Source organism: Sphaerotilus uruguayifluvii, from assembly GCF_013294065.1.
Lineage (GTDB): Bacteria > Pseudomonadota > Gammaproteobacteria > Burkholderiales > Burkholderiaceae_C > Sphaerotilus > Sphaerotilus uruguayifluvii.
In genome coordinates, this window is the sequence record NZ_JABSNM010000005.1 from 57672 (window position 1) to 167426 (window position 109755).

At 72.3% G+C, this 109755-nt stretch carries 105 protein-coding genes, 1 tRNA gene and 1 other RNA gene (2 of these 107 running past the window's edge); 65 read left to right on the top strand and 42 right to left on the bottom strand.

Annotation, left to right across the window (positions count from 1 at the left end; genetic code table 11):
* The 6 genes from htpG to HNQ01_RS07155 form a co-directional block, all read left to right on the top strand.
* Nucleotides 1-166, top strand: the 3' end of a protein-coding gene (gene htpG, locus HNQ01_RS07130) for a molecular chaperone HtpG (RefSeq protein WP_173804671.1). It extends 1727 nt beyond the left edge of the window; only the last 166 of its 1893 coding nucleotides appear in the window; the start codon falls outside the window, past its left edge; its stop codon occupies nt 164-166.
* 129 nt (nt 167-295) lie between these two features.
* Nucleotides 296-724: a DUF2946 family protein gene (locus tag HNQ01_RS07135; protein ID WP_173804672.1), complete on the top strand. Its 429-nt coding sequence runs from the start codon at nt 296-298 to the stop codon at nt 722-724.
* Between the two features lie 88 nt (nt 725-812).
* Nucleotides 813-3149 (top strand): TonB-dependent receptor, encoded by a 2337-nt coding sequence (locus HNQ01_RS07140; protein WP_173804673.1) that lies wholly within the window; start codon nt 813-815, stop codon nt 3147-3149.
* Between the two features lie 23 nt (nt 3150-3172).
* Nucleotides 3173-3718 (top strand): YcnI family copper-binding membrane protein, encoded by a 546-nt coding sequence (locus HNQ01_RS07145; protein ID WP_173804674.1) that lies wholly within the window; start codon nt 3173-3175, stop codon nt 3716-3718.
* An 85-nt stretch (nt 3719-3803) separates the two neighbouring features.
* The gene (locus HNQ01_RS07150) at nt 3804-4244 is read left to right on the top strand and encodes a MerR family transcriptional regulator (protein WP_149502536.1); all 441 of its coding nucleotides are present in this window, start codon (nt 3804-3806) and stop codon (nt 4242-4244) included.
* A 21-nt stretch (nt 4245-4265) separates the two neighbouring features.
* Complete coding sequence (locus HNQ01_RS07155; protein ID WP_173804675.1) at nt 4266-6569, top strand: VIT and vWA domain-containing protein; 2304 nt, start codon at nt 4266-4268, stop codon at nt 6567-6569.
* A gap of 15 nt (nt 6570-6584) precedes the next feature.
* On the opposite strand, the gene HNQ01_RS07160 is transcribed toward HNQ01_RS07155, so the two are convergent.
* The 3 genes from HNQ01_RS07160 to HNQ01_RS07170 all read right to left on the bottom strand — a co-directional run bounded on the left by HNQ01_RS07160 (nt 6585) and on the right by HNQ01_RS07170 (nt 9446).
* Nucleotides 6585-7646, bottom strand: coding sequence for a serine/threonine protein kinase (locus tag HNQ01_RS07160; protein ID WP_173804676.1), 1062 nt, complete (start codon nt 7644-7646; stop codon nt 6585-6587).
* A gap of 45 nt (nt 7647-7691) precedes the next feature.
* Complete coding sequence (locus HNQ01_RS07165) at nt 7692-8489, bottom strand: DUF2726 domain-containing protein (RefSeq protein ID WP_173804677.1); 798 nt, start codon at nt 8487-8489, stop codon at nt 7692-7694.
* A 270-nt stretch (nt 8490-8759) separates the two neighbouring features.
* Nucleotides 8760-9446, bottom strand: coding sequence for a GNAT family N-acetyltransferase (locus HNQ01_RS07170; protein WP_173804678.1), 687 nt, complete (start codon nt 9444-9446; stop codon nt 8760-8762).
* 81 nt (nt 9447-9527) lie between these two features.
* Between HNQ01_RS07170 and HNQ01_RS07175 the strand changes: the two genes are divergently transcribed.
* Nucleotides 9528-11024 carry a DUF1800 domain-containing protein gene (locus tag HNQ01_RS07175; RefSeq protein ID WP_173804679.1) on the top strand — a complete coding sequence of 499 codons (1497 nt, stop codon included), beginning with the start codon at nt 9528-9530 and terminating at the stop codon, nt 11022-11024.
* 51 nt (nt 11025-11075) lie between these two features.
* A complete protein-coding gene (locus HNQ01_RS07180) occupies nt 11076-12314 on the top strand; it encodes a DUF1501 domain-containing protein (RefSeq protein WP_286180560.1) in 1239 nt (412 codons plus the stop codon).
* 168 nt (nt 12315-12482) lie between these two features.
* Here the strand turns inward: HNQ01_RS07180 and HNQ01_RS07185 are convergent, their stop codons facing one another.
* The 3 genes from HNQ01_RS07185 to ssb are packed head-to-tail and all read right to left on the bottom strand — an operon-like array spanning nt 12483 to nt 15562.
* The gene (locus tag HNQ01_RS07185; RefSeq protein WP_173804680.1) at nt 12483-13562 is read right to left on the bottom strand and encodes an IS5 family transposase; all 1080 of its coding nucleotides are present in this window, start codon (nt 13560-13562) and stop codon (nt 12483-12485) included.
* A gap of 28 nt (nt 13563-13590) precedes the next feature.
* Nucleotides 13591-15024, bottom strand: a complete 1434-nt coding sequence (locus tag HNQ01_RS07190) for a hypothetical protein (protein ID WP_286180561.1) — start codon at nt 15022-15024, stop codon at nt 13591-13593.
* Complete coding sequence (gene ssb, locus HNQ01_RS07195; RefSeq protein WP_173804681.1) at nt 15005-15562, bottom strand: single-stranded DNA-binding protein; 558 nt, start codon at nt 15560-15562, stop codon at nt 15005-15007. Before ssb ends, HNQ01_RS07190 begins: the two co-directional genes overlap by 20 nt.
* Nucleotides 15563-15718: 156 nt before the next feature.
* Here ssb and HNQ01_RS07200 point away from each other — a divergent pair, with 156 nt between their 5' ends.
* Together HNQ01_RS07200 and recQ are read left to right on the top strand one after the other, a co-directional pair.
* Nucleotides 15719-17098, top strand: a complete 1380-nt coding sequence (locus HNQ01_RS07200; RefSeq protein WP_173804682.1) for a chloride channel protein — start codon at nt 15719-15721, stop codon at nt 17096-17098.
* A gap of 40 nt (nt 17099-17138) precedes the next feature.
* Nucleotides 17139-19049 (top strand): DNA helicase RecQ, encoded by a 1911-nt coding sequence (recQ, locus tag HNQ01_RS07205; protein WP_173804683.1) that lies wholly within the window; start codon nt 17139-17141, stop codon nt 19047-19049.
* Nucleotides 19050-19052: 3 nt separating this feature from the next.
* Here the strand turns inward: recQ and HNQ01_RS07210 are convergent, their stop codons facing one another.
* Complete coding sequence (locus tag HNQ01_RS07210; RefSeq protein WP_173804684.1) at nt 19053-20390, bottom strand: carboxylate--amine ligase; 1338 nt, start codon at nt 20388-20390, stop codon at nt 19053-19055.
* A gap of 135 nt (nt 20391-20525) precedes the next feature.
* Entirely contained in the window at nt 20526-21092 is a 567-nt protein-coding gene (locus HNQ01_RS07215) for a hypothetical protein (RefSeq protein ID WP_173804685.1), read from the bottom strand.
* A gap of 126 nt (nt 21093-21218) precedes the next feature.
* Here HNQ01_RS07215 and HNQ01_RS07220 point away from each other — a divergent pair, with 126 nt between their 5' ends.
* Together HNQ01_RS07220 and HNQ01_RS07225 are read left to right on the top strand one after the other, a co-directional pair.
* Entirely contained in the window at nt 21219-23447 is a 2229-nt protein-coding gene (locus tag HNQ01_RS07220; protein WP_173804686.1) for a hypothetical protein, read from the top strand.
* Entirely contained in the window at nt 23444-25162 is a 1719-nt protein-coding gene (locus tag HNQ01_RS07225; protein WP_173804687.1) for a substrate-binding domain-containing protein, read from the top strand. Before HNQ01_RS07220 ends, HNQ01_RS07225 begins: the two co-directional genes overlap by 4 nt.
* Here the strand turns inward: HNQ01_RS07225 and HNQ01_RS07230 are convergent.
* From HNQ01_RS07230 to HNQ01_RS07265, 8 genes are all read right to left on the bottom strand, one after another.
* The gene (locus HNQ01_RS07230; protein WP_173804688.1) at nt 25149-25598 is read right to left on the bottom strand and encodes a hypothetical protein; all 450 of its coding nucleotides are present in this window, start codon (nt 25596-25598) and stop codon (nt 25149-25151) included. The genes HNQ01_RS07225 and HNQ01_RS07230 overlap by 14 nt on opposite strands.
* A gap of 90 nt (nt 25599-25688) precedes the next feature.
* The gene (locus HNQ01_RS07235; protein WP_353621656.1) at nt 25689-27461 is read right to left on the bottom strand and encodes a PHA/PHB synthase family protein; all 1773 of its coding nucleotides are present in this window, start codon (nt 27459-27461) and stop codon (nt 25689-25691) included.
* A 112-nt stretch (nt 27462-27573) separates the two neighbouring features.
* The gene (locus tag HNQ01_RS07240) at nt 27574-32649 is read right to left on the bottom strand and encodes a PAS domain S-box protein (RefSeq protein ID WP_217427438.1); all 5076 of its coding nucleotides are present in this window, start codon (nt 32647-32649) and stop codon (nt 27574-27576) included.
* 57 nt (nt 32650-32706) lie between these two features.
* Nucleotides 32707-33831 carry an HD-GYP domain-containing protein gene (locus tag HNQ01_RS07245; protein ID WP_173804691.1) on the bottom strand — a complete coding sequence of 375 codons (1125 nt, stop codon included), beginning with the start codon at nt 33829-33831 and terminating at the stop codon, nt 32707-32709.
* A gap of 121 nt (nt 33832-33952) precedes the next feature.
* The gene (locus tag HNQ01_RS07250; RefSeq protein ID WP_173804692.1) at nt 33953-35233 is read right to left on the bottom strand and encodes an acetate/propionate family kinase; all 1281 of its coding nucleotides are present in this window, start codon (nt 35231-35233) and stop codon (nt 33953-33955) included.
* Nucleotides 35230-36651 (bottom strand): bifunctional enoyl-CoA hydratase/phosphate acetyltransferase, encoded by a 1422-nt coding sequence (locus tag HNQ01_RS07255; protein ID WP_173804693.1) that lies wholly within the window; start codon nt 36649-36651, stop codon nt 35230-35232. The genes HNQ01_RS07250 and HNQ01_RS07255 overlap by 4 nt, the downstream gene beginning before the upstream one ends.
* A 74-nt stretch (nt 36652-36725) precedes the next feature.
* Nucleotides 36726-37499: an enoyl-ACP reductase FabI gene (gene fabI / locus HNQ01_RS07260; protein ID WP_173804694.1), complete on the bottom strand. Its 774-nt coding sequence runs from the start codon at nt 37497-37499 to the stop codon at nt 36726-36728.
* A 164-nt stretch (nt 37500-37663) separates the two neighbouring features.
* Nucleotides 37664-38851 carry a glycosyltransferase family 2 protein gene (locus HNQ01_RS07265; RefSeq protein WP_173804695.1) on the bottom strand — a complete coding sequence of 396 codons (1188 nt, stop codon included), beginning with the start codon at nt 38849-38851 and terminating at the stop codon, nt 37664-37666.
* A 146-nt stretch (nt 38852-38997) separates the two neighbouring features.
* Here HNQ01_RS07265 and HNQ01_RS07270 point away from each other — a divergent pair, with 146 nt between their 5' ends.
* From HNQ01_RS07270 to HNQ01_RS07305, 8 genes are all read left to right on the top strand, one after another.
* On the top strand, nt 38998-40020 hold the full coding sequence (locus HNQ01_RS07270; RefSeq protein WP_173804696.1) for a BMP family lipoprotein: 1023 nt from the start codon (nt 38998-39000) through the stop codon (nt 40018-40020).
* Nucleotides 40021-40039: 19 nt separating this feature from the next.
* Nucleotides 40040-41572: an ABC transporter ATP-binding protein gene (locus HNQ01_RS07275; RefSeq protein WP_353621657.1), complete on the top strand. Its 1533-nt coding sequence runs from the start codon at nt 40040-40042 to the stop codon at nt 41570-41572.
* Nucleotides 41569-42702, top strand: coding sequence for an ABC transporter permease (locus tag HNQ01_RS07280; protein ID WP_173804697.1), 1134 nt, complete (start codon nt 41569-41571; stop codon nt 42700-42702). Before HNQ01_RS07275 ends, HNQ01_RS07280 begins: the two co-directional genes overlap by 4 nt.
* The gene (locus HNQ01_RS07285; RefSeq protein WP_173804698.1) at nt 42699-43682 is read left to right on the top strand and encodes an ABC transporter permease; all 984 of its coding nucleotides are present in this window, start codon (nt 42699-42701) and stop codon (nt 43680-43682) included. Before HNQ01_RS07280 ends, HNQ01_RS07285 begins: the two co-directional genes overlap by 4 nt.
* A 182-nt stretch (nt 43683-43864) precedes the next feature.
* Nucleotides 43865-44401, top strand: coding sequence for a hypothetical protein (locus HNQ01_RS07290; RefSeq protein WP_173804699.1), 537 nt, complete (start codon nt 43865-43867; stop codon nt 44399-44401).
* A gap of 21 nt (nt 44402-44422) precedes the next feature.
* On the top strand, nt 44423-44725 hold the full coding sequence (gene lysC, locus HNQ01_RS07295) for an Rz1-like lysis system protein LysC (protein ID WP_173804700.1): 303 nt from the start codon (nt 44423-44425) through the stop codon (nt 44723-44725).
* 29 nt (nt 44726-44754) lie between these two features.
* An RNA gene (rnpB, locus tag HNQ01_RS07300) (RNase P RNA component class A) lies at nt 44755-45073 on the top strand.
* Nucleotides 45074-45140: 67 nt separating this feature from the next.
* Entirely contained in the window at nt 45141-46046 is a 906-nt protein-coding gene (locus tag HNQ01_RS07305; protein ID WP_173804701.1) for a DMT family transporter, read from the top strand.
* 2 nt (nt 46047-46048) lie between these two features.
* Here HNQ01_RS07305 and HNQ01_RS07310 read toward each other — a convergent pair whose 3' ends face one another.
* Nucleotides 46049-46663 (bottom strand): RNA pyrophosphohydrolase, encoded by a 615-nt coding sequence (locus HNQ01_RS07310; protein WP_173804702.1) that lies wholly within the window; start codon nt 46661-46663, stop codon nt 46049-46051.
* A gap of 143 nt (nt 46664-46806) precedes the next feature.
* Here HNQ01_RS07310 and HNQ01_RS07315 point away from each other — a divergent pair, with 143 nt between their 5' ends.
* The 12 genes from HNQ01_RS07315 to HNQ01_RS07370 all read left to right on the top strand — a co-directional run bounded on the left by HNQ01_RS07315 (nt 46807) and on the right by HNQ01_RS07370 (nt 58478).
* Complete coding sequence (locus HNQ01_RS07315; protein ID WP_173804703.1) at nt 46807-48552, top strand: proline--tRNA ligase; 1746 nt, start codon at nt 46807-46809, stop codon at nt 48550-48552.
* Nucleotides 48549-49223, top strand: a complete 675-nt coding sequence (locus HNQ01_RS07320) for a lytic transglycosylase domain-containing protein (protein WP_173804704.1) — start codon at nt 48549-48551, stop codon at nt 49221-49223. The genes HNQ01_RS07315 and HNQ01_RS07320 overlap by 4 nt, the downstream gene beginning before the upstream one ends.
* A gap of 25 nt (nt 49224-49248) precedes the next feature.
* Nucleotides 49249-49650 (top strand): hypothetical protein, encoded by a 402-nt coding sequence (locus HNQ01_RS07325; protein WP_173804705.1) that lies wholly within the window; start codon nt 49249-49251, stop codon nt 49648-49650.
* A gap of 120 nt (nt 49651-49770) precedes the next feature.
* Nucleotides 49771-50466 (top strand): Bax inhibitor-1/YccA family protein, encoded by a 696-nt coding sequence (locus HNQ01_RS07330; protein WP_173804706.1) that lies wholly within the window; start codon nt 49771-49773, stop codon nt 50464-50466.
* A 262-nt stretch (nt 50467-50728) separates the two neighbouring features.
* A complete protein-coding gene (locus HNQ01_RS22365) occupies nt 50729-51763 on the top strand; it encodes a glycosyltransferase family 2 protein (RefSeq protein WP_173804707.1) in 1035 nt (344 codons plus the stop codon).
* A gap of 82 nt (nt 51764-51845) precedes the next feature.
* The gene (locus tag HNQ01_RS07340; protein WP_173804708.1) at nt 51846-53141 is read left to right on the top strand and encodes a class I SAM-dependent methyltransferase; all 1296 of its coding nucleotides are present in this window, start codon (nt 51846-51848) and stop codon (nt 53139-53141) included.
* Between the two features lie 5 nt (nt 53142-53146).
* Entirely contained in the window at nt 53147-54265 is a 1119-nt protein-coding gene (gene rfbG, locus HNQ01_RS07345; protein ID WP_286180588.1) for a CDP-glucose 4,6-dehydratase, read from the top strand.
* Nucleotides 54262-54852: a dTDP-4-dehydrorhamnose 3,5-epimerase family protein gene (locus tag HNQ01_RS07350; RefSeq protein ID WP_173804709.1), complete on the top strand. Its 591-nt coding sequence runs from the start codon at nt 54262-54264 to the stop codon at nt 54850-54852. The genes rfbG and HNQ01_RS07350 overlap by 4 nt, the downstream gene beginning before the upstream one ends.
* The gene (locus HNQ01_RS07355; protein ID WP_173804710.1) at nt 54852-56234 is read left to right on the top strand and encodes a DUF4910 domain-containing protein; all 1383 of its coding nucleotides are present in this window, start codon (nt 54852-54854) and stop codon (nt 56232-56234) included. Before HNQ01_RS07350 ends, HNQ01_RS07355 begins: the two co-directional genes overlap by 1 nt.
* Nucleotides 56231-57082 carry a sugar phosphate nucleotidyltransferase gene (locus HNQ01_RS07360; protein ID WP_173804711.1) on the top strand — a complete coding sequence of 284 codons (852 nt, stop codon included), beginning with the start codon at nt 56231-56233 and terminating at the stop codon, nt 57080-57082. Before HNQ01_RS07355 ends, HNQ01_RS07360 begins: the two co-directional genes overlap by 4 nt.
* Nucleotides 57082-57732: a PIG-L deacetylase family protein gene (locus tag HNQ01_RS07365; protein WP_173804712.1), complete on the top strand. Its 651-nt coding sequence runs from the start codon at nt 57082-57084 to the stop codon at nt 57730-57732. The genes HNQ01_RS07360 and HNQ01_RS07365 overlap by 1 nt, the downstream gene beginning before the upstream one ends.
* On the top strand, nt 57729-58478 hold the full coding sequence (locus tag HNQ01_RS07370; protein ID WP_173804713.1) for an SDR family NAD(P)-dependent oxidoreductase: 750 nt from the start codon (nt 57729-57731) through the stop codon (nt 58476-58478). Before HNQ01_RS07365 ends, HNQ01_RS07370 begins: the two co-directional genes overlap by 4 nt.
* On the opposite strand, the gene HNQ01_RS07375 is transcribed toward HNQ01_RS07370, so the two are convergent.
* From HNQ01_RS07375 to hemA, 5 genes are all read right to left on the bottom strand, one after another.
* Entirely contained in the window at nt 58445-59068 is a 624-nt protein-coding gene (locus tag HNQ01_RS07375; protein ID WP_286180564.1) for a UbiX family flavin prenyltransferase, read from the bottom strand. The two genes, HNQ01_RS07370 and HNQ01_RS07375, sit on opposite strands and share 34 nt — an antisense overlap.
* On the bottom strand, nt 59068-59382 hold the full coding sequence (grxD, locus tag HNQ01_RS07380; RefSeq protein ID WP_173804714.1) for a Grx4 family monothiol glutaredoxin: 315 nt from the start codon (nt 59380-59382) through the stop codon (nt 59068-59070). The genes HNQ01_RS07375 and grxD overlap by 1 nt, the downstream gene beginning before the upstream one ends.
* Before the next feature lie 106 nt (nt 59383-59488).
* Complete coding sequence (gene prmC, locus HNQ01_RS07385) at nt 59489-60310, bottom strand: peptide chain release factor N(5)-glutamine methyltransferase (protein ID WP_173804715.1); 822 nt, start codon at nt 60308-60310, stop codon at nt 59489-59491.
* The gene (prfA, locus tag HNQ01_RS07390) at nt 60307-61389 is read right to left on the bottom strand and encodes a peptide chain release factor 1 (RefSeq protein WP_173804716.1); all 1083 of its coding nucleotides are present in this window, start codon (nt 61387-61389) and stop codon (nt 60307-60309) included. The genes prmC and prfA overlap by 4 nt, the downstream gene beginning before the upstream one ends.
* Nucleotides 61386-62669, bottom strand: coding sequence for a glutamyl-tRNA reductase (gene hemA, locus HNQ01_RS07395; RefSeq protein WP_173804717.1), 1284 nt, complete (start codon nt 62667-62669; stop codon nt 61386-61388). Before hemA ends, prfA begins: the two co-directional genes overlap by 4 nt.
* Nucleotides 62670-62746: 77 nt before the next feature.
* Between hemA and HNQ01_RS07400 the strand changes: the two genes are divergently transcribed.
* On the top strand, nt 62747-63034 hold the full coding sequence (locus tag HNQ01_RS07400) for a hypothetical protein (protein ID WP_173804719.1): 288 nt from the start codon (nt 62747-62749) through the stop codon (nt 63032-63034).
* A 33-nt stretch (nt 63035-63067) separates the two neighbouring features.
* Here HNQ01_RS07400 and HNQ01_RS07405 read toward each other — a convergent pair whose 3' ends face one another.
* On the bottom strand, nt 63068-64039 hold the full coding sequence (locus HNQ01_RS07405) for a LysR family transcriptional regulator (protein ID WP_173804721.1): 972 nt from the start codon (nt 64037-64039) through the stop codon (nt 63068-63070).
* 9 nt (nt 64040-64048) lie between these two features.
* Nucleotides 64049-64966, bottom strand: a complete 918-nt coding sequence (locus HNQ01_RS07410) for an MBL fold metallo-hydrolase (RefSeq protein WP_173804722.1) — start codon at nt 64964-64966, stop codon at nt 64049-64051.
* Nucleotides 64967-65058: 92 nt separating this feature from the next.
* Here HNQ01_RS07410 and HNQ01_RS07415 point away from each other — a divergent pair, with 92 nt between their 5' ends.
* Nucleotides 65059-65670, top strand: a complete 612-nt coding sequence (locus HNQ01_RS07415; protein WP_286180566.1) for a response regulator transcription factor — start codon at nt 65059-65061, stop codon at nt 65668-65670.
* A 35-nt stretch (nt 65671-65705) separates the two neighbouring features.
* Here the strand turns inward: HNQ01_RS07415 and HNQ01_RS07420 are convergent, their stop codons facing one another.
* Complete coding sequence (locus HNQ01_RS07420; protein WP_173804723.1) at nt 65706-68093, bottom strand: ATP-binding response regulator; 2388 nt, start codon at nt 68091-68093, stop codon at nt 65706-65708.
* A 262-nt stretch (nt 68094-68355) separates the two neighbouring features.
* On the opposite strand from HNQ01_RS07420, the gene HNQ01_RS07425 reads away from it, so the two are divergent.
* Together HNQ01_RS07425 and HNQ01_RS07430 are read left to right on the top strand one after the other, a co-directional pair.
* Nucleotides 68356-68973, top strand: a complete 618-nt coding sequence (locus tag HNQ01_RS07425) for a response regulator transcription factor (protein ID WP_173804724.1) — start codon at nt 68356-68358, stop codon at nt 68971-68973.
* Nucleotides 68974-69139: 166 nt separating this feature from the next.
* Nucleotides 69140-69529, top strand: a complete 390-nt coding sequence (locus tag HNQ01_RS07430) for a DUF2628 domain-containing protein (RefSeq protein ID WP_173804726.1) — start codon at nt 69140-69142, stop codon at nt 69527-69529.
* On the opposite strand, the gene miaB is transcribed toward HNQ01_RS07430, so the two are convergent.
* Together miaB and HNQ01_RS07440 are read right to left on the bottom strand one after the other, a co-directional pair.
* Nucleotides 69530-70900, bottom strand: a complete 1371-nt coding sequence (gene miaB, locus HNQ01_RS07435) for a tRNA (N6-isopentenyl adenosine(37)-C2)-methylthiotransferase MiaB (RefSeq protein ID WP_173804727.1) — start codon at nt 70898-70900, stop codon at nt 69530-69532.
* A gap of 99 nt (nt 70901-70999) precedes the next feature.
* Nucleotides 71000-71455, bottom strand: a complete 456-nt coding sequence (locus tag HNQ01_RS07440; RefSeq protein ID WP_286180567.1) for a hypothetical protein — start codon at nt 71453-71455, stop codon at nt 71000-71002.
* Nucleotides 71456-71876: 421 nt separating this feature from the next.
* Here HNQ01_RS07440 and HNQ01_RS07445 point away from each other — a divergent pair, with 421 nt between their 5' ends.
* The 9 genes from HNQ01_RS07445 to HNQ01_RS07485 all read left to right on the top strand — a co-directional run bounded on the left by HNQ01_RS07445 (nt 71877) and on the right by HNQ01_RS07485 (nt 78995).
* Nucleotides 71877-72350 (top strand): bactofilin family protein, encoded by a 474-nt coding sequence (locus tag HNQ01_RS07445; protein ID WP_286180568.1) that lies wholly within the window; start codon nt 71877-71879, stop codon nt 72348-72350.
* Nucleotides 72347-73009, top strand: a complete 663-nt coding sequence (locus HNQ01_RS07450; RefSeq protein WP_173804729.1) for a tetratricopeptide repeat protein — start codon at nt 72347-72349, stop codon at nt 73007-73009. The genes HNQ01_RS07445 and HNQ01_RS07450 overlap by 4 nt, the downstream gene beginning before the upstream one ends.
* 92 nt (nt 73010-73101) lie before the next feature.
* Entirely contained in the window at nt 73102-74787 is a 1686-nt protein-coding gene (locus HNQ01_RS07455; RefSeq protein WP_173804730.1) for a hypothetical protein, read from the top strand.
* Nucleotides 74788-74834: 47 nt separating this feature from the next.
* Entirely contained in the window at nt 74835-75371 is a 537-nt protein-coding gene (locus HNQ01_RS07460) for a GTP-binding protein (protein WP_173804731.1), read from the top strand.
* A 49-nt stretch (nt 75372-75420) separates the two neighbouring features.
* Nucleotides 75421-76062: a hypothetical protein gene (locus HNQ01_RS07465; RefSeq protein ID WP_173804733.1), complete on the top strand. Its 642-nt coding sequence runs from the start codon at nt 75421-75423 to the stop codon at nt 76060-76062.
* A 117-nt stretch (nt 76063-76179) separates the two neighbouring features.
* Entirely contained in the window at nt 76180-76542 is a 363-nt protein-coding gene (locus HNQ01_RS07470) for a roadblock/LC7 domain-containing protein (protein ID WP_037479351.1), read from the top strand.
* Nucleotides 76543-76574: 32 nt separating this feature from the next.
* Nucleotides 76575-77066: a PAS domain-containing protein gene (locus HNQ01_RS07475; protein ID WP_217427440.1), complete on the top strand. Its 492-nt coding sequence runs from the start codon at nt 76575-76577 to the stop codon at nt 77064-77066.
* The gene (locus HNQ01_RS07480; RefSeq protein WP_353621658.1) at nt 77063-77833 is read left to right on the top strand and encodes a phosphate/phosphite/phosphonate ABC transporter substrate-binding protein; all 771 of its coding nucleotides are present in this window, start codon (nt 77063-77065) and stop codon (nt 77831-77833) included. Before HNQ01_RS07475 ends, HNQ01_RS07480 begins: the two co-directional genes overlap by 4 nt.
* A 7-nt stretch (nt 77834-77840) precedes the next feature.
* Nucleotides 77841-78995 (top strand): FimV/HubP family polar landmark protein, encoded by a 1155-nt coding sequence (locus HNQ01_RS07485; protein WP_173804736.1) that lies wholly within the window; start codon nt 77841-77843, stop codon nt 78993-78995.
* Nucleotides 78996-79010: 15 nt separating this feature from the next.
* Here the strand turns inward: HNQ01_RS07485 and HNQ01_RS07490 are convergent, their stop codons facing one another.
* From HNQ01_RS07490 to cysM, 3 genes are all read right to left on the bottom strand, one after another.
* Nucleotides 79011-79832, bottom strand: a complete 822-nt coding sequence (locus HNQ01_RS07490; protein WP_173804738.1) for a hypothetical protein — start codon at nt 79830-79832, stop codon at nt 79011-79013.
* A gap of 25 nt (nt 79833-79857) precedes the next feature.
* On the bottom strand, nt 79858-81072 hold the full coding sequence (locus HNQ01_RS07495) for an ammonium transporter (protein WP_173804739.1): 1215 nt from the start codon (nt 81070-81072) through the stop codon (nt 79858-79860).
* Between the two features lie 339 nt (nt 81073-81411).
* Nucleotides 81412-82317: a cysteine synthase CysM gene (cysM, locus tag HNQ01_RS07500; protein ID WP_173804741.1), complete on the bottom strand. Its 906-nt coding sequence runs from the start codon at nt 82315-82317 to the stop codon at nt 81412-81414.
* A 108-nt stretch (nt 82318-82425) separates the two neighbouring features.
* On the opposite strand from cysM, the gene HNQ01_RS07505 reads away from it, so the two are divergent.
* Both HNQ01_RS07505 and HNQ01_RS07510 read left to right on the top strand, forming a co-directional pair.
* Nucleotides 82426-82512, top strand: a tRNA-Leu gene (locus HNQ01_RS07505).
* A 32-nt stretch (nt 82513-82544) separates the two neighbouring features.
* Entirely contained in the window at nt 82545-83147 is a 603-nt protein-coding gene (locus tag HNQ01_RS07510) for a rhomboid family intramembrane serine protease (RefSeq protein ID WP_173804743.1), read from the top strand.
* A gap of 18 nt (nt 83148-83165) precedes the next feature.
* Here HNQ01_RS07510 and HNQ01_RS22370 read toward each other — a convergent pair whose 3' ends face one another.
* The gene (locus tag HNQ01_RS22370) at nt 83166-84101 is read right to left on the bottom strand and encodes an NAD-dependent epimerase/dehydratase family protein (protein WP_353621660.1); all 936 of its coding nucleotides are present in this window, start codon (nt 84099-84101) and stop codon (nt 83166-83168) included.
* A 45-nt stretch (nt 84102-84146) separates the two neighbouring features.
* On the opposite strand from HNQ01_RS22370, the gene HNQ01_RS22375 reads away from it, so the two are divergent.
* Entirely contained in the window at nt 84147-85175 is a 1029-nt protein-coding gene (locus tag HNQ01_RS22375) for a CDP-6-deoxy-delta-3,4-glucoseen reductase (protein WP_286180571.1), read from the top strand.
* 111 nt (nt 85176-85286) lie between these two features.
* On the opposite strand, the gene rpsT is transcribed toward HNQ01_RS22375, so the two are convergent.
* Entirely contained in the window at nt 85287-85592 is a 306-nt protein-coding gene (rpsT, locus tag HNQ01_RS07525) for a 30S ribosomal protein S20 (protein ID WP_173804748.1), read from the bottom strand.
* A gap of 83 nt (nt 85593-85675) precedes the next feature.
* Between rpsT and murJ the strand changes: the two genes are divergently transcribed.
* The 9 genes from murJ (at nt 85676) to HNQ01_RS07570 (ending at nt 94733) form a co-directional block, all read left to right on the top strand.
* Entirely contained in the window at nt 85676-87238 is a 1563-nt protein-coding gene (gene murJ, locus HNQ01_RS07530; protein ID WP_173804750.1) for a murein biosynthesis integral membrane protein MurJ, read from the top strand.
* Between the two features lie 61 nt (nt 87239-87299).
* Nucleotides 87300-88178, top strand: a complete 879-nt coding sequence (locus HNQ01_RS07535) for a SirB1 family protein (RefSeq protein WP_173804751.1) — start codon at nt 87300-87302, stop codon at nt 88176-88178.
* A 14-nt stretch (nt 88179-88192) separates the two neighbouring features.
* Nucleotides 88193-89263, top strand: a complete 1071-nt coding sequence (locus HNQ01_RS07540; RefSeq protein ID WP_173804752.1) for an AI-2E family transporter — start codon at nt 88193-88195, stop codon at nt 89261-89263.
* A 40-nt stretch (nt 89264-89303) separates the two neighbouring features.
* Complete coding sequence (locus tag HNQ01_RS07545) at nt 89304-90005, top strand: HdaA/DnaA family protein (protein ID WP_286180572.1); 702 nt, start codon at nt 89304-89306, stop codon at nt 90003-90005.
* 16 nt (nt 90006-90021) lie between these two features.
* Nucleotides 90022-90705, top strand: coding sequence for a histidinol-phosphatase (locus HNQ01_RS07550; RefSeq protein ID WP_173804753.1), 684 nt, complete (start codon nt 90022-90024; stop codon nt 90703-90705).
* Entirely contained in the window at nt 90702-92387 is a 1686-nt protein-coding gene (pcnB, locus tag HNQ01_RS07555) for a polynucleotide adenylyltransferase PcnB (protein WP_286180573.1), read from the top strand. Before HNQ01_RS07550 ends, pcnB begins: the two co-directional genes overlap by 4 nt.
* Nucleotides 92371-92913, top strand: a complete 543-nt coding sequence (folK, locus tag HNQ01_RS07560) for a 2-amino-4-hydroxy-6-hydroxymethyldihydropteridine diphosphokinase (RefSeq protein ID WP_173804754.1) — start codon at nt 92371-92373, stop codon at nt 92911-92913. Before pcnB ends, folK begins: the two co-directional genes overlap by 17 nt.
* A gap of 154 nt (nt 92914-93067) precedes the next feature.
* The gene (locus tag HNQ01_RS07565; RefSeq protein ID WP_173804755.1) at nt 93068-93715 is read left to right on the top strand and encodes a DUF47 domain-containing protein; all 648 of its coding nucleotides are present in this window, start codon (nt 93068-93070) and stop codon (nt 93713-93715) included.
* Between the two features lie 7 nt (nt 93716-93722).
* A complete protein-coding gene (locus tag HNQ01_RS07570; protein ID WP_173804756.1) occupies nt 93723-94733 on the top strand; it encodes an inorganic phosphate transporter in 1011 nt (336 codons plus the stop codon).
* On the opposite strand, the gene HNQ01_RS07575 is transcribed toward HNQ01_RS07570, so the two are convergent.
* Together HNQ01_RS07575 and HNQ01_RS07580 are read right to left on the bottom strand one after the other, a co-directional pair.
* Nucleotides 94709-95176 carry a hypothetical protein gene (locus HNQ01_RS07575; protein WP_353621662.1) on the bottom strand — a complete coding sequence of 156 codons (468 nt, stop codon included), beginning with the start codon at nt 95174-95176 and terminating at the stop codon, nt 94709-94711. The genes HNQ01_RS07570 and HNQ01_RS07575 overlap by 25 nt on opposite strands.
* An 8-nt stretch (nt 95177-95184) precedes the next feature.
* The gene (locus tag HNQ01_RS07580; protein ID WP_173804757.1) at nt 95185-95736 is read right to left on the bottom strand and encodes a GNAT family N-acetyltransferase; all 552 of its coding nucleotides are present in this window, start codon (nt 95734-95736) and stop codon (nt 95185-95187) included.
* Between the two features lie 216 nt (nt 95737-95952).
* On the opposite strand from HNQ01_RS07580, the gene rpsP reads away from it, so the two are divergent.
* The 6 genes from rpsP to HNQ01_RS07610 all read left to right on the top strand — a co-directional run bounded on the left by rpsP (nt 95953) and on the right by HNQ01_RS07610 (nt 99902).
* Nucleotides 95953-96222: a 30S ribosomal protein S16 gene (gene rpsP / locus HNQ01_RS07585; protein WP_217427441.1), complete on the top strand. Its 270-nt coding sequence runs from the start codon at nt 95953-95955 to the stop codon at nt 96220-96222.
* 54 nt (nt 96223-96276) lie between these two features.
* Complete coding sequence (rimM, locus tag HNQ01_RS07590; protein ID WP_173804758.1) at nt 96277-96870, top strand: ribosome maturation factor RimM; 594 nt, start codon at nt 96277-96279, stop codon at nt 96868-96870.
* A gap of 46 nt (nt 96871-96916) precedes the next feature.
* Nucleotides 96917-97669, top strand: coding sequence for a tRNA (guanosine(37)-N1)-methyltransferase TrmD (gene trmD / locus HNQ01_RS07595; RefSeq protein ID WP_173804759.1), 753 nt, complete (start codon nt 96917-96919; stop codon nt 97667-97669).
* Nucleotides 97670-97755: 86 nt separating this feature from the next.
* Nucleotides 97756-98109 carry a 50S ribosomal protein L19 gene (gene rplS / locus HNQ01_RS07600; RefSeq protein ID WP_037479324.1) on the top strand — a complete coding sequence of 118 codons (354 nt, stop codon included), beginning with the start codon at nt 97756-97758 and terminating at the stop codon, nt 98107-98109.
* A 72-nt stretch (nt 98110-98181) separates the two neighbouring features.
* On the top strand, nt 98182-98910 hold the full coding sequence (locus HNQ01_RS07605) for a CoA pyrophosphatase (protein WP_173804760.1): 729 nt from the start codon (nt 98182-98184) through the stop codon (nt 98908-98910).
* A complete protein-coding gene (locus HNQ01_RS07610; protein WP_173804761.1) occupies nt 98907-99902 on the top strand; it encodes a CobD/CbiB family protein in 996 nt (331 codons plus the stop codon). The genes HNQ01_RS07605 and HNQ01_RS07610 overlap by 4 nt, the downstream gene beginning before the upstream one ends.
* Nucleotides 99903-99954: 52 nt before the next feature.
* Here HNQ01_RS07610 and HNQ01_RS07615 read toward each other — a convergent pair whose 3' ends face one another.
* Nucleotides 99955-100593: a LysE/ArgO family amino acid transporter gene (locus HNQ01_RS07615; protein ID WP_173804762.1), complete on the bottom strand. Its 639-nt coding sequence runs from the start codon at nt 100591-100593 to the stop codon at nt 99955-99957.
* A gap of 75 nt (nt 100594-100668) precedes the next feature.
* Between HNQ01_RS07615 and HNQ01_RS07620 the strand changes: the two genes are divergently transcribed.
* On the top strand, nt 100669-101571 hold the full coding sequence (locus HNQ01_RS07620) for a LysR family transcriptional regulator ArgP (protein ID WP_173804763.1): 903 nt from the start codon (nt 100669-100671) through the stop codon (nt 101569-101571).
* Nucleotides 101572-101605: 34 nt separating this feature from the next.
* Here the strand turns inward: HNQ01_RS07620 and rsgA are convergent, their stop codons facing one another.
* Complete coding sequence (gene rsgA, locus HNQ01_RS07625; protein ID WP_173804764.1) at nt 101606-102520, bottom strand: ribosome small subunit-dependent GTPase A; 915 nt, start codon at nt 102518-102520, stop codon at nt 101606-101608.
* A gap of 10 nt (nt 102521-102530) precedes the next feature.
* Nucleotides 102531-103796 carry a M48 family metallopeptidase gene (locus HNQ01_RS07630; protein WP_173804765.1) on the bottom strand — a complete coding sequence of 422 codons (1266 nt, stop codon included), beginning with the start codon at nt 103794-103796 and terminating at the stop codon, nt 102531-102533.
* Nucleotides 103797-103854: 58 nt separating this feature from the next.
* Between HNQ01_RS07630 and orn the strand changes: the two genes are divergently transcribed.
* On the top strand, nt 103855-104424 hold the full coding sequence (orn, locus tag HNQ01_RS07635; protein ID WP_173804766.1) for an oligoribonuclease: 570 nt from the start codon (nt 103855-103857) through the stop codon (nt 104422-104424).
* 19 nt (nt 104425-104443) lie between these two features.
* On the opposite strand, the gene HNQ01_RS07640 is transcribed toward orn, so the two are convergent.
* The 5 genes in view from HNQ01_RS07640 to HNQ01_RS07660 are tightly spaced (at most 47 nt apart) and all read right to left on the bottom strand, a layout consistent with a single transcriptional unit that may run on beyond the window.
* Nucleotides 104444-104917 carry a MarR family winged helix-turn-helix transcriptional regulator gene (locus tag HNQ01_RS07640; protein ID WP_173804767.1) on the bottom strand — a complete coding sequence of 158 codons (474 nt, stop codon included), beginning with the start codon at nt 104915-104917 and terminating at the stop codon, nt 104444-104446.
* A 47-nt stretch (nt 104918-104964) separates the two neighbouring features.
* The gene (locus tag HNQ01_RS07645) at nt 104965-106776 is read right to left on the bottom strand and encodes an acyl-CoA dehydrogenase (RefSeq protein ID WP_173804768.1); all 1812 of its coding nucleotides are present in this window, start codon (nt 106774-106776) and stop codon (nt 104965-104967) included.
* 19 nt (nt 106777-106795) lie between these two features.
* Complete coding sequence (locus tag HNQ01_RS07650; RefSeq protein ID WP_173804769.1) at nt 106796-107515, bottom strand: ABC transporter ATP-binding protein; 720 nt, start codon at nt 107513-107515, stop codon at nt 106796-106798.
* A gap of 28 nt (nt 107516-107543) precedes the next feature.
* On the bottom strand, nt 107544-109340 hold the full coding sequence (locus tag HNQ01_RS07655; RefSeq protein WP_173804770.1) for a branched-chain amino acid ABC transporter ATP-binding protein/permease: 1797 nt from the start codon (nt 109338-109340) through the stop codon (nt 107544-107546).
* Nucleotides 109327-109755, bottom strand: partial view of a branched-chain amino acid ABC transporter permease gene (locus HNQ01_RS07660; RefSeq protein ID WP_173804771.1) — the final stretch only. It continues 609 nt past the right edge of the window; 429 of the gene's 1038 nt are visible here — the last part of the coding sequence; the start codon falls outside the window, past its right edge; it ends in the stop codon at nt 109327-109329. Before HNQ01_RS07660 ends, HNQ01_RS07655 begins: the two co-directional genes overlap by 14 nt.

Consider the following 109755-nt stretch of genomic DNA (forward strand, 5'->3'; position numbering starts at 1 on the left):
CGCCGAGCACGCGCTGGTGAAGAAGCTCGCCGCGCTGCCGGAAGGCGCGGCGCAGTTCGACGACCTCGCACAGGTGCTGTTCGACAACGCGCTGCTCGCCGAGGGCGGCCAGCTGGAAGACCCGGCGGCGCACGTCAAGCGCATCCAGGCGCTGATCCTGGGCTGAGGCTCGGCTCGCGTCCTGCCGGCCTGCACTGCAGGGTGTCGGCCTGACGCGACAGTGCGATTACACGGCCGGGTATGCCCGGCCGTTTTCCTTGGCGCGTCCCGCGCGGCGTGCGCCGAGAATTCACGGATGTTCACATCGTCCGTGCGTCGTCGCCTGATCCTGGCCAGCGTCCTGCTGGTCCTGGCCGGGCTGCTGCTGCCGGCGATGTCGGCGGTGCTGCGGCTGCGCACCGGGACGGTCGGTGCGTCCGTCGGCCTGACTGGCGCACCGACCGGGCTGGAGGATGTCTGCGTCGCTGCCGGCCCGGGCGTCTCGCACCCGGAGGCCGAGGCCTCCGTCTCCGCTCAGGGCCTGGTCCGGCTGCTGCATCTGCTGCAGGCCTGCGAGCACTGCGCGCAGGCACCGCTGGCCAGCGCGCTGCCGCTGCCCGATGCGCCCGACCTGCCGGACCCCGCGCCGCAGGTCCGTGCCCTCCGCTTCGCCGCCTTCGAGGCCGGCACGCTGCGCCGCCCGGCCTTCCTGCGCCCGGCCGGCCGCGCCCCGCCCCGGGGCTGATCTCCCGCCCCCCCGCACCCGTCGGACCGGATCGAGCAGGGCTCGAGGCCGTCCGGCGGCCCGAGATCCGTTCCTGCTTCCGTTTCCCATGCAACAGCTTCCCCTGGTCCGGGCCCTGAGCCTGGCGTTTCCGCTCGCCTGCGCGCTCCCCGTCTCCGCGCAGGCCGACGAGGGCGACAGCCCCCCCGTCAAGTCGCTTGGCCTGATCGTCGTCACCGGCACGCAGCCGACCTCGCTGCCGACGCAGATCTCGACGACGATCGAAGGCATCAAGGGCGCCGAGATCGCCGAGAAGATCAACGCCACCGACGCCGAAGACGCGCTGCGCTACTTCCCGAGCCTGCTGGTGCGCAAGCGCTACATCGGCGACTACAACCACGCGGTGCTGTCCAGCCGCGCCTCGGGCACCGGCAACAGCGCGCGCTCGATGGTCTATGCCGACGGCATCCTGCTGTCGAACTACCTCGGCAACGGCGCGACCTTCACGCCGCGCTGGGGCCTGGTGACGCCCGAGGAGATCGAGCGGGTCGACGTGCTCTACGGCCCGTTCTCGGCCGCCTATCCCGGCAACTCCGCCGGCGCCGTGGTCGACTACGTGACCCGCATGCCCCGGCAGTTCGAGGCCCACGCCCAGGTCGGCTACTTCACGCAGCCGTTCTCGCTCTACGGCACCGAGGCGACCGCCTCCGGCCAGCAGGCCAGCGCCTCGCTCGGCAGCCGGGACGGCGCGTTCTCGTGGTGGTTCAACCTCAACCGCACCGACAGCACGGGCCAGCCGCTGACCTTCCCGACCAGGCTGGTCAGCAGCGGCACCACGCCGACCGCCGCAGCGCCCGGCACGGCGGTGACCGGCGCGGTGCTCGACCAGGACAAGAGCGGCAACCCCTGGTACCTGCTCGGCACCGCGACCCGCTACCACACGATCCAGGACCACGCCAAGCTGAAGCTCGCCTACGACTTCGACCCGACCGTGCGCGCCGCCTACACGCTGGGCGTGTGGAACAACCAGGCCACCAGCCAGTCCGAGAGCTTCCTGCGCGACGCCAGCGGCCAGCCCTTCTACGCCGGCACCGCCAACATCGGCGGCAGGAACTACACGATCGCCGCCACCGATTTCGGCCAGTCGCGCGAGCAGCTCGAACACGTCATGCACGGCCTGTCGGTCAAGAGCCGCACCCGCGGGGTCTTCGACTGGGAGGTGGCGGTGTCGCTGTATGACTACCGCAAGGACTTGCAGCGCACCCCGACGGTGGCCAGGCCCGCCGCGGACCTCGGCGGCGCCGGGCGGCTCACCGACCTGGGCGGCACCGGCTGGGACACGCTGACGCTGAAGGGCGTCTGGCGCCCCGAGGGCGTGGACGGCGAGCACATCGTCGACTTCGGCGTGCAGCAGGACCGCTACCGCTGGCGCCAGCTCGTCAGCAACACGGGCGACTGGATCGGCGGCGATGCCACCAGCCCCTTCACCGACTTCGGCGGCCGCACGCAGCTGCGCAGCGCCTACGCGCAGGACGCCTGGACGCTCTCGTCGCAGTGGAAGACCGTGCTGGGCCTGCGCGCCGAGCAGTGGCGCGCGTTCGAGGGCTACAAGGTCGCCTCGGGCGGGCAGCGCGTCGTCTATGCGGATCGCCGGGAGACCTGGCTGTCGCCCAAGGCCGCCGTGGGCTACCAGGCGGCCGCGGACTGGACGCTCAAGCTCGCCAGCGGCCGGGCGGTGCGCATGCCGACGGTGGGCGAGCTGTTCCAGGGCGGCCTGAGCAGCAGCGGCACCTATGTCGCGTCCGACCCGGTCACCAACCCGGACCTGCGGCCGGAGAAGTCGTGGACCACCGAACTCAGCTCCGAATGGGACCACGGCACGCACCAGTGGCGCACGACGCTGTTCCACGAGCTGACGAAGGACGCGCTGTATTCGCAGAGCGCCGTCGTCGACGGCAAGACCGTCACCAGCACCCAGAACATCGACCGCATGCGTACCGTCGGCCTGGAGCTGGCCTGCCGCGGTCAGGACGTGGGCTGGCGCGGCATCGACCTGAACGCCAGCGCCACCTGGACGCGCTCGCGCATCCTCGACAACGCCGGCTACGTGAGCACGCCGGGCGACACGATCGGCAAGCAGCAGCCGCGCGTGCCGATGTGGCGCGGCAGCCTGCTGGTCACCTGGCGCGCCACGCCGCAGCTCAGCGTGAGCTACGGCGCCCGCGCCGCCAGCAACCAGTACGGCACGCTCAACAACAGCGATCCGAACGGCTTCACCTACCAGGGCTTCTCGAAGTTCTTCACCACCGACCTGCGCCTGCGCTACCGCTTCGACCGGCAGTGGTCGGCGGCCTTCGGCATCGACAACCTGAACAACTATCAATACTGGAACTTCCACCCGTACCCGCAGCGCACCTACAGCGCCGATCTGAAGTTCGACCTGTGACCCTTTTCCCTCGGAGTCTTTCCATGTCCAAGATCCTGTCCCGCGCGCTGCTGTCGTCGGCGCTGTTCCTGTGTGCCGGCGCGCACGCCCATGTCACGCTGGTCACGCCGTCGGCGGTGGCCGGCAGCTATCACAAGGCCGTGCTGACGATCGGCCACGGCTGCGACGGCCAGCCCACGCACACCGTGACCGTGCGCATTCCCGCCGGCTTCCAGGGCGCCAAGCCCGCGCCCAAGCCCGGCTGGACGGTGACGATCCGCCGCGAGCCGCTGGCCCGGCCCTATGTCAGCCACGGCAGGACCGTCACCGAGGACGTGACCGAGATCGTCTGGAGCGCGCGCAGCGACGAGGCCCGCCTGCCGGACGACCAGTTCGACGAGTTCGCGGTGCGCGGCCAGATCGCCGTGGCGCCGGGGCCGATGTGGTTCAAGGTGCGTCAGGACTGCCCGGCCGGCCAGCTCGACTGGAGCGAGGTCCCGGCCGACGGCGGCACGTCGACCCGCGGCCTGAAGGCGCCGGCCGCGCTGCTGCGGGTCGAGCCGGCCGAGGGCGAGCACGCCCATCACTGAGCCTGACCGGGCCTGCCCCGACGTCGCGGCGCGCTGTTTCAATTGCGACACTTGATATTGCCACTTGAAGTGTTCTAATTGCGCCATGACGACGACCCCCGACGCCGCCGGCCACACGCTGGCGGAACTGTGCGCGCTGGTCGATCTGCCGGCCCGGACGGTGCGCTACTACGTGCAGCTCGGGCTGGTGGACCGTCCGGTCGGCGAGACGCGGGCGGCGCGCTACGGCGCACGGCATCTGGAGCAGCTGCTGCAGATCCGGCGCTGGAGCGCAGCCGGCCTGTCCCTGGAGCGCATCCGGGAGCTGCTGCATGGCGAGACGCCGGAGCTTCCCGCCCGCGCGCCTTCGCCCGGCACGGTGACGGTGTGCAGCCATCTGACGGTGGCCGACGGGGTCGCGCTCGTCATCGACCCCGGCCGGGCCGGCGTGTCGTCCGAACAGCTGCGCGTCTTCGTGCGTGCGGTCATGGCGGCCTGGGACGAGGCGCTGGGACCGATCGGAGCGGGAGCGCAGCCGCCCCCCTGACCGTCGACGAAGGAGCAGCGCTTGACCCAGCCCACCGCATCGAACCCGTTCCAGAATTCCCCTGGCTTGCCGGCCGAGCGTCACCGGCGATCGCCGTCCCTGCCCCTGCTGCGCGGGGCGCGGGTGAGCGGCAAGCTGCGCGGCCTGCTGTTCGAGTCGACGCTGGAGCTGGTCTTCCGCAACGACACCGACGAGAGCCTGGAGGTGATCCACACCTTCGCGCTGCCGGCCGGCGCGGTGCTGCTCGACATCGAGGTGCAGCTCGACGGGCAGCGGCTCACCGGCCGCATCGTGCCCGCGGCGCAGGCCGACATCGGCTACGAGCAGGCGCTGTGCGAGGGGCGCAGCGCGGTGATGCTCGAGTCCAACCGCAACGGCTCCTTCTCGCTCAACCTCGGCCATCTGCGCCCCGGCGCCGAGTGCGTGCTGCGGCTGGGCCAGGCCTGCGAGCTGCAGCCCCAGGCCGGGCACCTGCGCCTGATCGTGCCGACGGTGATCGCGCCGCGCTACGGCAACCCCCAGCAGCAGGCCGGGCTGCAGCCCCACCAGGTCGCGCCGGTCTCGCCGACGGTCGAATATCCCTTCGAGCTGGACCTGCGCCTGCACGGGCCGCTGGCCCGGGCGCGGCTGTCCTCGCCGAGTCATGCGCTGGCGGTCGAGCCCTCCGGCGACGGCCGGAGCGTCGCGGTCACGCTGGCGCAGCCGGGCTGGCTGGACCGCGATCTGGTGCTGGTGCTGGAGCGGCTGCCGGGGCTGTCGCTGGGGCTGCGCGCCGCGCCGGATGCGGCGCTGAGGGCGGGCCGCATTCCGGTGCTGCTGGCGATGCCGGTGGTTCCGCCCGAGACGCTGGCGCCGGTCAGCCGGCCGATGCGCCTGAAGATGCTGATCGACTGCTCCGGCTCGATGAGCGGCGCCAGCCTGCAGTCCGCGCAGCAGGCGCTGCGCCATGGCATCGCGTCGCTGCGCAGCGGCGACCAGTTCTCGCTGTCGCGCTTCGGCACCGAGGTGCAGCACCGCAGCCGCGCGCTGTGGACCACCACGCCGGCGAGCCTGCAGGCGGCGCAGGAGTGGGTCGACCATCTGGCGGCCGATCTGGGCGGCACCGAGATGAGCCGGGCGCTGGCCTCGGTGCTGGCGCTGCCGGCCGACGGTCCCTGCGACGTGCTGCTGGTCACCGACGGCCAGATCCACGGCGTCACCGAGCTGATCGAGACCGCGCGGGCGGGCCGGCAGCGCATCTTCGTCGTGGGCATCGGCCCGGCGGTGCCGGAGGCGATGCTGCGCGAGCTGGCGCTGCAGACCGGCGGCGCCAGCGAGTTCGTCACCCACGGCGAGGCGGTCGGGGGCGCGATGCAGCGGCTTTTCGCGCGGCTGCGCGAGCCGGGCTGCACCGGGCTGAGGCTGCGGCTGCCTCCGGACGCGGGCGAGCCGATCTGGGCCTCGGCGCCGCCGGACATCGGTTTTCCCGGCGAGACGCTGGTGCTGCGCCTCTGGCTGGAGCGGCTGCCGGCCGAGGGCGACTTCGTGCTCGAGGGCCTGCCGAGCGATGGCCTCGGTCAGGCGGACGAGCCGGTCGAGCTGGCGCGGCTGCCGGTGAGCGCGCTCGACGAGGCGGGGGAGAGGCTACCGCGCATGCTGGTCGCGGCCGAGCTGGCGCAGGTGGTGCACGCCCAGGCGCCGGGCAGCGCGCTGCCGCCGGCGCTGCTCGAGCGGGTGCTGGCCGCGCGGCTGATGTCTTCGGGCACGCGCTTCCTGATGGTCGACGAGCGGCAGGACGTGCCGCCGGTGCTGACGATGCCGCGCCAGCAGGTGGTGCCGCAGATGGCGACTCCCGATCGGGCCCGCTTCAGTCCGGGTCAAAGGGTGATGCGGCGCGCCAGCGTGAGCACGAACATGCCGCGTGCGCCCATGACGGAGGCGGACCGCGAGGCCCAGGCGGCCCGTCAAGCCGCCGCCGAACGTGAGGGCGATGCGATCCGCGACATGATGATCCGCAAAAGATTCCGCCGGGCCGAGGTGTCGCGCCGCGCCGGTTCGCCGGAGGACTTCCTGCAGACGGTGCTGATCGCGCGGGCCTGGCAGACCCCGCTGGACTGGACGGATCTGCAGCGGATGGGCTTGTCCGCCACCGTGGTGCAGGCGCTGAAGGCCTGTGGCCAGCCGGAGGGATCGGCCGAGCTGCTTGCCGCGCTGATCGAGCTGCTGTGCGACTGGGATGTCGATCAGCAGGCGCCGGGCCGTCCAGGCAGCGGCGGCATCTGGCACGAGGCTCTGGTGGCGGTGCTGCGCGAGGCGCTGCGTCCCGAGCGCTGGGATGCGGCCTGAGCGCCGCTGCCCGGCTCAGGCCACCAGCGGCTCGTCCTCCATCGCCGCGATCTGCTCGCGCAGCAGCGTCGTCTGCTGCGACCAGTAGGACGGGCTCTCGAAGCTCGGGAAGGCGACCGGGAAGGCCGGATCGTCCCAGCGCCGCGCGATCCAGGCGCTGTGCTGGACGATGCGCAGCGTGCGCAGCGGCTCGATCAGCGCGAGCTCGCGGCGGTCGAACTCGCGGATCGTCTCGTAGCCGTCGAGCAGCGCGCCGAGCTGGGCCTGCATCTCGTGGCGGTCGCCGCCCAGCAGCATCCACAGGTCCTGCACCGCGGGGCCGTTGACCGCATCGTCCAGATCGACGAAGTGCGGGCCGGCCGAAGTCCACAGCAGGTTGCCGACATGGCAGTCGCCGTGCAGGCGCAGCAGCTCGAGCGCACCGTGGCGCCGCAGCCGGGTGTCGACCGCGTCGAGCGCGCGCAGGCAGGTGTCCTGCCAGCCGTGCAGCGCGTCCGGCGGCAGCCGGTCGCCGTCGATCAGCCACTGCACCGAGGTGCGCGCCGCGGCGCTGCCGTCGAGCGTCAGGCGCTGCGCGAAGGGCCGGCGCGCGCCGACCGTGTGCAGTCGGCCCAGGAAGCGGCCGATCCATTCGAGCACCGACGCATCCTCCAGCTCGGGCGAACGCCCGCCGCAGCGCGGCGACACCGCGAAGCGCCAGGGTCCGAGCGTGGCCAGCGTCGGCGGCTCGCCCTGCAGCGTCAGGGCGGCGGGGGCCTCGGGAGGCGCCTGCAGCACCAGCGGCGCGACGGCCGGCACTTCGGCCTCGGCCAGCTCGCGCGCGAAGGCGTGTTCCTCCAGGATCTGCGCGTCGCTCCAGCGCCCCGCGCGGTAGAACTTCGCCACGACCACCGCCGGCTGCTGCGCCTGCGGATCGAGGCTTTCCTCCAGATGGACCTGGAAGACGCGGTTCTCGTAGGAGTTGAGCTGCAGGATGCGGCCGTCGCCGCGCAGGCCGGCGGCGTCGAGCGCGTCGAGCACCGCGTGCGGGGTCAGGCCGGCATAGGGCAGGTCAGGGGAGGGCAGGGATGCGGTCATCGGCGCATCCTAGCGAACCCGGCTCGGCCCCGGGTCTGCGGTGCTTCAGCGCTTGCCGACGATGTTGCCGGCGGCGTCGCCCGGCGCGCCGAAGTCGCCCGGGGTGAACTTGCTGGTGGCCGGACCCGCCCAGCTGCGGCCGCCCGGTGCGCCCGGGGCGCCGGCGGGGCTGTCGTCGAAGGGGTCGCGCTGGGTTTCCGGCGCGAAGAAGGAGTCGTGCGAGAAGCCCGACTCGTACCACTGGCTGCTTGCGCCGTTGGCCGGCGCGCCGTGGCGCACCGCGTTGGCCAGCGTCGAGCGGCGCGGCGTGCCGTCGCCGGGCGCGCCCGGCACGACCGGGCGCTGGCTGTCGCCGCTGGCCGGCACCAGCAGCTGCAGCTCGGCGGCGGTCGGCAGCTGGTCGGAGCGGCAGCGCACGTAGCGCACGCGGCAGGCGTCGAGCACCGCCAGCTTGATTGCCGCGGTGCGCTTGGACGGCGGCCGGTTCGGGCGCTCGATGTCGACCGCCGCCAGCACCCGGCCGTTGTCCGCGCAGACCACGAAGCTCACATGGATCGGGCCGAGCAGGTTGAACCAGTAGCGCAGCTCCTCGCGGTCCTCGGGCTGGCAGAAGCGCACCAGCGGCAGCTTCGCCAGGATCATGTGGTGCGGCAGCGCGGTGCGCAGCTGGCGGTAGAGCGCGCGCTCCTCGGGAGAGAAGATCGGCCGCTGCGTCAGCGGCCATTCGCTGGGCAGCTCGGCGGACGCGGCATCGGTCGATCCGGAGCGCCGGAGGACCAGCACCGCCAGGCCGATGATGCCCGCGATCGCGGCGAGGGCGAGGATCCAGACTTGCGTGGGCATGGGACGTTCCGAGAGGTTGCAGAAATGAAAGGCAGTGGATGCCCTGACCGCTCTATCGGCCGTCCGGATCGGCAATTGGCACCCGTCAGGCGCAATTATGTAACGTCGTGTGAATACTTTTTCCTGATGAAACTGCAAGGGCCCTCGGCGTACCCTTGGCGCGACTGTCGCGGCGTGGTCCGGACGCGAAGCGCCGCCGGACCGGGAGCGGTCGCGGCGGCGCGTGGGTGTGTGCGTGTGCGGGGGAGGGGGCGGCGCGGTCGGCCGGGGTCAGCGGCCTGCGGTGCCCAGCGCGGTGCGCATCAGGCGCTGCTGCAGATGGCGGCCGATCGCGAGCAGGTGGCGCCACTGGCGCTGGCCGACCCGGGACTGGTAGTCGATCTCGGCGGCCTGGCTCGAGAAGAGCTCCTCGAGCTGGCTCATCAGCGTGTCGGGCGGCAGGTGCAGCCAGGCCTCGGTCTCGCCGCCTTCGCTGCGCAGCTCGGCGCCGGCGCGGCGGGCGATGCGCAGCATCGCGGTGTTCTCGCTGAGCGCGTGGATGAACAGCCGGTCGATGCCGTGGTTGCGGGCGTGGCGCACCGCATGGTCGAACAGCCGCGCGCCGTAGCCGCGGCCGCGTGCGCGCTCGTCGACCGAGACGGCGAACTCCGCCATCCGGCGCACGCCATGCTGGCTGCCGGCCACGTCGCAGCAGGCCAGGTGCGAGACGGCCAGCAGCTGCAGGCGCCGGTCGAAGATGCCGAACACCTCGTCCTGCTGGAAGTCGATCGAGGCGACGTAGTGCCGGATGCGCTCGTCGCTGGCCGGATAGCCGAAGCGCAGGTAGCGGTCGCGCTCGCCCAGGGCCAGCAGATGATGTTCGATCCGTGCACGATGCGCGCTGTCGAGCCGGCGGATCGGCACCCAGCGCCATCCTGCGCGAGCGGGATGGGGCGTCGGGGTGGAGGCGGTGTTCATGGCTTCAATATACGGGTAAACCCTTGATGCGCTGAAAGAGCGATGACCATAGACCCTCATGCTGATGCTGCATTGCAGCAAATGTTGCCGGATCCGGCACGTCGCCGCGCTCTGGCGCGCAGCCTGGCGGCGCTGGCCGGCGCGGGCGCGCTGATGCTCGGCGGCTGCGGCACGCGGCCGGCGGGACGCTCGCCGCTGCGGGTGCCGGCCGCGGCCGATCTGGCGCGGGCGACGCGGCTGGGCTGGGGCATCGAGGCGGCCCTGGCGACGCGCTGGAGCGAGCGCGGCCGCGCTCGCATGCTCGAGACGCTGCTGCATCCGCCGACCGACGAGGCCCTGCCGGCGCGGGTGCAGGCGCGCCTGGACGCGATGTCCATCGTCACGCTGTCGCCGCTGGAGCGGCTGCAGCAGATCGAGCAGCTGCGCCGCGGCGAGGACCGGCAGGCCGCCTCCCGCCGGCTCGACGAGCTGCACCGCGAGGCGGTCGACCGCACGCTGCTGCTGGCGCTGCACTCGCCGCACGGGGTGCGCGAGCGCATGACCTGGTTCTGGAGCAACCATTTCAGCGTCGCCGCGGCCAAGTCCAACCTGCGGGCGCTGGTCGGCGACCATGAGCAGGCGCTGCGCGAGCGCGCGCTCGGCCGCTTCGAGGATCTGCTGCAGGCTGCCACCTTCCAGCCGGCGATGCTGCGCTATCTCGACAACGAGTCCAGCGCCGCCGGGCGCCTGAACGAGAACCACGCGCGCGAGCTGCTGGAGCTGCACACGCTGGGCGTGGACGGCGGCTACACCCAGCGCGACGTGCAGGAGCTGGCCCGGGTGCTGAGCGGCCTGGGTCTGAGCCTGGCCGAGCCGGGCCAGCTGCCGAAGATGAGGCCGGCGCAGCAGGTGCTGTACTGGCGCGACGGCCCGGCCGAGTTCAACCCGGCGCGCCATGACGACGGCGACAAGACGCTGCTGGGCCGGCGCATTGCCGGCGGGCGCGGCCGCGAGGAGATCGTCGAGGCGCTGCGGCTGCTGGCGCGTCATCCGGCCACCGCCCGCCATCTCTGCACGAAGCTGGCGCTGTTCTGGCTCGGCGTGCCGGGCTCGGAGGGGTTGATCGAACGCCTGGGCCGGCGCTTTCTCGACGAGGACGGCGCGATCGCGCCGGTGCTGGCGCTGCTGTTCGCCGATCCGGAGTTCGAGGCCTCGCTGGGGAGGCGCTTCAAGGAGCCGCTGCTCTATGTGGTGTCGGCCGCACGGCTGGCGGGCGACAGCGTGCCGGTGCTCGACACCGCGCCGCTGTGGAGCGCGCTGGGCCGGCTCGGCCAGCGTCCCTTCGGCCGGCAGACGCCCGACGGCTATCCGCTCGACGAGGCGTCCTGGGCCGGTGCCGGCCAGATGGTGGCGCGCTTCGAGGTGGCGCGTGCGCTGGCGCGGGCCTTTGCGGCGCCGCCGCGGCCGGTCGCGCTGCTCGACGAGACCGGCCAGCTGGTGCCGCTGGGCGAGCGCAGCCGCGGCGTGCTCGATCAGGTCCGCACCCCGCAGGAGCGCAACGTGCTGCTGCTGTCCTCGCCGGAGTTCATGCGCGGCTGAAGCGCGCGGGCGGGCCGGCCGATGTCTTCGCCCATCCGAAGGAGATCCATGATGCGTTCCGACCCGCGCCCGATGTCGTCGACCCGCCGCCGGCTGCTGGGCGCCGCCGCGCTGGTCGGGCTGGCCACGCCCTGGCGGCTGAGGGCCGCGCCGGCGGACCGGCCCCGGCTGCTGGTGGTCTTCCTGCGCGGCGCCTGCGACATGGCCAGCCTGCTGGTGCCGGCCGCCAGCGACGACTACCTGACGGCGCGCCCGCGCATCGCCATCGCCCGGCCGGGCGGCGGTGCCGAGGCTGCGCTGGCCCTGCCCGGCGAGGTCGACTGGGCGCTGGCCCCGGCGCTGGGCGACAGCCTGCTGCCGCTCTACGCCCGCGGCGAGCTGGCCTTCCTGCCCTTCACCGGCATCCATGACCTCTCGCGCAGCCATTTCGAGACGCAGGACCGGCTGGAGATGGGCGCGGCCGACGGCTCGCCCGCCGAGGTGCGCCGCAGCGGATGGATGAACCGCCTGGCCGCCGAGATCGGCGCCGGTCGCGGCGAGGTGATCGCGCTGACGCGCGAGCTGCCGCTGATCCTGCGCGGCGACATCGCGGTGCCCAGCCAGGCGCTCGACGGCGCCAGCCTGGCCGGCGTCGATGCGCGTCAGGCGGCGCGGCTGCGCCAGATGTACGCCGGCACCGCGCTGGCCAGCGCGGTTGACGACGGGCTGGAGGTGCGCCGCATGGCGCAGCAGGACCTGGCGCCGGGCATGGAGCCGGCCGGCCGCGGCGCCATCTCCGCACGCGGCTTCGAGGGCGAGGCCCGCCGCATCGCCCGGCTGATGCGCGAGCGCTGGCGCCTGGGCTTCGTCGACATCGGCGGCTGGGACACGCATGTCGGCCAGGGCGGCGCCACCGGTGCGCTGGCCACCCGGGCCGGCGAGCTCGGCCGCGGTCTGGCCGGCTTCGCCGCCGAGCTGGGCGAGGCCGCCTGGCGCGACACCGTGGTCGTGGTGATGAGCGAGTTCGGCCGCACCTTCCGCGAGAACGGCAGCCGAGGCACCGACCACGGCCACGGCACCACCTGGATGGTGCTGGGCGGCGCCGTGCGCGGCGGCCGCATCGCCGGCGAGCAGGTGCCGGTCGGCTTCGCCACGCTGCACCAGGGCCGCGACTGGCCGGTGCTCAACGACTACCGCGTGCTGCTCGCCGGCCTGCTCGGCCGCATGTACGGGCTGGACGCGGCGCGGCTGGCGCGGGTGTTCGATGCGCGGGTGGCGGGGGCGTCAGGGCCGGGGGGCGGGCTGGTGTGAGGGAGAAATCAGCCACTGGTTGCAGGGACTGGAGGGCACTTCTCGAAACTTACCCTGCAGCCCTGAACCCGGCCTACGCCTGCACAAATCCAGCGCGGGCGAGCAGTTGATGCCGGCAGCGCGCCGCTGTCCCCACCGTCGCGGTACCCCGCGACGGGTTTTTTCCCCTCACGCGGGCTGTGCAGACGCACCTGCGCTCTTGACCAGCCACACCAGCCGGCGCGCGTTGTAGGCCACGCACTGCAGCGTGATGGCCAGCGCATTGCGTGCCAGTGTCATCGCCCGCACGCGCTTGCCGCCCTGCTGGCTCAGTGCCGCAAAGACGTGCTCGACCCGCGCCCGCGTGCGGTTGATCGTCTTGTTGCGCTGCTTGAGCCGAACCTTGGCCGTCTGCCCGGGCTTGGCGCGACGCGCAATGCCGTCAGCCAGTCCGTGCTGCTGCAGCGTCTGGCGGTTGGCAGCGCTGTCGTAGCCCCGGTCAGCCAGCAGTCGATTGCGCGTGTTCGCCCCCTGCAGCACGTCGGGCAGTTGCTGCCCGTCGTCCGCATTGGCTGCCGTGATCTTCATCTGGCGGATCAGCTTGTAGCGCGCATCCACGTTGCCGTGCAGCTTGTAGCCGTAGTACGACTTGCCGTGCTTGATCGTCCAGCGCGCGTCCCGGTCGGTGTGCGCCAGACGCTTCTTGCTCCAGCCTTCGGGCGCTTCCCCCTTGTTCAGCGCCTCGCGCTCCCGGGCGTTGGCCTGCGTGATCGGCGCCTGCACGATGCTGGCGTCCACGATCTGCCCGCCCCTCGGGATGAAGCCGTGCTGCTGCAGCTGCTGGCTCAAGCTCTCGAAGATCGCCCGGCCACCCAGCCCGCCTGTGGCCAGTCGCTGCCGGAAGCTCCACAGCGTGCGTGCGTCCGGAATGTTCAGCGCGCCGTCCAGCCGGCAAAACCGCTGGAAGCTCAGCCGGTCGAGCACCTGGTGCTCGCACTGCTCGTCCGACAGGTTGTACAGCCCTTGCAGGAACACCATGCGCACCAGCGCCTCGGTCGGGTACGGCGGGCGTCCGCCCTTGCTGCGGTCAGCGCGAGGGCAGGCCTTGTCCACCGCCGCAGCCATCCCCGCGAAGTCGATCAGTTCGTCCATCGCCGCCAGCGTCTGCACGTAGCCCTCCAGCTTGGCCTTGCGCTGCTGCGCCACGAACAGGTCGTCCGCGGCCTCTTCAGGGAAGAAGCTCGATGGCTTGATGCGGGGCGTGATCATGGGGCGCCATCTTGCCGCAGTCCTCGGTTCAGGTGGCGGTCAGGGCAGGTTTCGAGAAGTGCCCTGGAGTGCTGGTCTGCGTACTTGTATTGCTCACGCTGGCAGTACCGTTATTTCGTCTCAAATCAGAAATCACATCGAATAATCTGCGGATCGGTTCGGCTAGCCGCTTCGGCAATACGCGATGCTGGGTATGAATTTTCTGGTCGTCATTCCAGTGATGAGCAATCCAAATATCTTCTTCGGGATAGTTGTTGTCGACACCATTGCAATACTTGTAGCCAACAAGCGCATCGGTGCGCGACAGCAGAATTCGTGTCATCGTCATGTGGAATAGATGCGCTTGGAGATCTGCTGGGCCACGAGGGCGCGGTATGGTCAGTCGTAGACACCGCTGAGGATTAATATCACTCCAGTCGGGACCAACGACCTGTCCTGCTCGTTCTAGCATCGTGCGCGATTGCTTGCTCTTGCCGTTGACCATGGCAATAGCAACGGTATTTTTCGGGTAATTCAGTTTTGTGGCGAGCTGGTTCATCCAGTTCACAAATTTGTTCAGATCATCATTATTCGCAAAAATTAGAAACTGATGCCGCTGTTCGGGGTCAAGAATTTTTGGCAGTTGTGCATAGAGAGGGTACAGCAGGTCGTGAATATAAATATAAGTTGGTCTGCGCCCTTGCTCGTGGCTCCGTGTGGTCAAACTCAATACCTGCTGTGCCCACTCAGGTGTGATTTCATCCAGTGTCATCTCGGTGATGTCAATGGAGATGAGTGGGAATCCGATCGACTTTCCGATCAGAGCCTTGCGTCCGTCAAAGGCATGTCCGAGTTCTATTTCAATGCCGCCAAGCACCATTGGTTCAGTCTTGATGGGGGGGCCGAGCACGGCAACGTCGAGCCGGAAATTGCTGCCGAATGGCGTCTTCAGGTGGTGCTCGGTTGCCACTTGGTCTGCACCAAGCAAAAAATTTCCTTCTAGTGGGTAGTCTGATGCCCCCGTGTCCTTGAATGCCCATGGCATTGCAAGTCCGGCCTTCAGGCGGCGTGAGAGTTCAGCCGCGATAAGTTCTTTCGCGCGTCGATGCTCAGCGCTTTCCTGTGCGATGTTCCACCGGCGGGTCTCTTCATCGTCGAAATGTGCCTTAAGGTCGAAGCCGTGTTGGGCAGGAAGTACCCGGAAATGAGAACGTCGACGTAATTTGCTATTTTCAAATGAAGGACTTACCCAAGTTACCATCTGCCGCGATTTGTCGGAAGAAACCAGAGGCCATAGTTTGCGCGCATGTTCCCGACTGCGAATATTGCACGCTGCGATCGTGGCCTGAAAAATTCCTTTTCGAGAGAAGACAACGATTGCTTCGTTCATAAGAAAACAAGAAAAAAGCCCCAAGCGACAGGCGCTTGAGGCTTCTGAGTGACTAGGCAATAAGACGCAGGCTTCAGAACGGAATGTCGTCATCCATGTCGTCGAAGCCGGTCGACGACTTCGGCGCGGGGGCCGGGGCGGGGCGGGGGGCCGGACGCGGGGCCGGGGCGGCCTGGCGCATCGGGGCGCGCGGGGCCGGTGCCGGGGTGTAGCCGGATTCGGCGTCGTCGCCGAAGTCGCCACCGGCGCTGCGGCTGCCGCCACGGCTGCCGCCGCCCGAGCCGCCTGCAGCGCCGTCCTCGCGGCCGCCCAGCAGCTGCATCTGGTCGGCGATGATCTCGGTGGTGTACTGGTCGACGCCGTCCTTCTGCCACTTGCGGGTCTTCAGGCGGCCCTCGACGTAGACCGGACGGCCCTTGCGCAGGTATTCGCCGGCGATCTCGGCCAGGCGGTCATAGAAGACGACGCGGTGCCATTCGGTCTCTTCCTGGCGCTCGCCGGAGGCCTTGTCCTTCCAGTTGCGCGAGGTGGCGATGGTGACGTTGCAGATCGCCGAGCCGCTGGGCGCGTAGCGCACTTCCGGGTCGCGGCCGAGGTTGCCGATGAGGATGACTTTGTTGACGGAGGCCATGGGCGCTCGCTCCTGGGACGGGTGGGGCCGCGCGAGGGCATCGGGCGGATGCGCCGGGCGGCCGTGATGTGTGACGACTTGGGGGACAATTGTGCCGCACCGCCCATGCCCCGCGCTGTCGGGCGTGTGCCCCTCCCTGGTGATGCCCCGCTCCTGATGTCCCAGCCTCCCGACCGTTCCGTGCGTGCGCTGATCGAGCCGCTGCTGCGCGAGATGCGCCTGGGCCGGCAGTGGGTCGACCGCACCGTGGTGCTGGTGTTCGCGCTGCTGACCGGGCTGGTGGTGACCGCCTTCACCGCGCTGGCCGAGCTGGCCACCGGCACCTGGGTGGCGCTGCAGGGATCGGGCTGGACCGGCGCGCTGCTGGCGCTGCTGTGGTCGCCGGTGCTGACGGTCGCGGTGCTGATGTGGACCCGCCGCTTCGCCCGCGAGGCCGGCGGCTCGGGCATCCCGCAGGTGCTCGCCGCGCTGCATGACGACACGCTGCCCGAGCGTGTCTCGGCGCTGGTCTCGCCCCGGCTGGCGCTGCAGAAGCTGCTGCTGACCTGCGCCGGGCTGCTCGGCGGCCTGTCGATCGGCCGCGAGGGGCCGACGGTGCAGGTCGGCGCCGGCGTGATGCTGGGCGCGCGGCGCTGGCTGTCGCCGGGCAGCGGCATCGACGCGCACGACCTGATGGTGGCCGGCGCCGCCGCCGGGGTGGCCGCGGCCTTCAACACGCCGCTGGGCGGCATCGTCTTCGCCATCGAGCAGCTCACCCGCCGCCGCGACCTGCGCCACAGCAACCTGACGATCGCCGCGATCGTGCTGGCCGGCCTGGTGTCGATCTCGGTCTTCGGCAACAAGAGCTATTTCGGCGCGCTCGAGGTGCCGCGGCTGGACTGGACGCTGCTGGCGCCGGGCGTCGCGGTGGCGCTGGCGGCCGGGCTCTCGGGCGGGCTGTTCGCGCGGCTGCTGGTGCTGTGCGCGCAGGGTGGCGGCGACCGCGTCAGCCGCTGGCGCGCCGCGCATCCGCTGCACTTCGCCGCCGCCTGCGGGCTGGCGGTCGGCCTGATCGGCCTGGTGACGTCGGGCGCGACCGCCGGCGCCGGCTACCACCCGACGCGCGCGCTGCTCGAGCAGGGCGAGGACGGCCTGCCGCCGCTCTACACGCTGCTGAAGTTCGTCGCCACCTGGCTGTCGGCCTGGAGCGGCGTGCCGGCGGGTACCTTCGCGCCCTCGCTGGCGATCGGCGCCGGCCTGGGCCACGACATCGCGCGGCTGGCGGGCCTGGCCGGGCGGCCGGAATCGGTCGCGCTGGTGGCGCTGGGCATGGTCGGCTTCCTGTCGGCCACCACCCAGGGGCCGATCACCGCCTTCATCATCGTCATGGAGATGGTCTCCGGCCAGGCGATGGTGCTGAGCCTGATGGCCTGCGCGCTGCTGTCGGGCGCGGTGGCGCGGCTGGTGAGTCCGTCGATGTACACCGAGATGGCGGTGCTGTGGGGCATGCCGCGGCCGGCGGCGGGCCTGGCGGGCGCCTCTCCCCATTCGGGGTGATCCGGCGCGCCGGTCGGCCTCGCGTACCATCGGCCCGATCATGAACGCGCCCGACCCGACCCCGCCGTCCCCCACCGTCGCCGCCGCGCGGCGCGTGCTTGCCGAGGTGTTCGGCTATCCCGCCTTCCGCGGCCAGCAGCAGGACATCGTCGAGCAGGTGATCGACGGCGGCGACGCGCTGGTGCTGATGCCCACTGGCGGGGGAAAAAGCCTGTGCTACCAGATCCCGGCGATCGTGCGCCATGGCGCCGGCCAGGGTGTCACGGTGGTGGTCAGCCCGCTGATCGCGCTGATGCAGGACCAGGTCGGCGCGCTCGACGAGGTCGGCGTGCCGGCGGCCTTCCTGAACTCCTCGCTGGGCGCGCAGGAGGCCTCGGCGGTCGAGCGCGACCTGCTGGCCGGGCGGCTGACGCTGCTCTACGTCGCGCCGGAGCGGCTGCTGACGCCGCGCTTCCTGGCGATGATGGAGTCGCTGCACGAGCGCGGCCTGCTCGGCCTGTTCGCGATCGACGAGGCGCACTGCGTCAGCCAGTGGGGCCACGACTTCCGCGAGGAATACCTGGGCCTGAGCGCGCTGCACGAGCGCTTTCCCGCGGTGCCGCGCATCGCGCTGACCGCCACCGCCGACGACCACACCCGCGCCGACATCGTCGAGCGGCTGCAGCTGCAGGATGCGCGCCTGTTCGTCAGCAGCTTCGACCGGCCCAACATCCGCTACACCATCGTCGAGCGCGACAACGCGCGCACCCAGCTGCTGCGCTTCATCCGCGACGAGCACGAGGGCGACGCCGGGGTCATCTACTGCGGCAGCCGCAAGAAGGTCGAGGAGACGGCCGCCTGGCTGCAGGACGAGGGCGTGCCGGCGCTGCCTTATCACGCCGGGCTGGACGCCGGCACCCGAAAGCACCACCAGGACCGCTTCCTGCGCGAAGAAGGGCTGGTGATGGTGGCCACCATCGCCTTCGGCATGGGCATCGACAAGCCGGATGTGCGCTTCGTCGCCCACCTCGACCTGCCCAAGAACATCGAGGGCTACTACCAGGAGACCGGCCGCGCCGGCCGCGACGGTCAGCCCGCCGATGCCTGGATGACCTACGGCCTGGCCGACGTGGTGCACCAGCGCCGCATGATCGACGACAGCCCGGCCGCCGACGAGTTCAAGCGCGTGCAGCGCGGCAAGCTCGACGCGCTGCTGGCGCTGGCCGAGGCGCATGACTGCCGCCGCGTGCGCCTGCTGGCCTACTTCGGCGAGGCCAGCGGACCCTGCGGCAACTGCGACAACTGCCTGCATCCGCCCTCGACCTGGGACAGCACCGACGCCGCGCGCAAGGCGCTGAGCTGCATCTACCGCTTCGCCCAGCACGGCCGCGAGACCCAGGGGCCGCGCAGCTTCGGCGCGGTGCACCTGATCGACGTGCTGCGCGGCAGGCCGACCGACAAGGTGGCGCAGTACGGCCACGCGGGCCTGAGCACCTTCGGCATCGGCGCGGACCTGTCCGAGGCGCAGTGGCGCGCGGTGCTGCGCCAGCTCGTCGCGCTGGGCCATGTGGTGGCCGAGGGCGAGTACGGCACGCTGGCGCTGACCGACTCGGCGCGCGCGGTGCTGCGCGGCGAGGTGCGACTGCAGATGCGGGTGCCGGCCGCGCCGGTGCGCGGGCGCTCGAAGCGCGGCCGCGCGGGTGCCGACGCCGCGGGCAAGGGCGCGCGCTCCGCGCCGGCCGACCTGAGCGGGCGCCAGCTCGATCGCTTCGAGGCGCTGCGCACCTGGCGCTCCGGCGTCGCGCGCGAGCACAACATTCCCGCCTACCTGGTCTTCAACGACGCCACGCTGGTCGAGATGGCCCGCAGCCAGCCGGCCACGCTCGACGAGCTCGGCGAGGTCAGCGGCGTGGGCGCGCGCAAGCTCGCCGCCTACGGCGAGGCGCTGCTCGAGGTGCTCGGCGCCCCTTGAACCTCAGCGTCCCTTGAACAGCGGATCCTCCGCTTCCTCGAAGATCGCCGACACCGGCGGCAGCGTCGGCGCCGGACGGCCGCGACGCGTGCCGCCGAGGCGCATCAGGCGGCCGAGCTTGGTCGCGAACCAGGCGCCGGTCAGCCGCAGCGCCGGGCCCAGGTCGTCGACCGGGGCCAGCTGGCGCACCGTGCCGGGCCGCAGCAGCGAGCCCAGGTAGCGCGCCCAGCTCAGCTCGCCCTCGCGCACATACTGGCGCGAGGCGCGGAAGTCGTTCTTCTCGTTGATGTAGCGCAGGCCGGTGCGCCGCGGCGGCAGCCCGGCCGCCGGCAGGCCGCAGGCATCGCGCCAGGCCATCGCGGGCAGGTTCAGTCCGCAGCGCGTCGTCAGGATGTGCCACTGGCTCAGCCGCGGATTGATCTCCAGCAGCTTGTACTCCCCGGTGAGCTCGTGGCGCTTGAAGTCGAGGTTGGCCACGCCACGGTAGCCGATGCGGGTCAGCACCTCGGCGGCGAGCGTCTCCAGCTCCGGCAGGCGCAGGTTCTCGCAGTAGGAGCCGCTGCCGACATGCGGCGGATCGTGGCGCAGCTTGCGCCCGCAGCTGCTGGCGCGCACCGCGCCGTCCGGGCCGATGTAGACATCGACGGTGAAGTGCTCGGCGTCGCCGCCGGGCACGTACTCCTGCGCGATGATGTGGAAGCCGTGCGGCGCCAGCATGCGCGCGATCTCGCGCAGCCGCTGGGGCGTCTCGACGACGATCGCCTTGGCGCGCGCCACCGCCGGCTCGACGTCCGGATGCTGCCAGGCCACCGGCTGCGCCGGCTTGACGATCAGCGGGAAGTCGATCGCGCCGGCGACGATGTCCTCGATCTGCGCCATGCGCTCGATCAGCAGCGTGCGCGGCACCGGCAGCGCGTGCTCCAGCGCGAGCCGGTCGAAGCGGGCCTTGTCGACCAGCCGCGCGACCAGCGCCGCATCGGCCAGCGCCGGGCGGATGCGCTCGCCCAGCTGCGGCATCACCTCCAGCAGCGCCTGCAGGTCCGGGTCGGCGGTCGGGAAGACCACCGGGGCGGTGCCGCACTCGCTGGCGATTCCGAGCAGCGCCTTCGCCAGCCGCTGCGGATGGCGGCTGAAGTCGGGCACATGCAGGAACTGCGCGCAGTGGCGCGAATGGCGCGACGGGGGCTGCTCGTACTCGGCCACGACGATGACCCGGATGCCCTGCGCGCCCAGCGAGCGCACCGCGTTCAGATCCCCTTCGGGGGCACCGAGGCAGGCCAGCACGACGGCCGGGGCGTCGGCTCCGGGCGGAAAGGGGCGGTGAGTGGCATCAGGGAACATGGTGGTGGCGCGCCCGGTACGGCGGGCGTCTGTTGTCAGTGTGTGAGCGTGGCTTCCTGCTGCAAAAAATAGTCGAAGAACGAAATGGTTCTGCGCGGATTGCGTAATCTTTCGAAGAGAAATGATTGCAGCTTGTTATTTTTGCGTTTCGGTTGTTTTCTCTGGCGGTCGATGCGACACCGGTTCGGGGGATGGTCGAGGGCGGCTGGCTGTGCTTTCGGTGTCGGCGGTCGATGACGCGGCCGCGCCGATCCCGAAGGCGCGGCCGATCTCGCGTCCACCCTCGCGCACGCCCTGCCAGACCGTCTCGCCGGTCTGGCGCGCCGCGCTGCCGACCGCGCGCGCGGTGCGCGCGACGCCCGAGGCGGCTTCGCGGCTGTCCTGCGCCACCGTGCGGCCGACCTGGGCCGCACCCTGACCGACACGCCGGCCGGCCTCGCCGATCTCGCGGCCGGCCTCGACCGTGTCGCGGCGGATCTGCTCGCCCAGGCCGGCTGACGCCGGTGTAGCCGGTGCCGAGGCGGCGGCCTCGGGCCCCGCTGCCGTGGCCGCCGCCGGCGCGAGCAGCAGCCCGGTCAGCAGCGCGCCCGCAACCCGGCCTGCGTAAAGACTGGCGGTGAAAAAACGTGAAATATCTGACATAACGACATCTTCGATGGTGCCGCCGGTCCGGTCAAATACCCCTTTGGTACCGAATGTCACCCTTGGTCATGGGGGAGGGATCGCGGGCCCGGACCTGGAACCGGCGCGTGTCATGACCTTGACACACTGTGACACGAGAGTCGCGGATCACGCCCGCTCCCGGGCGCCGTTCCCGACGCTCAGCCCATGCGACATGCCCTTCTCGGTGCCGGCGACGCGGCCGTGCCCATCCTGCAGGCCCTGGTTCGCCGCCATCAGGTCGCCCCCGCGCCGGTTCCCGGACTGCCGGTGACCGAGCCGGCGCCGGCACCGCTGCCGCCCCTGGGCCCGGCCGGGCCGGACGGCGAGCTGCCGCCGGCGCTCGAGGGCTTCGGCGCGGACGGTGCGGACGGCGCGGCGCCGCAGGTGCTGCATCTGGTCTTCTCTCCGGACGAGCTGGCGGGCGAGCGGCTGGCCGCGTGGATCGCGCGCCTGCGCGCCGGCCGGCCGGGGCTGCGCATCGAGCTGCATGCGGATCGCTGGCCGGCCTCGCCGCAGGCGGTGCGGGTTGCGGGCGCGGCCTGCTGCTGGATGCCGGCCGCCGGCCCGGCGGGGCCGCAGGCGATGGCGGCCTGGCTGCTGCAGCGCCTGGCCGGCGACTCCCCGGCCGAGGCGCCGGCCACGGCGGCCGACGGGCGCCTGCTGGCCTGGTCGCTGACCGAGTGCCGTGCCGATCTGCAGGCGGTGCGCCAGCATCTGGCGGAGGTGCTGCTGGGCCAGCTGCTCGGCGCGCTGCGTCAGGGGCAGGGGCCGACCCGCCCGCCGTCCGGGGCCGGCGAGGCCGCCGGCCTGCCGGCACCGCCCGCGGGCGACGATCTCTCGCCCGGCGCGGCGCAGGCCGGCGCGATGTGGCAGCGCCTGTCGCTCCACTATCAGACGCTGGCGGCGCAGTGCGAGCCCGCGCGCCAGGCGGCCGAGCTGCGCCGGCTGTTCGCGCTGGGCGTGCACGAGGGCTTCGACGGCCGAGGCGTCGAGGCGGCGATGCATGCCGACGACGCCCGCCTGCAGACACGCGCCCGGGACTGGGCCGCCGAGGTCGAGACCCGGCTGTGGCAGGACTGGCGCGCCGGCCGGCTGGCGCTCGACGCGGTGGCGCAGGCGGCGCGCGAGCTGGCCGCGCTGCTGCAGCGCCAGCGCGAGGAGGTGCGCCAGCGCGGCCAGCAGGACGAGGCGCTGGCCGCGGAGCTGCAGGCGGCGCTGGACCGGCCGGTGCCGGCGCGGGGGCTCGGACGCTGGTTCGGCGGCGCGGCCCGGCCCGATCTGGCCGCGGCGGCGCATGCGCTGCAGGCCTGGGCGCAGGCCCGCACCACCGCCGCCCGCACCCGGCGCGACGAGCGCCAGATCGAGGCGGCGCAGGCCGCGCTGAGGCGCCGGATCGAGGCGATCGAGGCGGCGGACCTGGCGCTGGGCAGCCTGGCGGCCGAGGCCGGCCTGCTGGCCGGCGAGATGCTGGCCGACGAGCAGGACGGGCCGCAGCGGCTGGACCGTCCGGCGCAGGTGCGTGCGCTGGCGCGCACCTGGGTCGGCGGCGAGGGCGTCGAGGCGCGCCAGCGCCTGATGCGGCTGCGGGCCGACCTGTTCCTGCGCCAGGGCGAGGCGGCGCGCTTCGAGACGCTGGCGCATCAGATCGGCGAGGGCCCGGGCTGCGAGGCGCTGCGCCGGGCCTGCGAGCAGGCGATCGCCGCGCCGGTGACCGCCTCGGTGGCGCAGTCGGGCGTGCAGTGGCTGCTGCGGCGCTGGGAGGACGAGGCGCTGCGCGCGCGCGAGCTGGCGGCGCTGCAGCCGCGCCTGGCTGGCGAGCCGGCGGTGCAGCGCCTGATGCTGGCGGCCGCGCTGCGCGAGCGGGTCGATCCCGGGGCGGCGGTGCTGCCGACGCTCGGGCCGCGGGCGGCGGCTCTGGCCTGGCTGGCGCTGTCGCCGCCGCTGGAGGCGCTGCCGCCGTTGCCGGTGATGGCGCCCGAACCCGAGCCTGTTCCCGTTCCCGAGCCGGCGCCGCCCGAGGCCGCGGCGCTGCCCGACTGGGCGCCGCAGCTGCTGCTGGCCGAGGCGCTGGACCTGCTGCGCGAGACGCCGCAGGGCTGGCTGCGCGCCGAGCTCGATGAGGCCGGGCTGGAGCTGGCGCTGCATCCGCTGGGCGCCGACTGGGCGCAGATGCTGGCGCGGCTGCAGGCCGATGCCGGCGAGCGCCGGTCGCTGCTCGAGGCGCTGGCGCCGCTGCGTGCGGCGGTGCCGATGTCGGCCCGGCTGCGCGAGGTGATCGCCCGCCGGGTCGCTCGGCTCGATCCGGCCTGGGCAGCGGCGGCGGCGCGTGCGCTGGCCGGTTCCACCGAGACGACCTTTTCCGATTCCACCCACCGACAGGACCCGAGACGATGAATCCCACCCACGGTGTCTGCACCAACCTTCCCGAGGCCTGCGGGCTGGCGGCAAGTCGCCAGCCGCAGCCGATGGCCGATGGCCAGGGCCGCTGCAGCGGCTGCGGCGCCGCGCTGATGGTGCCGGCCGCGGTGCCGGCGGCGGCTGCGCCGTCGCCGCTGCGCTGGCTGGTGCCGCTGCTGGCGCTGCTGCTGGCGGGCGCGGCGCTGGCCTGGTGGCTGACGCAGCGCGCGCCGCGGGCGACGCCGGCCGAGCCGGCCGCCGCTGCCGCGACCGGCGCCCTGGCGACCGCAGCCTCGGCGGCGCTGGCCGCCGGGTCGGCGCCGCCGCCGCTGCCGGCCGGCGCCGCGGTGCCGACGATCCGCCTGCAGGGCTCGAACACCGTCGGCGCCGCGCTGGCGCCGGCGCTGGTGCGCGCCTTCCTGGCCCGCGAGGGCTACACCGAGATCGGCGCCGTGCCGACCGGGCCGGAGGAGCAGCGCCTGGACGCGCGCCGCCCTGGCGACGGCGCGCGGCTGCGCGTCGAGCTGGCCGCGCATGGCACCGCGACCGGCTTCGCGGCGCTGGCGGGCGGCCAGGCCGACATCGGCATGGCCTCGCGCGCGGTCCAGCCCAAGGAGCTGGACGCGACGAAGGCGCTGGGCGATCTCTCCGCCGAGGGCAGCGAATACATCATCGCGCTCGACGGCGTGGCGGTGATCGTGCATCCGAGCAATCCGCTCAAGCAGCTGACGCTGGCTCAGCTGCGCGAGCTGTTCGCCGGTCGCGTCACCGACTGGTCGGCGCTGGGCGCGCCGGCCGGCGCGGTGCATCTGCATGCGCGCGACGAGAAGTCCGGCACCTGGGACACCTTCCGTGCGCTGGTGCTGGACAAGCAGCCGCTGGCCGCCGGTGCGGTCCGCCACGAGGACAGCCGCGAGCTGGCCGCGGCGGTGGCCGCCGATCCGCTGGCGATCGGCTTCGTCGGCCTGCCGTATGCCGATGCGGCCAAGACGCTGGCGCTGGCCGACGGCCAGGGCGCGGCGCTGCGGCCGAGCCGCTTCACCGTCGCGACCGAGGACTATGCGCTGGCGCGCCGGCTGTACTTCTACGTCGCGCGCGACGCGCAGCCGCTGGCGCGCCGCCTAGCCGACTTCGCAGTGTCCGAGGAGGGCCAGCGTGTCGTGACCCCGACCGGCTTCGTCGGCCAGACGCCGGAGGCCGACCCGGGCGCGGCGGCGGCCGCCGCCGACGTGCCGGCGGAATACCGGCGCCTGAGCGCGGGCGCGCAGCGCCTGGCGGTCAACCTGCGCTTCCGCCCCGGCGCCGACCGGCTCGACAACAAGGCGCTGCGCGACGTCGGCCGCATCACCCGGCTGCTCGAGCGCGGCGGCGCCTCGTCGCGCCAGCTGATGCTGCTGGGCTTCTCGGACGACCGCGGCGATCGCTGCACCAATGTCGCGCTGTCGCTGCAGCGTGCCCGCGCGGTGGCGGCGGAGCTGTCGACCTACGGCGTGCGGCCGGCGGTGGTGCAGGGCTACGGGCCGGCCGCGGCGGTGGCGTCGAACGACACCGAGGCCGGCCGCGAGCGCAACCGCCGCGTCGAGGTCTGGGTGCTCGAGCGGGGGGCGGCGGTGCCGGCGGTGACGCCGCCGGCCGGCTGCGGCCGGTCGCGCGCGGCAGCGCCGGGCGCCTCGGCGGCCGCCGCGGCCTCGGCCGCGGTCAGTACACGGTGACGCCGGCCCAGCCGCTGGTGCCCGACTGCCCGGCGTCGTCCCAGGCGCGGGCGCGCAGGCGCAGCATGCTGCCGCCGGTGCCGTAGGGCAGCACCACGTCGAGCATCCACGGCGCGCTGCGCACGCCGCCGAGCGAGACGATGCGCCCGTCCGGATAGGCCAGCTCGAAGTCGACCTGCGTGATCGCGTAGTCGTCGCGCGGATAGGCGGTCAGGCGCACCGTCGTGCCGGCGCCGGCCTGGCTGGCGCTCAGGCCGAGCGAGACGGTCGGCGGCGCGTCGTAGCTGCTGCCGTAGCCGCCCTCGACGCCCACCCCGACCGACACGCCGCCCCCGCAGCCCGACAGGCCGAGCGTGCCGGCCGAGAGCGCGCCGGCCAGCAGCACGAGACGCGCGGCGCGCAGGAGGGACGGACGGGCGAGGCGGGCGGTGTTCATGGCGCGCACAACGGCATGAAGACCTGCGGCGTTGACCGCCGGCGGCCGGCCCTTCACCCGGCCTTCATCTGCGCTTCATCTTCAGGATGCTCAGTCCGGGTAACGCACCATCACATGCGCGCCCGGCGCGGGCATCAGCGCCGCCTCGGGCGCGATCTCGCGCGCCGGCACCTGGCGGGCGCTGCCGTGCGCCAGCAGCCAGTCGTGCCAGGCGGTCCACCACGAACCTTCATGGCGCGGCGCGGCGCGCTGCCAGTCGTCCGGGCTCATCCACGGATCCTCGGCGCCGCAGGCCAGCAGCGCGTAGTGGCGTCCGGCATGGCCGGGCTCGCTGACGATGCCGGCGTTGTGGCCGCCGCTGGTCAGCACGAAGGTGAGCTCGGTCTCGGTCAGGCGCAGCACCTTGTAGACCGAGCGCCACGGCGAGACGTGGTCCTTCTCGGTGCCGACGACGAACATCGGCTGGCGGATGTCCGACAGCGACACCGGCCGCTCCTCGACCGGATAGCGGGCCTCGGCCAGGTCGTTGTGCAGGTAGCAGCGCCTGAGGTACTCGCCGTGCATGCGCGCGGGCATGCGGGTGACGTCGGCGTTCCAGGCCATCAGGTCGCTGGGCTGGCTGCGCTCGCTGAGCAGGTATTCCTGCATCCGCGTCGACCAGACCAGGTCGCGCGAATGCAGGAACTGGAAGGAGCCGGCCATCTGCCGCCCGCTCAGGAAGCCGCGCTCGGCCATCATCGCCTCGAGCAGCTGCACCTGCGCCTCGTCGATCAGCACGCCCAGCTCGCCGGGCTCGCTGAAGTCGGTCTCGGCCGCCAGCAGCGACACCGAGGCCAGCGGCGCCATGCGTCCGGCGCCTTCGACCTGACCCGGGCGCGCCAGCGCGGCCGCGGCGATCGACAGCAGCGTGCCGCCCAGGCAGTAGCCGCAGGTGTGCACCGATTCGCCCGGGACGAGCTCGGCGATGCGCGCCAGGCTGTCGAGCACGCCCAGGCGCAGGTAGTCGTCCATGCCGAGATCGGCGTCGCCCGCGTCGGGGTTCTTCCAGCTCAGGATGAAGACGGTGTGGCCCTGGTCGGTCAGCCATCGCACCATCGAGTTGTGCGGGCTGAGGTCGAGGATGTAGTACTTCATGATCCACGACGGCACGATCAGCACCGGCTCGGCCTGCACGGTGGCGGTCGTGGGCGCGTACTGGATCAGCTCGACCAGGCGGTTGCGCATCACCACCGAGCCGGGCGTGGTCGCCACCTCGATGCCGGGGCGGAACTCGCGCTCGGGCGGCTGCAGCGGCTCCAGGCCGTGGTCGCGGCGCCAGTCGTCGAGCGCGTGCTGCGCGCCCTGGACGAGGTTGGCGCCGGCGGTCTCGCGGGTGCGTCGCAGCACCTCGGGGTTGAAGGGCAGGTTGCTCGGGCTGAGCAGGTCCAGCCACTGGTGCGCGAAGGTGCGCACCACCTCGGCGTGGTGGCGGGTGAGGCCGTCCAGGCGCATCGCCTCGTCCCACCAGCGCTCGCTGCGCTTGTAGGCATGGGCCAGGCCGCTCCAGGGCCAGGCGCGCCAGTCCTCGCTGGCGAAGCGCGGGTCGCGCCGCACCGTCTCGTCGTCGCTGCACAGGCCGCTGGCGCAGTGGCCGGCCCATTCCACCGCGCCGGCCTGGGCCAGCGCGGCCAGCCGCAGCGCCTGGCCGGGCTGGCTGGCCAGATGCTGGGCCCAGTCCTGCCAGGCCAGCGACAGCGAGATCGGCGACAGGCCGGAGGTCAGCGGCGCCGAGCGTGCCTGCACGATGCGGTCGAAGGCCGCCGCGGCCTGCTGGGACTGCCGCTCTGCGGACAGGTCGGACGGAAGGGTCGGGGTCGATTGCACGGAGTCTCCACCGGGGCTGGCCAGGAACCGATCCATTGGAGCGCAAGGGCGGCGTCGTCGTCATGACAGAGCGCATGGCCCGTGGCCGCACAGCGCCGGAGCTTGATCTCCGTCAGGTCGGCGCGGCCTCGCGGGCGTGCTGCAGCGCCTCGCTCCAGGTCTGCTGCGCGGCCTCGAAGCTGAACGAGCCGATCTGTTCGGCGAGCTGCCGTGCCAGCTCGCCCAGCGCCGGCTCGAGCACCGGCAGCGCCTGCTCGACCAGATCGGCCAGCGCGGTGTCGTGCTCGATCAGCAGCGGTCCCATCGCCTCGAGCCGCAGCCGCACGTCGGCCCAGTCGACCGGTGCGGCGGCGCGCGGCGGCTCCGGCGCGTGTGCGGGCTGGCCGGGCGCCGTCGGCTGCGCGGCCGGGGCCAGCGCCTCGTGCAGCTGCGTGCACAGACGCTCGGTCGCGTCGGCCAGCGCGAGCACGGCCGCCGTCGCCGCGTCGGTCGCCTGCGTGCCGGTGGCCAGCCGCGTGCCGGCGTCCAGCTCGAGCTCGCGGGCCAGATGCTGCAGCGCCGGCGCGCCGATCGTGCCGGCGGCGCCGGCCAGCGAATGCGCGAGCCGGCGCAGTTCGGCCAGCGGGATGCCCGGGCGGCGCATCGTCGCGCCGTCCTGGCCGTGGTGATCGGCGAACAGCCGCAGCGAGCGCCGGTACAGCGGCAGCTGCCCGCCCATGCGGGCCAGCGCGCCGTCGACGTCCAGCCCGGCCGCCTCGAGCCGCTCGCGCAGTCCGGCCTCGCCGGGTGCCACCGGGCGTGCCGGCGGCGGCGGCGAGGCGTCCGGCCCGAGCCAGGTCATCAGGCAGCGGCGCAGCTGCTCCGGCTCGACCGGCTTGCCGAGAAAGTCGTCCATGCCGGCCTCCAGGCACTGCATGCGGTCGTCCTGGAAGGCGCTGGCGGTCAGCGCGATGATCGGCACCCGCGCGCCGCCGGGCAGGCGACGGATCGCGGCGGTGGCGCGCAGGCCGTCCATCACCGGCATCTGCACGTCCATCAGGATCAGCGCATGCCGGCCGGGCACGAAGCGCTCGAGCGCCTGCGCGCCGTTGTCGGCCAGATCGACCGTCAGGCCGAGCGTGCGCAGCAGCTCGGCGGCGACCTCCTGGTTGATCGGATGGTCCTCGACCAGCAGCACCCGGGCCGGGCGCAGCGCGACCGTGGCCGGCACGGGGGGCGCGGCCGGCGCCGGCGCGATCCGGCGCTGCGGTGCCGGGGCATCGGCGCCTGCCGGCACGGCGCCGTCCAGCGGCAGGTCGAACCAGAAGGTGCTGCCCGCGCCGGGCTCGCTGCGCAGGTCGATGCGGCCGTGCATCAGCTCGATCAGCCGCTTGCTGATCGCCAGGCCCAGGCCGGTGCCGCCGAAGCGGCGCGTGGTCGAGACGTCGGCCTGCTCGAAGGCGGCGAACAGGTGCGCACGCTGCGCCGGCGCGATGCCGACGCCGGTGTCCTCGACCTCGATGCGCAGCCAGCCCGGGCCGGCCTCGCCGGGGTCCGGCCCGACCGGCTGCGCCCGCACCTCGACCCGGCCCTGCGTGGTGAACTTGATCGCGTTGCCGAGCAGGTTCAGCAGCACCTGCTCGAGCCGCAGCCGGTCGGCGACCAGCCGCGGCGGACAGCGCTCGAGCCGCACCTGCAGCGTCAGCCGCTTGGCGCGCGCGCGGTCGCGCAGCATGCCCGCCACCCGGCCGATGCTCTCGCGCGGATCGAAGACGCTGGTGTCGAGGTGGATCTTGTGCGCATCGATCTTCGAGAAGTCGAGGATGTCGTTGATGACCTGCAGCAGGTGCTGGCTGGCATCGGTCAGGCGGCCGAGGTGCTCGTGCTGGCGCGGCGTCAGCGGATCGCGTCCGAGCAGGTGGGCGAAGCCGATGATCGCGTTCATCGGCGTGCGGATCTCGTGGCTCATGTTGGCCAGGAAGGCGCTCTTGGCCTGGCTGGCGGCGTCGGCGGCGGCCTTGGCCTGCTCCAGCGCCAGCTCGGTGCGGCGCCGGCGGATGATGCGCCACAGGTCGGAGCCGACCAGCTCGAGCTCGCGCCGGTCGCTGTCGTCGTAGGGGCCGTCCCTGCCGGTGGCGCACAGCACGAAGCGCAGCGTCTCGTCCTCGACGATCGGCACCGCGATGCCGGCGCGCGACGCCAGCAGCTCCTCCCGGAGCCCGGGGCTGCAGCCGCTGCAGGCCAGCAGCGCCGGCGTCGCGCCTCCGGCGCCGCCGTCATGCAGGCAGCCGGCGCGGCTGCCGCTCAGGCGCAGCGCCTCGTCGAGCCCGAAGCGCAGCAGGTCGGACTCGCCCAGCGTGCTGGCCTTCTGGCTCAGCGAGAGCATCGCGCGCAGGCGCCTGTCCTCGCGGTTGAGGCGGGCGTTGACCTGCTCGAGCTCGGCGGTGCGGGTGGCGACCAGCTCCTCCAGGTGCTGGCGGTAGCCGGCGAGCTCGCGCTCGGTGCGCACCCGCTCGGAGATGTCGATGCCGGTGCCGACGATCAGCGGCTCGTCGAGGTCGACGCGGCGCGACACGAACAGGTAGGGCGTGCGCCGGCCGTCGCGGCTGACCAGCGAGGCCTCGGCCTGTGCCTCGCCCCGCTCGAGCACGTCCTGCACCCGCGCGGCGATCAGCGCCCGCTCTCCGGGATCGAAGTAGTCGACCGCGACGCGGTCGCGGAGCTCGTCGCCCGAGTAGCCGGTGACCTCCTCGAGGCGGCGGTTCCACATCATCACCCGGCCGCGGCGGTCGAGCACGAAGAACAGCCCGGCGACCGATTCCATCATCTGCTCGCGCAGGCGCTGCTCCTGGCGGGTCGCCGCCTCGGCGCCGCGCAGCTCCAGCGCGAAGCCGACGTCCTGCGCCAGCCGGGTGTACAGCGCGATCTGCTCGGTGTCGAAATGCCCGGCGCTCCCCGCGTAGACCGACAGCACGCAGCGCGCGCGCTCCCCGACCACGACCGGGAAGGCGGCCGAGGCGCGGTAGCCGTGGCGCAGCGCGGCCTCGCGCCAGGGCTTCATGCGCAGGTCCGCCGCGATGTCGTTGATGATCGCCGGCGCGCCCGAGAGCAGCGCCTGCGCCGTCGGACCCGGGCGCTCGTCGTGCAGCGGCAGGCGCAGCCGGTCGAGGTAGCCGTCGGCGTGTCCGGCGTGCACCAGCGGCACGATCGCGTCGTCCTCGACCTGGCCGATCCAGGCCATGCGGAAGCCGCCGATCTCGACGACGATGCGGCAGACCTCGGCATGCAGCCGGTCCGGGTCGCGCAGCCGCACGATCGCCTCGTTGACGCCGCTGAGCACCGCATAGGCCTGGTTGAGCCGGTGGATGCGTGCCTCGTGCCGCCGGCTCTCGGTGATGTCGCGCCAGACGGCCGACACCAGCGGCCGGCCGGAGTAGCTCAGCATGCGCAGCGTCAGCGCGGCGTGCTGCACGCCGCCGTCGGCGCGGCGGTGGCGCGTCTCCAGGCTCAGCGAGGCGCCGGCGCACACCTGCTGCACCGCCTCGCGCACCTCGGTCTCGTCGAGGTCGAGCTGCAGGTCGGTCGGCCGCAGCGTGGCGAAGGCCTCCTTCGTGTAGCCCAGGCCGCGCCAGGCCGCCTCGTTGAAGGTGACGAAGTCCAGCGTGTCCGGCTCGAGCAGCACGATCGAGTCGGTCGTCTGGCTGAACATCGAGTCGATCAGCCGCTCCTGCTCGGCCATCGCGCGCGCGCCCTGGCGCAGCAGCGTGATGTCGCGCGCGACGCCGAGCACGCCCACGCGCGCGCCGCGATCGTCGTGCAGCGGCGCGCGGATGGTCTCGAACAGGCCGCGGCGGCCGTCGGCGCCGCCCAGCCAGAGCTCGCTGCCGTGCAGCGGCGCGCCGTCGAACACCGCCTCGTCGCCCTGGTCGAGCGCGCAGGCGGTGTCCGGATCGAGCAGATCGGCCGGGCGCCGGCCGAGAATGTCGCCGGCCGGCCGGCCCACCAGCTGCGCGAAGGCGGTGTTGCAGCTGCGGATCACGCCGTCGCGGTCCTTCAGCCAGACCAGGTCCGGGATCGCATGCAGGATGTCGCGCAGCTGCCGCTCGCTGCGGTGCAGGCGCTGGGTGGTCGTCCACTGGGTGATCGCGGTGGCGGCGAGCTGCGCCGAGAACGACAGGTGCTCGAACTCCTCCTCGTCGGGGCCCGCGTCGCCGGGCTCGACGGTGATGTGCCCGAGCAGGCGGCCCTGCGCGCCGGTGATCGGCACGGCGCAGCGGCGCGGCGGGCCGGCCTCGGTCCAGGGCGCGTCGGCGCCCGTGCGGGGCGTGTCCTCGTCGAGCAGCTCGACGCGGCAGCGGCTGCGCGGGAACAGCGCCTCGTGGTCGCGCGCGAGCTGGTCGAGCAGCGGGGTCAGCGCTTCGCCGCGGGCGAGGTTCTCGAGCAGGCGCAGCCGGCTGCGGTCGCGCCGCGCGGCGCGGTGCAGCCGGGTCACGTCGGTCATCACCGCGACCCGGCAGGCGCGGCCCTCGTGCACGATGTCGTGCGAGCGCGAGACGACGACGACGGGGCTGCCGTCCTTGCGCTGCTGATGCCATTCGCCGGTGTTGACCAGGCCGCTGATCGTGCGCGTCAGCGCGACCAGGCGCTCGCGCTCCCAGGGCGCGTACAGGTCGGGCAGCCGCAGCGCGGCGATGTCGCCGGCCTGGTGGCCGTAGAGCTGCAGGAAGGCCTCGTTGACCTCGACCAGCGCCAGCGTGTCGCGCTCGTAGACCAGCATCGGCGCCGGGTTGTGCGCGAAGAGCGCGCGGTATTCCTGCTCGACGCGGCGCAGCGCGGTGATGTCGCGCCCGATCCCCAGCACGCCCAGCACCGAGCCGTCCGGCCGGCGCAGCGCGGTCTTGATCGTCTGCAGCAGCTCCTGGTGGCCGTCGCTGGCGAAGGTGACGACCTCCTCGTTGATGCGCGGGCCGTCGCCCTGCATCGCCGCCAGGTCATGCTGGCGGAAGAAGTCGGCCAGCTCGGGCGAGACGAAGTCGCGGTCGCTGCGCCCGAGAATGCCCGACTCGGGCTGGCCGTAGAACTGCTCGAAGCGGCGGTTGCAGGCCAGGTAGAGGCCGTCCGGGTCCTTCAGCCAGACCAGGTCGGGAATCGCCTTGAGCACCGCGCGCTGCAGCGCCAGCCGGTCGGGGGAGAGGTCCTCGCTGTCCATCATGGCAGGGGTCGGTCAGGGTGACGATGACGGGGACGGTGGCGGACCGGGCGGGGCTCACGCGTCGGCGAGCCGCGCCGCGATCGCGGCGAACTCGTGGCGCACCTGCGCGAACGCGGCGATGAGGTCGGGGTCGAAATGCCGGCCGGCCTCGGCCAGCAGGTGCTCGGCCGCCTCGTCGGTGCTCCAGGCGCGCTTGTAGACGCGGCGCATCGTCAGCGCGTCGTAGACGTCGGCCACCGCCATCAGCCGCGCCGGCAGCGGGATCGCCGTGCCGGCCAGGCCGTCCGGGTAGCCCTGGCCGTCCCAGCGCTCGTGGTGGTGGGTGGCGATGAGCCGGCCGGTCTCGAGGAAGCGCAGCACCTCCGGCGTGTCGGTCGCGTCGCCGCTGGCCTCGCGGTACTGCGGCAGCACCTCGCGGATCGCGTGCTCGATCGCCTGGCCGCCCAGCCGCGCATGGGTCTTCATCACCTCGAACTCCTGCGGCGTCAGCCGGCCGGGCTTGAGCAGGATCTGGTCGGCGATGCCGATCTTGCCGATGTCGTGCAGCGGCGCGGCCTTGACGATGCGCCGCAGCGTGGCCTCGTCGAGCTCGGCGGCGAAGGCCGGCAGCGACTGCAGCCGGCGCGCCAGCGCCTCGACGTACAGGCGGGTGCGCAGGATGTGGTTGCCGGTGTCGTTGTCGCGTGTCTCGGCCAGGCCGGCGACCATGCTCAGCGTCAGGTCCTGCGTCAGCAGCGTCTCGCGCATGCGCCGCGCCAGCTCGCGCTCGAGGTCGGTGTTCTGGTCGTGCAGCCGGTCGCGCGCGGCCTTGAGCTCCAGATGCGTGCGCACCCGCGCCAGCACCACCGCCGGCTTGACCGGCTTGGAGATGTAGTCGACCGCGCCGAGCGCCAGGCCGTGTTCCTCGTCGACCTCGGAGCCGAGCGCGGTGACGAAGATCACCGGCACCGCGCGGGTGCGCGGGTCGCCCTGGAGCTGGCGCAGCACCTCGTGGCCGTCCATGCCGGGCATCATCACGTCGAGCAGGATCAGGTCGGGCAGCGTGTGGCGCACCAGCTCGAGCGCGCCGCTGCCCGAACGCGCGCCCAGCACGCGGTAGTGCGGATTCAGCAGGCGGGCCAGCACCGCCAGGTTGAGCGGCTCGTCGTCGACGATCAGCAGCGTGGGCTTGGAATTCATGCACCGGGCCCGGCGGCACGTCAGGATCCGCCAGGGATTTCGATCCTGCCAGATCCCGGACGGGCCCGCCACCCGCCTTGGGTCGAGCCCGCAGGCGGGTCGTGTCGGCCGCCGCGGCGCCTCAGCCGGGTGGTTCCGCGGCGTCCCCGGCCGATGTGCCGAGCAGCGCCCAGGCCGCCTGCGCGGCGACCCGGCCCTCGTCGGTCGGCACCACCCAGACCTCGACCGCGCTGTCGGCGGCATGGATCGGCCGGATCGTGTCGCCGGTGGCGGCGGCGTTGGCCTGCGGGTCGATCGTGACGCCCAGGAAGTGCAGCGCCTCGGCCATCGCCGCGCGGGTGGCGGCGTCGTGCTCGCCGATGCCGCCGGTGCACACCAGCACGTCCAGGCCGCCGAGCACCGCCGCCAGCGCGCCGCTCTCGCGGCGCAGCCGGTGCACGAACAGGTCGATGGCGCGGCCGGCCGTCTCGCTGCCGGCGGCCGCGGCGCGGCGCAGCAGCCGCATGTCCGAGCCCAGGCCCGACACGCCCAGCAGGCCGCTTTCCTTGTAGAGCAGCTTCTCGACCTGCGCCTCGGTCCAGCCCAGGCGCCACAGGTGCAGCACCACGCCGGGGTCGAGCGCGCCGCTGCGGCTGCCCATCATCAGGCCGTCGAGCGCGGAGAAGCCCATCGTCGTGGCCACGCTGCGCCCGCCGACCGCGCCGCACAGGCTCGCGCCGCTGCCCAGATGCGCCATCAGCACCCGGCCGCCGGCGCGCGCGCTGAAGGCCGGCAGCACCTGCATCAGGTACTGGTAGGACAGGCCGTGGAAGCCGTAGCGGCGGATGCCCTCGTCATGCAGCACCTGCGGCAGCGCGAAGCGGGTTTCCAGATCGGGCAGGCTGGCGTGGAAGGCGGTGTCGAAGCAGCCGACCTGCGCCAGCCCGGGAAAGGCGCGGCCCAGCGCGGCCACGCCGGCGAGGTTGTGCGGCTGGTGCAGCGGTGCCAGCGGCGCGAGCCGGGCGAGCCGCTGCAGCGCCGCGTCGTCCAGGACGATCGGCGCGACGAACTCGCCGCCGCCATGCACGATGCGGTGCGCGACCGCGACGATGCGCGCCTGCGGCGCGACCGTGGCGACATGGCGCTGCAGCGCCTGCAGCGCGACGTCGAAGCGGTCGTCCTCGTCCTGGCCGGCGTCGAGGTCGACCGGCGCCTCGCCGGCCGCGCACAGCTGCAGCCGCCCGCCCGGCTGCAGCCCGTCGAGCTGGCCGGAGGCGAAGGACGGATGCGCGGCGAACTCGGCCGCCGAGTCGCCGCTGCGCGGGTAGAGCGCGAACTTCAGCGTCGACGAGCCGGCGTTGACGACCAGGACCGCGGCCTGTGCGGCGAGCGCTGCGGCCGCCTGGGGCTGCGGCGCGCTCACGGCCGCTGCTCCCGCCAGGCCAGCGCCAGGCGCGCGGCCAGCGCCGCCGAGGCCAGCCGCGAGGCCTCGCCGTCGGCGCGGCTGGTCAGCGCGATCGGCACCCGCGCGCCCAGCACGATGCCGCAGGAGGCGGCGCCGGCCAGGTACTCGAGCTGCTTGGCCAGCATGTTGCCGGACTCCAGGTCGGGCACCAGCAGGATGTCGGCGTCGCCGGAGACCTCCGAGCGGATGCCCTTGATGCGCGCCGCCTCGGCCGAGATCGCGTTGTCGAAGGCCAGCGGGCCGTCGAGCAGGCCGCCGGCGATCTGGCCGCGGTCGGCCATCTTGCACAGCGCCGCCGCGTCCAGCGTCGAGGCCAGCTTCGGGTTCACCGTCTCGACCGCCGACAGGATCGCCACCTTCGGCCGCTCCACGCCCAGCACCCGCGCCAGGTCGATCGCGCTGGCGACGATGTCGGCCTTGTCCTCCAGCGTCGGCGCGATGTTGATGGCCGCGTCGGTGATCAGGATCGGCTTCGGATAGGTCGGGATGTCGAAGCGGAAGACGTGCGAGATGCGCCGCTTGGTGCGCAGCGCCGGCGTGGCGATCACCGCGTGCATCAGCTCGTCGGTGTGCAGGCTGCCCTTCATCAGCACCTCGACCTGGCCGGAGGCGGCCAGCTCGGCGGCGCGGGCGGCGGCGGCGTGGCTGTGCTCGACCGCCTCGATGCGCGCGTTGCCCAGATTCAGCCCGGCCTGCTCGGCCAGCGCGCGGATCTTCGCCTCCGGGCCGATCAGCCACGGCACGATCAGGCCGCGTCGCGCCGCCGCCAGCGCGCCCGCCAGCGAGGTGGCGTCGCAGGGATGCACCACGCCGCACTGCACCGGCGGCTGCCCGGCCAGGTCGGCCGCCCAGCCGTCGACCCAGCGCGCCAGCCGCGCGTCCGGATCGAACAGGTGCATCTGCGGCAGCGCCGCGCGCGCCCGGCTGACCTTCTGCAGCGGCGCGCGCACCAGCGCCTCGCCGCTGACGACGGTCGCGCCGGTCTGGTTCGTCACCACGCAGTCCAGCGTCAGGCGGTGGCGCTCGACGTCGCGTGCGGTCACGACCGCCTCGGCGGTCAGCGTGTCGCCGGCGCGCACCGGCAGGTGGAAGCGCAGCGTCTGGCCCTCGTAGATCGTGCCGGGGCCGGGAAACTCGGTGCCCAGCAGCGAGGAGATCATCGCGCCGGCCCACATGCCGTGCGCGATCGTGCCGTGAAAGCGCGAGGCGTTGGCGTACTCGGGGTCGACGTGGGCCGGGTTGACATCGCCCGAGACCAGCGCGAAGGCGACGATGTCGTCCTGCGTCAGCGTGCGGCTGATGCGGGCCCGCGCGCCCACGGGCAGCTCGTCGAAGGTGAGGTTGGTGATCGGTTCGGAAGACGGGATCGGGTTCATGGCGGTCTCAGGGCATCAGGTCGTCAGGGCGTCGGGGCGTCGGGGCGTCGGGGCGTCGGCCAGGGAGGCGGGGATCAGCGCACCACATGGAAGCCGGCGTCGACGAAGAGCGTCTGCCCGCTCATGCCGCGTCCGCCCGGTCCGGCCAGGAAGGCCGCCAGCGCGCCGACCTCCTCGAGCGTGACCAGCCGGCGCAGCGGCGACTCGGCGCGGGCGGTGGCCATCAGCGCGTCGAAGTCCTGCAGGCCGGAGGCCGCGCGGGTGGGCAGCGGTCCCGGCGAGATCGCGTGCACCCGCACGCCCTGCGGGCCCAGCTCGGCGGCCAGGTAGCGCACCATCGATTCCAGCGCCGCCTTGACCGGGCCCATCAGGCCGTAGTGCGGGATGGCCTCGTCGGCCCCGAGATAGCTCATCGTCATCAGCGCGGCGTCGTCCGACAGGTGCGGCTCGCAGGCCCGGGCCAGCGCGGCGAAGGAGTGGCACGACACCGTCATCGCCCGCGCGAAGCCGGCGGCCGAGCTGTCGACGACGCGGCCGTGCAGGTCGGCCAGCGGCGCCCAGGCGATCGAGTGGATGACGAAGTCGAGGCCGCCCAGGTGATCGACCGCGGCCTGCACCAGCCGCTCCAGGTCGCCCTCGGTCTCGACGTTGCAGTCGACGAGCGGGGCCTCGACCGCGTCGGCCAGCGGCTGCACGAAGGGGCGCGCCTTCTCGTTCAGGCAGGACAGCACCAGCGAGGCGCCCTGGGCGCGCGCGACCTGCGCGCAGCCCCAGGCGATGCTGTGCTCGTTGGCGACGCCCAGGATCAGGCCGCGGCGGCCCGCCAGCGGCAGGGAAACATCAGGCATGGCATGAACTCCGGTTCGGTCTCGGCCCATCCGCCGCGACCGTTTCCACCAGCATGCCAGCGCCGTCATGCCCTGATGTGACAAACGGATGTTGCGGTGCAGCATCCTTGACCAGGGTCAATCTGGGGTGTCCGCGGTACCGCGGACACCGGGGCGAGAAGGGCTCAGCCGGCCAGCTTGCCGGCCAGCTCCGCCAGCGTCATCTCGCCGCTGGCCAGGCGCTCGAGCACGCCGGTGGCCAGCACGCCGGCCTGCATCGTGCGCTGCATCAGCCGGTCGCTGGGCAGCAGGTGCGCCAGCGCGAGCAGGGCCCAGGCGCGGCGCAGGTGCGGCTTCCAGCAGGCGGCGGCGCGCAGGTGCGGCATCGCCTCGCGGCGGCGGCCCGCCATCAGGCCCGACAGGCCGGTGTAGAGCTGGTAGTGGCGCAGGATCAGCGCCAGCTCGGGATCCCGGGCGAACTCGTCGGCATAGAGCTCGCGGAAGTGCGTCATCTTGTTGAGCTCGAAGGCGAAGGCGTTCGCGCCGGTGGCCAGGTGTTCCTGACCGAGCCGGCTGGCATCGACGCCGCGCTCGTGCTTGCGCGCGGCGACCAGGCCGACCAGGCTCGCCGGGAAGGACTGGGCGAGCCGGCCCAGGAAGAGGTAGTCCTCGGCGGTGCGCACGCCGGTGCGGAACGGCCCGATCGTCTCGAGCGCATGGCGCGTCATCATCGTCGCCGGCAGCCAGGCGAGATAGCCCCAGCGCATCGCCGGGAACAGGTCGCCGCGGTACAGCCAGGCCGAGGCCTGCCCGCGCGCCTGGAGCGCCGGCCGGGCCCAGTCGCCGAGCGGCTCGCGCGTGGCATAGACGCGCAGATAGGTGTCGCTCTCGCCGTCCGGCATCGCCAGGGCGAACGAGCCGATCGAGCGCGCGAACGCCGCGTACATCTCGATGCCGTCGATGTTGGGCCGGATCGGGCGGCCGTCGCCGCGGTCCTGGTCGAACTCGGTCAGCACGAACTGCCGGTCCGGCTCGGCCTCGAGAAAGCCGGCCGTCAGCGCCAGGAAGTCGGGCAGCCAGGCGTCGTCGGAGTCGAGAAAGGTGATCAGCCGTCCGCGCGAGGCCGCCAGCGCGGTGTTGCGCGCGCTGGCCACGCCGCCGTTGGGCTGGCGGATCAGGCGGATGCGCGCATCGCCGCGGGCCGCGACCCGGTCGGCGGTGTCGTCCTTCGAGCCGTCGTCGACGACGACCAGCTCCCAGTCGTCGCGGGTCTGGGCCTGCACGCTGTCGAGCGCGCGATCGATCGTGTCGGCCCGGTTGTAGGCGGGCAGGACGATCGAGATCGTGGGCGCGGGGCCGGGAACGGACGACATCGTGGCGGCGGCTGGGGGTCGGGGCGAAACATTATCTTACGCAGGGTCCCCGCTGGTTTCGATGCCCGGGCTGCTGGGAGAAGCCCCCCTGACGCAGTGGGCACAGGTGTTGCAGAATTCACGCGCCTCGTTGTCCAGGAGCCTCCATGACCCGTTCCGATCGCGTGTTTTCCCGGGCCGCCGTGCTCGCCGGACTGGCTGCGGCCCTGACCGGCGGCGCGCTTCCGGCGGCGCAGGCCCAGGCCCAGCCTGCGGTCGTCTACGACGCCGGCGGCAAGTTCGACAAGTCCTTCAACGAGGCCGCCTACAACGGCATGGAGCGCTTCAGGAAGGAAGGCGGCGGCAGCTACCTCGAGTTCGAGATCGCCAACGACACCCAGCGCGAGCAGGCCTTCCGCCGCATGGCGCAGAAGGGCGCCAACCCGATCATCGCCATCGGCTTCACCCAGGCCTCGGCGCTGGAGAAGGTGGCCAGGGAGTTCCCGCAGCTCAAGTTCGCCATCGTCGACATGGTGGTGAACCTGCCCAACGTGCAGTCGGTGGTCTTCAAGGAGCAGGAGGGCTCCTTCCTGGCCGGCATGGCCGCGGCGATGGCGAGCCGGTCGGGCAAGGTCGGCTTCATCGGGGGCATGGACGTGCCGCTGATCCGCCGCTTCCAGTGCGGCTACGAGCAGGGCGCGAAGTACGCCAATCCGAAGGCCGAGACGCTCTCGAACATGACCGGCACCACGCCGGCGGCCTGGAGCGACCCGACCCGCGGCGGCGAACTGGCGCGCAACCAGTTCTCGCGCGGCGTCGACGTGATCTTCGCCGCGGCCGGCGGCACCGGCGTGGGCGTCTACCAGGCGGCCAGGGACCAGGGCCGCCTGGCCATCGGCGTCGACAGCAACCAGAACCACCTGCACCCGGGCACGATGCTGACCTCGATGGTCAAGCGCGTCGACGTGGCGGTGTTCAACATCGCCCGCTCGGTCAAGGACAATCGCTGGCAGTCGGGCGTGCAGGTGCTCGGCCTGAAGGAGAACGGCGTGGCGCTGGCGATGGACGAGCACAACGCGAAGCTGGTGACGCCGGAGATGAAGAAGCGGCTCGACGCGGCGCAGGCCGACATCGTCGCCGGCAGGATCCGCGTCGCCGACTACATGGCGGACAACGCCTGCAAGTACTGACGCCGTCGGCATCGACCCCGTGATCGCGCTGCGCGGCATCCACAAGCGCTTCGGTCCCGTGCATGCCAACCGCGGCGTCACGCTGGAGGTGGCGCCCGGCTCGATCCACGGACTGATCGGCGAGAACGGCGCCGGCAAGTCGACGCTGATGGGCATTCTCTGCGGCCTGCACCCGCCCGACGAGGGCACCATCGAGGTGGACGGCCATGCCCTGAAACCGGGCAGCGCCCGCGACGCGATCGCCGCCGGCATCGGGATGGTGCATCAGCATTTCATGCTGGTGGACCGCTTCACCGTGCTGGAGAACATCGTGCTCGGCGCCGAGCAGGGCTTCGTGCTGGCGCGCGGCCTGGCGGCGGCGCGGCGCGAGGTGCTGCGGCTGGCGGCGGAGTTCGGGCTGGAGGTCGATCCGGACGCGGTGGCCGGCGAGCTGCCGGTGGGCGTGCTGCAGCGCGTCGAGATCCTGAAGGCGCTGTACCGCGGCGCCAGGGTGCTGATCCTCGACGAGCCGACCGGCGTGCTCACGCCGCAGGAGGCCGACCAGCTCATGCGCATGCTGCGCCAGCTGAAGAGCCGCGGCACCACGGTGCTGCTGATCACGCACAAGCTGCGCGAGGTGCTGGCGGTGACCGACCGGGTCACGGTGATGCGCGCCGGCGAGGTGGTCGCCACCCGCGAGACGGCCGCCACCACCGAGGCCGAGCTGGCCGAGCTGATGGTCGGACGCAAGGTGCGGCTGGGCCGCGAGGGGACGCCCGCCCCGCCCGGCGCGGCGGTGCTGAGCGTGCGGGGCCTGGGCTGGCGCGACGCGCAGGGCGTGGCGCGGCTCTCGGGCATCGACCTCGATCTGCGCCAGGGCGAGATCGTCGGCGTGGCGGGCGTCTCGGGCAATGGCCAGAGCGAGCTGCTGGAGCTGCTCGCCGGGCTGCGGCCGCTGCAGTCGGGCGAGATCCGGCTGGCGGCCGACGGCGATCGACCCGCGGGCGTCTGGCCGCTGGATCCGCACCGGCTGCGCCAGCTCGGCGTGGCGCATGTGCCGGAGGACCGCCAGCGCCGGGGCCTGGTGCTGGAGTTCGAGGCCTGGGAGTCGGCGGCGCTGGGCTACACCGACGATGCGGCGATCGCCCGCGGGCCGGCGGTGCTGGGCCTGCTCGACGCCCGGGCGATGCGCGCGCAGTGTGCCGAGATGATGGCCGCCTTCGACGTGCGCCCGCCCGATCCGGCCTGGCGCTCGGCGAAGTTCTCCGGCGGCAACCAGCAGAAGCTGGTCATCGCGCGCGAGCTGCGCCGCGCGCCGCGTCTGCTGCTGATCGGCCAGCCGACGCGCGGCGTCGACATCGGCGCCATCGAGACCATCCACCGCGCGCTGCGCCGGCTGCGCGACGCCGGCTGCGCGGTGCTGCTGGTGTCGACCGAGCTGGACGAGATCCTGGCGCTGGCCGACCGCATCGTCGTGATGTCGCAGGGCCGCATCACCGGCGAGATGGCGCGCGACGCCGCCGACGAGGTGACGATCGGCCGCTGCATGGGCCAGGGAGGGGCCGCGGCATGAGCGGATCGACCGCAGGACACGACGGGGCGTCGCTGCCGCGCTGGATCGACTTCGGCGTGCTGCCGCTGCTCAACGTGCTGCTGGCGCTGGCGGTGGCGGGCGCGCTGGTGGCGCTGCTCGGCCACAGCCCGGCGCAGGCGATGCGGCTGCTGGTCGAGGGCGCCTTCGGCTCCGGGCTGGCCTGGGGCTACACGCTGCACTACGCGACCAACTTCATCTTCACCGGGCTGGCAGTGGCGCTGGCCGCGCACGCCGGGCTGTTCAACATCGGCGCGGAGGGCCAGGCCTCGGTCGGCGGGCTGCTGGCCTGCGTCGTGGCGCTGGCGCTGGACCGCTGGCTGCCGGGCTGGGCGGTGGTGCTGCTGGCCATGCCGGCGGCCGCCCTGGGCGGCGCGGCCTGGGCGGTGGTGCCGGCCTGGCTGCAGGCCCGCCGCGGCAGCCACATCGTCATCACGACGATCATGTTCAACTTTCTCGCCTCGGCGCTGCTGGTCTGGCTGCTGGTGAACGTGCTGGCGGTGCCGGGCAATCCGTCGGTGGAGAGCCGGGCGCTGGCCGAGGTCGTCGGGCTGCCGACGGCGCAGGCGCTGCTGGCCGCGCTGGGCGTGAACGCGCCGGCCACGCCGCTGAACGCGGCGCTCGGGCTGGCGCTGCTGTGCGCGGCCGGGCTGTGGGTGCTGCTGTGGCACACCCGGCTGGGCCACGCGCTGCGCACGCTCGGCCACGCGCCGGCGGCGGCGCACTACGCCGGGCTGTCGTCGGTGCGGCTGACGCTGATCGCGCTGACGGGCTCGGGCGCGCTGGCGGGCGGCGTCGGCATCAACGAGGTGCTGGGCGTGCACCACCGGCTGCTGCTCGACTTCGTCGCCGGCGCGGGTTTCACCGGCATCGCGGTGGCGCTGATGGGCCGCAATCACCCGGCCGGCATCGTGCTGGCGGCGCTGCTGTTCGGGGCGCTGGTGCAGGGCGGCTCGGAGCTGGCCTTCGAGATCCCGGCCTTCTCGCGCGACATGGTGACCGCGGTGCAGGGCCTGGTGGTGCTGTTCTGCGGCGCGCTGGCGCTGATGCTGCGGCCGCTGGTGGCGCGTCTGTGGGCGCTGCGCGTCGCGCCGGCCGGGGAGGGCGCATGAGCGAGCTGCAGGAACTGGCGACCGTCGTCGCCTCGGTGCTGGGCGCGACGCTGCGCATCAGCGTGCCGCTGGTGCTGTGCGCGCTGGCCGGGGTGCTGAGCGAGCGCGCCGGCGTCATCGACATCGGCCTGGAGGGCAAGCTGCTGGCGGCGGCCTTCGCCGCGGCGGTGGCCGGCGCCTTCGGCTGGCCGGCCGGGGCCTCGCTGCTGGCGGCCGTCGCGGCCGGCATGGCGCTGGCGGCGGTGCACGGGCTGGCCTGCATCCGCTTCCGCGGCGACCAGATCGTCTCCGGCGTGGCGATCAACATCCTGGCGCTCGGGCTGACCGCGGTCATCGGCCTGCACCTGTTCCAGCGCGGCGGGCGCACGCCCGATGTGCCGCCCGAGGGGCGCTTCGGCGTGCTGTTCGACGGCGCGGCGCGCACGGTGCAGGACTGGCCGCTGGTCGGGCCGCTGCTGGCCGAGGCGCTGCTGCGCCAGACGCTGCTGGCCTGGCTGGCCTTCGCGCTGGTGCCGGCGGTGGGGTGGCTGCTCCACCGCACCCGCTTCGGGCTGCGGCTGCGCGCGGTCGGCGAGAACCCGGCGATGGTGGACGCCGCCGGCATCTCGGTGGCCGGGCTGCGCTGGCGCGCGGTGCTGCTGGCCGGCGCGCTGTGCGGCATCGGCGGCACCTTTCTCGCGCTGGCGCAGAACGCCGGCTTCACGCCGGGCATGAGCGCCGGCCGCGGCTTCATGGCGCTGGCGGCGATGGTGTTCGGCCACTGGCATCCGGTGCGCGCGCTGCGGGCCTGCCTGCTGTTCGGGCTGCTCGACGCGGTGGCCATCCGGCTGCAGGGCACGGTGATCCCGGGCCTGGGTGCGGTGCCGGTCGAGCTGATCCAGGCGCTGCCCTACCTGTTCACCGTCGTGCTGCTGGCGGGTTTCCTGGGCCGGGCCGAGGCGCCGCGCGCGCTGGGGCGGCCGTTCGCGAAGGAGCGCTGAATGGCGGTGCGACACCCGGATCCGCGGGGGCGGCTCTCACGAATCGTCACGCCTGACACATCGGGTCTTGCCTACCATCCGGACCCGTCCGCCGCGATGACAATGCGGCTCGAAATGAACAATCTGCCTCCTTCCGGGCCGGCCGGCCGCTGTGGACGGTGGCGCCTCCGGGGAGATGACCGATGTTCGACAAGCTGCGACTGATCGCGACGACCGCAGGCCTGCTGGTGGCGGTCTGGATCGGACACGGCATCGGCTCGGCCGGACGCGAGGCGGCCGAGAACCGTGCCGCGAAGCTCGAGACGCAGCTGCGCGACAGCGAGGCGCGCCACCGCGAGGCGCAGGTGGCGCTGGCCGAGGAGCTGCGCTCGCGCGAGGCGGCCTTCGAGGCCCGGATGCGCGAGCTGCATGTGGCCTTCGACGAGCAGAAGGTCGAGATGGTCGAGGCGCTCGACGACAGCCAGTCGCAGCTCGCCGCGCTCGAGCGGCGCCGCCGCGACAACGACGCCGAGCTGCTGCGCGTGCGCAAGGCGCTGACGGCGGCCGGCAGCGGCGCGCCGGGCCGCCTGCGCGACGAGCTGCGCGAGCGCGAGATGCAGCTGGTGCTGCTGCAGAGCCAGCTGCGCCAGGGCTCGTCCGGCCAGAATTGCCTGTCGGCGCCGGTGCCGCCGGAGGCGCTGCGCACGCTCAACCGCGTCGCCGCCGGCCGCGGCCGCTGACCTGCCCCGAGGACGAGGACGATGAGGTTCGTGACTCCTGCCCTGCCCGTGCTGCTGGCCGCGCTGCTGGTCGGCTGCGCCACCCGGCCGGCGACGCCGACCCCGCCGGTGACGCTGCGCTGCGTCGTGCCGCCCGGCGCCGACAGCGCCTGCCCGACGCCGCAGCCGCTCAAGCCCGGGCTGACCTACCGCGAGCTGCTCGAGGCCCATCTGGCCGACCGCCAGCAGCTGCAGCGCTGCGCGCTGCAGCACGAGGAGATGCGCCGCATCGTCGCGGCCTGCAATGCGCGCATCGACGCGCTGGCGGCCCCCCGGCGCGACTGACGGCGCGCTTGTGGGACAATGCCGGCCGTGGAGTCAGCCAGACCGCCGCTGGTGCAGGGACCGAAAGGTCGCACTGGAGGAAGGTCCGGACTGCACAGGGCAGCGCAGGAGGTAACACCTCTCCACCGCGAGGTGAGGATCAGAGCAACAGAGACGAGCCGGTTCGGTCCGGGTGAAACGGGCAATCTCTGCGCGCAGCAACACCAAATAGGCCAGCTATGACGCGGCCCGCTGAGCTGGCGGGTAGGTGGCATCGAGCCGTTCCGGCGACGGGCGGCCCAGAGGAATGGCGGTCACGGCCGGGGCGACCCGGCCGCACAGAATCCGGCCTATCGGCTGGCTCCACACTTTTCGCCCGTCTTCCCCTTTCCCTTTTCCTTTCCGGTTCCGCCGCCCTTCGACGACCCGTCCGCCGATGCGTCCCCATCTCGACACCGTTGCCGTCCTGAGCCTGCTGCTGTGCTGCCTGCTCTGGGGGCTCAACCAGGTCTCGGTCAAGCTGGCGCTGCCGGAGGTGCCGGCGCTGGTGCAGGTCTCGATCCGCAGCATCGTCGCCTTCATGCTGCTGCTGGCGTGGATGCGCTGGCGCGGCATCCGCTGGGACTGGCGCGGTCCGACGCTCGGGCCGGGGCTGCTGTCGGGCCTGCTGTTCGCGACCGAGTTCGCGCTGGCCTTCGTCGGCCTGCAGCACACCACCGCCGCGCGCGGCGTCGTCTTCATCAACACCTCGCCCTTCGTCGTGGCGCTGGTGCTGGCGGCGACGCACCGCGGCGAGCGGCTCGCGCCGATGCAGTTCGCCGGTCTGCTGGTGGCCTTCGCGGCGCTGGCGGCGGCCTTCGGCGAAGGGCTCGCCGGGTCCGGGACCTGGCGCGGCGACCTGATGATCCTTGTCGCCGCGGTGCTGTGGGGGCTGACGACGGTGACGATCCGTCTGTCGGCGCTGCGCTCGGCGCCGTCCGAGGTCACGCTGGCCTGGCAGCTGGGCGTCGCGGCGCTGCTGTCGCCGCTGGCCGCGCTGGTGCATGGCGATGCCTGGCCGGTGCGCTGGGGCGCGGTCGCGATCGGCTCGCTGGTCTACCAGGGCGTGATCGTGACCTTCGCGAGCTATCTGCTGTGGTTCTGGCTGCTGACGCGCTATCCGGCGACCCGGGTGCAGGCCTTCGTGTTCCTGACCCCGGTCTTCGGGACGGTCAGCGCCGGGCTGCTGCTGGGCGAGCCGGTCACGCCGGCCCTGCTGCTGGCGCTGGCCGGCATCGGCCTGGGACTGGCGCTGCTGAACCGGCGCCCGGCGGCGGCTGCCGCTTCCGCCGGGCAGGGCTGAGCTCAGAGCTTCAGCTCGAGCGGCGGCAGGTCCGCCAGCGCCGGGTCGGCGCAGGTCGTGGCCAGCGCGCGCGGCGCGTCCGCGCCCTCGTCGCGGCGCTGCGAGCGCATGCCGGTGCGCAGGTAGCGGTTGTGGTGGTTCGGCCGGGGCGGGATGAATCGCGCCAGCTCGGTCAGCGCCATCTCGTAGACCTGCCGCTTGAACTCGATCACCACGTCCAGCGGCACCCAGTAGTCGTGCCAGCGCCAGGCATCGAACTCCGGGTGCGTGGTCGCGCGCAGGTTCATGTCGGTGTCCCGGCCCATGAGCTGCAGCAGGAACCAGATCTGCTTCTGTCCCTTGTAGTGCCCGCGCGCGTCGCGGCGGATGTAGTGCTCGGGCACCTCGTATCGCAGCCAGTCCCGGGTGCGCGCGATGATGCGCACATGTTCAGGATGCAGCCCCACTTCCTCGTGGAGCTCTCGGAACATCGCCTGCTCCGGCGTCTCGCCATGCTTGATGCCGCCCTGCGGAAACTGCCAGGAGTGGGTGCGTATGCGCTTGCCCCAGAACACCTGATTCCGCTGGTTGAGCAGGATGATGCCGACGTTGGGCCGGAAGCCTTCTCGGTCGAGCATAATCAGACCCCAATTTTCACGTTGAACCCATTATTGCACCGGGTCCGATTGGCGCAACCCCGCGGATCACCCGAGCATGGACAAGGGCTCCCGTCGCCTGTCCAGAGGTTCCACTCAGTACCCGTCCGCGTACCGACCACCCCATGAAAGCCTCCCAGTTCTTCATCGCCACCCTGAAGGAAGCGCCCGCCGATGCCGAGGTGATCAGCCACAAGCTGATGATGCGAGCCGGCATGATCAAGCGCCTGGGCGCGGGCATCTACAACTACATGCCGATGGGGCTGCGCGTGATCCGCAAGGTCGAGGGCATCATCCGCGAGGAGATGAACCGCGCCGGTGCCGTCGAGCTGCTGATGCCGGTGGTGCAGCCGGCCGAGCTGTGGCAGGAGACGGGCCGCTTCGACAAGATGGGGCCGGAGATGATGCGGGTGAAGGACCGGCATGACCGCGACTTCATCATCCAGCCGACCTCGGAGGAGGTGGTGACCGACATCGCGCGTCAGGAGCTGCGCAGCTACAAGCAGCTGCCGAAGAACTTCTATCACATCCAGACGAAGTTCCGCGACGAGCGCCGGCCGCGCTTCGGCATCATGCGCGGGCGCGAGTTCACGATGAAGGACGCCTACTCCTTCGACCGCAGCCCCGAGGCGGCAGCCAAGAGCTACGAGACGATGTTCGCGGCCTACAAGCGCATCTTCGACCGCTTCGGCCTGCAGTACCGCGCCGTCGCGGCCGACACCGGCGCGATCGGCGGCGACCTCAGCCACGAGTTCCAGGTCATCGCCCAGACCGGCGAGGACGCGATCATCTACTGCCCGACCAGCGACTACGCCGCCAACATCGAGCTGGCCGAGGCCGTGGCACCCGCCACGCCGCGCGCCGAGCCGACCGCCGAGATGGTCAAGACGCTGACGCCGGGCAAGAGCACCTGCGCCGATGTCGCTGCCTTCCTCGGCCTGCCGCTGACGAAGTCGCTCAAGAGCCTGGTGCTGGCCACCGACACGCTCGACGAGCAGGGCAACCCGGCCGGCTCGACCGTCTGGCTGCTGCTGCTGCGCGGCGACCACGAGATGAACGAGGTCAAGGTCGGCAAGGTCGAGGGCCTGAAGGCGGGCTTCCGCTTCGCCACGCTGGCCGAGATCGACGAGCACTTCGGCTGCAAGCCCGGCTACCTGGGCCCGGTCGGTCTGAAGAAGCCGGTGAAGATCATCGCCGACCGCACGGTGGCCGCGATGAGCGACTTCTGCTGCGGCGCCAACGAGGCCGACTACCACCTGACCGGCGTGAACTGGGGCCGCGACCTGCCCGAGCCCGATCTGGTCGCCGACCTGCGCAACGTCGTCGAGGGCGACCCGTCGCCGGACGGCCAGGGCGTGCTGGCGATCGAGCGCGGCATCGAGGTCGGCCACGTCTTCTACCTCGGCACCAAGTACTCGAAGGCGATGAACGCGACCTTCCTGGACGAGACCGGCAAGCCGGCGCTGATGGAGATGGGCTGCTACGGCATCGGCGTCACGCGCATCCTGGGCGCGGCCATCGAGCAGAGCCACGACGCGCGCGGCATCATCTGGCCGGACGCGATCGCCCCGTTCACCGTGGCGATCTGCCCGATCGGCTACGACCGCTCGGCCGAGGTCAAGGCCGCCGCCGATGCGCTGCACGACGAGCTGCTGGCCGCCGGCGTCGACGTGATGCTCGACGACCGTGGCGAGCGCCCGGGCGCGATGTTCGCCGACTGGGAGCTGATCGGCGTGCCGCACCGCGTGGTGCTGTCCGACCGCGGCCTGAAGGAAGGCCAGGTCGAGTACCAGGGCCGCCGCGACGAGGCCGCGACCAAGGTCGCCGCCGCGGAGGTGGCCGCCTTCGTGAAGGGCCGCCTGAAGGCATGAGCTGCCGGCGCCGCGCCTGGCTCGCCTGGGCCGGATCGACGCTGGCCGGGCTGGGCGCCAGTCCGGCGGCGCACGCCGGCGGCCAGGTCGAGGAGCCGCTGGCCGACGCGGTGCGCACCGCGCTGTCGGCGGCGGTGGCGGGCAACGGCGCGCCGCCCAAGCTCGAGTTCGCGTCGATCGAGGCGCGGCTGGCCCACCTGCGCTGGCTCGGCGCGATGAGCGAGCGGCTGGCGCGGCGCAAGGCCGACTTCGACGTGCGCCGCGAGTTTCTCGAGACGGTCTGGTACGAGAGCCGGCGCGCCGGGCTCGATCCCGCGCTGGTGCTCGGGCTGATCGAGGTCGAGAGCGGATTCCGCAAGTACGCGATCTCCAGCGTCGGCGCGCGCAGCTACATGCAGGTCATGCCCTTCTGGGCGCGCACGATCGGCGATGGCGACGCGGCGCGGCTTTTCCACATGCAGACCAACCTGCGCTTCGGCTGCGTGATCCTGCGCCACTACCTCGACCGCGAGAAGGGCGACCTGTTCATGGCGCTGGGCCGCTACAACGGCAGCCGCGGCCAGGCGGCCTATCCGAACATGGTGATGGCGGCACGGCGCCGCTGGGACTATGGCGATCCGGCCGCGTCGCTGGCCGCGGCGGCGCTGCCGGCACCTTCGCCTGCGCGGTGATGGCCGTTTCGCTACACTCGAATCCATGACCCGTCGGCTGATCACCCTGTTCGCGACGCTGCTGCTGCTGTGCGCCGGCCTGTCCGGCGCGGCGCGGGCGGCGGTGGCGACGGCCGTGCTGGCCGAGCGGGCCTTTCCGGAGATCGTGTCGGTCGGCAGCCCGGCCGAGACGGTCCGGACCGTGATCGAGGCGCCCGGGTCGCCGGCCCCGCTGCCGGATCCGGACGCCGACCCGGCATTCCCGAGCCTGGCGCTCGACGGCGAGCCGGGTCTGGAACTGGCCGACGTGCCGCCGCCCCTGCCGCCCTGTGCCCCGCCGACGCCCGGCTGCGCCGGCGCGCTGCGCGTGGCGCCGCCGTGCGCGCTGACCGCGCCGGCCTCGCCCTATCTCGAGGGCCTGCTCCGGCCGCCCAGCCTGCGCGGCTGAGCCCTCCGAGCGGGCTGCGCCGCCCGGCGCGCCCGCATGCACGACGCCCTGCGCGCGCAGGTGCCCGCCCGTGCTCCCCCGCCTGCATTCCCGCTTTCCGGACCTTTCCAGGAGATCCTCATGTCCGATCTGTTCCAGAACCACGGCTTCGCGTCGATCGCGATGCCCAGCGCCGCCGAGCGCAACCGCGTGATGCGCAACACCTACTGGCTGCTTGCGCTGTCGATGATTCCCACCGTGCTGGGCGCCTGGCTCGGCGTGGCCACCGGCGTGACGCGGCTGATGTCGCCGATGGTGGGGCTGGTCGTGTTCATGGCCGGCGCGTTCGGCTTCATGTTCGCGATCGAGAAGACGAAGAACTCGGCCGCCGGCGTGCCGGTGCTGCTGGTCTTCACCTTCTTCATGGGCCTGATGCTGTCGCGCCTGATCGGCACGGTGCTGGGCCTGTCCAACGGCGCCAGCCTGATCATGACGGCCTTCACCGGCACCGGTCTGATCTTCTTCGGCATGGCCACGCTGTCGACGGTGATCAAGCGCGACCTGTCGTCGATGGGCAAGTTCCTGTACATCGGCGCGATGCTGCTGCTGGTGGCGGGCATCGCCAACATCTTCCTGCAGTCGAGCGCGCTGATGATCACGCTGTCGGTGCTGGCCATCGGCATCTTCTCGGCCTTCATCCTGCACGACCTCAAGCGCATCGAGAACGGCGAGGAGACCAACTACATCACCGCCACGCTGGGCATCTACCTGAGCCTGTACAACGTGTTCCAGTCGCTGCTGTCGCTGCTGGGCATCTTCGGCGGCAACGACGACTGACACGGACGCCGCCAGCCGGGCGCAGCCCCGGCCGGCACCGCCGCACCGGCATCCGGGCGGCCGATCGCCTCGCGCGGTCGGCCGCCCTTTTTGCTGGGCACCGTCTTTTTCTCTTCCTGTCCTCGTTCTTTCCTTTGCATCTGCGGTGACCCCCGGCCGGGGGAGTTCTGTCGCGGGATGGTCTCCAGGAGGACATTCCAAGAAGATAATGATTCATAAGTCACGTCTGGTTACGATGTGATCTCGTCATGAGTCTTCACCGATGCCTGTCTCGATCGTCGTCCTGAACTACAACTACGGTCGCTTCGTCGCGGCGGCCATCGAGTCGGCGCTGGCGCAGACCGCGCCGGGCTGCGAGGTCATCGTCGTCGACAACGGCTCGACCGACGATTCGGCCGAGGTGATCGCGCGCTACGCGGACCGGGTGAGGGTGGTGCGCCAGCCGGTCAACATCGGCCAGGGCCAGGGCTACAACCTCGGCATCGAGGCGGCGCGCGGCGAATGGATCGTCTGGCTCGACGCCGACGACCTGCTCGATCCGGACGCGATCGCGACCTGTCTGGCCGCGGCCGACGACAGCACCGCCAAGGTCCAGTACGCGCTGCGCCTGATCGACGCCGAGGGCCGGCCGCTTGGCGGCACCATGCCCTACCTCAGCCACCACGGCGACGTGGTGCCGATCATCCGCCGGCTCGGCCACTACGCCGGCCCGCCCGGCAGCGGCAACCTCTACCGGCTGCGCGCGGTCGCGCCCTATTTCCCGGTCGATCCGAAGGACTGGCCGATCTGCACCGACACCGTGCCGTTCCTGACCGCGCCGTTCCATGGCCGTGTCGTCCATGTCGAGCGCCCGCTGGGCAGCTACCGGCTGCACCGCAGGCCGGCCGACCGCGACGCGCCGGGCTACCGCGGCAACTACAGCGGCAGCGTCGGCCAGGAGGTGCGGCTGGTGGTCGACAGCCGCGAGCGCACGCTCGAGCTGCTGCGCCAGCGCTCGGGCCTGCGCATCGATGCGCCGGCGCTGATGCTGCCCACGCATGTGCGCCACCGCATCACCTCGTGGCGCTGGGCGCCCGAGTCCCATCCCTTTCCCGACGACAGCGCCGACAGCCTGTGGGCGCTGATGCGCGCGTCGCTGCGGCACTGCCCCGGCTACGGCGAGGCGCAGCGCGCGGCGCTGCTGGCCTGGGCGGCCGGCGCGCTCTTCCTGCCCGCGCCGATGGCCGGCGCGGTGATGAACGGCGCGCAGCCGCTGCGCGAGGCGCTGGGCCGCTGGCGTCGTCGCGCCGGAGCCTGAGGCGCTGCCGTGCGCGAGTCCGTGCGCGCGAGGTGCGCCGGCCGCTCCATTTCCTGATCCGAATGCCGAGAAGAAGTCCGCCATGAACGACGATGCGAACGACGTGAACGACGACGTGAACGACCCGAAGCGGGCCGACCGCCTGCTGCCGGCCTGCCGCTTCTGCGGCACGCCGCTGCGCACCAGCTTCGTCGACCTGGGCCTGAGCCCGCTGTGCCAGACCCACATCGAGGCGCACCAGCTCGGCGAGATGGAGCGCTTCTATCCGCTGCATGCGCGCGTGTGCGAGCAGTGCTTCCTGGTGCAGCTGCCGGCCTTCGTCGCGCCGGACGAGATCTTCGGCGAGTACGCCTACTTCTCGTCCTTCTCGTCGAGCTGGGTCGAGCATGCGCGCCGCTACACCGCGCAGATGACCGAGCGCTACCGGCTCGGCGCGCACAGCCGCGTCGTCGAGGTCGCCAGCAACGACGGCTATCTGCTGCAGCACTTCGTCGCCGCCGGCGTGCCGGTGCTGGGCATCGAGCCGGCGGCCAATGTCGCGCGCGCCGCCGAGGCCCGCGGCGTGCCGACCCGGGTGGACTTCCTGGGCGAGGCCACCGGCCGGGCGATCGCGGCCGAGTTCGGCGCCGCCGACCTGGTGCTGGGCAACAACGTGCTGGCCCATGTGCCCGACATCAACGACTTCGTGCGCGGGCTGCGCGCGCTCTTGGCGCCCGCGGGCGTCATCACGATGGAGTTCCCGCACCTGATGCGGCTGATCGAGCGCAGGCAGTTCGACACCATCTACCACGAGCACTTCAGCTACCTGTCGTTCTCGACGGTGGAGCGCATCTTCGCCGCACACGGCCTGGTGCTGCACGACGTGGAGGAACTGCCGACGCACGGCGGCTCGATCCGCATCCACGCGCGCCACGCCGCGAACGCGGCGCTGCCGGTGGGCGAGCGCGTCGCCGAGATGCGCGAGCGCGAGCGCACGCTGGGCTACCACGCGATCGAGCGCTATCTCGGCTTCGGCGAGCAGGTCCGCCAGGTCAAGCACCGGCTGCTGGCCCACCTGATCGAGGCGAAGGCGGCCGGACGCAAGGTGGTCGGCTACGGCGCGCCGGGCAAGGGCAACACGCTGCTGAACTACTGCGGCATCCGCAGCGACTTCCTGGACTTCACCGTCGACGCCAATCCCTACAAGCAGGGCAAGTTCACGCCCGGCACCCGCATCCCGATCCTCGCGCCCGAGGCGCTGCGCCAGGCGCGGCCCGACGAGGTGCTGATCCTGCCGTGGAACCTGAAGGACGAGATCGTCGAGCAGCACGGCTACATCCGCGAATGGGGCGGGCGCTTCATCGTGCCGATCCCGCAGCTCGAGGTGATCACGCCGTGAGCGCCATGTCTGCCATGAACGCCGCCGTCATCGATCCCGCCTTCTGGCGCGGCCGCCGGGTGATGCTGACCGGCCACACCGGCTTCAAGGGCGCCTGGCTGGGGCTGCTGCTGCACCGGCTCGGCGCCGAGGTGCTGGGCTTCTCGCTGCCGCCGCCGACCGTGCCCAGCCTGTTCGATCTGGCCGGCGTCGGCGCCGACCTGCGCACCGTCACCGGCGACGTGCGCGACGCCGCGGCGCTGGCGGCGGCGGTGCGCGACTTCGCGCCCGAGGTGCTGCTGCACATGGCCGCGCAGTCGGTGGTGCTGGACTCGTATGCCGATCCGCTGGGCACCTACTCGACCAACGTGATGGGCACCGCGAACCTGCTCGAGGCGGTGCGCCGCGCCGGCCTGAAGCGGCCGCTGGCGCTGGTCAACGTCACCACCGACAAGGTCTATCACAATCAGCGCTGGCTCTGGAGCTACCGCGAGAACGAGGCGCTGGGCGGGCGCGATCCGTACTCGAACAGCAAGGCCTGCTCGGAGCTGGTGACGCAGTCCTTCGTCGCCTCCTTCTTCCCGCCGGAGCGGCGGGCCGAGCACGGCGTCGCGGTGGCGTCGGCGCGCGCGGGCAATGTCATCGGCGGCGGCGACTGGACGCCGCACCAGCTGGTGCCGGCCATCATCGCCGCGGCGCAGGCCGGGCAGCCGGTGGCGCTGCGCAACCCGGCCGGCGTGCGGCCCTGGCAGCATGTGCTCGACTGCCTGCACGGCTACCTCGGCCTGGCCGAGCGGCTGCTGCGCGAGCCGCATCTGGCGGCCGGCGACTGGAACTTCGGGCCGCCCTCCGACGAGGTGGTCACCGTCGCGCAGGTGGCCGAGGGCGTCGCCCGCCACTGGGCGCTGTCGCCGGCCTGGACCCAGGTGCCGGGCGAGCGTCCGCCCGAGGAGCCCGAGCTGCGCCTGGACTGCAGCAAGGCCGCGCGACGGCTGGGCTGGCGCTGCCGGCTGGCGACGCCGCAGGCGCTGGACTGGGTCGCGCAGTGGCATCTGCGCCATCAGGCGGGCGAGGGCGCGCGCCAGATCTGTCTGGACCAGATCGACGCCTTTCTCGCGCACCTCGGGCTGGAGGCGCCGCGATGAGCACGCTGCGCTACGTCGCGCTGGCGATCGAGGGCGCCTTCCGGCTCGAGCCGCAGCCGGTGCAGGACGAGCGCGGCGGCTTTGCGCGGCTGTGGTGCCGCGACACGCTGCGCGCGGCCGGCCTGGACGAGGCGCGGCTGGCGGTGATGCAGACCAGCGCGTCCTTCAATCGCCGCGCCGGCACGCTGCGCGGCCTGCATTTCGCCTGGCCGCCGGCGCAGGAGGCCAAGGTGGTGCGCTGCGCGCGCGGGCGCATGCTCGACGTGCTGCTCGACCTGCGGCCCGGCTCGCCGACCTGGCTGCGCCATGTCGCGGTCGAGCTCGATGCCGACACCCGTCAATCGCTGGTGGTGCCGGCGGGCGTCGCGCACGGCTTCCAGACCCTGGTCGACGACACCGAGGTCCACTACATGATGAACGAGGCCTGGCGGCCGGACTGCGCCGCCGGCGTGCGCCCGGACGATCCGGCCTTCGGCGTGGCCTGGCCGCTGCCGGTCGCGGCGATCTCCGAGCGCGACCGCGACGCGCCCGACTTCGACGCCGACGCGCACCGCCGGCGCTGGTCGGCCGGCGGGGAGGGCCGCTGATGGCGCTGCTGCTCGACGAGCTGCGCTCGACCGACGGCGCCGCCGAGGCCGGCGCGCGGGCCTGGCGCCTGGCCGAGGCGATGTATCCGCTGTGCCGCAGCCTGACGGGCGCCGGCGTGCGCGCCACGCTCGACCTGATCGAGACGCAGGGCGGCCTGCCGCTGCAGCGCACCGAGGTGCCCAGCGGCACGCCGGTGCACGACTGGGAGGTGCCGCTCGAGTGGAACGTGCGCGACGCCTGGATCGCCGATGCCGGCGGCCGGCGGGTCGTCGACTTCCGCGCCCACAACCTGCACCTGATGAGCTACTCGGTGCCGGTGCGCCGGCAGATGACGCTGGAGGAACTGCAGCCGCACCTGCACTCGCTGCCCGAGCGGCCCGACGACATTCCCTACCGCACCAGCTACTACCGCGAGCACTGGGCCTTCTGCCTGCGCCACCGCGACCGCGAGCGTCTGGGCCCGGGCCCCTACGAGGTGGTGGTCGACAGCACGCTGGCGCCGGGCCACCTGACGCTGGCCGAGTTCGTCGTGCCGGGGCAGAGCGACGACGAGATCCTGGTCCACACCCATGTCTGCCATCCCTCGCTGGCCAACGACAACCTCGCCGGCATCGCGGTGGCGGTCGAACTGGCGCGGGCGCTGGGCCGCAGCCGGCCGCGCCACACCTGGCGCTTCATCTTCGCGCCCGGCACGATCGGCTCGCTGACCTGGCTGGCGCTGCGCCCGCAAGTGCTGCCGCGGGTGTGCGCCGGCCTGGTGCTGGGCCTGCTGGGCGACGGCGCGCCGCTGCAGTACAAGCGCAGCCGCCGCGGCGACACGCTGACCGACCGCGCCGCCGCGCATGTGCTGGCCGGCCTCGAGGGCGCGCGCCTGCTCGACTTCGAGCCCTACGGCTACGACGAGCGCCAGTACGGCTCGCCCGGCTTCGACCTGCCGGTGGGGCGGCTGACCCGCTCGGTCAACGGCGGCTACCCCGAATACCACTGCAGCGCCGACGACATGACGCTGCTGCGCCCCGAATCGCTGGCCGGCGCGCTGCAGGCGCTGGCGCGGCTGGCGCAGGTGCTCGACGGCAACCGCCGCCTGCTCAACCTCAGCCCCTTCGGCGAGCCGCGGCTGGGCCGGCGCGGGCTCTACCGCAGCACCGGCGGCCACGCGCCGGGCGCCTTCGAGCACGCGCTGCTGTGGGTGCTGAGCCAGTCCGACGGCGCGCACGACCTGCTGGCCATCGCCGAGCGCGCGCGGCTGCCCTTCGAGGCGATCGAGGCCGCCGCCGAGGCGCTGCAGCAGGCCGGGCTGCTGCGCGATCTCGCGCCGGGCGAGCCCGCCCCGGCCTTCACGATCCCTGGCTCCCAGACCCCGAAAGGCACCCCGACATGAAAGTCGTCCTGTTCTGCGGCGGACTCGGCACGCGGCTGCGCGAGCATTCCGACACCATCCCGAAGCCGCTGGTCAACATCGGCGTGCGGCCGATCCTGTGGCACCTGATGCGCTACTACGCGCACTTCGGCCACAAGGAATTCATCCTCTGCCTGGGCTACCGCGGCGACCTGATCCGCGACTATTTCCTGAACTACAACGAGTGCCTGTCGAACGACTTCGTGCTCAGCGAGGGCGGCCGGCGCGTCGAGCTGATGCGCAGCGACCTGCAGGACTGGAAGATCACCTTCGTCGACACCGGCCTGCACGCCAACATCGGCCAGCGCCTGCTGCGGGTGCGCAAGTACCTCGGCGACGACGAGGAGTTCCTCGCCAACTACGCCGACGGCCTGAGCGACCTGCCGCTGGACCGCCACATCGCCGAGTTCCGCGCGCGCGGCGCCGCCGCCAGCTTCGTCGCGGTGCCCTCGCCGCAGAGCTTCCACACGCTGCACGGCGACGAGGACGGCCTGGTGACCTCCTTCGGCCCGATGAGCGAGGCCAGCCCCTTCTGGATCAACGCCGGCTTCTTCTGCCTGCGCCGCGAGATCTTCGACCTGATCGAGGAGGGCGACGAGCTGGTGGAGGCGCCGTTCCAGCGCCTGATCGCGCAGCGCCGGCTGGGTGTGTTCCGCTACCGCGGCTTCTGGCAGGCGATGGACACCTTCAAGGACAAGATCACCTACGACCGCATGGAGGGGCGCGGCGAGTGCCCGTGGATGGTCTGGAAGGACCGCACGCCGGAGGCGCTCGAGGCGCTCGACGGGGCCGCGCCGCTCGGGCTGGCCGGCGACCGGGCCGCGGCGTGATGCTGCGGCTCGATCCGGCCGCCGGGCGCCGGCGGCTGCATCTGCTGTGCCTGGGCGCGCACAGCGACGACCTGGAGATCGGCTGCGGCGGCGCGCTGCTGCGCTGGCTGGCCGAGGTGCCCGAGCTGCACCTGACCTGGGTGGTGCTGAGCGCGCCGGGCGAGCGCGCCCGGGAGGCGCGGCGCAGCGCGCGTGCGCTGATGAAGGGGGCGGCCGGGCTGGAGATCGTCATCGGCGACTTCGCGGACGCGCAGTTCCCGGCCGAGCTGCCGCGGCTGAAGGCCTTCCTGGCCGATCTGGGTCGGCGGGTGTCGCCCGACCTGGTGCTGACGCACCGGCTGGAGGACCGCCACCAGGACCACCGCACGGTGGCCGAGCTGACCTGGCAGACCTGGCGCGACCATCTGATCCTCGAGTACGAGATCCCGAAGTACGAGGGCGATCTGGGCCAGCCCAATGTCTATGTGCCGCTGACGGCCGAGCAGGCCCGGCGCAAGGTCCGCCACCTGATGCGCCACTTCGGCAGCCAGCGCTCGAAGGGCTGGTTCTCGGAGGCGACCTTCCGCGGCCTGATGGCGCTGCGCGGCATCGAGTGCCGCGCGCCCGACGGCCAGGCCGAGGCGCTGCACGCGCGCAAGGTGGTGCTGTGAGCGCAGACGGACCGCCGCCGCAGCGGCTGGTGCTGCTCAGCGGCGGCTCGCGCGGGCTGGGCGCGGCGCTTGCGGCGGGCTGGCGCGGCGAGGGCTGGCGGGTGCTGACGCTGTCGCGCACCGAGCCGCCCGACACGCCGCCGGGCGACTGGATCCGCGCCGATCTGGCCGATCCGGTCGCGGCCGCCGCCGCGCTGTCGGCGGCGCTGGCCGGCATCGATCCGGCCGGCGTGGAGGCGCTGATCGTGCTGCACAACGCCGCGACGCTGGAGCCGCTCGGCCCGGTCGAGCAGGCCGCGCCCGAGGCGCTGGCCGCCGGGCTGCAGGTCGGGCTGGTCGCCGGGGTCACGCTGCTGGCCGCCGCGATGGCGCATTTCCGCGCCTGCTCGGGGCGCAAGATCGTCGCGCAGGTCAGCTCGGGCGCGGCGCTGCGCAGCCACGCCGGGCTGACGGTCTACGGCGCGGTCAAGGCCGGACTGGACCACTTCATCCGCGGGCTGGCGGTCGACGAGGCGCAGCAGCCCCGGCCCTTTCTCCCGGTCTCGCTCGATCCGGGCGCGATGGACACCGCGATGCAGCAGCGCCTGCGCCAGCGGGATGCGGCCGGCAGCCGCCAGCGCGAGCAGGCCGGCCGGCTCGGGGCGGTGGAGGAGGTCGCGGCGTGGATGCGCGCGCTGCTGGCCTCACCCGGGCTGGAGCCGGGCTCGCGCCATCATGTGCGCGACGGGCTGGCCGGCGTCGTCTGACCGAGCCCGGCCCAGGCCTGCGGCCGGGCCGCGGCGATGCCGGCGAGCTGCAGCACCCGCTCGACCGTCTCGTCGACCAGCTCGGCGATGGTCTGCGGCCGGTGGTAGAAGGCCGGCAGCGGCGGGAAGACGATGCCGCCCATCTCGGTGACGGCGGTCATGTTGCGCAGATGCGCGAGGTTGAACGGCGTCTCGCGCACCATCAGGATCAGGCGGCGGCGCTCCTTGAGCGTCACGTCGGCCGCGCGGGTCAGCAGGTTGTCGCCGAAGCCGTGCGCGATCGCGGCCAGCGTCTTCATCGTGCAGGGCGCGATCACCATCGCCGCGGTGTCGAAGCTGCCGCTGGCGATGCAGGCGCCGATCTCGCCGGGCGCATGCGCGACCGCGGCCAGCGACTCCAGCGCGCGCCGGTCCAGGCCGCACTCGTGGTGCACGTTGAGCACGCCCGAGGGCGTGACCACCAGATGCGTCTCGACGCCCAGGTCGCGCGCGCGCTCGAGCAGGCGCACGCCATAGGCCGCGCCGGACGCTCCGGTGATGCCGACGACCAGCCGCGGGCGTGTCGCCGGGGCGGTCATCGCGTCCGGCATCAGGCCTTCGGGGCCAGCAGCTGCTGCAGCTCGCCGGCCTGGTACATCTCCATCATGATGTCCGAGCCGCCGACGAACTCGCCGTTGACGTAGAGCTGCGGGATGGTCGGCCAGTTCGAGTAGTCCTTGATGCCCTGGCGGATCGCCGGATCCTCGAGCACGTTGACGGCCGTGATCTGGCTGACGCCGCAGGCCTTCAGGATCTGCACCGCGCGGCCGGAGAAGCCGCACTGCGGAAACTGGGCGGTGCCCTTCATGAACAGGACAACCGGGTTGCCCTTGACGAGTTCGTCGATCTGCTGGTGGGTGCTCATGGCGTGTCGGAGGGAGGTGGAGAAAGGGAAACAGGGGCAGTGCCAGGGCCGATTTATACGGCAAAGCCGCGGCGCCGGCCGGCGGTCCGGCAAGAGACCGTGCCGCTCAGTCCGGACGGCGCGCGCCGGTGCAGCGGCGGTGGCCGGCCAGGTCCTGGCGGTGCGACACCGCCTGCCAGCCGGCCGCGCGCAGCAGCGCGGCGACCGCGTCGGCCTGGTCGTGGCCGTGCTCGAGCAGCAGCCAGCCGCCGGACGCCAGATGCGCGGGCGCGTCGGCGACGATCTGGCGGATCGCGTCCAGGCCGTCGGCGCCGGAGGTCAGCGCCAGGATCGGCTCGTGGCGCAGCGCCGGCAGGTGCGTGTCACCCTCGGCGATGTAGGGCGGGTTGCTGACGATCAGGTCGAAGCGGCGCCCGACCAGCGGCGCGAACCACGCGCCCTCATGCCAGTTCACCGCCAGCCCGAGCCGCTCGCCGTTGCCGCGCGCGACCGCCAGCGCCGCCGGGCTGAGGTCGACCGCGCTGACCTGCGCATCCGGCCGCCGCGACTTGAGCGCCAGCGCGACGGCGCCGCTGCCGGTGCCCAGATCGACCAGTGCGCGGCCCGGCGGCAGCGCGGCCAGCATGTCCAGCGCCCAGTCGACCAGCGTCTCGGTGTCGGGCCGCGGGTCGAGCACGTCGGGCGTGACCGCCAGCATCAGGCCGTGGAACTCGTGCTGGCCGGTCAAGTAGGCGACCGGGACCTCGTCCTGGCGCCGGGCCAGCCAGTCCTGCCAGCGCGCCTGCTGCGCGGCGTCGAGCGGCGCGTCGTCATGCGTCAGCAGCCAGGTGCGCGAGCGCGCCAGCAGCGCGCCGAGCAGCGCCATCGCGTCCGCGCTGTCCAGCCCCTGCGCCCGGGCCTGGCGCAGCGCCTCGGCGACGCTCGTCATGCCTGCGCTTCCATCTCGGCCAGCAGCTCGGCGGCGCGGGCGGCCCTCAGCGCGGCGATGACCTCGTCCAGATCGCCTTCCATGATGCTGCCCAGCTTGTAGAGCGTCAGGTTGATGCGGTGGTCGGTCAGGCGGCCCTGCGGGAAGTTGTAGGTGCGGATGCGGTCGGAGCGGTCGCCGGAGCCGATCAGGCCCTTGCGGGTCGCGGCCTCGCGGGCCTGGCGCTCCAGCCGCTCCTTGTCGCGCAGGCGGGCGGCGAGCACAGCGAGTGCCTTGGCCTTGTTGCGGTGCTGGCTGCGGTCGTCCTGGCATTCGGCCACCAGCCCGGTCGGCAGGTGGGTGACGCGCACCGCCGAGTCGGTCTTGTTGATGTGCTGGCCGCCGGCGCCGCTGGCGCGGAAGGTGTCGATGCGCAGCTCAGCCGGGTTGAGCGTGACCTCCTCGGCCTCGTCCGGCTCGGGCAGCACCGCCACCGTGCAGGCGCTGGTGTGGATGCGCCCTTGCGTCTCGGTGGCCGGCACGCGCTGCACGCGGTGGCCGCCGGACTCGAACTTCAGCGCTTCATAGACCGCGTCGCCGGCCAGCCGCACGACCACTTCCTTGTAGCCGCCGAGGTCGGATTCGTTCGCCGACATGATCTCGGCCTGCCAGCCCTGGCGCTCGGCGTGGCGCAGGTACATGCGCAGCAGGTCGCCGGCGAAGAGCGCCGACTCGTCGCCGCCGGTGCCGGCGCGGATCTCGAGAAAGGCGCTGCGGTCGTCGTCCGGGTCGCGCGGCAGCAGGGCCGTCTGCAGCTCGGCGTCGAGCCGGGCGATGTCGGCCTCGGCGGCGGCGATCTCCTCGCGCGCCATCTCGGCCAGATCGGCGTCGTCCAGCATCGCGCGGGCATCGTGCAGGTCGTGCTCGCGCTGCTGCAGCTGCGTCCAGCGCCCGGCCAGGGCCGAGACGCGCGCATGGTCGCGGGTGAGGGTGCGCAGCCGGCCGATGTCGGCCATGACCTGCGGATCGGCCAGGGCGGCGTCGAGTTCGGCAAGGCGCAGGATCTGGCGGTCGAGCTGCTGGCGCAGGAAAGGCGTCATCGGGTCGGGTTCTCGCCGCGCAGGAACAGCCGCGTGACCGCGTCGATCATCTGCGCGCGCTGCTGCGGGTCGGCGTTGTGCAGTTCGGCCATCGCGCCGTGCAGCATCTTCTGCGTCAGGCTGCGCGCCAGCGCCTCCAGCGCGTCCTCGGGCGAGTCGCCGCGGGCCAGCAGCTTGCGCGCGCGGGCCAGCTCGTGCTGGCGCCACTGCTCGGCCTGCGCGTTGAGCGAGCGGATCAGCGGCACGGTGGCGCGCTGGTCGAGCCAGTGCACGAAGTTCTGCACGCCCGACTCGATGATGGCCTCGGCCTGCGCGACCGCGGCCTGGCGCTTCTCGCCGGCGGTCTGCACCACCGCCGACAGGTCGTCGACGGTGTAGAGGTAGACGTCTTCCAGCTGCGCGACCTCGGGCTCGATGTCGCGCGGCACGGCCAGGTCGACCATGAACATCGGGCGGCGGCGGCGCGCCTTCAGCGCGCGCTCGACCGCTCCCAGGCCGATCAGCGGCAGCGCGCTGGCGGTGCAGGACACCACCGCGTCGAACTCGTGCAGCCGCGAGGGCAGGTCGGCCAGGCGCATCACCTCGGCGCCGAACTGCGCGGCGAGCTTCTCGCCGCGCTCGAGCGTGCGGTTGGCGATGCTGATGTGGCGCGGCGCCTTCGCGGCGAAGTGGGTCGCGGCCAGCTCGATCATCTCGCCGGCGCCGACGAAGAGGATGCGGATGCGGCTGAGGTCCTCGAAGATCTGCCCGGCCAGGCGCACCGCGGCGGCGGCCATGCTGATCGAGTGCGCGCCGATCTCGGTGGAGGTGCGCACCTCCTTGGCGACCGAGAAGGAGCGCTGGAAGAGCTGGTGCAGCGTCGTGCCGAGCGCGCCGGCGGCGTCGGCCTCGCGCACCGCCTGCTTCATCTGGCCGAGGATCTGCGCCTCGCCCAGCACCATCGAGTCCAGCCCGGAGGCGACGCGGAAGGCGTGGCGCGCGGCCTCCTGGCGCTCCATCACATGCGTGTGGCGCAGCAGCTCGTCGGCGCTGACGCCGCCGTGCGTGGCCAGCCATTCCAGCGTCGGGCGCACCAGCGCGCGGCCCTGCGTCGGATCGGTGGCGATGTACAGCTCGGTGCGGTTGCAGGTCGACAGCAGGGCGGCTTCCGGGGTCGCGCGCGACAGGCCGGAGCGCAGTCCGTGCAGTGCGGCCGGAATCTGCTCCAGCGTGAACGCGAACCGGCCGCGCAGGTCGACCGGCGCGGTGTGATGGTTCAGGCTGAGGGCGAAGACGCTCATCCCGCGATTGTAAGATCCCGGGCCTGCCGTCAAACCTTGATGTCCGTCACGTTCCTGTGCGTGAGGCTCCCCGAAAGATGGGTCCGATCGACGCCTTCTGGCATTTCTGCAACTTCCTCGCGCCGGCCTGCATCGTGGCTGCGCTGACGACGGCCGCCTGCCGGCTGCTGTGGCGGCGCGAGCTCGCCGGCCGGCGCTGGCGCGAGCTGCTGCAGCCGACGCTGCTGGTGGCGGTGCTGGCGCAGCTCGCCGGGCTGGTGGTCTGGGGCCGCGACGGCCGGATCGCCACCTACGCGCTGCTGGTGCTGGCGGTGGCGCTGGCGCTGTGGTGGCGCGCCTTCGGCCCGGCGCGGCGCGAGGGCTGAACCTCGGGCCGCTTCAGGCCACCTCTGGCTGTCTCAGGACGACAGGGCCAGCGCGGCTCGGCCGTTCGACGGATCCTGCGCCGGGTCCTGCCACGGGTCGTGGTCGCCGCCGCCGTAGGTGCGCAGCAGGAAGTCCCAGAAGGCGCGGGTGCGCGCCGGCACATGCTTGCGGGCCGGCCGGGTCATCCACAGGCCGATGCTCAGCGCATGCCACTGCGGCAGCACCCGCTCGAGCTGTCCCTGGCGCAGCGCCTGCTCGACCACCAGCGAGGTCAGACCGGCGATGCCCAGGCCGGCCAGCGCGGCCGCGTGCAGCGTGTCGGTGTGCGCGGTCGTCAGCAGCGGCACGCGCGGGGCCGGCACCCGCATGCTGCTGCCGTCGCCGGCGTGGTGCAGCACCAGCTCGCGCTGCATCGGCGGCGAGGTCGCCGGCAGCAGCAGCTGGTGGCGCTCGAGGTCCTGCGGCACGGCCGGGCGGCCGTGGCGGTCGAGGTAGTCCGGCGACGCGCACAGGATCACGTCGCTGCGCGCGAGCTGGCGCACGACGAAATCGCCCTCGGGCGGCTCGCGCATCGCCAGGATGGTGATGTCGTGCAGCTCGTCGGAGCCGGCGTAGTCGCCGCTGGGCGTCAGCGTCAGCGTGATGCGCGGATGCTCGGCATGGAATGCGGGCAGATGGCGGGCGAGCTGGTGGCAGGCGAAGGCCGAGGGCACCATCACCCGCAGGTGGCCCTGGGGCTCGTCGGTGGCGTCCTGCACCAGCGCCTCGGCCTCGTCGAGATCGGCCAGGATCACCCGCACCCGCTCCAGATAGCGCTCGCCCAGGCCGGTCAGCGCCAGGCTGCGGGTGGTGCGCTCGATCAGGCGGACGCCGAGGTGGTCCTCGAGCTCGGCGATCAGCCGGGTGACGACGGCCGGGGCCAGGTCGAGCGCCCGGGCGGCGCCGGCAAAGCTGCCCTCGTCGATGACTCGCGTGAAGACGCGCATGGCGCGCAGCTGATCCATGAAGACTCCCTAGACATCGTGAATCACGTGCAGCTCGTCCAGGCGCAGCGCGCCGACGGCCAGCAGTTCTCGGAGCAGCTCGTGCAGCCAGTCGGCCGGCGAGCCGTCGAAGCCCGCTCTGCGGCGGGTGGAGGAAAAAAGCGGGGTGCCCGATGCCCACGCCAGCGTCTCGGCGAGGGGTTGCCGGCGCACTTCCATCAGATGGTATTTCAGCAGCACTTTTGCTGCATGACGGAAATGCAATGTCGGTTGCGCGACAAAACGGGACAGTCTCGTTTCAGCCCGGCGCAGTGCGGCGCCGACATCCTCGAACGGTGCCCCATGACCGGGAATGACCCGGCGTGGCGCGATGCGCGCGATCAGCGCCAGCGTCTCGGCGACCTGGTCGAAGGCGCTCTCGCCGTCGAGCTCCGGGAACACCACGCCGAAGCCGTTGTGCCACAGCGCATCGGCCGAGATCAGCACGCCGTCGACGGCATCGAACAGCATCAGCGCATCCGGATCGTGCCCCGGCGCGGCCAGCACCTCCCAGGTGCGGCGGCCGACCTGCAGGCGCTCGCCCGGCGACAGCGCGTCGTCGGCATGGAAGCGCTCGCAGCGCTGGCCGGTCGGCCGGTACCCGAGCCTGTCCTCGTCCCAGCGGTTCACCGCGCCCAGCAGGCTGCCGGGGACCGCGATGCGTGGACTGAACGTCGCCGCCACCCGGGCATTGCCGCCGCAGTGGTCCGAGTGGAGATGGGTGTTGACCAGACGCGCCAGCGGCTCCGTGCCGAGCGCCTGGCGCAGCAGCGCCAGCGTCTGAGGCGCATGCAGGCAGTGGCCGGTGTCGACCAGCACCGCGCCCTCGCCGGGCTCGCCGTGCAGCACGATGTTGTTGGACGACAGCCAGCCGCGCTCGAGCACCGTCAGGTCGGGAATATTCACCATGGTCGATCCGTCCGCTTCCGTTGCGCGTCACGCAAACGGGTGAGGGATCCCGAGTTTCGTGACGCTACAGTCATCGGCGGGGGGGACGCATCATGAAGACTCTGGTGCTTGTCGATGATCATGTGATGTTCAGGGAGGGCATGTCGCTGCTGCTTCGGCAGCGGCTGCCCGAGCTGCGCGTGCTCGAGGCCGGATCGCTGCATCTGGCGCTGCGGCTGCTCGAGCGCCAGCGCCAGCCGGTCGATCTGGTCATGCTCGATCTGGAGCTGCGCGACAGCCGTGGCCTGGCGACGCTCGACCGGCTGCGTGGCGACTGGCCGCGGCTGCCGGTGCTGGTGGTGTCGGGTTCGCTCGACGAGTCGCTGGCCGGCGAGGCGCTGCGCCGCGGCGCGAGCTGCTTCCTGAGCAAGTCGGTCGGCTCGGACCGGCTGATCGAGACGCTGCGGCGCACGCTGCTGGTCGACGCCGGCGAGGCGCCCGAGCGGGCCGAGCCGCTGTCGGACCGGCAGCAGGAGGTGCTGGGCCTGCTGCTCGAGGGCAAGTCGAACAAGCTGATCTGCCGCGAGCTCGACCTGTCGGAGGCGACGGTCAAGTCGCACCTGCAGGCGATCTTCCGCAAGCTCGAGGTCAGCAGCCGGACGCAGGCGGTGCTGGCCGCGGTGCGGCTCGGCCTGAGTCCGGACGGCTCCGGCGGTCCGCGCTGAGGCGAGGCGCGCGGCGCGCGGGGCGGACGTGCCGGTCATGGCGCGGCTCCCGCGCCGCCGAGCGCCGCCAGCAGGGCCTGCGCGCTGCAGGGCTTGGGCAGCACCGGGTGGCCGCAGCGCTGCAGCCGCTGCCGCTCCGGGCCGCTGACATCGCCGGTCACGATCAGCACCGCGGTGCGCGGATGGCGCCCGCGCAGGCGCGCGGCCGCCTGCAGGCCGTCGCCGTCGGGCAGGCGCAGGTCGGTCAGCAGCGTGTCCGGTGCCGCTTCGCCGGTCTGCTCGATCAGCCGGTCGAGCTCGCGCAGCGACTCGCAGGCGACGACCCGCGCGCCCCAGCCGCCGAGCCGCTGGCGCAGCGCGTCGCGCAGCAGCGCGTCGTCCTCGATCAGCCAGATGTGGCGGCCCTCGAGCGGGAGCGCCCGGTGCGGCGCGGCCGGCTCGGCGACCTCGGCCGGCACGACGGATCCGGTCGGTGCGGCCGGCCGCGCGCGCGGCAGCTCCAGCGAGAAGCAGCTGCCGCGGCCCGGCACCGAGCGCAGCGACAGCGGCGCGCCCAGCAGCGTCGCGCAGCGCCGCACGATCGCCAGGCCGAGACCGACGCCCTGGCGGCGGTCGCGGCCAGGATTGTTCAGCTGCACGAACTCGTCGAACACCCGCTGCTGCTGCGCCGGATCGATGCCGGGGCCGGTGTCGAGCACGACCAGGCGCAGCCGGCCCGGCCCGGCCGGGCGTGCGCCCACCAGCACGCCGCCGCGCCGCGTGTGCTGCACCGCGTTGCCGACCAGATTGCGCAGGATCTGCTCGAGCAGCAGCGCGTCGGCGTCGACCACCGCGTCGGTCGGATGCACGATCAGCCGCAGGCCCTTGCGGTGCGCCTGCACGTCGCAGTCGGCCGCGATGGCGCGCAGCAGCGGCTGCAGCGCCACGGCCTGGCGCTGCACCTGCGTGCGCCCGCCCTCCAGCCGCGACAGGTCGAGCAGGCCGCCGAGCAGTTCCTCCATCGCGCGGCCGGCCTCGTCCAGACGCTGTCCGAGCAGGTCGAGCGTGTGCCGCGCCGGCACGGCCGCGGTGGCGGTGGCGCCGCCGGCCTGCTCGCGGGCGTGGTCCTGCAGCAGGCTGATCAGCATGCGCATCGTCGCCATCGGCTGGCGCAGGTCATGGCTGGCCGCGGCCAGGAAGCGGTCGCGGGCCTGCACGGCCGCCTCCAGCGCGCGGGTGCGCTGCTCGACGCGCTGCTCGAGCTCGGCGCGGTCGAGGTCGGTGCGCCGCAGCGCCTCGGCCAGCCGCGCCAGCAGGCGCAGCGCGAAGCCGGCGACGATCAGCGGCGTGGCCGCCGGCATCCAGTAGTCGTCCATCACCGAGGTCAGGCCGATCTGGTAGGCATAGTCGTGCAGCCCGGCGACCAGCACCGCGCCCAGGCCCAGCGGCATCAGTGCCCGCGCTGGCAGGCTGTGTCCGGGCGAATGGCGCACCAGCAGCGCCAGCGCCACCAGCACGCTTCCCAGCAGCGGCGGATAGGCCAGCTGGCGGGTCAGGTCGGGCTCGCCGGCGGCGAAGCCGGCCGTGCCGAGCAGCGCGATCAGCAGCGCGCCGCCGTCGAGCGCCCGTCGCAGCCGCGGCCGCTGCAGTCCGGTGTGCAGCAGCACGAAATGGCCCAGCAGCACCGCGGTGCCGATCTGGGCCAGGAAGAAGAGCCAGCCGCTGGCCGGCCCCGGCACCGGCGAGGCGCCGCTGAAATAGGCCTGGTTGCGCAGCGTCGCCAGCAGCGCCAGCAGGCCGAAGCAGCCCAGCGCCTGCTCCTGGCGGCGGTTCGACCACAGCATCAGCATGAACAGCGCGATGCCGCTGGCCGCGGCATTGACCAGCTGCAGCCGCAGGCGGCCCTGCTGGTGTGCCCACAGTGCGCCGCGCTCGAGCGCCTCGGCGTCGTCGTAGAGCGGCGCCGACAGGCCCGCGCGCGGCAGGCCCGCGCCGACCTCGATCTCGACGAGATTGCGCCCTTCGCGCAGCAGCACCGGCGGCACCGGCAGCAGCAGCGAGCCCAGCGTCAGCGCGCCCTGCGGCTGCGAGAGGCGGTCGACCAGCAGGTGATCGTTGACGCGCACCCGGTGGCGTGTCGGCAGCCGCTCGATCCACAGCGCGCCGGGATGTTCCAGACGGGCCCGGTCGAGCTGCAGCGTCAGCCGGTACAGGCCGGACCGGTCGGTCGGCTGGTCGCGCCGGCGCCAGGAGTCGGGCAGCGCCACCGGCTGCCACAGGCCGCTGCCGTCGACCATGAACTCGGCCTGGTCCAGACGCAGCGGCGCACCGGTCCGCGGCGCATCCGCACCGACAGGCAGGCAGGCCAGCAGCACCAGTGCCAGCAGCACGCCGCCGGGCAGGTGCCGGAGCAGGGGGATCAGGACACGCGTGAGGGACGGCATCGGTCGACGAGGGACGGATTCAGGCGAGCATCTTGCCGGTGGGACCGGGTCCGCGTCGCGCAGGCTCAACCGTATGGTTGAGGAGGGCGCCATGCGCCGGCTGCCGGTGAATACCCCCCGCGGTGGCCGCAGGCGATCTTGATGTCGCGCAAATCCGCGCTCGCGTCGCGGTACGCAGAATTCCTGCAGGGATCATGCAGTTCCGGTCCGGCCGGACGGGGGGTCCGGTCGCCGGCGACGCAGTCCTGCGGGGAGAACCGACATGACAAGAACCGTGCTGCTGGTCGACGACCATGTGCTGTTTCGCGAGAGCCTGGCGCTGCTGCTGCGCCAGCGCCTGCCGGACCTGCGGGTGCTGGAGGCGGGCTCGCTGCATGTGGCGCTGCGCCAGTGCGAGCTGCATCCGGACCTCGATCTGGTCGTGCTCGACCTGATGCTGCGCGACAGCCGCGGGGCGCTGACGCTCGAGCGCCTGCGCCAGGCGCGGCCTGATGCGGTGGTGGTGGTGGTTTCCGGCGCGATGGACGCCGGCCTGACCGTGGAGGTGCGCCGGCTCGGGGCCCGCGCCTTCCTGTCGAAGGACGTCGGTGCCGAGGAGCTGCTCGAGGTGATGCGCCGCGCGCTGATGATGCCCGCGCCGGCCGCGAACGACGTGCACGAGCCGCTGTCGGCGCGTCAGCGCGAGGTGCTCGACCGGATGATCGAGGGCAAGTCGAACAAGGCCATCTGCCGCGAGCTCGACCTGTCCGAGGCCACCGTCAAGACCCATGTGCAGGCGATCTTCCGCAAGCTCGACGTCAACACCCGCACCCAGGCGGTCATGGCGGCGATCCATCTCGGGCTGCACCAGCCCGGCGCGATGCCGCTGACGGTGGGCTGATCACTGGTACCTGGTGGTTTCTTTTTGTGACGGATTTCGCGCATCCGGCGGCTGAAGGCCGGTGGCAGGCCCCAGGCTGGTGCGCGGCTGCATAGCATGAAGGACGCCCTGGCCGCCGTGGCCACCCAGGGGCGATGCAAAGACAACGAGGACCGGGAGCGGCGAAGTGAAGCAGTACAAGGTGTTCAGGCATCCCTCGGGCGCGCTGGAGAGCGTGCGTCCCGGCTGGTCGTGGTCAGCCTTTCTTCTGGGCTGCTTCTGGGCCTTCACGCTGAAGATGTGGGGCGTGGGCATGGCCGGGCTGGTCGCGCTGGCGCTGGTCGGCGTGCTGGTGCCGATGGAGATGCTCGGTGTCGTCATCTTCGGCGTCGTGCTGCTGCTGTGCCATCTGGCCTACGGCCTGCTGGGGCCGCGCTGGCGCATGCGCCACCTGCTGGGGCGCGGCTACCGTCATGCCGACACGGTCACCGCGCCCGATCCCGAGCGGGCCCTGGCCCTGGCCGCGCGCTACCGCGGCTGGCAGGAAGCGGGCGAGGACGCGCTCGGCGCGCGCTGATCAGGCCACCACCACCTCGCCGCGCAGCGAGTGCGGCAGCGCCGAGGTGATGGTCACGTCGATCATCTGGCCGACCAGACGGGCCGCGTTCGGGCCGCCGGGGAAGTTGACGATGCGGTTGCATTCGGTGCGGCCCATCAGCTCGGTCGGATCCTTGCGGCTCGGTCCCTCGACGAGGATGCGCTGCACGGTGCCCACGCGCGAGGCGCTGATGCGGCGCACGTTCTCCTCGATGGCGGCCTGCAGCTCCTGCAGGCGCGCGAGCTTGACCTCCTGCGGCGTGTCGTCGGGCAGCGCGGCGGCCGGCGTGCCGGGGCGGGCGCTGTAGATGAAGCTGAAGCTGGCGTCGAAGCCGATGTCCTCGATCAGCTTCATCGTGCGGGCGTGGTCCTCGGCCGTCTCGCCGGGGAAGCCGACGATGAAGTCGGTGGACAGGCTGATGTCCGGGCGCACCGCACGCAGCTTGCGGATCGTGCTCTTGTATTCGAGCGTGGTGTAGCCGCGCTTCATCGCCGACAGGATGCGGTCGGCGCCGTGCTGCACCGGCAGGTGCAGGTGGTTGACCAGCTGCGGCACGCGGGCGTAGACGTCGATCAGGCGCTGCGTGAACTCGTTCGGGTGGCTGGTGGTGTAGCGGATGCGCTCGACGCCGGGAATCTCGGCGACGTACTCGATCAGCATCGCGAAGTCGGCGATCTCGCTGGTCTCGCCCATCTTGCCGCGGTAGGCGTTGACGTTCTGGCCCAGCAGCGTGATCTCCTTGACGCCCTGGTCGGCCAGGCCCGCCACCTCGGTCAGCACTTCCTCGAACGGGCGGCTGAACTCCTCGCCGCGGGTGTAGGGCACGACGCAGTAGGAGCAGTACTTGCTGCAGCCCTCCATGATCGAGACGAAGGCCGACGAGCCCTCGACGCGCGCCGGCGGCAGGTGGTCGAACTTCTCGATCTCGGGGAAGCTGATGTCGACCTGCGGGCGGCCGGCGCGCTGGCGGGCCTCGAGCATCTGCGGCAGGCGGTGCAGCGTCTGCGGGCCGAAGACGACATCGACATAGGGCGCGCGCTCGATGATCGCCGCGCCTTCCTGGCTGGCCACGCAGCCGCCGACGCCGATCAGCACGCCCTTCTTCTTCAGGTGCTTGACGCGGCCGAGGTCGCTGAAGACCTTCTCCTGCGCCTTCTCGCGCACCGAGCAGGTGTTGAAGAGGATCAGGTCGGCCTCTTCGGGGTCGTCGGTCGGGGTGTAGCCCTCGGCGGCCTTCATGACATCGGACATCTTGTCCGAGTCGTATTCGTTCATCTGGCAGCCGAAGGTGCGGATGTAGACCTTCTTCTGCGTCGGCGCATCGGTGGGAGCAGGGGTGACGTCGCTCATGATTGCAAGCAAATCGAAACAAAGGAAACCGGCGCGGCCGGGCGGCCGGCCGGCGGAAGGCGTCTGCGGGGAATGCGGGCGGGGGTAGGGCGGGTGCCCTCAGCCGGTGCGCCGGCTCCAGACCTGAGCCACCGGGTCGAGCTGGTAGCGCGCGGCTTCCTCGCGCGAGCGCGGCCAGAAGTTCGCGATCTCGTCGGCACGCAGGATCCAGACGTCGCGCAGCAGCACCGAGCCGTCGAACTGCGGCTCGACGGTGTAGTGCACGGTCATGCGGCGGCCGTCGAGCGCGCCGCTCATCGCCAGCAGGTTGTTCTCGTCGCGGATGCGCGCGCCCGGCGCGAGCCGGGCCGCCTCGCCGTTCAGGCGCACGTCGGGCGCGTCGACGATCAGCAGCGTGCCGCGCAGCGCGTCGGCCGGAAAGGCGCGACGCACCTGCTGCGCACGAGCCGGGCCGCCGGCCAGCGCCAGCAGCGGCAGGGCCAGCATCGCCAGGTGCCGACGGCGGTCGATCGCCACCGGGTGGGGGCGGGGGAGTCGTTCATCACAGCGGGGCATGGTGTGGATCCAGGGGCTGCGTCAGGAAAGGCGCGATCTTAACCGGCGGATCGCCGGCCGGACGGGCCCGGCAGGCAAGGGTCTTGCACGTACCAAAAACAGACGATCAAGGTCAAAAATTGGGCTTCAGCTTCGTTTCATGCGCTTAGGGCAGGTCAATCGGTGAGCCAGCCATGTTCAAATCGAGGATATGCAGGGGGTTTGATGCATTTCTCACGAGTTCAGATCATGTCGGCGGGTCCGACGGGTGGCGCGGGGGCCCGCGGCGCCTTTGCCGATCCCGGGTGCCCCGGGACCGGGGGGGCGGGCTGCGGCCGGCCGGCAGCGCGCGGCGGACTCGTTAACATCGTCCCGGGCCGGACTGCGGCGCATCGGCAACTCCCTGGCGAGCCGGGCTGACTGACCCGATCCTGTTGCAGTCATGGTCGAAGATGCCTTCATGCACAGCACATCCGATACGTTTCATCACCGATCGCGGGGGCCGCACGCCATGCCCATGCACTTCCTCCGGTCCAAGAGGACGGCCGATCCGAAGCTCGAGCGCATCGACTGCCTGCTGGGCGCGGGCACCCGGGTCAGCGGCGACCTGGTCTTCTGCGGCGGGCTGCGCATCGACGGCCGCGTCGAGGGCGACGTCTCGGTCGCGCACATCGAGGCGGGCACGCTGACGGTTGGCGACGAGGGCGTGGTGGCCGGGGACGTGCGGGTCTCGCATCTGGTGGTGTTCGGCTGCATCGAGGGTTCGGTGCATGCCACGGGCCTCGTCGAGCTGCGCGCCGGTGCGCGCATCCGCGGCGATGTCCACTATGGGGCGATCGAGATGCACCAGGGTGCAGTGATCGAGGGGCACCTGATGCGGTGCGGTGGCAAGGCAAGCGGTGGCGGGTGGCAATGAGCGCAGTGCAGGTCTTCCAGGGGTCGATCGACCCGGTGTTCGCGTACATGCGTGCCGGCCGCATCGACTGTCCGCCCGGCGTCGAGCCCGCCGATGCCTGGCGGCATGTCTCCGGGCTGGTCGCGCGCGATCCGCTCGACGTCGAGGCGCATGTGCGCCGGGTGCTGCTGGCCTGCCGGCCGGCGCTGGCCGAGCGGGCCTTCGGTGCGCTGGTCGATCTCTTCCTGGCGCTGGGCGACCGCGGTCGCGGCCTGCGTCGGCTGCTGCTCGATCAGGCCGAGCCCTGGCTCGATCCGCAGGACGCGCACCTGCTGCGCGTGCATCTGGACAGCGGCCTGCCGCGCGGCACGCGGCTGCCGGCGCAGGACTGGTCGCTGCTCGACAGCGCGGTGCTGGGCGCCTCGGCGATGGTCGACCTGCAGCGCCGCGAGGTCGCGCTGGAGACGCCTTTCCAGCAGGCGATGTCGTTACTGGAATACGGCGACCTCGACGGCGCCCGTGGCATGCTTGAGGAAGCACTTCTCGACGCGCCGCAGGACGAGGAAGTCCTGCGCGAGCTGCTGGCGATCTATCGCCACAGCCGTGATGATGCCGCCAAGGCCGTGATGGCCGAGCGGCTGGTCGCGCGCCACGGCGCAGTGCCCGCGGGCTGGGTCTGAAACGCCGAAGGCGTGACGGACCCTGCCTCCACGATCGATCCCTACGACCCTAGAGCCTGTAGTCAGTGGAAGCCTCCAAGCTGCAAACCCGATTGAAGGTTGCCCTTCTTTCCCTGCCGCCGCGCACGCAGGCGGTGCTGGATTTCTTCTTCTCGAGTTCCGGACGCAGCAGTTTTGCGCCGAGCGGCGAGGACATCGCCGACGTGGCCATCTTCGACTTCGACACGCTCGAGTCGCGCCAGCACTGGGAGGCCTTCCGGGCCCGCAGCGGCCGGCCCGGCATCGCGCTGTCGACGCAGCCGCAGCAGCTCGAGGGTGCGCTGTGGGTGCAGAAGCCGGTCACGCCGGCGGCGCTGCTGGCGGCCGCGGCCGATCTGCGCGCCGGCCGCACGGGCGGTGCGGCCGCCGATCCGGCGCCGACGGCCGCACCGGCCCCGGCCCCGCAATGGCAGGAGGTGACTCCGGCCCCGGTGGCCGCGCCCGAACCGATGCCTGAACCGGTGCCCGAGCCGGTCGCCGTGCCCGCACCGGCGCCTGCGCCCGTGCCGGAGGTGGCTGCGGCCCCGGTGCCGCCCGCCGTGCCGGCCCCGCCGGAGGCTCCGGTGCGCCCGGCCAGCTCCGAGCCGGCGGCGCGCCCCGGGGGCCTGGGCGGTCTGCTGCGCAGGATCTTCGGCGGACGCAGCCCAGCCCCGGCGCCTGCGCCGGTCGTGCCGGCCCCGACGCCCGCCCCTGCGGTGCGCCCGGCCGCGGTGCCGGCAGCGGCTCCGGTGGCGGTCGCGCCGGCGGCGAGCGTGCCCGAGGCCCCGGCCGTGCCGGTCGCTGCGCCTGCCGCCGAGCCGGTGCTCGAGTCGGTCGCTCCGGCGGCACCTGCGCCCGCACCGGCGGCGGCGCCTTCGCAGCCGGCACGCCGTCCGGCCGCTGCCGCGCCGGTCGCGAAGGCCCCGGCCGCCAAGGCACCGGCGCCCGCCGCGCCGGCTCCTGCGCCCGCGCCGGTCGCGAGGAAGGAGCCGGAGAAGCCGGCCGTCGGCGCGCCCGCCTTCGATGCCAGCGGCCAGCGCCGCGTGCGTGCGGAGGAGCAGGCCGACGAGGCACGCTACTGCGGCGAGCGTGGCGATCTCGACGCCGCGACGCTGGGCAGCGATGCCTCGCTGCGCTATGACCCGGCGCAGCATCTGGTCGGCGTGCTCAAGGACGCGTTCCAGGTCAGCGGCAAGTGGCAGGTGCCGGCCCACCTCGAGAGCCCGGCCGGCCGCATCACCGTCGACGGCACGACCAACCTGATCTACTGCGAGTTCAGCGCCGAGCAGTTCGCCGCGCTGGCGCGCGCGCCGATCGACAAGCGTCCGAAGACGCGCGCGTTCAGCCGCCAGGAGTTCGCCGACCTGCAGGAGACGCTCACCCGCACCGCGCTGGTGCGCCGGCTCGATCAGGTGCTGTGGCAGACCGCGCTGGAGACCTCGGCCGGGCGCCTGCCCGCTGGCGTCGATCCGGCCGCGACCGTCTACCTCAAGAGCTGGCCGAACCTGACCCGTCTGCACCGCACGCCGCATGCGCTGCGCATCGCCGCGCTGTGGGCCACCCGAGGGGCTTCGCTGCTGGAGACCGCGCAGACCCTGAAGATCGCCCAGCGTCATGTCTTCGCGTTCTACAACGCGGCGCTGGCGCTGGACCTGATCACCGAAGACGGCGGACAGATCCGCAGGCTGCAGCGTGGCGGGGGCAAGTCCAAGGGCAACCGCGGCCTGCTGACCCGCCTGTTCGGCTGGCTGAACAAGTAACGAAGACGTCCCCCCACGCCACACCAGGACGCCCCGGACACATTCCCATGGCCCATACCGACCACAAGATCATCTTCACCGGCCCCGTCGGTGCCGGCAAGACCACGGCGATCGCCTCGATCAGCGACATCGAGCCGATCCGCACCGACGAGCACGCCTCGGACATGACGCAGAAGCGCAAGTCCAACACGACGGTGGCGATGGACTACGGCATGATCCGCCTCGGTCCCAGCGAGAAGGTCCACCTGTACGGCACGCCCGGCCAGGAGCGCTTCGACTTCATGTGGGACATCCTCACCAAGGGCGGGATCGGGCTGGTGCTGCTGCTCGACAACACCCGGCCGACGCCCTTCGAGGACATGCGCTTCTACATCAAGTCCTTCAAGGAGTTCATCGACAGCACGCGCCTGGTCATCGGCGTGACGCAGATGGACGCGCGCGCGACGCCGACGATCGACGAGTACGCCCGCCAGCTCGCCGAGCTCGAGGTGACCGCCCCGATCTTCGAGGTCGACGCGCGCCAGCGCACCGACGTCTCGGTGCTGATCGAGGCGCTGCTGCTGCAGATCGATCCGACCCTCTGATCCTTCCGACTCCCGACTTCCCCGGCGACCTGCGCCGACGCCCGCGCCCATGGATCACTACACGCTCACCGGCGAGTTCTACCTGCACCCGACGCCGGCGGGAGCCTACTACGCCGCGAGCCGGCCGACGCGCGAGCCGGCGCGGACCTTCCTGCAGCGCCTGCTCAGCGAGCCGGAGACGCCGCGGCTGAGCGCCGACCTGGTGCAGGACTGGATGGGCATGAACCAGCAGGATGCGCTCGAGTTCATCTACCGGCTGCAGTCCTCCGGTTTCGTGCAGGGCCTGCCGATGCAGGTCGAGGTGCCGCCGGACTCGATCGAGGCGATGCTGCCGCCGCTGCTGACCCAGCTCTCGGACGAGGGCAAGGCGATCCTGGCCGACAAGCGCGGCCTGTACCTGGGCACCGCCGGCTTCGCGCACGAGACCTCCGAGGAGCTCGCCGCGCTCGGCGGCGACCTCGCCAGCGTGCACGAGCGCCATGCCCGGCTGCTGCACGGCAACATGCGCCTGCGCAGCGACGGCTGGGGCATGGTCAATGCCGCCGGCTGCAGCGAGGTCGGCTTCTGGCCGCTGTACTTCGGCGACGACTACTTCATCCTGATCGTCAGCGGCATGCCGCGCTTCAACCAGGAGGCCTTCACCACGCTGGTGTGGGCGCTGGGCGTGCGCTACGGCCACACCTCGATCTGAGCCGGCTGACCCGGACCACGGGTGATCTCGGGGCGGCGGGGGGCCGCTCCGGCTGCCCGGATCCCTTCCCTCTCCCCTCGACCACCCCAACCCTGACTTTTCCCGAAGGAAACGCCCATGCGTGAAGACCTGCTGAACTCGATCCTGAGCGAACTGAACGGCTCGACCGCCGACATCGAGGCCTCGGCCGTGCTGTCCACCGACGGTCTGATGATGGCCTCGATGCTGCCGGCCGGCATGGACGAGGACCGCGTCGGCGCGATGAGCGCCGCGATGCTGTCGCTGGGTGACCGCACCTCGCGCGAGCTGGCCCGCGGCGAGCTCGAGCAGGTGCTCGTCAAGGGCGCCAAGGGCTATGTGCTGATGACGCACGCCGGTCCCGACTCGGTGCTGACCGCGCTGTGCAAGCCCAATTCCCGCCTGGGCCTGATCTTCCTCGACGTCAAGCGCGCCGCCGACGCCATCAGCAAGGTCATCTGATCGGTCCGCTTCGTGATCGAGGGAATCCGATGATGACCGACATGAACGAGTCCGATCTGGTGCCGGGGGAACGGCGCGAACTGACGATGAGCTACCACGACGGGCGCACCCGTCGGGTGCTGGTCGTCGACCACGAGGTGCCTTATCCGGACGGCAAGCTGATCGTGTCCCGTACCGACACGACCGGCGTGATCACCCATGCCAACCAGGCTTTCGTCGACATGTCCGGCTACGAGCGCGACGAGCTGATCGGCGAGAACCACTGCATCCTGCGTCACCCGGACATGCCGGCGGCCGCGTTCAAGGACCTGTGGGACACCGTCGGCCGCGGCGACAAGTGGCAAGGCTACGTGAAGAACCTGCGCAAGGACGGCGCGCACTACTGGGTCTTCGCCACCGCGATCCCGAACGTGCGCGACGGCCGGGTCGTCGGCTACACCTCGGTGCGCCGCAAGCCCTCGCGCAGCAAGGTCAACGAGTGCATCGCGCTCTACGCCCGCATGCGGGCGGAGGAACTGAAGTGAGCGAGAACGCCGCCACCACGCCGCTGGAGCTGACCGTCAGCCCGGACTTCTCGCCGGAGCACATCGCCGGCTGGTATGTCTTCAACACCTGGCTGCAGCGCCGGCTCGGCGAGCGCATCCATCTGGAGCTGTACGAGGACTTCGCCGCGCAGCGCCAGGCCATCGCCGCCGACAAGATCGACCTGATCTACGCCAATCCCTACGACGCGGCCATGCTGGTGCGCGAGAAGGGCTTCGTCGCGATCGCCGCGCCGAAGGACTGCCCCGACGAGGTGGTCATCGCGGTGCCGGCCGACTCGCCGGCGCAGTCGATCGAGGACCTGCAGCCCGGCCTGCGCCTGGCCGTGACCCGTGATCCGGACGTCAACCTGATCGGCATGATCCTGCTGGAGTCGGCCGACCTGAACCGCGACAACGTCGCCACCACGCCGGTGTCCACCTATGTGGTCCTGGCGCGAACCATGCTTCAGGGCAAGGCCGACTGCGGCTTCTTCCTGAAGGAGGCCTTCGACGACCTGAGCGCGCCGATCCGCCGCCAGCTGCGCCCGCTGATGACCAGCCAGATCAGTCTGGTGCGGCATGTGCTGCTGGTCGGGCCGCGCGCGGCGCACCTGCGCGAGCCGCTGCAGCAGCTGCTGCTCGGCATGGCCGACCCGTCCTCCGACGGGCGTCGCACGCTCGAGGCGCTGGGCCTGAGCGGCTGGGAGAAGCAGGACCAGGAGGACACCGAGTTCATGATCGATCTGATGGACACCTTGATGGTGTGAACGCCCCATGCTGCCTCCTCTGAAGCGCCGACTCCTCCACCTCGCGCTGGCCTGCGCACCGCTGGCGCTGCCGCCGCTGGTGTCGGCCCAGCCCGCGGCGGAGCCGATCGTCGGCGACTCCGCACGGCCTTTCCGCACCACCGTCGAGCAGGACAACCTGTGGGACATCGCAGGGATGGTGGCCCGGCAGGCCGGCGTCAGCCGCCAGCAGGCCATGGTGGCCGTGCTGCGCCGCAATCCGGACGCCTTCGTCAAGGGCAACATCCACCGGCTGCGCCGCGGCGTGCCGCTGACGATGCCCTCGCTGGGCGAGCTGCGCGCGGAGGATCGCGCCGCCTCGGTGGCGCTGGTGGAGGCGCATCTGAAGCTGATGCGTTCGGGAGGCGAGCTGCCGGCGCTGCCCGCGCTCGGTCCGGTGGTCGCGGCGCCGTCGGTGCCGGTCGCGCCGCCTGTGCCGCCGGCCTCGGCCGTCGTGCCCGCGCCGGTCAAGCCGGTGCCTGCGCCCGTGCCCGTTCCCGTGCCTGCGCCGGTCCCGGCCTCGGCTCCCGAAGCGGCCCCCGCGCCGGCGCCGGTGGCCTCAGCGCCCGCGGTGGCCGCAGTGGAGGCATCCGCCTCGGCGGTGGACGCGGTGCCTGCGGCCAGCGGCCCGACGCTGCGACCGGCCGCCGATGCGGCGGCCGAGCCGGGCACGCCGACCGATGGCGGTGCCGCGCTGCGCTGGCTGCCCTGGCTGCTGGGCGCAGGGGCGCTGGCCGGCGGCCTGATCCTGTGGCGTCGCCGCGCCGGCGTGACGCCGGAGGGCGAGGCCCTGCCGACCGTGATGCCGCAGGAGACCGCGCCGCGGCCGTCGGCGCCGCGCAGTCTCGATGTCTCGACCGCCGCGGCCGACATGGCGCGCACCGTCGAGGCCTCGCCGCTGGTGACCGAGCTGGTGCGGGCGCAGGCCGGCGAGACGGACACGGCCGAGGCCGCGGCTCCGGCGTCGTCGCCGGCCGGCTTCGACGATCCGGACCTGCGCGGCGGGCTGCGGGTCGAGATGGCGCGCACCTGCCTGGAGCTCGGCCGCGAGGCCGATGCGCGTGCGCTGCTGCAGGCGGTGCTGCGCGAGGATGCCGGGCGCCATCAGGCCGTCGCGGCGGAAATCCTCGCCCGCATGGGCTGACCGGCTCGGCTCGACTCAGATCAGCCGGCGCGGCGAGAACTGCCGCGCCTGCGGGCTCTGGTCGGCGGCGCGCACCGCGCGCGTCAGCACCTGATCGGCCTCGACCGGGCCGAGCGCCTCGCACAGCGCCATGTACAGCAGGTGAACCACCTGCGACAGATCGGCCGCCGGCAGGTCCAGCACCCAGTGCGACTGCAGCGGGCGCGCCCACAGCTCGCGCAGCGTGCGCCGCAGCGACGGCGCCAGGCGCATCGTCTCGAGCAGGTCGAGCGCGCTGTCGCCCAGATCCTTCAGCGCGCCGGGATGGAAGCGCTGCACCTCGGCCAGCGCGCTGCGGACCAGCTCGGCGCAGACCGCCTGCTCGGCCGGCAGCGGCGAGGCGGCCGGAGCCGCCGGGGTCGCCGGCGCGGCGTTCGGGCGCGCCGCCGGCAGGGTGGGCGGCGCGACGGGGGGGCCCGCGGCCTCCAGCGCCGCGGCCACCGGATTGATCGTCGGCCGCGCGGCCGGCGCTGCCGGAGCGGGCGCCGCCGGAGTGGCGACCGCCGGGGCGGGCGCGGCCGCGGGCGGATGCATCAGCGGCCACGGGTCCATCGGCAGCTGGTCCTCGGGCAGCCGCAGCGCCTTGTAGAAGGCCTCGTAGAGCTTCTTGCGCGCGGCCGGATCGATGGCATGCCGCTCGGCCACCTGATCGATGTAGCGGATGATGTCCGCGACCCCGTCGCCTCGCATCGACTGGTGCTGCAGGCGCAGCGCGTCGAGCAGCGCGTCCTCGTCGAGCACAGGGGAGAGGACCGCGCAGGCGGCGCGGCGACGCAGGGACAGGGCTTCTGTGGCCATCGGATCAGGTGGGGTGGACAGGGACTCAGGATTCCTTGTGCAGCTGTCCCGGCGAATCCTGGAACTCGGGATAGCCGATCTCGTGGTGCTCGGTGTAGTCGAGGCCGCGCTGCTCGTTGAGCGTCGGCGCGCGCAGGCCGATCAGCCGGTCGACCAGCTTGAACAGCAGCCAGGCCACCGGGAAGGCCCAGGCGAAGGCAGCGAAGGCGCCCAGCAGCTGCACCAGCACGCGCGAGCCGCTGAACAGGTCGCCCTGGTAGAACAGGCCGGCGGCCAGCAGGCCCCAGACGCCGCCGAGGCCGTGCACGGCGACCGCGTCGACGGTGTCGTCCACCCGCAGGCGGCGCAGCGCCTCGGCGCCCCAGGTGGCCAGCACGCCGGCGACCAGGCCGGTCAGGATCGCGAAGCCCGGGCTCATCGTCGCGGCACCGGCCGTCAGCGACACCAGGCCGCACAGGCTGCCGTTGACCGAGGCGCTCATCAGCACCGGCCGGCCAGTCAGGCGCATGAAGGCCAGCGCGCCCAGGCCGCCGGCGCAGCCGCCCAGGTAGGTCGACAGCAGCACGGTGCCGAGCTGGCCGCTCTCCAGGCTGCCGATCGAGCCGCCGTTGAAGCCGAACCAGCCCAGCCACAGGATGAAGCCGCCGAGCGCGACCATCGGCAGGTTGTGGCCGGGAATGTCGCGCACCTCGCCGCCGCGGCCGAAGCGGCCCAGGCGCGGCCCCAGCACCAGCAGGCCCGCCAGCGAGCACCAGGCGCCGATCGAGTGCACCGCGCCGTCGCCGGCCAGGTCGACGAAGCCCATCGTCTTCAGCCAGCCCGACGGGTTCCAGGCCCAGTGCGCGTAGACCGGGTAGATCAGCAGCGACATCAGCAGCGTGAAGGCCAGGTAGGCGCCATAGCGCATGCGTTCGGCCACCGCGCCGGAGACGATGCTGACCGCGGTGGTCGCGAACATCATCTGGTAGAGCAGGCCGACCGCATCGAAGGCCTTCAGGCCGTCGGGCGCGAACAGGCTCGCGCCGATCAGGCCGCCCTGGCTGCTGCCGAAGGCCAGCCCGTAGCCCGCCACCCAGAAGCCCACCCCGACCAGGCAGGTGCCGAGGTAGATCTTCATGATCACGTTGATCGAGTTCTTGGCCCGCGACAGGCCGCCCTCGACCAGCGCGAAGCCGGCCTGCATGAAGAAGACCAGGGCGGCGCAGATCGCCACCCAGGCCATGTTGATCAGTTCGTTCATCGTGAGGTTCACCCGCAGTCTTGAAGAGGCTCGCACTCCGGTGGTGCGAGTCGTCGGAACCTGACGAATCGCAATTGCAGTGCCAAGCATGGCTCATCGCGGGAGCTCTCCGTCTCGGGACTTCGACGGAGGGCCCGCAAGAACGGGGTGGTTCCAATGCACGAATCAGCCGATCGGCGCGAGGATCTGCCAGATCCGGCCGGTCGGCCTGCACCGGTTGCGATCATCGCGACGCCCCGTGATGGTGTGTCGCGTCGAGTGCGGGCGAGCTCTCATGGTGCGTCGCGCACCATGATGGGGCTGTCTGGGCGGGTCGGGCTGCCGGGGGCGCGGCCCGGCTCAGGCCGGGAAGACGCCGGTGGAGAGGTAGCGGTCGCCGCGGTCGCAGACGATGAAGACGATGGTGGCGTTCTCGACCCGGGCCGAGACCTGCAGTGCGGCCCAGCAGGCGCCGGCGGCCGAGATGCCGGCGAACAGGCCTTCCTCGCGCGCCAGGCGCCGGGCCATGTCCTCGGCGTCGGCCTGCGACACCAGCAGCATCTCGTCGACGCGCCGCGGCTCGTAGATCTTCGGCAGATAGGCCTCGGGCCACTTGCGGATGCCGGGAATGCGCGAGCCCTCGGAGGGCTGCGCGCCGACGATGCGCACCTGCGGGTTCCTCTCCTTCAGATACTGCGAGGTGCCGGTGATGGTGCCGGTGGTGCCCATCGCGCTGACGAAGTGGGTGACGCGGCCCTCGGTGTCGTTCCAGATCTCCGGGCCGGTGGTCTCGTAGTGGATGCGCGGGTTGTCGAGGTTGGCGAACTGGTCGAGCACGCGGCCCTTGCCGTCGCGCTCCATCTGCTCGGCCAGGTCGCGGGCGTATTCCATGCCGCCGGCCTTCGGCGTCAGGATCAGCTCGGCGCCGAAGGCCTTCATCGTCTGCGCGCGCTCGATCGACAGGTCCTCCGGCATGATCAGCACCATGCGGTAGCCGCGCACGGCCGCCGCCATCGCCAGCGCGATGCCGGTGTTGCCGCTGGTGGCCTCGATCAGCGTGTCGCCCGGGCGGATGTCGCCGCGCTCCTCGGCGCGACGGATCATGCTGATGGCCGGGCGGTCCTTGACCGAGCCGGCCGGGTTGTTGCCTTCGAGCTTGGCGAGGATGACGTTGCCGCGTCGCGCGGCCTCCTCGCCGGGCAGGCGCTGCAGCCGCACCAGCGGGGTCGCGCCGATGACGTCCTCGACGGTCTTGTAGTCAGGCATCTTCTCTCCTTGGGATCCGGGGTCCGGGCGATTGTGGCAGCAAGGGCCGGCGCGCGTGGGCGCCATGCCATAATCGCCGCCGCGCAACCGACGCACCCCTTCTCTCCCGCCGGAGTGGCGAAATCGGTAGACGCAGTGGATTCAAAATCCACCGCCCTCACAGGCGTGCCGGTTCGAGTCCGGCCTCCGGCACCATTCCCTCCCCCCAGCGCTGCCCACCGGTCGACATGCCCCAGCTCCCGCCCGTCACGAAGGCCCTGATGCTGATCTGCACCGCGATGTACTGCGTGCAGATGCTCACCGGCTACTGGGTCGAAGTCCTGTTCGCGCTCTGGCCGGTCGCCACCGACGCGTTCATGCCGTGGCAGCTGATCACCTACGCCTTCCTCCACGGCAGCGTCGGTCATCTGTTCTTCAACATGCTCGGCCTGTGGATGTTCGGCTCGGAGCTCGAGCTGATCTGGGGCCGCCAGCGCTACTTGCAGTTCCTCGGCGCCAGCGCGCTGGCCGGCGGCCTGACGCAGCTGCTGGTCGTCAGCCTGGGCCTGCCCTCGGGGCCGACGCTGGGTGCCTCGGGCGCGCTCTACGGTCTGCTGATGGCCTTCGGGATGATGTTCCCGGAGCGCACGATCATGCCGCTGTTCCCGCCGATCCCGATGAAGGCCAAGGTCTTCGTGCTGGTCTTCGGCGGCATGGAGCTGCTGTTCGGCCTGGTCGGCGGCGGCGGCGTGGCGCACTTCGCCCACCTCGGCGGCATGCTGGGGGGCTGGCTGATGATGCGCTACTGGCGCGGCCAGCCGCCGTTCCCGTCGCGCAAGCGCCGACGCTGAGCGGATCGGCCCGCGCGTTCAGGCCAGCAGCCCGCTCGCCACGCTCGGGTGGCGCAGCGCCAGCCGCAGCTCGTCCTTCAGGCGCCGGTTGACCAGCTGGCGCGACTCCGACAGGAAGCTCATCTGCATCGGCGAGAGCCGCTGCACCGCCTCGGCGCGGCCGATGCGCGGCGGCCGCGGCAGCCCGCACAGGTCGGCGGCCAGATCGAAGTAGTCGCCCATCCTCAGCTCGGTGTCGTCGCAGGCGTGGATCACCCGCTGCGGCCGCCCGCGCAGCAGCGCGGCGACGCAGGCGCGCGCCAGGTCGTCGGCATGGATGTGGTTGGTGTGCACGTCGTCCTCGGCGCGCAGCACCGGCGTGCCGCGCAGCAGCCGCTCGCGCGGGTGGCCGCCGGGGCGGTCGCCGGCGTAGATGCCGGGAATGCGCAGGATGGTCGCCTTCAGCCGGCCGCCGCGGCCGGCCTGGCGCAGCCGCGCCTCGGCGGCGACACGCCGGCGCGCCCGATCGCTGGCCGGCGCGACCGGGCGGGTCTCGTCGAAGCGCGCGCCCGCGCAGTCGCCATAGACGCCGGTGGTGCTGCCGTAGACCAGCCGGTGGCCGCCCGGCGGCGCGCGGCGGGCCAGCGCCTGCAGAAGGTGCGCGGTGCGCGGGTCGTCCGCGCCGTGGCCCGGCGGTGGCGCCAGATGCAGCACCCTCGGCGCCAGCGCGCCCAGCCGGCGCAGCGTGGCGGGCTCATCCAGGTTGCCGACGAGCGGCCGGATGCCCAGCGCGCGCAGCGCCGGCACGCGCGCGGCGTCCGAGGTCAGCGCGATCAGGCGCCAGCGCGGGTCCAGCAGGCGGGCCACGCGCTGGCCGACATCGCCGCAGCCGACGATCAGCAGGCGCGGGCGCCGCAGCAGGCGGGTCGCCGCGGCAGGGAGGGCAGGGCGCGGGCCCCGGTGGTGGTGCGGCACAATCTCGCCCCGTGGTGATGTGATGACAACCCCGAAGGATAAGAGATGAATTTCACCGTGACCGTCCAGCCCTCCGGCCGCCAGTTCGAGGTCGCGCGCGACGAGGTCATGCTGCCCGCGGCGATCCGCCAGGGCATCGGTCTGCCCTACGGCTGCAAGGACGGCGCCTGCGGCTCGTGCAAGAGCCGCCTGCTCGAGGGCCGGGTGATCCACGGCGCGCACCAGCTCAAGGCGCTCAGCGCCGAGGAGGAGGCCGCCGGCCTGATCCTGAGCTGCTGCGCCACGCCGCAGACCGACTGCGTCGTCGAGTCGCGCCAGGTCACGGCCGCCGACCAGTTCCCGGTGCTGAAGATGCCCACGCGGGTGATCTCGATCACGCGCGCGGCCGACGACGTCGCGGTGCTCAGGCTGCAGCTGCCCGCCAACCAGCCCTTCCAGTACCACGCCGGCCAGTACGTCGACTTCCTGCTGCGCGACGGTGCGCGCCGCAGCTACTCGATGGCCACCGCCCCGTCGCTGGCGCAGGGTGCGATCGAGCTGCACATCCGCCACATGCCGGGCGGGCGCTTCACCGACCATGTCTTCGGCGCGATGAAGGAGAAGGAGATCCTGCGCATGGAAGGGCCCTTCGGCAGCTTCTGGCTGCGCGAGGACAGCGCCAGGCCGGTCGTGCTGCTGGCCTCGGGCACCGGCTTCGCGCCGATCAAGGCCTTGATCGAGCAGATGGAGGTCAAGGGCCTGACGCGGCCGGCCGTGCTGTACTGGGGCGCACGCAGGGCGGCCGATCTCTACCTGCGCGACTGGGCCGAGGCCGCCGCCGCGCGGCTGCCGTGGCTGCGCTTCGTGCCGGTGCTCTCCGAGCCCGATGCGGACTGGAGCGGGCGCACCGGCCTGGTCCATCAGGCGGTGATGGCGGATCTGCCCGACCTGTCGGGCCATCAGGTCTATGCCTGCGGTGCGCCGGTGATGGTGCAGTCGGCGCAGCGCGACTTCGTCGCGGCCTGCGGTCTGCCGGAGGAGGAGTTCTTCGCGGACGCCTTCACCAGCGAGGCGGACAAGGTGGCAGGCGCCTGAGGCGGCCTGTTCGCGGAGCCCGGCCCGGGGCTCCGGCCTGCGGGCCGGAGCCTCAAAGCAAAAGGCCCGCTTGCGCGGGCCTTCGGCTGGGATCCACCCGGATCAGCTGATTCAGGCGGCGGCCGGAGCCAGGGCCTTGATCTTGGCCGACAGGCGGCTCTTGATGCGCGAGGCCTTGTTCTTGTGGAAGATGCCCTTGTCGGCGATCGAGTCGATCACGGCCTGGGCGGTCTTGAAGGTGTCGCCAGCCTTGGCCTTGTCGCCGGTGGCGACGGCCTTCAGCACGCCCTTGATGGCGGTGCGGAACTTCGAGCGCAGCGCGGTGTTGGCGGCGTTCAGCTTGACGTCTTGACGCGCACGCTTGCGACCCGAGGCAATGCGGACGGTCTTCTTCTTGGCTTTGGAAGAGGTGGCCATGGTGTGTTTCGTGTTCCGGGTGGAGGAAAGCCTAGCAGTATAGCATGGATAATCGCAAGTCCTGCGACCCCAAGACCCCGCCCATGAGTCTGCTTCGTTCTGCCTCCGTCGTCTCGGCGCTCACGCTGGCGTCCCGCATCACCGGCCTGGTGCGCGAGCAGCTGATCGCGGCCGCCTTCGGCGCCAGCCTGGCCACCGACGCCTTCCAGGTGGCCTTCCGCATCCCGAACCTGCTGCGGCGCCTGTTCGCCGAAGGCGCCTTCTCCCAGGCCTTCGTGCCGATCCTGGCGGCCTCGCGTGCCACCGACGGCGACGAGAAGACGCAGGCGCTGATCGACGCGGTCGCCACCGTGCTGCTGTGGGCGCTGCTGGCGGTGTGCACGCTGGGCGTGATCGGCTCGCCGCTGCTGGTCTGGGTGATGGCCTCGGGCCTGCCGGCCGAAGGCCAGGCCTCGGCGGTGGTGATGACGCGGCTGATGTTCCCGTACATCGGCTGCATGTCGCTGGTGGCGCTGTCGGCCGGCATCCTGAACTCGTGGAAGCGCTTCGCGGTGCCGGCGGTCACGCCGGTGCTGCTGAACCTGAGCGTCATCGCCGCGGCCTGGGGGCTGACGCCGCGCTTCGCGGCCTGGGGCCTGCAGCCGGTCTACGCGCTGGCGGTCGGGGTGATGATCGGCGGCGTGCTGCAGCTGGCGGTGCAGGTGCCGGCGCTGCGCGCCATCGGCATGCTGCCGCGCCTGGGGCTGGGTCCGGCCGCGCTGCGCCGCGCCTGGCATCACGATGGCGTGCACCGCATCCTGAAGCAGATGGCGCCGGCGCTGCTGGGCGTGTCGGTCGCGCAGCTGTCGCTGCTGGTCAACACCCAGATCGCCTCGCACCTGCCCTCGGGCTCGGTGTCCTGGCTGACCTACGCCGACCGGCTGATGGAGTTCCCGACCGCGCTGCTGGGCGTGGCGATGGGCGTGGTGCTGCTGCCGCAGCTCTCGGCCGCGCAGGCCAGGGGCGAGATGGAGCGCTATTCCTCGCTGCTGGACTGGGGCCTGCGCCTGGTGGTGCTGCTGGCGCTGCCCTGCGCGGTGGCGCTGATGGTGTTTCCGGCGCCGCTGGTGTCGGTGCTGTACCACTACGGCCGCTTCTCGGCCGAGGACGTCGGCCAGACGGTGACCGCGCTGATGGGCTATGGCGCCGGGCTGATGGGCCTGGTCGGCATCAAGGTGCTGGCCCCGGGCTTCTACGCGAAGCAGGACATCCGCACGCCGGTGCGCATCGCCATCACCGTGCTGGGCCTGACGCAGCTGATGAACGTCGTCTTCGTGCCCTGGCTCGGCCATGCCGGCCTGGCGCTGTCGATCGGCCTGGCGGCGCTGGTCAACGCGACCTGGCTGCTGACCGGCCTGAAGCGGCGCGGCAGCTACCGGCCCGAGCCGGGCTGGGCCGCCTTCGTCGCCAAGGTGGCGGCCGGCTGCGCGGCGCTGGGCGCGGTGCTGGCCTGGGCGGCGCACCACATCGACTGGATCGGCCTGCGTGCGCAGCCGGGCCTGCGCGCGCTGCTGCTGGCGGCGGTGCTCGGCGGCGTGGCGCTGCTCTATTTCGGCGTGCTGCGGGTGCTCGGCGTGGACCTGCGCCAGTTCGCCCGCCGGCAGTGAGGCCGGACAGGATCGGGGCCTTGACGCCGACGATGTTCACGCTGTCGATACACTTTCGGCCATGGACTGCCTGATTCCGTCCCCGCTGGACTACTTCGCCGCGCTGGTCGCCGACGATGACAGCCTCTCGCTGACCGAGGCCGCCGTCGCGATCGCGCAGGCCGACGAGCCGGGGCTGGACGTGCAGGCGGTGCTCACCGAGCTCGACACGCTGGCCTGGCGGCTGCGCCGGCGTCTGCCCGACGACGCCGCGCCGCTGCACCGGGTGCGCGTGCTGCACCACTTCCTGTACGAGGACCTGGGCCTGCAGGGCGGCGACGTCGACGATCCGGCCGGCAGCCATCTGCACGAGGTGCTGCGCCAGCGCTGGGGCATCCCGGTGTCGCTGGCGGTCATCTACCTGGAGCTGGCCGGGCAGATCGGCCTGCAGGTCGACGGGCTGGCCTTTCCGGGCCACTTCCTGGTCAAGCTGCACCTGCCGATGGGCGAGGCGGTGATCGATCCGCTCGACGGGCGCTCGCTGGCGCGCCACGAGCTCGAGGAGCGGCTGGAGGACCACCTCGATCCGTCCGACATCGACCCGCTCGGCATCGAGGCCGCCGCCGGTGCACTGGGCGAGCTGCTGTCGGCCTTCCTGCAGCCGGCCTCGCCGCGCGAGATCCTCGCGCGCATGCTGCGCAACCTCGAGCGCATCCACCGCGGCAGCGGCGACCTGCCGCGCCTGCTGCAGATCCAGCACCGCCAGGTCGTGCTCGAGCCCGAGGACTGGTCCTGGCGGCGCGAGCGCGGGCGCACGCTGGCCAGCCTGGGCCAGACCGGGCCGGCGATCGAGGACCTGCAGGCCTATCTCGACCACGCCGGACACGGCGCGGTCGACCGGCGCCGCGTCGGCGCGCAGCTGTCGGCGCTGCGCGAGGCCGGCCCGCCGCGCTGGCACTGAGCCGGCCGCCCGCGATGGTCGTCCTGCCCAGGCTCTCCCGCACGCGCGGCCTGATGCTGGCGTGGCTCGGGCTTGCGCTGCTCGCCGGCGTGCTGGTGTGGCTGCTCGCGCCGGTGCTGGCGCCCTTCCTGGCCGCGGCGGTGCTGGCCTATGCGCTGCAGCCGGCGGTCGAGCGGCTGCGGCGCTGGATGCCGCGCGCGCTGGCGGTGCTGCTGGTCGAGCTGGCGGCGATCGCCGGGCTGCTGGGCGTGCTGCTGCTGATCGTGCCGATCATCTCGCGCGAGCTGCCGCAGCTGCGCGAGCAGATCCCGCTGCTGGCTGCCCGGCTCAACGAGCTGCTGTCGCCGTGGCTGGCGCAGTACGGCATCGACGTGCGCTTCGACCTGGCCGGCCTGCGCGACTTCGTGATGCGCTACCTGGACGCCAGCGGCGACGACTGGCTCGGCGCGCTGCTGAGCTCGGCGCGCATCGGCGGCAGCGTGCTGCTGGCGCTGGTGGGCAACGCGGTGCTGGTGCCGGTGGTGATGTTCTACCTGCTGCTGGACTGGCCGGCGCTGATCGCGCGGCTGGGCCGGCTGGTGCCGCCGCGCCACCGCGTCGGCGTCGACGGCTTCGCCGCCGAGTGCGATGCGGTGCTCGGACAGTATCTGCGCGGGCAGCTTCTGGTGATGCTGCTGCTGGCGGCCTTCTACACTTCAGCCCTGGCGCTGGCACGGTTCGAGCTGGCGCTGCCGGTGGGCGTGTTCACCGGGCTGGCGATCTTCATTCCGTATCTGGGCTTCGGGATCGGCGCGCTGCTGGCGCTGCTGGCCGCGGTGCTGCAGTTCGCCAGCCTGTACGGCGTGGTCGCGGTCGCGGTGATCTACGGCATCGGCCAGCTGCTCGAGAGCTTCGTGCTGACGCCGCGCCTGGTGGGCGAGCGCATCGGTCTGCATCCGATCGCGGTGATCTTCGCGCTGCTGGCCTTCGGACACCTGTTCGGCTTCGTCGGCGTGCTGCTGGCGCTGCCGTCCGGGGCACTGGTGCTGGTGGCGCTGCGCCGGCTGCGCCGTCTCTATGTCGCCAGCCGGCTGTACCGCGGCTGAGCCGCGAGCGGATCGAAAGAAACGACAGAAGTCTTCACGCATGTCCCGTGACCCGTCCTCGATGATGCGACAGGTGCCGCTGGCCTTCGGGCCGGAGCCGGTGCTGCGCTTCGATACCTTCGTGCCCGGCGCGAACGCGCAGTGGGAGCAGGTGCTGATGGCGCTGCTGTCGCCGAACCCGACGATGCCGCTGTACCTGTGGGGCCCGCCGGGCAGCGGCAAGTCGCACCTGATGCAGGCCGCGGCCAGCCAGGCGCAGTCCTTCGGGCTGCAGGTGGCCGCCTTCGACCTGAAGTCGCCGGTGCCCTGGGAGTTCGACGAGGAGGCGCGGCTGCTGATCCTCGACGACTGCGACCGCTACGACCGGCGCCGCCAGCACGAGGCCTTCCGGATGTTCGTCGAGGCCACGACGCTGGGCGTGCCGATCCTGGCGGCCGGGCGGCTGCCGCCGGTGGACCTGCCGGTGCGCGACGACCTGCGCACCCGGCTGGCCTGGGGGCTGGTCTACCGGCTGGTGCCGCCGACCGACGAGCAGGTGCGCGCGCTGCTGCGCCGCGAGGCCGAGCGGCGCGGCATCACGCTCGACGACGAGATGATGGCCGAGCTGGTCGGCCGCGCCGGCCTGGATCTGGTGCCGCTGATGGAGCTGCTCGACCGGCTCGACCGCTATGCGCTGTCGGGCAAGAAGGCGGTCACGCTGGCGCTGCTGCGCCAGATGCTCGCCGAGCCCGATGACTTCTGACCCCACCGACGCGACGATGACCGCCTCTCCCCGCCATCTCTGCCTGTTCGACCTGGATCACACGCTGATCCCGATCGATTCGGACCACGCCTTCGGCAGCTTCATGGTCGAGATCGGCTGGGCCGACGCCGACGAGTTCCGTCGCCGCAACGACGCGTTCTACGCCGACTACCAGGCCGGCACGCTCGACCTCGACGCCTACATCGACTTCGCCACCTCGGTGTGGCGCCAGCGGCCGCTGGACGAGGCCCTGGCCGCGCGCGAGCGCTTCCTGGCCGAGGTGCTGCGCCCGAAGGTGACGCCGCAGGCGCTGGAGCTGGTGCGCCGGCACCAGCGCCGCGGCGACCTGGTGGCCATCGTCACCGCGACCAACGAGTTCGTCACCACCCCGATCGCCGCCGAGTTCGGCGTCGAGCACCTGCTGGCCGTGCAGCTCGAGCGCGAGTCCGACGGCCGCTGGAGCGGCCGGGTGCGCGGCACGCCGACCTTCCGCGAAGGCAAGGTCGCGCGGGTGCACGACTGGCTGGCCGGCCTGGGCGTCTCGCTGGCCGACTTCTCCGGCGTGAGCGTCTACAGCGACTCGCCCAACGACCTGCCGCTGCTGGAGATCGCCTCCGAGCCGGTGGCCACCAACCCGAGCCCGTCGCTCGAGGCCACCGCCACGCAGCGCGGCTGGCGCATACTGCGTCTCTTCCCATGATCAAGACCATCATCAGAAAGCTGCTCGGCAAGTCGGGCGCATCCATTCCCGCCGGCGAGAGCCCGGACGGGCTGTCCGTGCCCGTCATCACGCCGCGGGCTGCCGCGCCGGTGGCGGCGCCTGCCGCGGTGCCGATGGCGCCGGTGGCCGCCGCCGCGGCCGAGCTCGCCGGCAGCCTGCCCGCCGGTGCGCCGGTGCGCGGCCGCCGCGTCGAGGTGCCGGCCTCGGTGCACCGCATCGATCCCTCGCTGCTCGACGACCGCGCGGTCAAGGTGGTCACCACGCTGCAGGACGCGGGCTTCGAGGCCTACATCGTCGGCGGCGCGGTGCGCGACCTGCTGCTCGGCCATCGGCCGAAGGACTTCGACGTCGCCACCAACGCCACGCCCGAGCAGGTCAAGGGCCTGTTCCGGCGCGCTTTCATCATCGGCCGGCGCTTCCGCATCGTGCACGTCGTGCACGGCCGCGGCCGCGAGCACGAGGTGATCGAGGTCTCGACCTTCCGCGCCTACCTCGACCCGGCCGCGGCCGAGCAGGTCGAGGGCAACGAGAAGACCTCGCGCGCGGCGCTGGCCGACAAGAGCCATGTGGTCGACGCCAGCGGCCGGGTGCTGCGCGACAACGTCTGGGGTCCGCAGGACGAGGATGCGGCGCGGCGCGACTTCACCGTCAACGCGCTCTACTACGACCCGCGCCGGCGCATCGTCGTCGACTACCACGACGGCATCGCCGACGCGCGGGCCCGCGTGCTGCGCATGATCGGCGACCCGGTCACCCGCTACCGCGAGGACCCGGTGCGCATCATCCGCGTGGTGCGCTTCGCCGCCAAGCTGGGCTTCGAGATCGAGCCGGGCACCCGCGAGCCGATCCGCGCCTGCGCCGAGCTGCTGTCGGCGGTGCCGGCCAGCCGGATGTTCGACGAGATGATCAAGCTGCTGCAGACGGGCCACTCGCTGGCCAGCCTGGAGGAGCTGCGCAAGCAGGGCCTGCACAGCGGCATCTTCCCGATCCTCGACGCGGTGCTCGACGACGCGCATCGCCACGACGGGCGCGAGCAGTTCATCCAGCGCGCGCTGGCCGACACCGACCGCCGCGTCGGCGAGAGCAAGCCGGTGGCGCCGAGCTTCATGCTGGCGTGCATGCTCTGGCATGACGTGGTGCGCCGTGCCGACGAGCTGCGCGCCCGCGGCGAGCCGCCGGTGCCGGCGCTGCAGCAGGCGATCGACGCGGTGTTCGACGCCCGCATCGGCGACATCTCCGGCCGCGGCAAGCTGGCGGCCGACATGCGCGAGATCTGGATGATGCAGCCGCGCTTCGAGCGGCGCACGCCGTCGGCGGCGCTGTCGCTGGCGGCGCAGCCGCGCTTCCGCGCCGGCTTCGACTTCCTGCGCCTGCGCGCCGACACCGGCGAGGCCGATGCCGACCTGGCGCACTGGTGGGAGCGCTTCTCGACCGCCGACGACTCGCTGCGCGAGACGCTCCTGGCCGAGGCGCGCCAGCAGGACCAGGCGCGCCGCGCCGCGGTCGCCGCCGGCGAGCTGCCGGCCGAGACGGCCGCGGTCGCCGCGAGCGGCGGCCCGGCCGCGAAGAAGCGCCGCCGTCGCCGCAAGCCCGCCGGCGCCCGCACCGAAGGCGCGGCCGCCCTGGCCGACGGAGGCGAGGGCGGTGACGGCGGCGAATGAGCCGGGGCCGGCCGGTGGCGCGCCGCGGCGTGCCGTCATCGGCCTCGGGGCCAATCTCGGCGAGCTCGACGCGACGCTGGACGCGGCCTGCGCCGCGATCGCCGCGCTGCCCGGCAGCCGCTGGCTCGGCGTGTCCGGGCGCTGGTGCAGCCGGCCGGTCGACTCGTCCGGGCCGGACTACCTGAACGCGGTCGCCGCGATCGAGACCCGGCTGGCGCCGCGCGAGCTGCTCGCGGCGCTGCAGGCCGTCGAGAACGCGCATGGCCGCGAGCGCCCGTGGCGCAACGCGCCGCGCACGCTCGACCTCGACGTGCTGCTGGTCGACGATCTGGCCAGCGACGATCCGGTGCTGCTGCTGCCGCACCCGCGCCTGCTCGAGCGCGCCTTCGTGCTGCTGCCGCTGCTGGAGCTGCACGCCGCGCTGGGCGGCGCGCTGCCGCTGCCGGCCGGCGGCGATGTGGCGGCATTGCAGCATCTTGCAGAGCGGCTGGCCCGCGAGCAGGGGCTGGAGCGCCGGCCGGACTGAAACGTTTCCGGCCTGTACCGGACAGCGGATACACTCCGGGCGGTTTCGATCATGACAACACCGTGACAGGTTGCCGCCGCCCGGCGGGCATTCGGTCACACCCCGACCGTCGACCCTTTCGTCACGACACTCCCTCCCCCCTGGAGCTCAACACATGCTGTTCGGCAAGCTGCTGCCGCGCGAAGGCAATTTCTTCGAACTGTTCAACAAGCACGGCGAGGCGATGGTCGCCGGATCGCGCTCCTTCCAGAGCCTGCTGCAGAACTACGGCGACACCTATCTGCGCGAGAAGTACGCCGCCGAGGTGGACGCGGCCGAGCACGCCGCCGACAAGGTGACCGCCGAGGTCAACCGCCTGCTGCACAAGACCTTCATCACCCCGATCGACCGCGAGCAGATCCACGGCCTGATCAACGCGATGGACGACGTGCTGGACCTGTTCCAGGACGTCTCCGAGACGCTGGCGCTGTACGACGTGCGCTCGATCACCGAGGAGGTGCTGCGCCTGGGCGACCTGGCGGCCAAGTGCGGCGAGCGCGTCGCGCACGCGGTGTCGCTGCTGGGCAAGCTCAGCGACCACAGCGTCGCCGAGGCCACCGTCAAGACCTGCGAGGAGATCGACCGCCTCGAGTCCGACGCCGACCGCGTCATGCGCTCGGCGATGTCGCGCCTGTTCCGCGAGGAGCAGGACATGCGCGAGCTCATCAAGCTCAAGGCGATCTACGAGATGCTCGAGTCGATCACCGACAAGTGCGAGGACGTGGCGAACCTGATCGAGGGCATCGTCCTCGAGAACTCCTGATCGCATCATGGACGGCATTCAGGTCAGCCTCTGGGTGGTGGTGCTGCTGGTCGTTCTGGCGCTGCTGTTCGACTTCATGAACGGCTTCCATGACGCGGCCAACTCCATCGCCACGGTGGTCTCCACCGGCGTGCTCAAGCCGCAGCAGGCGGTGCTGTTCGCCGCCTTCTTCAACTTCGTCGCGATCGGCATCTTTCATCTGAAGATCGCCGCGACCGTCGGCAAGGGCATCGTCGAGCCGGGCATCGTTGACTACCACGTCGTCTTCGGCGCGCTGGTCGGGGCGATCACCTGGAACGTGGTCACCTGGTTCTACGGCATCCCGTCGAGCTCCTCGCATGCGCTGATCGGCGGCATCGTCGGCTCGGTGACCGCCAAGGCCGGGCTGAACGCGCTGATCGGTGCCGGCATCTGGAAGACGGTGGCCTTCATCCTGGTGTCGCCGACGCTGGGCTTCATCCTCGGCTCGCTGCTGATGGTGGTGGTGGCCTGGGTCTTCCGGCGTGCCACGCCGATCCGCATCGACAACTGGTTCCGCCGGCTGCAGCTGGTCTCGGCCGGCCTGTACAGCCTGGGCCACGGCGGCAACGACGCGCAGAAGACCATCGGCATCATCTGGATGCTGCTGATCGCCACCGGCTACGCCAGCGCCTCCGACGCGATGCCGCCGACCTGGGTGATCTGGTCGTGCTACATCGCCATCGGCCTGGGCACGATGTTCGGCGGCTGGCGCATCGTCAAGACCATGGGCCAGAAGATCACCAAGCTCAAGCCGGTCGGCGGCTTCTGCGCGGAGACGGGCGGCGCGCTGACGCTGTTCCTGGCCTCCTGGCTGGGCGTGCCGGTGTCGACGACGCACACCATCACCGGCGCGATCGTCGGCGTGGGCTCGACGCAGCGCGCCGCCGCGGTGCGCTGGGGCATCGCCGGCAACATCGTCTGGGCGTGGATCTTCACGATTCCCGCCTCGGCCGCGGTCGCCGCCGGCGCCTACTACCTGGGCACGCTGGTGCTCTGATCGCTGACCTCCGGCCCGGACTGCAGCTCGAACCAGCGCTGCAGTCCGAAGGCCAGCGAGGACATCAGCACCGTCGCGCCGACCAGCAGCGCGGCGATCACGCCGAGCACCGCGCCCCAGCCGCTCGGCGGCGTGCCGCCCGCGCGGCCGGCGTTGTGGCGCACGTCCCAGCGCTCGTCCGGCGTCAGTCCGGTCACGATGGCCGACAGCGCCGCCGCGGCGACGGACAGTCCGCCCAGCGGCAGCATCCACGCCGCGCTGGCGTCGTCCAGCCCGAAGACGCGCAGCCGCAGCAGCCCGCCCAGGCCGGCGAGCATCGCCAGCAGATGCAGCCAGCCCCAGGGGTCGCGCAGGCCGTGGCGCAGGAAGCGGTGCAGCCCGAAGGCGCCGCCGAGCAGCGCCAGCCAGGTCGCCGCGGTCTTCGATCGGGGGCGGGCGTTCACGCCGGTCCTCAGCCGCCGGCCGGCGCCGAGGCGCTGCCGTCGCCGAGCGCGCGCTGCATGATGACCACGTCGAGCCAGCGCTCGAACTTCCAGCCCGAGTCGCGCATCACGCCGGTGTGCTCGAAGCCGCAGGCGCGGTGCACGCCGATCGAGCCGGCGTTGGCCGAGTCGCCGATGACCGCGAACATCTGCCGCGCGCCCAGCGCGGTGCAGCGCGCGATCAGCTCGGCCAGCAGCAGCCGGCCCAGGCCGCGGCGATGCGCCTGCGGGCCCAGGTAGATCGAGTCCTCCAGCGAGAAGCGCCAGGCCGGACGCAGCCGGAACAGGTTGGCATAGGCATAGCCGACGACCTGCGGGCCGCGGCCGTCATCGCCGTCGACCTCGACCACCAGCCAGGGCAGGCCGCGGCCGAGCACCTCGTCGCGCCGGCGCGCCATCTCGGTCGAATCGGGCGCTTCGGTCTCGAAGGTGCCGGTGCCGTGGAGCACGTTCCACGCATAGATCTCTGTGATGGCCGCCACGTCGGTCGGCAGGCTTGGGCGAATCAGTGTCTCGGACATCGAAGGCAGCTTATAATCTCGGGTTTTCCGGCGACGGCTGACCGGCAGCATGCCACGCAGCACGTATCTAACGGGGCCGGGAGAAGCCTGATTGTCAATGCAATCGTCACTTCGATCTGCCGGCCTGCGTGTCTCCCGGTCCTGTGGATCAACCGGTCATTCCGGGGCACCGGTGCCTGCGCCCCGAACCTGACACCTTCTGATCGAGGAAACATCATGGTCGTGATTCGTCTGTCCCGCGGCGGCTCCAAGAAGCGCCCGTTCTACAACATCGTCGTCGCCCCGAAGGCCGAGCGCCGTGACGGCCGCTTCATCGAGCGCGTCGGCTTCTACAACCCGGTCGCTTCCGGCCAGGCCGAAGCCCTGCGCGTCGCCTTCGACCGCGTCGAGTACTGGACCGGTGTCGGCGCCCAGCTGTCGCCGACCGTCGACCGCCTGGTCAAGCAGGCCAAGGCCGCTGCCGTCGCTCCGGCCGCTGCCGCCTGAGATCCGGCTCGACCGGACCTTCCTGCACCTCTCGTCTGACCTGAACGGATTCCGATGAACACGCTGCCTCACGACGACGACGTGGCCTGGCCCGACGACGCCGTCGAGGTCGCGCGGGTGCAGGATGCCTGGGGCATCAAGGGCTGGCTGCGCGTGCAGCCGCATGCCGCCGATCCCCAGGCGCTCTTCTCGTCGCGCCGCTGGTTCCTGCAGCCGCCGGCCGGCAAGCCGCGCCCGGCGGGCGCCCCCGCGCTGCCGCGTCTGCTGCATGTGACGCTGGCCAAGGAGCACGGCGACGGCGTCGTCGCCTCGGTGCGCGAGGTCGTCGACCGCAACGGCGCCGAGGCGCTCAAGGGCGCACGCATCTTCGTGTCGCGCGCGAGCTTCCCGTCGACCGATGACGGCGAGTACTACTGGGTCGACCTGATCGGCCTGGAGGTCGTCAACCGCGAGGGCGAGCCGCTGGGCACCGTCGCCGAGATGATCGACACCGGGCCGCACTGCGTGATGCGACTCGAGCAGGCCTCGACCGATGCCGCCGGCAAGGCGTGCACCGTCGAGCGCATGATTCCTTTCGTCGCCGCCTACATCGACGACGTCGACCTGCCCGGACGGCGCATCACCGCCGACTGGGGCCTCGACTACTGACCTTCCGTCGCGCGTGCCGCGGGCCGCGTGCCGGACCGGAGCTGGCATGCGCTTCGATGTCCTGACCCTGTTTCCCGAGCTGTTCGACCCGTTCATGACGGTCGGCGTGACCCGTCGTGCCTACGCGACGCGCCAGGTCGACGTGCGGCTGTGGCCGCTGCGCGACTTCGCCGACGACAACTACCGCCGGGTCGACGACCGGCCCTACGGCGGCGGCCCTGGCATGGTCATGCTGGTCGAGCCGCTGGAGCGGGCGCTGGCGGCAGTGCGCGCCGACCGCGCCGAGCCTGAAGAGGCCCGTGCACCGGTGATCCTGTTCAGCCCGGCCGGCGCGCCGCTGACGCAGGCGCGCGTGCAGCGCCTGGCGGCCTCGCCCGGCGCGGTGCTGCTGTGCGGCCGCTACGAGGGCATCGACCAGCGCTTCGTCGACCGCCATGTCGACGAGGAGATCAGCCTGGGCGACTTCGTGCTGTCGGGCGGCGAGCTGCCGGCGCTGACGCTGCTCGACGCGGTCACGCGGCTGCAGCCCGGCGTGCTGCACGACGCCGCCTCGCACGAGCAGGACAGCTTCTCCGACGGCCTGCTCGACTGCCCGCACTACAGCCGCCCCGAGCGCCTGGGCGACGACGCGGTGCCGGAGGTGCTGATGTCGGGCCACCACGCCCGCATCCGGCGCTGGCGGCGCGAGCAGCAGCTGGCCATCACCGCCCGTCGTCGGCCCGACCTGATCGAGGCCGCACGCGCTGCCGGCCAGCTCAGTCGCGCGGACGAGCTGTTTCTGGCCGGTCTCGTGCTATAATCTTCGGTTTTGATCCTCTGCCAGAAGGCTGACGGCGTCCCGACATGGTGCGCTGCCCTTGCCGCGCACGATCTCAGGAGCCCCCCATGGATCTGATCCGTCAGCTCGAGCAAGAAGAAATCGCTCGTCTCAACAAGACCATCCCCGAGTTCGCCCCCGGCGACACGGTGATCGTCAGCGTCAACGTCGTCGAAGGCACCCGCAAGCGCGTCCAGGCCTACGAAGGCGTCGTCATCGCCCGCCGCAACCGTGGCCTGAACAGCAACTTCATCGTCCGCAAGATCTCCAGCGGCGAAGGCGTGGAGCGCACGTTCCAGCTGTACAGCCCGCTGATCGCCTCGATCGAGGTCAAGCGCCGCGGCGACGTGCGCCGTGCGAAGCTGTACTACCTGCGCCAGCGCAGCGGCAAGTCGGCCCGCATCAAGGAAAAGCTGGCCTGATCGTCAGATCATCGGCAAAGCTGCAAGGCCGCCTTCGGGCGGCCTTGTCATTTTCGGCCTATGCTCGAAGGCATGGCCCGACCCACGCTCATTCGCGATCCGCGCGCCGTGCCGGTGCTGCGCGCCGACGACCATCTGCCCGCGCTGCCGACGCAGCAGCTCACGCCGCAGCACCTGCGCGCCGTCTTTGCCGAGGCGCCGCCGGACTGGCAGCCGGAGCTGCCGGGCGATGGCGGCGGGCCGCTGGCCGACCGCACGCCGGCCGCCGCGGCGGTGCTGGTGCCGCTGGTGCCGCGCGATGACGGCCTGCGGGTGCTGCTGACGCGGCGCACCGACCACCTGCGCGACCACGCCGGCCAGATCAGCTTTCCCGGCGGCCGGGTCGATCCGGGCGAGACCGACCCGGTGGTCACCGCGCTGCGCGAGGCGCGCGAGGAGGTCGGCCTGGACGCGCGCCATGTCGAGGTGATCGGCGCGCTGCCGGTCTACACCACCGTGACCGCCTACCGGGTCACGCCGGTGGTCGCACTGGTGCACCCGCCCTTCGAGCTGGCGCTCGACGCCTTCGAGGTGGCCGAGGCCTTCGAGGTGCCGCTGGACTTCCTGATGACGCCGGCGCATCACCGGGTGCACCAGCTCGGCGGCGATGCCGGGCGCCGCTTCCTGTCGATGCCGTGGCAGGACGCGCAGCGGGAATATTTCATCTGGGGGGCGACGGCCGCGATGCTGCGCAACCTCTACCACTTCCTGGCGAGGGCTCAGGCGAGCGCCACATCGGCACCGCTATCATTCGTGACATGAGTTTCCTCGCCGTCCTGCTGGCCCTGATCGTCGAACAACTGAGGCCGCTGCCTCAGGGCAATCCCGTCCACGAGGCCCTGATCGACTGGGCCCGCTGGACCGCGCGCAACTTCGACGCCGGGCGCGAGCACCATGCCTGGGTGGTCTGGGCGGTCACCGTGAGCGCGCCCTCGCTGGTGGTGTTCGGCCTGTTCTCGCTGTTCGACCACTACAGCGTGGTGCTGGCGCTGCTGTTCAATCTGGTGGTGCTGTACCTGACGCTGGGCTTCCGGCAGTTCAGCCACCATTTCACCGACATCCGCGACGCGCTCGAGCAGGGCCAGGAAGAGCGTGCCCGCGCGGTGCTGCAGCAGTGGCGCCACCTCGATGCCAGCGAGCTGCCGCGCACCGAGCTGCTGCGCCATGTCATCGAGCATGCGCTGCTGGCCGCGCACCGCCATGTCTTCGGCGTGTTCTTCTGGTTCGTGCTCGGCTCGGCGATGGGGCTGGGGCCGGTCGGCGCGGTGGCCTATCGCATGGCCGAGTTCTGCTCGCGCTACTGGGCGTTCAAGACCCGCGCCGAGGTCGCCGCGGTCAACGAGGGCCTGTCGCAGCGCTCGCAGCTGGCCTTCTCGGTGCTCGACTACGTGCCGGCACGCATGACTGCCGCCGGCTTCGCGATCGTCGGCAACTTCGAGGAAGCGGTGGACTGCTGGCGCCAGCACGCCGGTCTGTGGAAGAACGACAACGACGGCATCCTGCTGTCGGCCGCGGCCGGAGCCTGCGGCGTGTCGCTGGGCGGGGCCAGCGCGCCGGTCGTGCCGCCGCCGCCGGGGGCGGGCGCGACCGGCTTCGACGCGCTGCTGCCGGGCGACGAAGGCGGCCAGGGCAGCACGCCTGGCGCCGCGCCGACGCTGGCGCATCTGCGCTCGGTCGTCGGGCTGGTCTGGCGCTCGATGGTGCTGTGGATGCTGCTGCTGGCGCTGCTGTCGCTGGCGAACCGGCTGGGCTGACCGCGCATCCGCGACGAGCCGGGCCGCACCGGGCCGGTCGCCCGGACGCGGTTCAGGCGTTGAGCGCCCGCAGCGTCAGGCCGCCGGCCAGACCGGCCATCATCACCGCCACGCCCGCATCGAACACCCGCCAGGCCCGCGGCTGGCGGAACAGCGGCGCCAGCCGTCCGGCCGCCCAGGCCAGCAGCGTGAACCACAGCAGGCTGGCGGAGATCGCGCCGCCGGCGAAGGCCCAGCGCTGCGCGCCCTGCGCATTGGCCAGCGAGCCGATCAGCACGGTGGTGTCGAGCCAGGCATGCGGGTTGAGCCAGCTGAAGGCGGCCGCCTGCAGCATCGCCGTGCCCAGCGGCAGCGCGACGCCCTCGGCGCGTCCGTCCATCGCGCCTCCGGCCGGCCGCCAGGCCCGCCGCGCCGCCTGCCAGCCGTAGACCGACAGGAACAGGATGCCGGCGATCGTGATCACCGGCACCGCCATCGGCAGGCGCTCCGACACCACGCCGATGCCGGCCGTGCCCAGCGAGATCAATAGCGCGTCCGACAGCGTGCACACCGCGACGATCGCGGCGACATGCTCGCGCCGGATGCCCTGGCGCAGGATGAAGGCGTTCTGCGCGCCGATCGCGATGATCAGGCCGGCGCAGCTGGCCATGCCCAGGAAGTAGGTCGGGAAGGAGAAGGTCGGGAAGCTCATGGGCCTCAGCGTAGGCGGCGCTTCGGGTGCAGGCCAGCTAAACTTCCTAAGCGTGATTAAGCGGAGCTTCACTCCATGATCGATCTGGTGGCGCTGCGGGCGCTGGCGATGGTGCTGCGGCTGGGCTCGTTCGAGCGTGCGGCGCGCGAGCTGCATGTGACGCCCTCGGCGATCTCGCAGCGGGTGCGCGCGCTCGAGGACCGGCTGGGCTGCATGCTGGTGGTGCGTGCCAGCCCGACCGAGGCCACGCCCGAGGGCGCGCGGCTGTACCGGCATTTCCTGCAGATCGAACTGCTCGAGGCCGACCTGCGCGAGGACCTGCAGCCGCTGGCCGAGATCGATCCGGTCGGCCCCCGCAGCATCCCGATCGCGGTCAACGCCGACAGTCTGGCGACCTGGGTGGTGCCGGCGCTGTCGGACTTCCATGCCCGCACCGGCGACACGGTGGCGCTGCAGGTCGACGACCAGGATCACACCCGCGAGTGGCTGAAGAACGGCACGGTCGTCGGCGCCGTCACCGCCGCGGCCGAGCCGGTGGCCGGCTGCCGGGTCGACGCGCTGGGCTCGATGCGCTATGTCGCGGCGGTCAGCCCGGACTTCCGCGCCCGCCATTTCGACGGCCGCTCGCTGGCCGAGGGCTTCCGGCAGGCGCCGATGCTGGTCTTCAACCAGAAGGACCTGATGCAGCACCGCTTCCTGACCCAGGCCGCCGGGCAGGACTGCGTGCCGCCGCAGTGGTGGGTGCCCTCGACGCAGGGCTTCCTGGACGCGGCGCTGGCCGGCCTGGGCTGGGGTCTGCATCCGCGCCCGCTGGTGGCCGGCATGCTGGCCGACGGTCGGCTGGTCGACCTCTGCCCCGGCCACAGCCTGACGGTCACGCTCTACTGGCAGAGCTGGCGGCTGGAGTCGGCGCGGGTGAAGCTGCTGCGCGAATGCCTGTGGCGTGCCTCCAGCGCGGTGCTCGAGCCCGGCGGCTGAGACGCGGGCCGGGGTGCGGGCCGGGGCGCACGGCTCACCAGCGGGTGCGGGTCAGCTCGTCGCGCAGGTCGAGGTAGATGCGGTGGCGCGTCGCGGTGATCTCGCCGCGATCGAGCGCCGCCAGCACCGTGCAGCCCGGCTCGTGGTCGTGGGTGCAGTTGGCGAAGCGGCAGCCGCCGAGATGGCGCGCGAAGTCGGGCATCAGCGCGGCCAGATCGGCCGCCGGCACCTGGCGCAGGCCGAATTCCTGGAAGCCGGGCGAATCGATCAGCGCTGCCTCGTGGGCCTTGTCGAGCCAGTACCAGCGGGTGTGCGTGGTGGTGTGGCGGCCGGAGTTCAGCGCGGTCGAGATCTCGCCGACCTGCGCGGCCGCGTCCGGCACCAGCAGGTTGACCAGCGTGCTCTTGCCGGTGCCCGACGGTCCCAGCACCAGCGTGGCACCGCTGGAGAGCGCGGCCAGGCGCGCTCTGGCCTCGTCGGGGCGGGCCTTCAGCGCCACCTCGACGATCGGGTGGCCCATCGCGGCGTAGGGCGCCAGGCGCGCGCGCGCGGCCGCGGCCGCCTCGCCCAGGTCGGTCTTGTTCAGCAGGATGTGCGCCGGGATGCCGGCGTGCGCGGCGGCGATCAGCGCGCGGGTGAGCTGGCTCTCGCTGAAGACCGGCTCGGCGGCGACCATCACCAGCAGCCGGTCGAGGTTGGCGGCGAAGGACTTGGTCTTCCACTCGTCCTGGCGGTAGAAGAGGTTGCGCCGCGGCTCGATCGCCTCGATCACGCCCTCGTGGCCGCGGCTGTCGGTGACCTGCCAGCGCACCCGGTCGCCGACCACGCAGTCGCTCTTCTTGCCGCGGGTGCTGCACTGGACCTCGCGGCCCTCGGGCGTCTCGACGATGTAGTGGCGGCCGTGGCCGGCGATGACACGGCCGATGTCGAGTTCGATGGTTTGCGGCATGAAGCGGGAGTCAGCGCCCGGCCAGCGCGGCAAGGCGCTCCGACGCGGGCGGGTGGGAATAGTGGAAGCGCACGTACGCCGGGTCCGGCGTCAGCGTCGAGGCATTGTCCTGGAAGAGCTTGAGCAGCGCCGCGCGCAGGTCGGCGCCCGAGGCCTGGCGGCAGGCGTAGGCGTCGGCCTCGAACTCGTGGCGGCGCGAGACCGCCGCGGTCAGCGGCGCCAGCAGGAAGCCGAACACCGGGCCGGCCAGCATCAGCAGCAGCAGCGCCAGCGCGTGGTTGGGCGCCATCAGGCTGGGCTGCACGCCCAGGCCGACGTAGAAGGCCGGCTGCGCCATCAGCCAGCCCAGCAGCGCCAGGCTCGCCAGCCACACGCCCATCAGCGTCAGGATGCGCTTCGGGACATGGCGGTGGTGGAAGTGGCCGAGCTCGTGCGCCAGCACCGCCTCGACCTCGCCGGGCGTCAGCCGCGACAGCAGCGTGTCGAAGAACACCACCCGCTTGGAGGCGCCGAAGCCGGTGAAGTAGGCGTTCGCGTGCGCCGAGCGGCGCGAGCCGTCCATCACGAACAGCCCCTGCGCGCGGAAGCCGCAGCGCTGCATCAGCGCCTCGACGCGGCCCTTCAGCGCCTCGTCGGCCAGCGGCTGGAACTTGTTGAACATCGGTGCGATGACGGTCGGATAGACCACCTGCATCAGCAGCGTGAAGCCGGCCAGCGCCGCGAAGGCCCACAGCCACCACAGCGGCCCGGCGGCGGCCATCAGCCACAGCACCAGCGCCAGCAGCGGCACGCCGACCACCGCGCCGACGAGCGCGCCCACCAGCGCGTCCTTCAGCCACAGCCCCGGCGTCATGCGGTTGAAGCCGAAGCGCTGCTCCAGCCGGAAGGTGCGCCACAGGTCGAAGGGCAGGTCGATCAGGCTGCCGATCACGCTGACGGCCATCACCAGCGCGATCTGGTAGGCCAGGTCGCCCCAGCGCGGCTGCACCGCGTCGCGCACGAGGACGTTGAGCGCGTCGAGCCCGCCCAGCAGCGTCCAGCCCAGCAGCACCGCGCTGCCCCAGGCGGTGGTCAGCAGCTCCAGGCGCTGGCGCGCGATCGTGTAGTCGGCGGCCTTGCGGTGCGCCTCCAGGCTGACGGTGCCGGCGAAGTCGGCCGGCACCGCGTCGCGGTGGCGCGCCACATGGCGGATCTGGCGGCCGATCAGCCACAGCCGCAGCACCAGCCGCAGCACCACGGCGGCGGCGAAGACGGACATCACGACAAGCGAGTTCATGCGCGGCATTCTCGCCGATGGCGCGTGGGAAAATCCCGGCCTTCCGATGGAGTCCCCGATGTCCGATCTGACTGTTCCCGAACTTGCCCGCCACGACCAGAACCTGATCTGGGTCGACATGGAGATGACCGGCCTCGACCCGATGACCGACCGCATCATCGAGATCGCCGTCGTCGTCACCGACGCGCAGCTCAATGTGCGCGTCGAGGGCCCGGTGATCGCGGTGCACCAGTCCGACGAGGTGCTGAACCGGATGGACGCCTGGAACAAGGGCACGCACGGCAAGAGCGGCCTGATCGACCGGGTCAAGGCCTCGACGATCGACGAGGACGCCGCGCAGCTGCAGGTGATCGAGTTCCTGCGCAGGTACGTCAGCGCCAAGGCCTCGCCGATGTGCGGCAACAGCATCTGCCAGGACCGCCGCTTCATGGCCAACTACATGAAGCGTCTGGAGGCCTTCTTCCACTACCGCAACGTCGACGTCTCGACGCTGAAGGAGCTGGCGCGGCGCTGGCAGCCGGGCCTGGTCGAGGGCTTCAAGAAGCACCAGAAGCACACCGCGCTGGCCGACATCCACGAGTCGATCGACGAGCTGCAGTACTACCGCCAGCACATCCTGAAGATCTGAGGGCGGCGGCGCCCGGCGTTCAGTCCGCGGCGCTCACCTGGTGCCGCGCCACCTTGTCGAGCAGCTCGATCAGCATCGCGCGCTCGGCGCGGCTGAGCGCGCCGTCGAGGTCGGCCTCCATCGAGGGCGTGCGCGAGAGCGCCTGGTCGGTCAGCGCGCGGCCGGCCGAGCTCAGCAGCACATGCTGCGAGCGCCGGTCGGTCTCGCTGCGGATGCGCTCGATCAGGCCGCGCTCCTGCATGCGGTCGAGCAGGATCGTCAGGTTCGGCGCCGACAGCGCCAGCGCCTGCGCGAGCTGCTTCGGGGTGAGGCGGATGCTGGCATCGAGCAGCATCAGCAGCGAGTACTCGACCGGGCGCAGCTCGAGCGGCTGGCCGACATGGCGCAGGAACATCGCCTGCGTCGTGACCCGCGCGCGGGCGACGTGGTAGCCGACGACATCGTCGAGCACGCCCTGGCGGACCGGATTCTTCTTGGCGTGGGGGGTGTCCATGCCGCCATCTTGCCCGCACTCGGGCGGGGGGCCCGCGGGCGAGCGGCTCAGAGCCCCGGCCACGCCAGCTCCGGCACGCCGGATTCGATGCGCGTCCAGCGCCAGCGCGAGGCCGGCAGCAGCCAGTCGCGGCCGTGCGCGCACAGCGCCTGCAGGCGCTGGCGCCGCGCCGCGTCCTGGTCGCCCAGGCTGGCCCGCAGCAGCCGCGCCCAGGCCCAGGCCAGCAGCGTGTGGCCGAGCGCGTGCAGGTAGTCGTCGGCGACCAGGAAGGGCAGGTCCGGGCGCGCCGCGCGCTCGCGCTGCAGCGTCGCGGTGGCGCGCTCCAGGGTCGCGGCCTCGTCGCGCAGCAGCGCGGCCCAGCGCGCCAGGCCGGCCGGATCGCCGTCCGCGGCGGTCTCGGCCTGCGTGTCGAGCGTGGCGGCCTCGTCGCGCAGCACCTCCAGCAGCAGCGCCAGCCGCCCCGGCCGGTCGAGCACCTTGCGCATCAGCAGGTCGATGGCCTGGATCTCGTTGGTGCCTTCGTAGATCAGCGCGACGCGGCTGTCGCGCACATGCTGCTCGATGCCCCAGTCGTGCACATAGCCGTGGCCGCCGAGCACGCCCAGCGCCTCGTTGGCGCCGTGGTGGCCCAGGTGGGTCAGGAAGGCCTTGACCACCGGCGTGAGCAGGGCGACCAGATCGTGGCGCTGCGCGCGCAGCGCGGCGTCCGGATGGTGCTCGGCCTCGTCGAGCAGCAGCGCGGTCCAGTAGGCGATCACCCGCGCGCCCTCGGTGCGGGCCTGCAGGTCGAGCAGGATGCGGCGCATCGCCGGATGCCAGGCGATCGGGTCGGGGCCGCGGGCGGCTGCAGCGTCGCTGCCGGCCGGGCGGCTCGGCGCGCGCAGCTGCAGCCGCTCCTGCGCGTAGGCCGAGGCGATGCGGGTGGCCGCCTCCAGGTGCCCCAGGCCCTGCATGCCGACATGCAGCCGCGCCGAGTTCATCATCAGGAACATCGCCGCCAGGCCGGCGTTGGGCTCGCCCAGGATCCAGCCCTCGGCCTGCTCGAAGCGCATCTGCGCGGTGGCGCTGCCCTTGATGCCCATCTTCTTCTCGATGCCGTCGCACCAGGCGCCGTTGCGCCGGCCGTCGGGCAGGATCTTCGGGACCAGCACCAGCGTCAGGCCCTTGGTGCCGTCCGGTGCGCCGGGCAGGCGCGCCAGCACCAGGTGGACGATGTTGTCCGTCATGTCCTGGTCGCCGCCGGAGATGAAGATCTTCTGGCCGGTGACGGTGACGGCCGCGCCGTTGACCACCGGCGCGGCCGCGTCCACCGGCTTGCAGCGGGTGCGGCTCAGGCCGAGGTCGCTGCCGGCCTGCGGCTCGGTCAGGTTCATCGTCGCCAGCCATTCGCCGCTGACGACCTTGGGCAGATAGCGCTCGCGCAGCGCCGGCACCGCGTGGTGGCCGATGGCCTCGCAGGCGCCGTGCAGCAGGCCGGGGTACATCGTCCAGGCGTGGTTGGCGCCCACCAGCATCTCGAAGAGCGCGGCGTTGAGCAGCTGCGGCAGGCCCTGGCCGCCGTCCTCGGGCGCGCAGGGCAGGGCGGGCCAGCCGCCCTCGACGAAGGCCCGCCAGGCGGCGGGAAATCCGTCGGGCGTCTTCACCGCGCCGCCGGACTGCCAGGTGCAGCCCTGCAGGTCGGCCGGGCCGTTCAGCGGCGCGATCACGTCCTGCGCGAAGCGGCCGGCCTGCTCCAGTACCTCGCGCGCCAGATCGGCGTCGACCTCGGCGAAGTCAGGCATCGCGCGCCAGGAGGCCGGTGCGTCGAGCACCTGCTCGATGACGAAGCGCATGCGCTCCAGCGGGGGGGTGTAGCTCATGTCCGGGCTCCGGGGCGCATCACTTCTTGGCGCCCAGATAGGTCTCGATGACGCGCGGGTCGACCGCCAGTTCCTTGGCGGGGCCCTCCAGCGCGATCGCGCCGGTCTCCAGCACATAGCCGTAGTCGGCGACTTCCAGCGCGGCGCGCGCGTTCTGCTCGATCAGCAGGATGGAGACGCCCGTCTCGCGCAGCCGCTCGACGATGCGGAAGATCTCGCGCACGATCAGCGGCGCCAGGCCCAGGCTGGGCTCGTCGAGCATCAGCACCTTGGGCTGGCTCATCAGCGCGCGGCCGACCGCCAGCATCTGGCGCTCGCCGCCCGACATCGTGCCGGCCTGCTGGTCGCGGCGCTCCTTCAGGCGCGGGAAGAGGTCGTAGACGCGCTCGAGCTGCTCCAGCCACTGGCCGTTGCCGCGGCGCTTCTGGCGCCAGCCGCCCAGCACCAGGTTGTCCTCGACGGTCATCGTCGAGAACAGCTCGCGCTTCTCGGGCACCAGCGCCAGGCCGGCCATCACCCGCTCCTCGAGCGGCATGTCGATGATGTCGCGGCCGTCGAAGGTGATCGCGCCGCGCGCGGGCAGCACGCCCATCAGCGCGTTGAGCGTCGTCGACTTGCCGGCGCCGTTGGGGCCGATCACCGTCACCACGCTGCCCTGGGGCAGCCTCAGGTCCAGGCCCGAGAGCACCTCGGCCTTGCCGTAGCCGGCGCGCAGGCCGCGCACTTGCAGCAGATCCATCGTCCTTGTCTCCCGTGAAGGCTGAGTCTCAGTGCTCGGTGCCGAGGTAGGCCGCGCGCACCTCGGGGCTGTCCTGCACCTCGGCCGGCGTGCCCTCGATCAGCTTGGTGCCGAACTCCATCACCACGATGCGGTCGGTCAGGTTCATCACGAAGTCCATGTCGTGCTCGACCAGCAGCAGGCTCATGCCCTCGCTTTTCAGCTGGCGCAGCACCGCGGCCAGCGCCTGCTTCTCCTTGTGGCGCAGGCCGGCGGCGGGCTCGTCGAGCAGCAGCAGCGCCGGGTCGGTGCACAGCGCGCGCGCGATCTCCATCAGCCGCGCCGGGCCCAGCGCCAGGTTGCCGGCGAGCTCGTGCATCTGCTCCTTCATGCCGATGCGCTCGAGCTGGCGCTCGGCCTCGCGGAAGAGGCGGCGCTCCTCGTCGCGGTCCAGCCGCAGCATCGCCTGCGCCATGCCGGCCGAGCTGCGCAGGTAGCCGCCCAGCGCGACGTTCTCCAGCACCGTCATGTCGGGCAGCATCTTGACGTGCTGGAAGGTGCGGCTCATGCCGCGCCGCGCGATCTCGCGCGAGGCCAGCGCCGAGACGTCCTCGCCGCGGAAGCTCACCCGCCCGGAGGTCTTCGACAGCACGCCCGAGACCAGGTTGAAGGTGGTCGACTTGCCCGCGCCGTTCGGGCCGATCAGGCCGATGATCTCGCCGGCATGGATCTGGAACGACACGTCGTTGACCGCCACCAGGCCGCCGAACTGCTTGCGCACCCGGTCGACGTCGAGCAGCAGCTCGCCCGGCGCCGGCTTGGCGCGCTCGGGCAGCGGCGCGGCGTCGGCCCAGTCGCGCACCCGGCGCTTCTCCGGCAGGAAGCGCGCGAACAGGCGCTCGATGTGCGGCCACAGGCCCTCGGAGGCGTACTTCAGCACCACCACCAGCACCAGGCCGAAGACGATGACCTCGTAGTTGCCGCTGGTGCCGATCAGCCGCGGCAGCCAGTCCTTCAGCTGGTCCTCGGTCAGCTTGACCAGCGCCGCGCCGGTGAAGGCGCCCCAGACCTGGCCGACGCCGCCCAGCACCGCCATGAACAGGTACTCGATGCCCTTCGACAGCGAGAAGGGCGAGGGGTTCACGGTGCGCTGGAAGTGCGCGAAGAGCCAGCCCGAGACCGAGGCCAGCATCGCCGCCAGCACGAAGACCTGGACCTTGTAGCGGTAGGTCGAGATGCCCATCGCCTCGGCCATGGTCGTGCCGCCCTTGAGCGCGCGGATCGCGCGGCCGCTGCGCGAGTCCAGCAGGCGGATGACCGCCAGCGCCGCCAGCAGCGCGATCGTCCAGATCACGTAGAAGTAGCTGCGCCCGGAGCCGAGGTCGAGGCCGAACAGGCTCAGCGCCGGCACGCCCAGGATGCCGTCGTACTTGCCCAGCGACTCCATGTTCGACATGGTGTAGTAGAGCGACAGCGCCCAGGCGATGGTCGCCAGCGGCAGGTAGTGGCCCGACATGCGCAGCGTGACGGCGGCCAGCACCAGCGCCACGAGCACGGTGATGGCCAGGCCGATGAACAGCGTCAGCCACGGCGACAGCCCGACGTTCACCGCCAGCGTGGCCGCGGTGTAGGCGCCGATGCCGACGAAGGCGGCCTGGCCGAAGGAGGTCAGGCCCGCCACGCCCGTCAGCAGCACCAGGCCGAGCGAGACGATGGCGTTCAGGCCGATGTAGTCGAGCTGGGTGATCCAGAACTCGGGAACCGGCAGGACCGGCAGCAGCGCGAGCAGCGCGGCGAAGGCGATGAACCAGCGTGTACGGGCCGACACCACGTCAATCCTCCTCATGATGCGGGTCGCGCAGCGAACGCCACAGCAGGACCGGCAGGATGGAGGTGAACACGATCACCTCCTTGAACGAACTGGCCCAGAACGAGCCGAACGATTCGAGCAGGCCGACGAGCATCGCGCCCACCAGCGCCATCGGGTAGCTCGACAGCCCGGCGAACACCGCCGCGACGAAGCCCTTCAGGCCGATCAGGAAGCCCGAGTCGTAGAACACCGTGGTGGTCGGGCCGATCAGCAGGCCCGAGAGCGCGCCGATGAAGGCCGCCATCGTGAAGCTCAGCCGCCCGGCCTGCACCGTCGAGATGCCCATCAGCCGCGCGCCCAGGCGGTTGACCGCGGTCGCGCGCAGCGCCTTGCCGTAGAGCGAGCGCTCGAAGAACAGCCACAGCATCACGATCAGCGCTGCCGAGGCCAG

What these genes read in the sequence shown, in the direction of transcription:
- HNQ01_RS07135 (WP_173804672.1), top strand. Translation starts at nt 296, where the DNA reads ATGTTCACATCGTCCGTGCGTCGTCGCCTGATCCTGGCCAGCGTCCTG.
- HNQ01_RS07140 (WP_173804673.1), top strand. Translation starts at nt 813, where the DNA reads ATGCAACAGCTTCCCCTGGTCCGGGCCCTGAGCCTGGCGTTTCCGCTC.
- HNQ01_RS07145 (WP_173804674.1), top strand. Translation starts at nt 3,173, where the DNA reads ATGTCCAAGATCCTGTCCCGCGCGCTGCTGTCGTCGGCGCTGTTCCTG.
- HNQ01_RS07150 (WP_149502536.1), top strand. Translation starts at nt 3,804, where the DNA reads ATGACGACGACCCCCGACGCCGCCGGCCACACGCTGGCGGAACTGTGC.
- HNQ01_RS07160 (WP_173804676.1), bottom strand. Translation starts at nt 7,646, where the DNA reads ATGACCGCATCCCTGCCCTCCCCTGACCTGCCCTATGCCGGCCTGACC.
- HNQ01_RS07165 (WP_173804677.1), bottom strand. Translation starts at nt 8,489, where the DNA reads ATGCCCACGCAAGTCTGGATCCTCGCCCTCGCCGCGATCGCGGGCATC.
- HNQ01_RS07170 (WP_173804678.1), bottom strand. Translation starts at nt 9,446, where the DNA reads ATGAACACCGCCTCCACCCCGACGCCCCATCCCGCTCGCGCAGGATGG.
- HNQ01_RS07175 (WP_173804679.1), top strand. Translation starts at nt 9,528, where the DNA reads ATGTTGCCGGATCCGGCACGTCGCCGCGCTCTGGCGCGCAGCCTGGCG.
- HNQ01_RS07180 (WP_286180560.1), top strand. Translation starts at nt 11,076, where the DNA reads ATGCGTTCCGACCCGCGCCCGATGTCGTCGACCCGCCGCCGGCTGCTG.
- HNQ01_RS07185 (WP_173804680.1), bottom strand. Translation starts at nt 13,562, where the DNA reads ATGATCACGCCCCGCATCAAGCCATCGAGCTTCTTCCCTGAAGAGGCC.
- HNQ01_RS07190 (WP_286180561.1), bottom strand. Translation starts at nt 15,024, where the DNA reads ATGACGACATTCCGTTCTGAAGCCTGCGTCTTATTGCCTAGTCACTCA.
- ssb (WP_173804681.1), bottom strand. Translation starts at nt 15,562, where the DNA reads ATGGCCTCCGTCAACAAAGTCATCCTCATCGGCAACCTCGGCCGCGAC.
- HNQ01_RS07200 (WP_173804682.1), top strand. Translation starts at nt 15,719, where the DNA reads ATGTCCCAGCCTCCCGACCGTTCCGTGCGTGCGCTGATCGAGCCGCTG.
- recQ (WP_173804683.1), top strand. Translation starts at nt 17,139, where the DNA reads ATGAACGCGCCCGACCCGACCCCGCCGTCCCCCACCGTCGCCGCCGCG.
- HNQ01_RS07210 (WP_173804684.1), bottom strand. Translation starts at nt 20,390, where the DNA reads ATGTTCCCTGATGCCACTCACCGCCCCTTTCCGCCCGGAGCCGACGCC.
- HNQ01_RS07220 (WP_173804686.1), top strand. Translation starts at nt 21,219, where the DNA reads ATGCGACATGCCCTTCTCGGTGCCGGCGACGCGGCCGTGCCCATCCTG.
- HNQ01_RS07225 (WP_173804687.1), top strand. Translation starts at nt 23,444, where the DNA reads ATGAATCCCACCCACGGTGTCTGCACCAACCTTCCCGAGGCCTGCGGG.
- HNQ01_RS07230 (WP_173804688.1), bottom strand. Translation starts at nt 25,598, where the DNA reads ATGAACACCGCCCGCCTCGCCCGTCCGTCCCTCCTGCGCGCCGCGCGT.
- HNQ01_RS07240 (WP_217427438.1), bottom strand. Translation starts at nt 32,649, where the DNA reads ATGGACAGCGAGGACCTCTCCCCCGACCGGCTGGCGCTGCAGCGCGCG.
- HNQ01_RS07245 (WP_173804691.1), bottom strand. Translation starts at nt 33,831, where the DNA reads ATGAATTCCAAGCCCACGCTGCTGATCGTCGACGACGAGCCGCTCAAC.
- HNQ01_RS07255 (WP_173804693.1), bottom strand. Translation starts at nt 36,651, where the DNA reads ATGAACCCGATCCCGTCTTCCGAACCGATCACCAACCTCACCTTCGAC.
- fabI (WP_173804694.1), bottom strand. Translation starts at nt 37,499, where the DNA reads ATGCCTGATGTTTCCCTGCCGCTGGCGGGCCGCCGCGGCCTGATCCTG.
- HNQ01_RS07265 (WP_173804695.1), bottom strand. Translation starts at nt 38,851, where the DNA reads ATGTCGTCCGTTCCCGGCCCCGCGCCCACGATCTCGATCGTCCTGCCC.
- HNQ01_RS07270 (WP_173804696.1), top strand. Translation starts at nt 38,998, where the DNA reads ATGACCCGTTCCGATCGCGTGTTTTCCCGGGCCGCCGTGCTCGCCGGA.
- HNQ01_RS07280 (WP_173804697.1), top strand. Translation starts at nt 41,569, where the DNA reads ATGAGCGGATCGACCGCAGGACACGACGGGGCGTCGCTGCCGCGCTGG.
- HNQ01_RS07285 (WP_173804698.1), top strand. Translation starts at nt 42,699, where the DNA reads ATGAGCGAGCTGCAGGAACTGGCGACCGTCGTCGCCTCGGTGCTGGGC.
- HNQ01_RS07290 (WP_173804699.1), top strand. Translation starts at nt 43,865, where the DNA reads ATGTTCGACAAGCTGCGACTGATCGCGACGACCGCAGGCCTGCTGGTG.
- lysC (WP_173804700.1), top strand. Translation starts at nt 44,423, where the DNA reads ATGAGGTTCGTGACTCCTGCCCTGCCCGTGCTGCTGGCCGCGCTGCTG.
- HNQ01_RS07305 (WP_173804701.1), top strand. Translation starts at nt 45,141, where the DNA reads ATGCGTCCCCATCTCGACACCGTTGCCGTCCTGAGCCTGCTGCTGTGC.
- HNQ01_RS07310 (WP_173804702.1), bottom strand. Translation starts at nt 46,663, where the DNA reads ATGCTCGACCGAGAAGGCTTCCGGCCCAACGTCGGCATCATCCTGCTC.
- HNQ01_RS07315 (WP_173804703.1), top strand. Translation starts at nt 46,807, where the DNA reads ATGAAAGCCTCCCAGTTCTTCATCGCCACCCTGAAGGAAGCGCCCGCC.
- HNQ01_RS07320 (WP_173804704.1), top strand. Translation starts at nt 48,549, where the DNA reads ATGAGCTGCCGGCGCCGCGCCTGGCTCGCCTGGGCCGGATCGACGCTG.
- HNQ01_RS07325 (WP_173804705.1), top strand. Translation starts at nt 49,249, where the DNA reads ATGACCCGTCGGCTGATCACCCTGTTCGCGACGCTGCTGCTGCTGTGC.
- HNQ01_RS07330 (WP_173804706.1), top strand. Translation starts at nt 49,771, where the DNA reads ATGTCCGATCTGTTCCAGAACCACGGCTTCGCGTCGATCGCGATGCCC.
- HNQ01_RS22365 (WP_173804707.1), top strand. Translation starts at nt 50,729, where the DNA reads ATGCCTGTCTCGATCGTCGTCCTGAACTACAACTACGGTCGCTTCGTC.
- HNQ01_RS07340 (WP_173804708.1), top strand. Translation starts at nt 51,846, where the DNA reads ATGAACGACGATGCGAACGACGTGAACGACGACGTGAACGACCCGAAG.
- rfbG (WP_286180588.1), top strand. Translation starts at nt 53,147, where the DNA reads ATGTCTGCCATGAACGCCGCCGTCATCGATCCCGCCTTCTGGCGCGGC.
- HNQ01_RS07350 (WP_173804709.1), top strand. Translation starts at nt 54,262, where the DNA reads ATGAGCACGCTGCGCTACGTCGCGCTGGCGATCGAGGGCGCCTTCCGG.
- HNQ01_RS07355 (WP_173804710.1), top strand. Translation starts at nt 54,852, where the DNA reads ATGGCGCTGCTGCTCGACGAGCTGCGCTCGACCGACGGCGCCGCCGAG.
- HNQ01_RS07360 (WP_173804711.1), top strand. Translation starts at nt 56,231, where the DNA reads ATGAAAGTCGTCCTGTTCTGCGGCGGACTCGGCACGCGGCTGCGCGAG.
- HNQ01_RS07365 (WP_173804712.1), top strand. Translation starts at nt 57,082, where the DNA reads ATGCTGCGGCTCGATCCGGCCGCCGGGCGCCGGCGGCTGCATCTGCTG.
- HNQ01_RS07375 (WP_286180564.1), bottom strand. Translation starts at nt 59,068, where the DNA reads ATGCCGGACGCGATGACCGCCCCGGCGACACGCCCGCGGCTGGTCGTC.
- grxD (WP_173804714.1), bottom strand. Translation starts at nt 59,382, where the DNA reads ATGAGCACCCACCAGCAGATCGACGAACTCGTCAAGGGCAACCCGGTT.
- prmC (WP_173804715.1), bottom strand. Translation starts at nt 60,310, where the DNA reads ATGACGAGCGTCGCCGAGGCGCTGCGCCAGGCCCGGGCGCAGGGGCTG.
- prfA (WP_173804716.1), bottom strand. Translation starts at nt 61,389, where the DNA reads ATGACGCCTTTCCTGCGCCAGCAGCTCGACCGCCAGATCCTGCGCCTT.
- hemA (WP_173804717.1), bottom strand. Translation starts at nt 62,669, where the DNA reads ATGAGCGTCTTCGCCCTCAGCCTGAACCATCACACCGCGCCGGTCGAC.
- HNQ01_RS07400 (WP_173804719.1), top strand. Translation starts at nt 62,747, where the DNA reads ATGGGTCCGATCGACGCCTTCTGGCATTTCTGCAACTTCCTCGCGCCG.
- HNQ01_RS07405 (WP_173804721.1), bottom strand. Translation starts at nt 64,039, where the DNA reads ATGGATCAGCTGCGCGCCATGCGCGTCTTCACGCGAGTCATCGACGAG.
- HNQ01_RS07410 (WP_173804722.1), bottom strand. Translation starts at nt 64,966, where the DNA reads ATGGTGAATATTCCCGACCTGACGGTGCTCGAGCGCGGCTGGCTGTCG.
- HNQ01_RS07415 (WP_286180566.1), top strand. Translation starts at nt 65,059, where the DNA reads ATGAAGACTCTGGTGCTTGTCGATGATCATGTGATGTTCAGGGAGGGC.
- HNQ01_RS07420 (WP_173804723.1), bottom strand. Translation starts at nt 68,093, where the DNA reads ATGCCGTCCCTCACGCGTGTCCTGATCCCCCTGCTCCGGCACCTGCCC.
- HNQ01_RS07425 (WP_173804724.1), top strand. Translation starts at nt 68,356, where the DNA reads ATGACAAGAACCGTGCTGCTGGTCGACGACCATGTGCTGTTTCGCGAG.
- miaB (WP_173804727.1), bottom strand. Translation starts at nt 70,900, where the DNA reads ATGAGCGACGTCACCCCTGCTCCCACCGATGCGCCGACGCAGAAGAAG.
- HNQ01_RS07440 (WP_286180567.1), bottom strand. Translation starts at nt 71,455, where the DNA reads ATGCCCCGCTGTGATGAACGACTCCCCCGCCCCCACCCGGTGGCGATC.
- HNQ01_RS07445 (WP_286180568.1), top strand. Translation starts at nt 71,877, where the DNA reads ATGGTCGAAGATGCCTTCATGCACAGCACATCCGATACGTTTCATCAC.
- HNQ01_RS07450 (WP_173804729.1), top strand. Translation starts at nt 72,347, where the DNA reads ATGAGCGCAGTGCAGGTCTTCCAGGGGTCGATCGACCCGGTGTTCGCG.
- HNQ01_RS07460 (WP_173804731.1), top strand. Translation starts at nt 74,835, where the DNA reads ATGGCCCATACCGACCACAAGATCATCTTCACCGGCCCCGTCGGTGCC.
- HNQ01_RS07465 (WP_173804733.1), top strand. Translation starts at nt 75,421, where the DNA reads ATGGATCACTACACGCTCACCGGCGAGTTCTACCTGCACCCGACGCCG.
- HNQ01_RS07470 (WP_037479351.1), top strand. Translation starts at nt 76,180, where the DNA reads ATGCGTGAAGACCTGCTGAACTCGATCCTGAGCGAACTGAACGGCTCG.
- HNQ01_RS07475 (WP_217427440.1), top strand. Translation starts at nt 76,575, where the DNA reads ATGACCGACATGAACGAGTCCGATCTGGTGCCGGGGGAACGGCGCGAA.
- HNQ01_RS07485 (WP_173804736.1), top strand. Translation starts at nt 77,841, where the DNA reads ATGCTGCCTCCTCTGAAGCGCCGACTCCTCCACCTCGCGCTGGCCTGC.
- HNQ01_RS07490 (WP_173804738.1), bottom strand. Translation starts at nt 79,832, where the DNA reads ATGGCCACAGAAGCCCTGTCCCTGCGTCGCCGCGCCGCCTGCGCGGTC.
- HNQ01_RS07495 (WP_173804739.1), bottom strand. Translation starts at nt 81,072, where the DNA reads ATGAACGAACTGATCAACATGGCCTGGGTGGCGATCTGCGCCGCCCTG.
- cysM (WP_173804741.1), bottom strand. Translation starts at nt 82,317, where the DNA reads ATGCCTGACTACAAGACCGTCGAGGACGTCATCGGCGCGACCCCGCTG.
- HNQ01_RS07510 (WP_173804743.1), top strand. Translation starts at nt 82,545, where the DNA reads ATGCCCCAGCTCCCGCCCGTCACGAAGGCCCTGATGCTGATCTGCACC.
- HNQ01_RS22375 (WP_286180571.1), top strand. Translation starts at nt 84,147, where the DNA reads ATGAATTTCACCGTGACCGTCCAGCCCTCCGGCCGCCAGTTCGAGGTC.
- rpsT (WP_173804748.1), bottom strand. Translation starts at nt 85,592, where the DNA reads ATGGCCACCTCTTCCAAAGCCAAGAAGAAGACCGTCCGCATTGCCTCG.
- murJ (WP_173804750.1), top strand. Translation starts at nt 85,676, where the DNA reads ATGAGTCTGCTTCGTTCTGCCTCCGTCGTCTCGGCGCTCACGCTGGCG.
- HNQ01_RS07535 (WP_173804751.1), top strand. Translation starts at nt 87,300, where the DNA reads ATGGACTGCCTGATTCCGTCCCCGCTGGACTACTTCGCCGCGCTGGTC.
- HNQ01_RS07540 (WP_173804752.1), top strand. Translation starts at nt 88,193, where the DNA reads ATGGTCGTCCTGCCCAGGCTCTCCCGCACGCGCGGCCTGATGCTGGCG.
- HNQ01_RS07545 (WP_286180572.1), top strand. Translation starts at nt 89,304, where the DNA reads ATGTCCCGTGACCCGTCCTCGATGATGCGACAGGTGCCGCTGGCCTTC.
- HNQ01_RS07550 (WP_173804753.1), top strand. Translation starts at nt 90,022, where the DNA reads ATGACCGCCTCTCCCCGCCATCTCTGCCTGTTCGACCTGGATCACACG.
- pcnB (WP_286180573.1), top strand. Translation starts at nt 90,702, where the DNA reads ATGATCAAGACCATCATCAGAAAGCTGCTCGGCAAGTCGGGCGCATCC.
- HNQ01_RS07565 (WP_173804755.1), top strand. Translation starts at nt 93,068, where the DNA reads ATGCTGTTCGGCAAGCTGCTGCCGCGCGAAGGCAATTTCTTCGAACTG.
- HNQ01_RS07570 (WP_173804756.1), top strand. Translation starts at nt 93,723, where the DNA reads ATGGACGGCATTCAGGTCAGCCTCTGGGTGGTGGTGCTGCTGGTCGTT.
- HNQ01_RS07580 (WP_173804757.1), bottom strand. Translation starts at nt 95,736, where the DNA reads ATGTCCGAGACACTGATTCGCCCAAGCCTGCCGACCGACGTGGCGGCC.
- rpsP (WP_217427441.1), top strand. Translation starts at nt 95,953, where the DNA reads ATGGTCGTGATTCGTCTGTCCCGCGGCGGCTCCAAGAAGCGCCCGTTC.
- rimM (WP_173804758.1), top strand. Translation starts at nt 96,277, where the DNA reads ATGAACACGCTGCCTCACGACGACGACGTGGCCTGGCCCGACGACGCC.
- trmD (WP_173804759.1), top strand. Translation starts at nt 96,917, where the DNA reads ATGCGCTTCGATGTCCTGACCCTGTTTCCCGAGCTGTTCGACCCGTTC.
- rplS (WP_037479324.1), top strand. Translation starts at nt 97,756, where the DNA reads ATGGATCTGATCCGTCAGCTCGAGCAAGAAGAAATCGCTCGTCTCAAC.
- HNQ01_RS07605 (WP_173804760.1), top strand. Translation starts at nt 98,182, where the DNA reads ATGGCCCGACCCACGCTCATTCGCGATCCGCGCGCCGTGCCGGTGCTG.
- HNQ01_RS07610 (WP_173804761.1), top strand. Translation starts at nt 98,907, where the DNA reads ATGAGTTTCCTCGCCGTCCTGCTGGCCCTGATCGTCGAACAACTGAGG.
- HNQ01_RS07615 (WP_173804762.1), bottom strand. Translation starts at nt 100,593, where the DNA reads ATGAGCTTCCCGACCTTCTCCTTCCCGACCTACTTCCTGGGCATGGCC.
- HNQ01_RS07620 (WP_173804763.1), top strand. Translation starts at nt 100,669, where the DNA reads ATGATCGATCTGGTGGCGCTGCGGGCGCTGGCGATGGTGCTGCGGCTG.
- rsgA (WP_173804764.1), bottom strand. Translation starts at nt 102,520, where the DNA reads ATGCCGCAAACCATCGAACTCGACATCGGCCGTGTCATCGCCGGCCAC.
- HNQ01_RS07630 (WP_173804765.1), bottom strand. Translation starts at nt 103,796, where the DNA reads ATGAACTCGCTTGTCGTGATGTCCGTCTTCGCCGCCGCCGTGGTGCTG.
- orn (WP_173804766.1), top strand. Translation starts at nt 103,855, where the DNA reads ATGTCCGATCTGACTGTTCCCGAACTTGCCCGCCACGACCAGAACCTG.
- HNQ01_RS07640 (WP_173804767.1), bottom strand. Translation starts at nt 104,917, where the DNA reads ATGGACACCCCCCACGCCAAGAAGAATCCGGTCCGCCAGGGCGTGCTC.
- HNQ01_RS07645 (WP_173804768.1), bottom strand. Translation starts at nt 106,776, where the DNA reads ATGAGCTACACCCCCCCGCTGGAGCGCATGCGCTTCGTCATCGAGCAG.
- HNQ01_RS07650 (WP_173804769.1), bottom strand. Translation starts at nt 107,515, where the DNA reads ATGGATCTGCTGCAAGTGCGCGGCCTGCGCGCCGGCTACGGCAAGGCC.
- HNQ01_RS07655 (WP_173804770.1), bottom strand. Translation starts at nt 109,340, where the DNA reads ATGAGGAGGATTGACGTGGTGTCGGCCCGTACACGCTGGTTCATCGCC.